Annotated in this window: 110 protein-coding genes, 1 tRNA gene, 1 pseudogene and 1 riboswitch (2 of these 113 cut by a window edge); of the genes and pseudogenes, 47 read left to right on the top strand and 65 right to left on the bottom strand. The window is 63.5% G+C overall.

Going from position 1 to position 111,749, the window contains the following annotated elements:
- Together BG60_RS11520 and BG60_RS11515 are read right to left on the bottom strand one after the other, a co-directional pair.
- On the bottom strand, positions 1-267 hold the start of the coding sequence (locus BG60_RS11520) for an O-acetylserine/cysteine exporter (RefSeq protein ID WP_008342753.1). It extends 612 nt beyond the left edge of the window; 267 of the gene's 879 nt are visible here — the first part of the coding sequence; the start codon lies at positions 265-267; its stop codon lies beyond the left edge, outside the window.
- A gap of 165 nt (positions 268-432) precedes the next feature.
- Positions 433-699: a hypothetical protein gene (locus BG60_RS11515; RefSeq protein ID WP_008342754.1), complete on the bottom strand. Its 267-nt coding sequence runs from the start codon at positions 697-699 to the stop codon at positions 433-435.
- Positions 700-879: 180 nt separating this feature from the next.
- On the opposite strand from BG60_RS11515, the gene BG60_RS11510 reads away from it, so the two are divergent.
- Both BG60_RS11510 and trxA read left to right on the top strand, forming a co-directional pair.
- Positions 880-1,779, top strand: a complete 900-nt coding sequence (locus BG60_RS11510; RefSeq protein WP_034471566.1) for a pirin family protein — start codon at positions 880-882, stop codon at positions 1,777-1,779.
- Positions 1,780-1,847: 68 nt separating this feature from the next.
- Positions 1,848-2,696 (top strand): thioredoxin, encoded by an 849-nt coding sequence (trxA, locus tag BG60_RS11505; protein WP_008342757.1) that lies wholly within the window; start codon positions 1,848-1,850, stop codon positions 2,694-2,696.
- A gap of 64 nt (positions 2,697-2,760) precedes the next feature.
- Here trxA and BG60_RS11500 read toward each other — a convergent pair whose 3' ends face one another.
- A complete protein-coding gene (locus BG60_RS11500) occupies positions 2,761-3,606 on the bottom strand; it encodes a tRNA threonylcarbamoyladenosine dehydratase (protein ID WP_008342759.1) in 846 nt (281 codons plus the stop codon).
- A 286-nt stretch (positions 3,607-3,892) separates the two neighbouring features.
- Here BG60_RS11500 and pdxH point away from each other — a divergent pair, with 286 nt between their 5' ends.
- Positions 3,893-4,534, top strand: coding sequence for a pyridoxamine 5'-phosphate oxidase (pdxH, locus tag BG60_RS11490; protein WP_034471562.1), 642 nt, complete (start codon positions 3,893-3,895; stop codon positions 4,532-4,534).
- 101 nt (positions 4,535-4,635) lie between these two features.
- Positions 4,636-5,850, top strand: coding sequence for an SAM-dependent methyltransferase (locus BG60_RS11485; RefSeq protein ID WP_034471560.1), 1,215 nt, complete (start codon positions 4,636-4,638; stop codon positions 5,848-5,850).
- A gap of 60 nt (positions 5,851-5,910) precedes the next feature.
- Here the strand turns inward: BG60_RS11485 and BG60_RS11480 are convergent, their stop codons facing one another.
- Positions 5,911-6,342, bottom strand: coding sequence for a DUF29 domain-containing protein (locus BG60_RS11480; RefSeq protein ID WP_034471702.1), 432 nt, complete (start codon positions 6,340-6,342; stop codon positions 5,911-5,913).
- A 127-nt stretch (positions 6,343-6,469) separates the two neighbouring features.
- On the opposite strand from BG60_RS11480, the gene BG60_RS11475 reads away from it, so the two are divergent.
- Positions 6,470-7,579, top strand: coding sequence for a DUF72 domain-containing protein (locus tag BG60_RS11475; protein WP_034471558.1), 1,110 nt, complete (start codon positions 6,470-6,472; stop codon positions 7,577-7,579).
- A 14-nt stretch (positions 7,580-7,593) separates the two neighbouring features.
- Here BG60_RS11475 and msrA read toward each other — a convergent pair whose 3' ends face one another.
- On the bottom strand, positions 7,594-8,142 hold the full coding sequence (gene msrA, locus BG60_RS11470; RefSeq protein WP_034471556.1) for a peptide-methionine (S)-S-oxide reductase MsrA: 549 nt from the start codon (positions 8,140-8,142) through the stop codon (positions 7,594-7,596).
- Between the two features lie 323 nt (positions 8,143-8,465).
- On the opposite strand from msrA, the gene BG60_RS11465 reads away from it, so the two are divergent.
- Positions 8,466-8,978 carry a flavin reductase family protein gene (locus BG60_RS11465; RefSeq protein WP_008342770.1) on the top strand — a complete coding sequence of 171 codons (513 nt, stop codon included), beginning with the start codon at positions 8,466-8,468 and terminating at the stop codon, positions 8,976-8,978.
- Positions 8,979-8,981: 3 nt separating this feature from the next.
- Here BG60_RS11465 and BG60_RS11460 read toward each other — a convergent pair whose 3' ends face one another.
- Positions 8,982-9,485 carry an Lrp/AsnC family transcriptional regulator gene (locus BG60_RS11460; RefSeq protein ID WP_008342772.1) on the bottom strand — a complete coding sequence of 168 codons (504 nt, stop codon included), beginning with the start codon at positions 9,483-9,485 and terminating at the stop codon, positions 8,982-8,984.
- Positions 9,486-9,618: 133 nt separating this feature from the next.
- Here BG60_RS11460 and kynB point away from each other — a divergent pair, with 133 nt between their 5' ends.
- The 3 genes from kynB to kynA are packed head-to-tail and all read left to right on the top strand — an operon-like array spanning position 9,619 to position 12,411.
- On the top strand, positions 9,619-10,245 hold the full coding sequence (gene kynB, locus BG60_RS11455; protein ID WP_034471554.1) for an arylformamidase: 627 nt from the start codon (positions 9,619-9,621) through the stop codon (positions 10,243-10,245).
- Positions 10,246-10,271: 26 nt separating this feature from the next.
- Positions 10,272-11,522 (top strand): kynureninase, encoded by a 1,251-nt coding sequence (gene kynU / locus BG60_RS11450; RefSeq protein WP_008342775.1) that lies wholly within the window; start codon positions 10,272-10,274, stop codon positions 11,520-11,522.
- 13 nt (positions 11,523-11,535) lie between these two features.
- Positions 11,536-12,411, top strand: coding sequence for a tryptophan 2,3-dioxygenase (kynA, locus tag BG60_RS11445; RefSeq protein ID WP_034471551.1), 876 nt, complete (start codon positions 11,536-11,538; stop codon positions 12,409-12,411).
- Positions 12,412-12,415: 4 nt separating this feature from the next.
- Here the strand turns inward: kynA and BG60_RS11440 are convergent, their stop codons facing one another.
- The gene (locus tag BG60_RS11440) at positions 12,416-13,204 is read right to left on the bottom strand and encodes an IclR family transcriptional regulator (RefSeq protein WP_034471548.1); all 789 of its coding nucleotides are present in this window, start codon (positions 13,202-13,204) and stop codon (positions 12,416-12,418) included.
- A 133-nt stretch (positions 13,205-13,337) separates the two neighbouring features.
- Here BG60_RS11440 and BG60_RS11435 point away from each other — a divergent pair, with 133 nt between their 5' ends.
- The 4 genes from BG60_RS11435 to BG60_RS11420 all read left to right on the top strand — a co-directional run bounded on the left by BG60_RS11435 (position 13,338) and on the right by BG60_RS11420 (position 16,218).
- Positions 13,338-14,528, top strand: coding sequence for an acyl-CoA dehydrogenase (locus BG60_RS11435; RefSeq protein WP_034471545.1), 1,191 nt, complete (start codon positions 13,338-13,340; stop codon positions 14,526-14,528).
- A 296-nt stretch (positions 14,529-14,824) separates the two neighbouring features.
- Positions 14,825-15,127: an ElaB/YgaM/YqjD family protein gene (locus BG60_RS11430; protein ID WP_008342781.1), complete on the top strand. Its 303-nt coding sequence runs from the start codon at positions 14,825-14,827 to the stop codon at positions 15,125-15,127.
- A 182-nt stretch (positions 15,128-15,309) separates the two neighbouring features.
- Positions 15,310-15,690 carry a phage holin family protein gene (locus BG60_RS11425; RefSeq protein WP_034471543.1) on the top strand — a complete coding sequence of 127 codons (381 nt, stop codon included), beginning with the start codon at positions 15,310-15,312 and terminating at the stop codon, positions 15,688-15,690.
- 21 nt (positions 15,691-15,711) lie between these two features.
- Positions 15,712-16,218 carry a DUF3318 domain-containing protein gene (locus BG60_RS11420; RefSeq protein WP_008342783.1) on the top strand — a complete coding sequence of 169 codons (507 nt, stop codon included), beginning with the start codon at positions 15,712-15,714 and terminating at the stop codon, positions 16,216-16,218.
- 8 nt (positions 16,219-16,226) lie between these two features.
- On the opposite strand, the gene BG60_RS11415 is transcribed toward BG60_RS11420, so the two are convergent.
- The 7 genes from BG60_RS11415 to glyA form a co-directional block, all read right to left on the bottom strand.
- Positions 16,227-16,679 carry a type IV pilin protein gene (locus BG60_RS11415; RefSeq protein WP_034471541.1) on the bottom strand — a complete coding sequence of 151 codons (453 nt, stop codon included), beginning with the start codon at positions 16,677-16,679 and terminating at the stop codon, positions 16,227-16,229.
- Positions 16,680-16,687: 8 nt separating this feature from the next.
- A complete protein-coding gene (locus BG60_RS11410) occupies positions 16,688-17,167 on the bottom strand; it encodes a pilus assembly PilX family protein (RefSeq protein WP_034471539.1) in 480 nt (159 codons plus the stop codon).
- Positions 17,164-17,952 carry a PilW family protein gene (locus BG60_RS11405; RefSeq protein WP_034471536.1) on the bottom strand — a complete coding sequence of 263 codons (789 nt, stop codon included), beginning with the start codon at positions 17,950-17,952 and terminating at the stop codon, positions 17,164-17,166. Before BG60_RS11405 ends, BG60_RS11410 begins: the two co-directional genes overlap by 4 nt.
- Complete coding sequence (locus BG60_RS11400) at positions 17,949-18,332, bottom strand: type IV pilus modification PilV family protein (protein WP_051996481.1); 384 nt, start codon at positions 18,330-18,332, stop codon at positions 17,949-17,951. The genes BG60_RS11405 and BG60_RS11400 overlap by 4 nt, the downstream gene beginning before the upstream one ends.
- Positions 18,329-18,877 (bottom strand): GspH/FimT family pseudopilin, encoded by a 549-nt coding sequence (locus BG60_RS11395; RefSeq protein ID WP_034471533.1) that lies wholly within the window; start codon positions 18,875-18,877, stop codon positions 18,329-18,331. Before BG60_RS11395 ends, BG60_RS11400 begins: the two co-directional genes overlap by 4 nt.
- A gap of 159 nt (positions 18,878-19,036) precedes the next feature.
- Positions 19,037-19,519: a transcriptional regulator NrdR gene (gene nrdR, locus BG60_RS11390; RefSeq protein ID WP_008342795.1), complete on the bottom strand. Its 483-nt coding sequence runs from the start codon at positions 19,517-19,519 to the stop codon at positions 19,037-19,039.
- Between the two features lie 18 nt (positions 19,520-19,537).
- Positions 19,538-20,785, bottom strand: a complete 1,248-nt coding sequence (gene glyA, locus BG60_RS11385) for a serine hydroxymethyltransferase (RefSeq protein ID WP_034471530.1) — start codon at positions 20,783-20,785, stop codon at positions 19,538-19,540.
- Between the two features lie 166 nt (positions 20,786-20,951).
- Positions 20,952-21,050, bottom strand: a riboswitch (ZMP/ZTP riboswitch).
- A gap of 206 nt (positions 21,051-21,256) precedes the next feature.
- On the opposite strand from glyA, the gene ydfG reads away from it, so the two are divergent.
- The 9 genes from ydfG (at position 21,257) to BG60_RS11340 (ending at position 27,986) form a co-directional block, all read left to right on the top strand.
- Positions 21,257-22,003, top strand: a complete 747-nt coding sequence (gene ydfG / locus BG60_RS11380; protein WP_034471528.1) for a bifunctional NADP-dependent 3-hydroxy acid dehydrogenase/3-hydroxypropionate dehydrogenase YdfG — start codon at positions 21,257-21,259, stop codon at positions 22,001-22,003.
- A 127-nt stretch (positions 22,004-22,130) separates the two neighbouring features.
- Positions 22,131-22,592, top strand: coding sequence for a tol-pal system-associated acyl-CoA thioesterase (ybgC, locus tag BG60_RS11375; RefSeq protein ID WP_034471526.1), 462 nt, complete (start codon positions 22,131-22,133; stop codon positions 22,590-22,592).
- A gap of 165 nt (positions 22,593-22,757) precedes the next feature.
- On the top strand, positions 22,758-23,435 hold the full coding sequence (gene tolQ / locus BG60_RS11370) for a protein TolQ (protein ID WP_008342801.1): 678 nt from the start codon (positions 22,758-22,760) through the stop codon (positions 23,433-23,435).
- A 15-nt stretch (positions 23,436-23,450) separates the two neighbouring features.
- Positions 23,451-23,894: a protein TolR gene (gene tolR / locus BG60_RS11365; RefSeq protein ID WP_034471524.1), complete on the top strand. Its 444-nt coding sequence runs from the start codon at positions 23,451-23,453 to the stop codon at positions 23,892-23,894.
- Positions 23,891-24,994, top strand: coding sequence for a cell envelope integrity protein TolA (tolA, locus tag BG60_RS11360; protein ID WP_034471522.1), 1,104 nt, complete (start codon positions 23,891-23,893; stop codon positions 24,992-24,994). Before tolR ends, tolA begins: the two co-directional genes overlap by 4 nt.
- A 126-nt stretch (positions 24,995-25,120) precedes the next feature.
- Positions 25,121-26,413 (top strand): Tol-Pal system beta propeller repeat protein TolB, encoded by a 1,293-nt coding sequence (tolB, locus tag BG60_RS11355; RefSeq protein ID WP_008342805.1) that lies wholly within the window; start codon positions 25,121-25,123, stop codon positions 26,411-26,413.
- Between the two features lie 55 nt (positions 26,414-26,468).
- Complete coding sequence (gene pal, locus BG60_RS11350) at positions 26,469-26,975, top strand: peptidoglycan-associated lipoprotein Pal (protein WP_008342807.1); 507 nt, start codon at positions 26,469-26,471, stop codon at positions 26,973-26,975.
- Positions 26,976-27,011: 36 nt separating this feature from the next.
- A complete protein-coding gene (gene ybgF, locus BG60_RS11345; RefSeq protein WP_008342809.1) occupies positions 27,012-27,761 on the top strand; it encodes a tol-pal system protein YbgF in 750 nt (249 codons plus the stop codon).
- Between the two features lie 149 nt (positions 27,762-27,910).
- Positions 27,911-27,986 (top strand) — tRNA-Lys (locus tag BG60_RS11340).
- 65 nt (positions 27,987-28,051) lie between these two features.
- On the opposite strand, the gene BG60_RS11335 is transcribed toward BG60_RS11340, so the two are convergent.
- Positions 28,052-28,645 carry a hypothetical protein gene (locus BG60_RS11335; RefSeq protein WP_152563198.1) on the bottom strand — a complete coding sequence of 198 codons (594 nt, stop codon included), beginning with the start codon at positions 28,643-28,645 and terminating at the stop codon, positions 28,052-28,054.
- Between the two features lie 176 nt (positions 28,646-28,821).
- Here BG60_RS11335 and BG60_RS11330 point away from each other — a divergent pair, with 176 nt between their 5' ends.
- Positions 28,822-29,886 (top strand): helix-turn-helix transcriptional regulator, encoded by a 1,065-nt coding sequence (locus BG60_RS11330; protein ID WP_008342813.1) that lies wholly within the window; start codon positions 28,822-28,824, stop codon positions 29,884-29,886.
- 4 nt (positions 29,887-29,890) lie between these two features.
- On the opposite strand, the gene BG60_RS11325 is transcribed toward BG60_RS11330, so the two are convergent.
- Together BG60_RS11325 and BG60_RS11320 are read right to left on the bottom strand one after the other, a co-directional pair.
- Positions 29,891-33,340 carry an ATP-binding protein gene (locus tag BG60_RS11325; RefSeq protein ID WP_034471516.1) on the bottom strand — a complete coding sequence of 1,150 codons (3,450 nt, stop codon included), beginning with the start codon at positions 33,338-33,340 and terminating at the stop codon, positions 29,891-29,893.
- A gap of 3 nt (positions 33,341-33,343) precedes the next feature.
- The gene (locus BG60_RS11320) at positions 33,344-34,600 is read right to left on the bottom strand and encodes a metallophosphoesterase family protein (protein WP_034471513.1); all 1,257 of its coding nucleotides are present in this window, start codon (positions 34,598-34,600) and stop codon (positions 33,344-33,346) included.
- A 150-nt stretch (positions 34,601-34,750) separates the two neighbouring features.
- Between BG60_RS11320 and BG60_RS11315 the strand changes: the two genes are divergently transcribed.
- Positions 34,751-34,990, top strand: a complete 240-nt coding sequence (locus BG60_RS11315; protein ID WP_034471511.1) for a hypothetical protein — start codon at positions 34,751-34,753, stop codon at positions 34,988-34,990.
- Here BG60_RS11315 and rsmA read toward each other — a convergent pair.
- From rsmA to BG60_RS11295, 4 genes are all read right to left on the bottom strand, one after another.
- Positions 34,987-35,802, bottom strand: coding sequence for a 16S rRNA (adenine(1518)-N(6)/adenine(1519)-N(6))-dimethyltransferase RsmA (rsmA, locus tag BG60_RS11310; protein WP_008342822.1), 816 nt, complete (start codon positions 35,800-35,802; stop codon positions 34,987-34,989). The genes BG60_RS11315 and rsmA overlap by 4 nt on opposite strands.
- A 27-nt stretch (positions 35,803-35,829) precedes the next feature.
- Positions 35,830-36,801 carry a 4-hydroxythreonine-4-phosphate dehydrogenase PdxA gene (gene pdxA, locus BG60_RS11305; protein ID WP_034471509.1) on the bottom strand — a complete coding sequence of 324 codons (972 nt, stop codon included), beginning with the start codon at positions 36,799-36,801 and terminating at the stop codon, positions 35,830-35,832.
- Positions 36,802-36,805: 4 nt separating this feature from the next.
- Positions 36,806-38,149: a peptidylprolyl isomerase gene (locus tag BG60_RS11300; RefSeq protein WP_008342825.1), complete on the bottom strand. Its 1,344-nt coding sequence runs from the start codon at positions 38,147-38,149 to the stop codon at positions 36,806-36,808.
- A 132-nt stretch (positions 38,150-38,281) separates the two neighbouring features.
- Entirely contained in the window at positions 38,282-40,672 is a 2,391-nt protein-coding gene (locus BG60_RS11295; RefSeq protein ID WP_008342827.1) for an LPS-assembly protein LptD, read from the bottom strand.
- 227 nt (positions 40,673-40,899) lie between these two features.
- Between BG60_RS11295 and BG60_RS11290 the strand changes: the two genes are divergently transcribed.
- The 3 genes from BG60_RS11290 (at position 40,900) to purB (ending at position 44,098) form a co-directional block, all read left to right on the top strand.
- The gene (locus tag BG60_RS11290) at positions 40,900-41,925 is read left to right on the top strand and encodes an aminoglycoside phosphotransferase family protein (protein ID WP_008342829.1); all 1,026 of its coding nucleotides are present in this window, start codon (positions 40,900-40,902) and stop codon (positions 41,923-41,925) included.
- 6 nt (positions 41,926-41,931) lie between these two features.
- A complete protein-coding gene (gene murU, locus BG60_RS11285; protein ID WP_008342831.1) occupies positions 41,932-42,633 on the top strand; it encodes an N-acetylmuramate alpha-1-phosphate uridylyltransferase MurU in 702 nt (233 codons plus the stop codon).
- A gap of 76 nt (positions 42,634-42,709) precedes the next feature.
- Positions 42,710-44,098: an adenylosuccinate lyase gene (gene purB, locus BG60_RS11280; protein ID WP_008342833.1), complete on the top strand. Its 1,389-nt coding sequence runs from the start codon at positions 42,710-42,712 to the stop codon at positions 44,096-44,098.
- A gap of 48 nt (positions 44,099-44,146) precedes the next feature.
- Here purB and BG60_RS11275 read toward each other — a convergent pair whose 3' ends face one another.
- The 7 genes and pseudogenes from BG60_RS11275 to edd all read right to left on the bottom strand — a co-directional run bounded on the left by BG60_RS11275 (position 44,147) and on the right by edd (position 52,824).
- Positions 44,147-44,644: a gluconokinase gene (locus tag BG60_RS11275; RefSeq protein ID WP_008342835.1), complete on the bottom strand. Its 498-nt coding sequence runs from the start codon at positions 44,642-44,644 to the stop codon at positions 44,147-44,149.
- A gap of 10 nt (positions 44,645-44,654) precedes the next feature.
- Positions 44,655-46,019 carry a GntP family permease gene (locus tag BG60_RS11270; RefSeq protein ID WP_008342836.1) on the bottom strand — a complete coding sequence of 455 codons (1,365 nt, stop codon included), beginning with the start codon at positions 46,017-46,019 and terminating at the stop codon, positions 44,655-44,657.
- 441 nt (positions 46,020-46,460) lie between these two features.
- Positions 46,461-47,242 (bottom strand): annotated as a pseudogene (locus BG60_RS37850) (DUF2827 family protein).
- Between the two features lie 128 nt (positions 47,243-47,370).
- On the bottom strand, positions 47,371-48,522 hold the full coding sequence (locus tag BG60_RS11260) for a DUF2827 domain-containing protein (RefSeq protein WP_051996477.1): 1,152 nt from the start codon (positions 48,520-48,522) through the stop codon (positions 47,371-47,373).
- Positions 48,519-49,673, bottom strand: a complete 1,155-nt coding sequence (locus BG60_RS11255) for a DUF2827 domain-containing protein (protein ID WP_033537312.1) — start codon at positions 49,671-49,673, stop codon at positions 48,519-48,521. Before BG60_RS11255 ends, BG60_RS11260 begins: the two co-directional genes overlap by 4 nt.
- 474 nt (positions 49,674-50,147) lie before the next feature.
- Positions 50,148-50,780 (bottom strand): bifunctional 4-hydroxy-2-oxoglutarate aldolase/2-dehydro-3-deoxy-phosphogluconate aldolase, encoded by a 633-nt coding sequence (gene eda / locus BG60_RS11250; RefSeq protein ID WP_008342842.1) that lies wholly within the window; start codon positions 50,778-50,780, stop codon positions 50,148-50,150.
- Positions 50,781-50,871: 91 nt separating this feature from the next.
- Complete coding sequence (gene edd / locus BG60_RS11245; RefSeq protein ID WP_034471508.1) at positions 50,872-52,824, bottom strand: phosphogluconate dehydratase; 1,953 nt, start codon at positions 52,822-52,824, stop codon at positions 50,872-50,874.
- 298 nt (positions 52,825-53,122) lie between these two features.
- On the opposite strand from edd, the gene BG60_RS11240 reads away from it, so the two are divergent.
- The gene (locus BG60_RS11240; protein ID WP_034471506.1) at positions 53,123-53,962 is read left to right on the top strand and encodes a MurR/RpiR family transcriptional regulator; all 840 of its coding nucleotides are present in this window, start codon (positions 53,123-53,125) and stop codon (positions 53,960-53,962) included.
- A 439-nt stretch (positions 53,963-54,401) separates the two neighbouring features.
- Complete coding sequence (locus BG60_RS11235; RefSeq protein ID WP_034471504.1) at positions 54,402-54,647, top strand: hypothetical protein; 246 nt, start codon at positions 54,402-54,404, stop codon at positions 54,645-54,647.
- Here BG60_RS11235 and BG60_RS11230 read toward each other — a convergent pair.
- From BG60_RS11230 to BG60_RS11190, 9 genes are all read right to left on the bottom strand, one after another.
- Positions 54,634-55,050 carry a CopD family protein gene (locus BG60_RS11230; RefSeq protein ID WP_008342849.1) on the bottom strand — a complete coding sequence of 139 codons (417 nt, stop codon included), beginning with the start codon at positions 55,048-55,050 and terminating at the stop codon, positions 54,634-54,636. The genes BG60_RS11235 and BG60_RS11230 overlap by 14 nt on opposite strands.
- 12 nt (positions 55,051-55,062) lie before the next feature.
- Positions 55,063-56,334: a glutamate-5-semialdehyde dehydrogenase gene (locus tag BG60_RS11225; protein WP_034471502.1), complete on the bottom strand. Its 1,272-nt coding sequence runs from the start codon at positions 56,332-56,334 to the stop codon at positions 55,063-55,065.
- Positions 56,335-56,422: 88 nt separating this feature from the next.
- The gene (gene holA, locus BG60_RS11220; RefSeq protein ID WP_034471499.1) at positions 56,423-57,514 is read right to left on the bottom strand and encodes a DNA polymerase III subunit delta; all 1,092 of its coding nucleotides are present in this window, start codon (positions 57,512-57,514) and stop codon (positions 56,423-56,425) included.
- A 22-nt stretch (positions 57,515-57,536) separates the two neighbouring features.
- Complete coding sequence (locus tag BG60_RS11215; RefSeq protein ID WP_409014118.1) at positions 57,537-58,046, bottom strand: LPS-assembly lipoprotein LptE; 510 nt, start codon at positions 58,044-58,046, stop codon at positions 57,537-57,539.
- A gap of 92 nt (positions 58,047-58,138) precedes the next feature.
- A complete protein-coding gene (gene leuS, locus BG60_RS11210) occupies positions 58,139-60,733 on the bottom strand; it encodes a leucine--tRNA ligase (RefSeq protein ID WP_034471496.1) in 2,595 nt (864 codons plus the stop codon).
- Positions 60,734-60,923: 190 nt separating this feature from the next.
- On the bottom strand, positions 60,924-61,364 hold the full coding sequence (locus tag BG60_RS11205) for an ExbD/TolR family protein (protein WP_034471494.1): 441 nt from the start codon (positions 61,362-61,364) through the stop codon (positions 60,924-60,926).
- A gap of 10 nt (positions 61,365-61,374) precedes the next feature.
- The gene (locus BG60_RS11200; RefSeq protein ID WP_008342860.1) at positions 61,375-62,040 is read right to left on the bottom strand and encodes a MotA/TolQ/ExbB proton channel family protein; all 666 of its coding nucleotides are present in this window, start codon (positions 62,038-62,040) and stop codon (positions 61,375-61,377) included.
- Positions 62,041-62,046: 6 nt separating this feature from the next.
- Positions 62,047-62,844: a 4-hydroxy-tetrahydrodipicolinate reductase gene (dapB, locus tag BG60_RS11195; RefSeq protein WP_008342862.1), complete on the bottom strand. Its 798-nt coding sequence runs from the start codon at positions 62,842-62,844 to the stop codon at positions 62,047-62,049.
- A gap of 118 nt (positions 62,845-62,962) precedes the next feature.
- On the bottom strand, positions 62,963-63,763 hold the full coding sequence (locus BG60_RS11190; RefSeq protein ID WP_033537302.1) for an outer membrane protein assembly factor BamE: 801 nt from the start codon (positions 63,761-63,763) through the stop codon (positions 62,963-62,965).
- 194 nt (positions 63,764-63,957) lie between these two features.
- Between BG60_RS11190 and fur the strand changes: the two genes are divergently transcribed.
- On the top strand, positions 63,958-64,386 hold the full coding sequence (gene fur / locus BG60_RS11185; protein ID WP_008342866.1) for a ferric iron uptake transcriptional regulator: 429 nt from the start codon (positions 63,958-63,960) through the stop codon (positions 64,384-64,386).
- A gap of 141 nt (positions 64,387-64,527) precedes the next feature.
- Here the strand turns inward: fur and BG60_RS11180 are convergent, their stop codons facing one another.
- Both BG60_RS11180 and BG60_RS11175 read right to left on the bottom strand, forming a co-directional pair.
- Complete coding sequence (locus BG60_RS11180) at positions 64,528-65,037, bottom strand: ureidoglycolate lyase (RefSeq protein WP_008342867.1); 510 nt, start codon at positions 65,035-65,037, stop codon at positions 64,528-64,530.
- Positions 65,038-65,116: 79 nt separating this feature from the next.
- Entirely contained in the window at positions 65,117-66,445 is a 1,329-nt protein-coding gene (locus tag BG60_RS11175; protein WP_034471492.1) for a C4-dicarboxylate transporter DctA, read from the bottom strand.
- A 228-nt stretch (positions 66,446-66,673) separates the two neighbouring features.
- On the opposite strand from BG60_RS11175, the gene BG60_RS11170 reads away from it, so the two are divergent.
- A complete protein-coding gene (locus BG60_RS11170) occupies positions 66,674-67,369 on the top strand; it encodes a FadR/GntR family transcriptional regulator (RefSeq protein WP_034471690.1) in 696 nt (231 codons plus the stop codon).
- A 53-nt stretch (positions 67,370-67,422) separates the two neighbouring features.
- Here the strand turns inward: BG60_RS11170 and gap are convergent, their stop codons facing one another.
- On the bottom strand, positions 67,423-68,433 hold the full coding sequence (gap, locus tag BG60_RS11165; protein WP_008342872.1) for a type I glyceraldehyde-3-phosphate dehydrogenase: 1,011 nt from the start codon (positions 68,431-68,433) through the stop codon (positions 67,423-67,425).
- A 47-nt stretch (positions 68,434-68,480) separates the two neighbouring features.
- Positions 68,481-70,535, bottom strand: a complete 2,055-nt coding sequence (gene tkt / locus BG60_RS11160) for a transketolase (RefSeq protein ID WP_008342873.1) — start codon at positions 70,533-70,535, stop codon at positions 68,481-68,483.
- Positions 70,536-70,967: 432 nt separating this feature from the next.
- Here tkt and BG60_RS11155 point away from each other — a divergent pair, with 432 nt between their 5' ends.
- On the top strand, positions 70,968-71,381 hold the full coding sequence (locus tag BG60_RS11155) for a VOC family protein (RefSeq protein ID WP_008342874.1): 414 nt from the start codon (positions 70,968-70,970) through the stop codon (positions 71,379-71,381).
- A 53-nt stretch (positions 71,382-71,434) separates the two neighbouring features.
- Complete coding sequence (locus tag BG60_RS11150; RefSeq protein ID WP_008342875.1) at positions 71,435-72,172, top strand: 16S rRNA (uracil(1498)-N(3))-methyltransferase; 738 nt, start codon at positions 71,435-71,437, stop codon at positions 72,170-72,172.
- Between the two features lie 65 nt (positions 72,173-72,237).
- Here BG60_RS11150 and BG60_RS11145 read toward each other — a convergent pair whose 3' ends face one another.
- The 4 genes from BG60_RS11145 to BG60_RS11135 form a co-directional block, all read right to left on the bottom strand.
- Positions 72,238-72,801: a barstar family protein gene (locus tag BG60_RS11145; protein ID WP_008342876.1), complete on the bottom strand. Its 564-nt coding sequence runs from the start codon at positions 72,799-72,801 to the stop codon at positions 72,238-72,240.
- A 4-nt stretch (positions 72,802-72,805) separates the two neighbouring features.
- Positions 72,806-73,300 (bottom strand): guanyl-specific ribonuclease, encoded by a 495-nt coding sequence (locus BG60_RS11140; RefSeq protein WP_033537314.1) that lies wholly within the window; start codon positions 73,298-73,300, stop codon positions 72,806-72,808.
- 156 nt (positions 73,301-73,456) lie between these two features.
- A complete protein-coding gene (locus BG60_RS39325) occupies positions 73,457-73,639 on the bottom strand; it encodes a hypothetical protein (RefSeq protein WP_206540326.1) in 183 nt (60 codons plus the stop codon).
- Positions 73,640-73,709: 70 nt separating this feature from the next.
- Positions 73,710-76,004, bottom strand: coding sequence for an NADP-dependent malic enzyme (locus BG60_RS11135; protein ID WP_008342878.1), 2,295 nt, complete (start codon positions 76,002-76,004; stop codon positions 73,710-73,712).
- 242 nt (positions 76,005-76,246) lie between these two features.
- Between BG60_RS11135 and thiL the strand changes: the two genes are divergently transcribed.
- The 4 genes from thiL to BG60_RS11115 are packed head-to-tail and all read left to right on the top strand — an operon-like array spanning position 76,247 to position 81,617.
- Positions 76,247-77,236 carry a thiamine-phosphate kinase gene (gene thiL / locus BG60_RS11130; RefSeq protein ID WP_034471490.1) on the top strand — a complete coding sequence of 330 codons (990 nt, stop codon included), beginning with the start codon at positions 76,247-76,249 and terminating at the stop codon, positions 77,234-77,236.
- Positions 77,226-77,759, top strand: coding sequence for a phosphatidylglycerophosphatase A family protein (locus BG60_RS11125; RefSeq protein ID WP_008342880.1), 534 nt, complete (start codon positions 77,226-77,228; stop codon positions 77,757-77,759). The genes thiL and BG60_RS11125 overlap by 11 nt, the downstream gene beginning before the upstream one ends.
- Before the next feature lie 27 nt (positions 77,760-77,786).
- Positions 77,787-78,287 (top strand): CinA family protein, encoded by a 501-nt coding sequence (locus BG60_RS11120; RefSeq protein WP_008342881.1) that lies wholly within the window; start codon positions 77,787-77,789, stop codon positions 78,285-78,287.
- Between the two features lie 15 nt (positions 78,288-78,302).
- Positions 78,303-81,617: a DEAD/DEAH box helicase gene (locus BG60_RS11115; protein ID WP_034471488.1), complete on the top strand. Its 3,315-nt coding sequence runs from the start codon at positions 78,303-78,305 to the stop codon at positions 81,615-81,617.
- Positions 81,618-81,626: 9 nt separating this feature from the next.
- Here the strand turns inward: BG60_RS11115 and pyrF are convergent, their stop codons facing one another.
- The 16 genes from pyrF to mpl form a co-directional block, all read right to left on the bottom strand.
- Positions 81,627-82,439 (bottom strand): orotidine-5'-phosphate decarboxylase, encoded by an 813-nt coding sequence (gene pyrF, locus BG60_RS11110; protein WP_008342883.1) that lies wholly within the window; start codon positions 82,437-82,439, stop codon positions 81,627-81,629.
- Positions 82,440-82,519: 80 nt separating this feature from the next.
- Complete coding sequence (locus BG60_RS11105) at positions 82,520-83,623, bottom strand: aldose 1-epimerase (RefSeq protein WP_033536348.1); 1,104 nt, start codon at positions 83,621-83,623, stop codon at positions 82,520-82,522.
- A gap of 87 nt (positions 83,624-83,710) precedes the next feature.
- Positions 83,711-84,586 (bottom strand): SMP-30/gluconolactonase/LRE family protein, encoded by an 876-nt coding sequence (locus BG60_RS11100; RefSeq protein ID WP_008342885.1) that lies wholly within the window; start codon positions 84,584-84,586, stop codon positions 83,711-83,713.
- Positions 84,577-85,365 (bottom strand): SDR family NAD(P)-dependent oxidoreductase, encoded by a 789-nt coding sequence (locus tag BG60_RS11095; RefSeq protein WP_008342886.1) that lies wholly within the window; start codon positions 85,363-85,365, stop codon positions 84,577-84,579. The genes BG60_RS11100 and BG60_RS11095 overlap by 10 nt, the downstream gene beginning before the upstream one ends.
- 187 nt (positions 85,366-85,552) lie before the next feature.
- Positions 85,553-86,569, bottom strand: a complete 1,017-nt coding sequence (gene araH, locus BG60_RS11090; protein WP_008342887.1) for an L-arabinose ABC transporter permease AraH — start codon at positions 86,567-86,569, stop codon at positions 85,553-85,555.
- 18 nt (positions 86,570-86,587) lie between these two features.
- Positions 86,588-88,102 carry an L-arabinose ABC transporter ATP-binding protein AraG gene (gene araG, locus BG60_RS11085; RefSeq protein WP_008342888.1) on the bottom strand — a complete coding sequence of 505 codons (1,515 nt, stop codon included), beginning with the start codon at positions 88,100-88,102 and terminating at the stop codon, positions 86,588-86,590.
- 56 nt (positions 88,103-88,158) lie between these two features.
- Positions 88,159-89,166 (bottom strand): arabinose ABC transporter substrate-binding protein, encoded by a 1,008-nt coding sequence (locus BG60_RS11080; protein ID WP_008342889.1) that lies wholly within the window; start codon positions 89,164-89,166, stop codon positions 88,159-88,161.
- A 131-nt stretch (positions 89,167-89,297) separates the two neighbouring features.
- Positions 89,298-90,074, bottom strand: a complete 777-nt coding sequence (locus BG60_RS11075) for an SDR family oxidoreductase (protein ID WP_008342890.1) — start codon at positions 90,072-90,074, stop codon at positions 89,298-89,300.
- Complete coding sequence (locus BG60_RS11070; protein ID WP_008342891.1) at positions 90,071-90,748, bottom strand: 2-dehydro-3-deoxy-6-phosphogalactonate aldolase; 678 nt, start codon at positions 90,746-90,748, stop codon at positions 90,071-90,073. The genes BG60_RS11075 and BG60_RS11070 overlap by 4 nt, the downstream gene beginning before the upstream one ends.
- 15 nt (positions 90,749-90,763) lie before the next feature.
- A complete protein-coding gene (locus BG60_RS11065; protein ID WP_008342892.1) occupies positions 90,764-91,738 on the bottom strand; it encodes a 2-dehydro-3-deoxygalactonokinase in 975 nt (324 codons plus the stop codon).
- On the bottom strand, positions 91,735-92,664 hold the full coding sequence (locus tag BG60_RS11060) for an IclR family transcriptional regulator (RefSeq protein WP_008342893.1): 930 nt from the start codon (positions 92,662-92,664) through the stop codon (positions 91,735-91,737). Before BG60_RS11060 ends, BG60_RS11065 begins: the two co-directional genes overlap by 4 nt.
- Positions 92,665-93,012: 348 nt before the next feature.
- Entirely contained in the window at positions 93,013-93,771 is a 759-nt protein-coding gene (gene mtgA, locus BG60_RS11055; RefSeq protein ID WP_051078888.1) for a monofunctional biosynthetic peptidoglycan transglycosylase, read from the bottom strand.
- A 1-nt stretch (position 93,772) separates the two neighbouring features.
- Complete coding sequence (gene aroE, locus BG60_RS11050) at positions 93,773-94,615, bottom strand: shikimate dehydrogenase (protein ID WP_034471485.1); 843 nt, start codon at positions 94,613-94,615, stop codon at positions 93,773-93,775.
- Complete coding sequence (locus BG60_RS11045; protein WP_033536347.1) at positions 94,612-96,666, bottom strand: ribonuclease catalytic domain-containing protein; 2,055 nt, start codon at positions 96,664-96,666, stop codon at positions 94,612-94,614. Before BG60_RS11045 ends, aroE begins: the two co-directional genes overlap by 4 nt.
- Positions 96,667-96,728: 62 nt before the next feature.
- Positions 96,729-97,328 carry a YqiA/YcfP family alpha/beta fold hydrolase gene (locus BG60_RS11040; protein ID WP_008342897.1) on the bottom strand — a complete coding sequence of 200 codons (600 nt, stop codon included), beginning with the start codon at positions 97,326-97,328 and terminating at the stop codon, positions 96,729-96,731.
- Positions 97,325-98,728, bottom strand: a complete 1,404-nt coding sequence (mpl, locus tag BG60_RS11035) for a UDP-N-acetylmuramate:L-alanyl-gamma-D-glutamyl-meso-diaminopimelate ligase (RefSeq protein ID WP_034471483.1) — start codon at positions 98,726-98,728, stop codon at positions 97,325-97,327. Before mpl ends, BG60_RS11040 begins: the two co-directional genes overlap by 4 nt.
- Before the next feature lie 201 nt (positions 98,729-98,929).
- On the opposite strand from mpl, the gene BG60_RS11030 reads away from it, so the two are divergent.
- The 9 genes from BG60_RS11030 to BG60_RS10990 all read left to right on the top strand — a co-directional run bounded on the left by BG60_RS11030 (position 98,930) and on the right by BG60_RS10990 (position 107,123).
- Entirely contained in the window at positions 98,930-99,577 is a 648-nt protein-coding gene (locus BG60_RS11030) for a hypothetical protein (RefSeq protein ID WP_008342899.1), read from the top strand.
- 18 nt (positions 99,578-99,595) lie between these two features.
- Positions 99,596-100,135 carry a TlpA family protein disulfide reductase gene (locus BG60_RS11025; RefSeq protein WP_008342901.1) on the top strand — a complete coding sequence of 180 codons (540 nt, stop codon included), beginning with the start codon at positions 99,596-99,598 and terminating at the stop codon, positions 100,133-100,135.
- Between the two features lie 528 nt (positions 100,136-100,663).
- A complete protein-coding gene (gene accB, locus BG60_RS11020) occupies positions 100,664-101,137 on the top strand; it encodes an acetyl-CoA carboxylase biotin carboxyl carrier protein (protein WP_008342903.1) in 474 nt (157 codons plus the stop codon).
- 154 nt (positions 101,138-101,291) lie between these two features.
- Positions 101,292-102,659, top strand: coding sequence for an acetyl-CoA carboxylase biotin carboxylase subunit (accC, locus tag BG60_RS11015; protein WP_008342904.1), 1,368 nt, complete (start codon positions 101,292-101,294; stop codon positions 102,657-102,659).
- Between the two features lie 25 nt (positions 102,660-102,684).
- Positions 102,685-103,587 (top strand): 50S ribosomal protein L11 methyltransferase, encoded by a 903-nt coding sequence (gene prmA, locus BG60_RS11010; RefSeq protein ID WP_034471481.1) that lies wholly within the window; start codon positions 102,685-102,687, stop codon positions 103,585-103,587.
- A 50-nt stretch (positions 103,588-103,637) separates the two neighbouring features.
- Entirely contained in the window at positions 103,638-104,951 is a 1,314-nt protein-coding gene (locus BG60_RS11005; RefSeq protein WP_008342908.1) for a zinc-ribbon and DUF3426 domain-containing protein, read from the top strand.
- A 118-nt stretch (positions 104,952-105,069) separates the two neighbouring features.
- Positions 105,070-105,570, top strand: coding sequence for a thiol peroxidase (gene tpx, locus BG60_RS11000; protein ID WP_034471479.1), 501 nt, complete (start codon positions 105,070-105,072; stop codon positions 105,568-105,570).
- A gap of 117 nt (positions 105,571-105,687) precedes the next feature.
- Positions 105,688-106,626 (top strand): carbohydrate kinase family protein, encoded by a 939-nt coding sequence (locus tag BG60_RS10995; RefSeq protein ID WP_008342912.1) that lies wholly within the window; start codon positions 105,688-105,690, stop codon positions 106,624-106,626.
- Between the two features lie 17 nt (positions 106,627-106,643).
- Complete coding sequence (locus tag BG60_RS10990; protein WP_034471477.1) at positions 106,644-107,123, top strand: outer membrane lipoprotein; 480 nt, start codon at positions 106,644-106,646, stop codon at positions 107,121-107,123.
- 225 nt (positions 107,124-107,348) lie between these two features.
- On the opposite strand, the gene BG60_RS36840 is transcribed toward BG60_RS10990, so the two are convergent.
- The 4 genes from BG60_RS36840 to BG60_RS10970 all read right to left on the bottom strand — a co-directional run bounded on the left by BG60_RS36840 (position 107,349) and on the right by BG60_RS10970 (position 110,649).
- Positions 107,349-108,038: a histone H1-like DNA-binding protein gene (locus BG60_RS36840; RefSeq protein ID WP_034471475.1), complete on the bottom strand. Its 690-nt coding sequence runs from the start codon at positions 108,036-108,038 to the stop codon at positions 107,349-107,351.
- 31 nt (positions 108,039-108,069) lie between these two features.
- Complete coding sequence (locus BG60_RS39520; RefSeq protein ID WP_075583500.1) at positions 108,070-108,399, bottom strand: hypothetical protein; 330 nt, start codon at positions 108,397-108,399, stop codon at positions 108,070-108,072.
- A gap of 102 nt (positions 108,400-108,501) precedes the next feature.
- Positions 108,502-109,743 carry a ribonucleotide-diphosphate reductase subunit beta gene (locus BG60_RS10980; RefSeq protein ID WP_034471473.1) on the bottom strand — a complete coding sequence of 414 codons (1,242 nt, stop codon included), beginning with the start codon at positions 109,741-109,743 and terminating at the stop codon, positions 108,502-108,504.
- 693 nt (positions 109,744-110,436) lie between these two features.
- Positions 110,437-110,649, bottom strand: a complete 213-nt coding sequence (locus BG60_RS10970; protein ID WP_034471468.1) for a DUF3820 family protein — start codon at positions 110,647-110,649, stop codon at positions 110,437-110,439.
- Between the two features lie 122 nt (positions 110,650-110,771).
- On the opposite strand from BG60_RS10970, the gene BG60_RS10965 reads away from it, so the two are divergent.
- Positions 110,772-111,749 carry the 5' portion of an MFS transporter gene (locus tag BG60_RS10965; protein ID WP_034471465.1) on the top strand. 420 nt of this gene lie beyond the right edge of the window, so the window shows 978 of its 1,398 coding nt (coding positions 1-978); its start codon is at positions 110,772-110,774; the stop codon falls past the right edge of the window.

Genomic DNA, 111,749 nt, shown 5'->3' with positions numbered 1-111,749 from the left:
CGACGCGAGACCGGCGGGCATGCCCACGTACATGCCGTAGAAAAGCAGCGCGAACTGCCCGAGAGAAATGGTGAGGCCGTAGGCGAAGAGCCAGCGCAGCGGAATCTGCGGACGCTTGACGAAGATTGCGGGCACGGCGGCGAGCGCGAAGCGCAGCGCGCCGAGCAGCATCGGCGGAACACCGTGCAGTCCTAGCTTGATGACGACGAAATTCACGCCCCACGCGAGAATGACCACCGATGCGATCAGCAAATCCTTTGGCGACATCGCCCCTCTTCCTTGTGTCATGTGCGTCGTTGGCGAGCCGTAAAGTGTAGCCGAGGGCGCGGCGGCAGGCTTGTCAAATCCTGCGCGGCATGACGATGCACGCAAAAAGCGCCCGCGCCTCGTGAAAGGCGCGAGCGCTTTCGCTGCGATGATGCGAAACGGCGCCTACTTCGACTGACCCGATTCCGTGTTGGCGTTGTTGCCGGTTTCGACGGCCGGCGTCTTCTTGGTCGCCGTCGATTTCGTCGTGTGCTTGTGCATCTTGTGCTTCTTAGGCGTCGTGGCGGCCGAACTATCGGTGGTTGCGCCGACCGTATCGTTGCCCATCGCCGCCGACGAATTGCCCGACGAGGTCTGCGCGAACGCGCCCGTTGCGGCGGTGGCCGTGAAAAGGCCAGCGGTGATGGCGATCAAAAGCTTGTTCTTGCTCATTTCGACTCCCTATCCAGATTGTCACGTTGCGAAAGTTGCGCCAAGCCGCGAGCGTGAAATCCACGCGGCACCAAAAAAACGAAAGTCTCGGCGGCAACGCCTGCGCCGCGCGGCATCGGCCGGTAGAATCGGCTGATCCACGCGCCATTCCGGCGCGCGATCTTCCTTCCGGAACCCGCCATGCCTTCGACGATCCGCGCAGTGCTGAAGCCACACCAACATGACGTCGGCGGCCTCATGGTGCGGCGCGTGCTGCCCGCCCTCGCGGCGCGCACCGTCGGACCCTTCATCTTTTTCGACCATATCGGTCCCGCAACGCTCGTGCCCGGAAACGGCCTCGACGTGCGCCCGCATCCGCATATCGGGCTCGCGACGGTCACGTATCTGTTCGACGGCGCGATCATGCATCGCGATAGCGTCGGCTCCGTGCAGAAGATCGTTCCCGGCGACGTCAACTGGATGACCGCGGGCCGCGGCATCGTCCATTCCGAGCGCACGCCCGACGAGGAACGCGCATCCGGCCAGACGATGCACGGCATCCAGACGTGGGTCGCGATGCCCGCCGCGAGCGAGGACATTGAGCCGGCCTTCGAGCATCACGCGGCGGCGGCGTTGCCGCAGATCGAGCGCGACGGCGTCACGCTGCGCATCATCGCGGGCACGGCGTTCGGCGCGAAAGCGCCCACGCGCACGTTTTCGCCGACGCTTTATGTCGCCGCGCAGTTCACGCCCGGCAGCGCGATCACGCTCGATACGGAGCACGAGGAGCGCGGCGTGTATCTCGTGAGCGGCGATTTGTCGATCGACGGCGAACCGCTGCCCGAACAGGAGATGGCCGTGCTCGCGCCCGGCGCCGACGCGAAGCTGACAAGCGCGAACGGCGCGGTCGCGATGCTGCTCGGCGGCGCGCCGCTCGACGGCGCGCGCTTCATCGAATGGAATTTCGTGTCGAGTTCGCGCGAGAAGATCGACGCGGCCAAGATCGCCTGGAGCGAGCAGCGCATGGGCCACGTGCCCGGCGAGACCGAGTTCATTCCGCTGCCGCCGCAGCGCCGCGAGAATCGCGCGCCCGAAGCCTGACGCGCTTGAGAACCGGCTGTGTCGTCCCCAAGTAATCGGGGTCGACCGAAAGCATTAGGAGAAAACGCATGGATACGACCCTCGCCACATTCGAGAAAGATGTCATCAACGCGTCGATGCTGGCGCCCGTGCTCGTCGATTTCTGGGCGCCCTGGTGCGGCCCGTGCAAGACGCTCGGCCCGATGCTCGAGAAGCTCGAGGTCGAAGCGGCGGGCGCCTGGAATCTCGTCAAGGTGAACGTCGACGAGAATCAGGAACTCGCCGCGCATTTCCAGGTGCGCAGCATTCCGCACGTCATTGCGTTCGCAGAAGGACGACCGGTCGATCAGTTCATCGGCGTGCTGCCGGAAGGCCAGTTGCGCGAGTTCATCGACCGTCTCGTGCCCGCCGGCGCCGATGCAGAGCGCCGCGCCGCGCAGAGCGCGTGGGCCGCGGGCGATCGCCAGCTCGCGATCGACACCATCAAGGCCGCGCTCGCGCTCGATCCCGGTTTCGAAGACGCGCGTCTCGATCTGATCGAATGGCTGATCGCGGAACGCCGCATCGACGAAGCGAAGGAAGAAGACAAGCTGTTGTCGCCGAAGACGACGCAAGGCATCGACGCGCGCTACAACGCGTTGAAGACCGAGCTCGACGCCGCCGATGCAGCCGCCGATCTGCCGCCCGCCGACGCGCTCATCGACGCCGTGAACGCGAATCCCGACGATCTCGATGCGCGCTTTGCACTGGCCAATCGGCTGATCGCGGGCCGCGATTACGCTGGCGCGCTCGAACATCTGCTTGCGATTGTCGTGCGCGACCGCGCCTTCATGGACGACGTCGGCCGCAAGACGATGCTGTCGGTGTTCGAACTCGCCGCGAATCAGCCGGATCTCGTTTCGCAGTGGCGGCGCAAGTTAAGCGCGGCGATCAACTGATCGTCGATCGATCGACCCGCTTTGGATGAAAAATGGCCAGCTATCGAAGCTGGCCATTTTCGTTTCAGGCGGCGCGCTTCGCCAATTCGCGCAAGACATGCGCGGCCGCCGCGAAGCCGAAGCTCGCCGTCACGCACACGCTCGAACCGAAGCCCGCGCAATTCAGCCCGACCGGCCCCGCGTAATTCGCGCCGGTTTCGAAATGTTCGGCGCCTTCGCTGATATCGCACGCGGGCGCTTCGGGATAGATCAGCGGCTCGTCCGAATACACCGCGCTCACCTTGAATCGCGCCTTCGGTCCGCGCGGAAAACCGTGCAGCTTGCGCAACTGGCCGCGCACTTTCGAGAGCAGCGGATCCTGAATCGTGAGCGCGAGATCGTCGATGCGAATGCGCGTCGGATCGAGCTGCCCGCCCGCGCCGCCGACCGTGATGAGCGCCTGCTTGCGCGCCACGCACCACGCGATGAGCGCCGTTTTCGTACGCACGCTGTCGATCGCGTCGATCACATAGTCGAAACCGCCGCCGAGCGTTTCATCGAAATTGCCCGGCTCCACGAAGTCTTCGATCTGCCGCACGTCGCACGCCGGATCGATCAGTTTGATGCGCTCGGCCATCGCCGTGACTTTCGCCTTGCCGTAGTTGCCGTCGAGTGCGTGAATCTGACGATTCGTGTTGCTTTCGGCGACGTTATCGAGATCGATCAGCGTAAGCCGGCCGACAGCACTGCGCGCAAGCGCTTCGGCAACCCACGAACCCACGCCGCCGATGCCGATCACGGCGACATGCGCCCGCTCGAACGCGGCGAGCGCGGGCGCGCCGTAGAGGCGCGCGATGCCGCCGAAGCGCCGGTCGCGATCGGCGAGTTCGTGGGCGCTGGGCGTCGCGGTGGTTTCCGATGAAGCGTTCATGTCGTGCGGATGGATGAAATCGGATGCATTGAAAGCAAACTAAAAGCTGCCGAAATGCACCGCACGTTGTGCGGCGTCAAGCAACGCTTACAGGCGGCTATCGAGTTCGCGAACGTGGTAGTTCGATCATGCAAAATGCGGTCGAATTGCGTATTCTGCCTTATCGAAACCATGAACGTGATAGCCGCGACTGCCGCGCTCCCGGCACGCGGTGCGGGCACGGGTAATCAGGGCAAGATCGTTTCACCTTGGCTATACTGACGCGACTGTAGCGCTTGCATAAAAAATGACGACCCTCGCAGACCTTCGCAAAAACTATTCGCGCGGCGCGCTCGATGTGTCCGACGTCGACCCGAATCCGATAAGCCAGTTTCAAACCTGGTTCGCCCAGGCGCTCGATGCGAAGCTGCCCGAACCGAATGCGATGACGCTTGCGACCGTCGATGGCCAGGGCCGTCCGTCCGCGCGCATCGTGCTCATCAAGGGCGTCGACGAACGCGGATTTGTTTTTTTTACCAATTACGATAGCCGCAAGGGCCGCGAACTCGCCGCGAATCCGGCCGCGAGCCTGCTGTTCCACTGGATCGAGCTCGAGCGTCAGGTGCGCATCGAGGGCCGCGTCGAAAAGACGAGCGATGAGGAGAGCGATGTGTATTACGCGTCGCGTCCGCTCGGCTCGCGCATCGGCGCGTGGGCATCGGATCAGAGTCAGCCGCTCGAAAGCCGCGAGGCGCTGGAAGCGCGCGAGCGCGAGATGATCGCGAAGTACGGCGACGCGCCGCCGCGCCCGCCGCACTGGGGCGGATATCGTCTGGTGCCGGACACCGTCGAATTCTGGCAGGGACGCCCGTCGCGCCTGCACGATCGCATCGTGTACACGCGGGACGGCGCGGGCGATCCGTGGCAAATCATGAGACTCGCGCCGTAAATCAATAAAACGCGGGCATTGGCAGCAACCGAGATCGCAACGGCAACGAACATGAAGGCGCGAGCCTTCACCTTGATTTTCTTTAGCGCGGAGAAACAAGCATGTTCTGGGAGAAGAAGCTGACGCAGTGGGTTGAGGAAGTGCGCGCGCGGGCCAATTTGCCCGCGCGTCTCGTGCTGTGGGATGGCCAGCAGCACGATTTCGGCCAGTTCGCCGCGCCTCAGGTGACGTTGCACGTAAAGAGCGCGACCGCGCTGCCCTACCTGCTCGAACCGAGTCTCGACAATCTCGGCGAAGCCTACGTGAAGGGCAAGATCGACATCGAAGGCAAGCTGTCCGACATCATCAACATCGGCTACTCGCTCGCGAAAAGCACGGTGACGAGCGCGAGCAAGCTCGCCCGCGTGCGACGCTACTTCAATCATTCGAAGACGTCGGACAAGAAAGCCATTCAGTACCACTACGATGTGTCGAACGAGTTTTATCAGCTCTGGCTCGACAAGAACATGGTGTATTCCTGCGCCTACTTCGAGAATGGCGACGAAGACATCGACACCGCGCAGTTGAAGAAGATCGACCACATTCTCACGAAGATCCAGTTGCAGCCGGGCCAGCGCCTGCTCGATATCGGCTGCGGCTGGGGCGCGCTCGTGATCCGCGCGGCGCAGAAGTTCGGCGCGAATTGCGTCGGCGTCACGCTTTCGGACAATCAGTTCAAGCTCGCGACCGAGCGCGTGAAAGCCGCGGGCCTCGCCGACCGGATCGAAATTCGCCTTCAAGACTATCGCGATATTCCGGGGCAGTTCGACCGCATCACGAGCGTCGGGATGTTCGAGCACGTCGGACGCAAGAATCTGCCGGAATACTTCTCGAGGATTCGCGATCTGCTTGTCGATGACGGCGTCGCGATGAACCACGGCATCACGTCTTCCGATGCCGACAGCGGCGAGACATCGCTCGGCGGCGGCGAGTTCATCGACAAGTATGTGTTTCCGGATGGCGAGCTGCCGCACATCAGCCTCGCGCTCGAATGCATGCAGCGAGGCGGGCTGGAGGCGATCGACGTCGAAAGCCTGCGGCGGCATTACGCGCGCACGCTCGACATCTGGGCCGAGCGGTTTGAGGCCAACGCGGAACAAGCGAAGAAGCTCGTCGACGATGAGCATTTCCGCATCTGGCGCGTGTATCTCGCGGGCTGCGCGTATGCGTTCGAGAACGACGACGTGTCGATCTATCAGGTGATCTGCCGCAAGGCGGGACGCAGCGCGACGACGCTGCCGTGGTCGCGGCGGTATATCTATGAGAAGGCGCTCTGAGACGGGGGCTGATGCTTGAATCAGGCGCAGCGCTTGCCGGTGCCGCGCCTGTTTTTTCGACTATCCGGGCAAGAATTCGCCGTCCATGATCTGCTCGATCGACCAGGGACAGCTTTCCGCGAAATCTTCCAGACCGGTTTCGTTCGAGGCTGCCACGACCGCTTTTTCCCATACGAACGCGAACCACTCCGAATCGCTGAACTTGCCTTTCAAGCTGGGCGCTTCATCGAGCACCAGAGCCACGTCCTTGCGTTGCACTGCGATCATGCGCCTCCAGCTATTGCCACGCCACCCTGGCTGATACTGCCATTTGAGCAAATGGGCTAACAAAACAGTGAGACGACTCACCAGTTCTCGCTGTTCACTCTTACCCACGTCCTCGATCTCCTCCGCGATATGCTCGATGTCCAGAGCCGAGAGCTGCCCCGAGCGCAGCAATGCCGCTTGCTCTTTCGCCCAGAGCACGACGTCCTGTTCGTAGCGCGTTCGCACCTCAAACTCCTGTCTCATCCCGGATCCCCTGCCCGGACACTCGGATATTCTATCCGCTACACTGCGACTTCTTTCGCGCATCGTCGCTCAAGTCGCATCGATTCTTCTGAATTTCGGCTTGCCACTCATGAACACTCACAACCGTGTGAACAACGAAGCCGAACCTCGAAAGCACGAAGTCACCATCACGACGGATCAAGAGTTGGATCTTTTCGGCGAGTCCGCGCCAGCTTCTATCGAACCAGCCAAACCGCCGAGACAACCCAAACCGCGCGGCGTCCTTCCCGCGCCCTTGCAACCCGAACTCGAAGCCCTCGCGAAGCGTCTTCCGGACGCGATCCATCTCGGCACATCGACGTGGTCGTTTCCCGGCTGGCGCGGCATCGTCTATGGCGATGACTACTCGAACACCAAACTCTCCCGCGACGGCCTCACCGCTTATGGCGCGCATCCGCTCCTGAAGAGCGTCTCCATCGACCGGTCGTTTTACGCGCCGCTGTCGCTCGCCGATTACGCGCGTCACGCGTCGCAAGTGCCCGCGCATTTCCGCTTCATCGTGAAAGCGCCCGCATCCGTCACCGATGCCTTCATCCGCGGCGAGCGAGGCACGCCGGACGCGGAAAATCCCGCGTTCCTGAATGCGCAGATCGCCATCGACGAGTTCGTGACGCCGTGCATCGGCGGTCTCGGCGAAAAAGCGGGCGCGCTCGTGTTCCAGTTCTCGCCGCTGCCCGACGCGATGATCGTCGAGCCGGCGCGCTTCATCGAACGGCTGTCGGCGTTTCTGCAAGCGCTGCCGCCGCTCGAAGGCGACGCGTGCTACGCCGTCGAGATCCGTGACGCCGCGATGCTAACGCCGCGCTTTATCCGCGCATTGCGTGACGCGAACGTGCGGTATTGCATCGGCGTTCATGCGCGCATGCCGGACGTGCGCCGTCAGGCGAAAGCGCTGGCGCTGCTCGATGAAGAAAAAATGGGACCGCTCATCGTGCGCTGGAGTCTGCACAACGGCTTCAAATACGAGCAGGCGAAAGCGAAGTACGAGCCGTTCGACAAGATCGTCGACGAAGACCTCGACACGCGCCAAGCGCTCGCCGAACTGGCCGCGCGATATGCGATCGCGGGCCAGCCGGTCGTGATCGCGGCGAACAACAAGGCGGAAGGCTCCGCGCCGCTGACCTGCTTCGAACTCGCGCGCGGCATCGCGCAGGCATGCGAGCGCGCGCGGATCGACTAGCGGCTAGACGCGCATCACGCCTTCAGGCGATGCACGAACTTCTTGCGAAACTTCGCGACCTTCGGCCCGACGACCGCCGCGCAATAACCCTGATTCGGATGCTGCGCGAAGTAGTTCTGGTGATACGCCTCGGCGGGATAGTAATCGTCGTCGAGCGGCACGACTTGCGTGACGATCTTGCCGCCGTAGACATCCTCGCGCTGCAACTCGTCGATGACTTCGAGCGCCGTCTTGCGCTGTTCGTCCGAATGCGTGAAAACGGCCGAGCGATACTGCGTGCCCACATCGTTGCCTTGTCGGTTGAGCTGCGTCGGATCGTGCGTCGCGAAGAAGATCTCGAGCACTTCGCGATACGTGATGACCGACGGATCGAACACGACCTTCACCACTTCCGCGTGACCGGTGTCACCGCTGCAAACCTGCTCGTACGACGGATTCACCACCTTGCCGCCCGCATAGCCCGATTCGACCGACTCCACGCCCTGCACCGCGAGAAACAAGGCTTCGGTGCACCAGAAACATCCGCCGCCGAGAGTCGCGGTCTCAAGTCCGGGTTGAGTCATAAGGCAAGCTCCTCATCAAGTGCATGCGGCCACGCCGCGGATCATGCATATGGATGCGTCCGGCCGATTATTCAATCGCCCGGGCGCGATGAAACGAGCTTACTGGGTTTGCGCACGCCGCGCAGAAAGCCCTCGTGCGGCAGAGAACTTGCTGCCGCAGTACGGTCATTTGACGGCCGGCGGCAGCCGATTCCGATAGAATCGACACAAATCTCCAGCTTTTACATGGCTTCTGAAAAGGTTCTTCCGACTGAAGCGCGACGCGCGGCCGGCTCGGTAGCACACGACACACTCGACCGCCCATTTGCCTGCCGATCTGCCGAATGACACGCGCCAAAACCCCGAATTTCGATCCGACCGCGTTTCGCGCCGCGCTCGGCCAGTTTGCGACCGGCGTCACGGTCATCACGACGCGCACGGCGTCCGGCCAGTTGATCGGCATCACGGCGAGCTCGTTCAACTCGGTGTCGCTGAATCCGCCGCTCGTGCTGTGGAGTCTCGCGACGAAATCGGCGTCGATGCCGGTGTTCCGCGCCAATAGCCACTACGTGGTGAATGTGCTCGCGGCGTCGCAGATCGACCTGTGCAAGCGCTTCGCGACCGTCAAGGGCGACCGCTTCGCGGGCGTCTCGCACGCCGCCGGCGATACCGGCATGCCCGTGCTCGACGGCGCGCTCGCGTGGTTCGAATGCCACAATCGCAGCCGCTACGACGAAGGCGATCACGTAATCTTCGTCGGCGAAGTGGAGCGATGCGGCGTGCGCGAAGATGCGAGCGACGTCGCGCCGCTCGTCTTCCAAGCGGGCGGCTTTCATACGCTCCGCCCGCTCGAATAACGCTTACGCCGTGTGGCCGCGCCCTGGCTGCTCGATCAGCGCGACCGGCACGCCCGCGTCGTCCTTCATCGTCTGCAACACGATGTTCGAGCGGATGTCGATCACGCCAGGCGCCTTATAGAGCTTCGAGAGAATGAAGTCGGAGTAATGCTTGAGGTTGTGCGCGAGCACGCGCAGCACGTAGTGCGTGTCGCCCGTGACGACGAACGCGCCGACTACTTCGGGCCATTCGCGCACGGCCGCGGCGAACTTCTCGTGCCAGTTTTCCTGGTCGTTGCGCATCGAGACGTGGACGAACGCCTCCAGTTCGATGCCAAGCCGCTCGCGGTCGAGGCACGCGCGATAGCTCGCGATCACCCCTTCCTCTTCCAGCAGCCGCATTCGGCGCAGACACGCCGACGGCGAGAGCGAGATGCGCTCCGCCAGGTCCAGGTTACTGATCCGTCCATCTTCCTGCAGTACCGCCAGAATTCGGCAATCCGTTGCATCGAGCGTGAATCCGGTCATTTTTGAGTCCCCTAGCCCGTTTCATCGAATTATGTTCTAAGCGCGACAGTTTTGGGTGGTTATTTTGCAAGCACTTTTCGAGATGACACGACTATGATTTGACGCATCTCCACGCTTTCTGCTAGGGCGCGTCATGACGCTGCTGGACATTTCTCCACCGATCAATCCCGCCACGCCCGTCTGGCCGGGCGACACGCCGGTCGGCATCGAGCGCGTGTGGCGCATGGAGGCGGGCTCGCCCGTCAACGTCGCGCGGCTTACGCTTTCGCCGCACACCGGCTCACATGCCGATGCCCCGCTTCACTACGACGAACACGGCGCGCCGATCGGCGAAGTCGCGCTCGACACGTACATCGGTGCGTGCCGCGTCGTGCACTGCATCGGCGCGTCGCCGCTCGTGACGCCCGAGCACGTCGCCGCGCATCTCGCCGACTGTCCGCCGCGCGTTTTGTTGCGCACCTACACGAACGCGCCGCTCGACGCATGGGACAGCGCTTTCGCCGCCGTCGCGCCCGAAACGATCGACTTGCTGGCAGAAAAAGGCGTGAAGCTCATCGGCATCGATACGCCGTCGCTCGATCCGCAAGACTCGAAGACGATGGATGCCCACAAGCGCATCCGCGCGCACGGCATGGCGATTCTCGAAGGCCTCGTGCTCGATGCCGCCGCGCCCGGCGATTTTGAACTGATCGCCCTGCCGCTCAAATTCTCGACGCTCGACGCGAGTCCCGTTCGCGCCGTCCTGCGTCCGCTTTCCTGATGATCTTCAAATTTATGGACTTTTCGATGAAACATCGTAACGAAGCCGCGGCGCTCGACCGCGACGATCCGCTCGGCGCGCTGCGCGACCAGTTCGCGCTCGCCGACGGCGTGATCTATCTCGACGGCAACTCGCTCGGCGTGCCGCCCAAGGCCGCCGCCGCGCGCGCCGCCGATGTGATCGCCGCCGAATGGGGCGAAGGCCTGATCCGCAGCTGGAACACGGCCGGCTGGTTCGCGCTGCCCAAGCGCCTCGGCAACAAGCTGGCGCCGCTGATCGGCGCGGGCGAGGACGAAGTCGTCGTCACCGATACGATTTCGGCGAATCTTTTCAAGATCCTGTCGGCCGCGCTCAAGCTCGCGAACGAGCGCGATCCGAAGCGGCGCGTGATCGTCTCCGAACGTTCGAACTTTCCGACCGATCTGTACATCGCGCAGGGCTTGATCGAGCAACTGGATCGCGGCTACGAGCTGCGTCTCGTCGATGACCCTTCCGAATTGCCGACGGCGATTGACGAAAACACCGCCATTGCGATGATTACGCACGTCAACTATCGCACCGGCTACATGCACGACATGGCCGCGCTCACCGAGAGCATTCATCGCGCGGGCGCGCTCGCGGTCTGGGATCTCGCGCATTCGGCGGGCGCGGTGCCGGTCGATCTGAACGGTGTGGGCGCGGATTACGCCGTTGGCTGCACGTACAAGTATTTGAACGGCGGGCCGGGTTCGCCCGCGTTCGTTTGGGTGCCGAAGCGCCATCAGAACGCGTTTTCGCAGCCGCTTTCCGGCTGGTGGGGGCACAAGAAGCCGTTCGAAATGAACCCGGTGTATCGGCCGGACGACGGCATCGGCCGTTTTCTTTGCGGCACGCAGCCGATCGTGTCGATGTCGCTCGCCGAATGCGGGCTCGATGTTTTCCTGCAAACCGACATGCAGGCTCTGCGTCGCAAATCGCTCGCGCTTTCGGACTTGTTTATCAAGCTCGTCGAGGAACGTTGCGGCGACTTTCCGCTGTCGCTCGCCACGCCGCGCGATCACGCGCAACGCGGCTCGCAGGCGAGCTTCGAGCATCCGAACGGCTATGAAGTGATGCAGGCGCTGATCGCGCGCGGCGTGATCGGCGATTATCGCGAACCGCGCATCTTGCGCTTCGGCTTCACGCCGCTCTACACACGTTTCGTCGATGTATGGGACGCCGTCGAAATCCTGCGCGACGTGCTCGCGACCGAAAGCTGGCGCGCGCCCGAGTTCGCCGAGCGCGCATCGGTGACTTGAGAGGAACGTCGACATGAGCACTACACAAGGCTGCCCTTTCGGCCACGGCGCGCAGAACGCGACGCAAGAAAAAGGCTGGCACGACGCCAAGCTCGATTTCTCCGATTCGATGAGCTACGGCGATTACCTCGGCCTCGATTCGATCCTCAACGCGCAGCGTCCGCTCTCGCCGGATCACAACGAGATGCTGTTCATCGTGCAGCATCAGACGAGCGAGCTGTGGATGAAGCTTGCGCTATACGAACTGCGCGCGGCGCTCGCGGCGGTGCATCGCGATGAATTGCCGCCCGCGTTCAAAATGCTCGCGCGCGTGTCGCGCATCTTCGAGCAGCTGGTGCAGGCGTGGAACGTCCTCGCGACGATGACGCCCTCCGAATACACCGCGATGCGCCCGTATCTCGGACAGTCGTCGGGCTTTCAGTCGCATCAATATCGGCAGATCGAGTTCATGCTCGGCAACAAGAACGAGCAGATGCTGAAGCCGCACGCGCATCGGCCGGAGATTCTCGCGCAGGTCCGCGAAACGCTCGAGGCGCCCTCTTTCTATGACGAAGTGATTCGCCTGCTCGCGCGACGCGGCTTCGCGATCGATCCGGCGTGCCTGAACCGCGACTGGACGCAGCCGACGACGCACGATCCGTCTGTCGAAGCGGCGTGGCTCGCGGTGTATCGCGATCCGTCGCAACACTGGGATTTGTACGAGATGGCCGAGGAACTCGTCGATCTCGAAGACGCGTTCCGGCAATGGCGCTTCCGGCATGTGACGACGGTGGAGCGCATCATCGGTTTCAAGGGCGGCACGGGCGGCACGGCAGGCGCGTCGTATCTGCGCAAGATGCTCGATGTCGTGCTGTTCCCGGAGCTTTGGCACGTCCGAACGGTGCTCTGAGTCGTTACGCGAGACGCGCGGCAAGCGCCTTCAGCTTCGGGCCGATCGTCTCGCGGAAATACGCTTCGCCCATCGAAGACGCCGGCCCGCTGCTCGACAGCACGAGCCAGCGTCCGTTGCGCAGATCGCGGACCGGCGCGGCGATGGCGTTCACATCGTCGTGCCACTCGCGAAACGAGTAGCAGCAGCCGTCGCGCGCGAAATCCTCGATCGAGCGGCGGGCCGCTTCGACCTTCTCTTCGCCTTCGTTCCTGCCGAGTTCCTCAAACAGAGCTTCGCGCGCCGCGTCGTCCTGCACGGCGAGATAGGCGCGGCCCATCGAACTCGTGAGCATCGACAGACGCGAACCGGGCGCGAGGCCGAGCGTCAGCGCCGTCTCGCTGCGGATGGTTTCCAGGTAGATCATGTCGAGCCCGTCGCGGCAGCCGAGCGACACCGCCGCGCCGATCTCCCGCGCCAGCGCGCGCATGTGCGGACGCGCGAGTTCGAGCGTGTCCGCGCCCGCGAGCAGCGTGAAGCCAAGCGACAGCACGCCGGTATCGAGCGCGTATTTGCCCGCGTGTTCGTCGAAACGCAGATAGCCGAGCGTCGTCAGCGTGTAGGCGAGACGATTGACCGTCGCCTTCGGCAATCCCGTGCGGTCGACGAAATCGCGATTGCCGAGCAGCGTCTCGCCGGGACGAAACGCGCGCAGCAGGTCGAGCCCGCGAGCGAGCGCGACGACGAACTTGCGCTCGTCGACATCCTCCGACGAGATGAGGCGCCCGGAATTTCGATTGGAATCTGTCGACATCGGGTGATAGACTCGAAGCTGATTTGCAAAACATTGTTCCGCGTAGCGGAACTCACGTCAAGCGCCACGCGCTTCGGCCGATCACGCGAGCCGGTCGGCGCACGGCGCTTCACGATGAAATCAGGAGATGCACATGGCCGACGCCGCCCGTTTCAACTGGGAAGATCCGCTCTTGCTGGATCAGCAACTGACCGAAGAAGAACGCATGGTGCGCGACGCCGCGCGCGCGTACGCGCAGGACAAGCTGCAGCCGCGCGTCATGCAGGCGTTTCGCGAGGAGAAGACCGATCCGGCGATCTTCCGCGAAATGGGCGAACTCGGTTTGCTCGGACCGACGATTCCCGAACAGTACGGCGGCCCGGGCCTGAACTACGTGTGCTACGGGCTGATCGCGCGTGAAGTGGAGCGCGTGGATTCGGGTTATCGCTCGATGATGTCGGTGCAGTCATCGCTCGTGATGGTGCCGATCAACACGTTCGGCAGCGACGCGCAAAAGGAAAAGTATCTGCCGAAGCTCGCGCGCGGCGAGTGGATCGGCTGCTTCGGTCTCACCGAGCCGAACGCGGGTTCCGATCCGGCCAGCATGACGACGCGCGCGAAGAAAGTGCAGAACGGTTTCTCGCTGTCGGGCACGAAGATGTGGATCTCGAACTCGCCGATTGCGGACGTGTTCGTCGTCTGGGCGAAGCTGGAGGAAGACGGGCGCGACGAGATCCGCGGCTTTATCCTCGAGAAAGGCTGGAAGGGTCTGTCGGCGCCGGCGATTCACGGCAAGGTCGGCTTGCGCGCGTCGATCACCGGCGAGATCGTGATGGACGAAGTGTTCGTCCCCGAAGAGAACCTGCTGCCGAACGTGCGCGGCCTCAAAGGTCCGTTCACTTGCCTCAACTCGGCGCGCTACGGCATTTCCTGGGGCGCGCTCGGCGCGGCCGAAGCGTGCTGGCACACGGCGCGACAGTACACGCTCGATCGCAAGCAATTCGGTCGGCCGCTTGCCGCGAATCAACTGATTCAGAAAAAGCTCGCCGACATGCAGACTGAAATCACGCTCGGACTGCAGGGCGTGCTGCGCCTCGGCCGCATGAAGGACGAAGGCACGGCGGCCGTCGAGATCACGTCGATCATGAAGCGCAATTCGTGCGGCAAGGCGCTCGACATCGCCCGGCTCGCGCGCGACATGCTCGGCGGCAACGGCATCTCCGATGAATTCGGTGTCGCGCGTCATCTCGTGAACCTCGAAGTGGTGAACACGTACGAAGGCACGCACGATATTCACGCGTTGATTCTCGGACGCGCCCAAACCGGAATTCAGGCGTTTTTCTAAACAAGCTTCATTCACAATTGAAAAGGGCTGGCGCATGTTGCGCCAGCCCTTTTTGTTTTCACGCGTGCATTTGCGCATCGGCGTGTGTAACTTTCGATCTACGCCTGAAACTTTTACGGGCCAGATCGTATCAATTCGAAACGATGTCGATGAAATCACGAGGCGTCGGCGGTCGCGCACGGCCCGATGCGACTGGAACGGAAACTGCGACATTCAGCGCGGCAGGGCGCACGTCTCCTCGTCAGCGATCCCATCTTTGGTTACGATTCGCGTAACCTCACCGATTGGAGCCTTTAATGTCAGAAATCAACAAGGAGCGATTCATGTCGGATATCAAATCAGTACTCGCTGACGCCGAAGATCTCTTGAAGCAAGCAGCTACCGCCACCGGCGAACGCGCCTCCGAACTGCGCGAGACCGCACTCACCCGTCTCAAGCAAGCCAAGGAAAAAGCCGCCGACGCGCAAGTCGTCGTGATCGAGCGAGGCAAGAAGGCCGCCCGCGCCACCGACGATTACGTGCACGAGCATCCGTGGGCGTCCATTGGGATCGCGGCTGGCATCGGCATGGTGATCGGACTTCTGATCAACCGGAAGTAAAGCACCCGTCTTCGATTCAATGGCCCGCAGATTGCTAATCAGCTTTCTGTCGCGGTCCCCGCTGGACTGAACCGCGAGCGCCTCGCCCGGGCGCGCGGTTCGACACTCGCACCGGCCGGCTGCCTCGAGCGCCGACCGGACCCACAAACAGCGGCACCAAACGCGCCTCTCGCATTCAAGCCATGACGACAGAACGGCCAACGCAGCAATCGTCTCCCGGACCGTTGCGACGAATTCTGAGCTCCGCCTTCGCCATCTTCGAGACGCGCCTTGAACTCATCGGCATCGAGCTTCAGGAAGAAAAGGAGCGGCTCATCGGCGTGCTTTTCCTCGGGCTCGCCGCCATGATGCTCGCGATGATGGCGCTCATCTCCCTGACGGTGCTCATCGCCATCTTTTTCTGGGACACGTATCGCTGGCAGGCGCTCGGCGGCATCACCCTTCTGTACGCGCTGATCGCGGTCGGATGCGGCCTGCGTGCGCGCAGCAATCTGCGCGATGCGCCGAACATGTTCGACGACACGCTCGCCGAATTCCGCAAGGACCGCGATACCTTCCGTTGATTCCCGCGCCCAAATCAAGCCATGAGCCAACACGACGACACCTTCAAGCCTCCCAAGCGCGGCAAGATGCAGAAGCTGCGCACGCCGCACATGCGCGCGCTGCGCAAGGAACTGCTGATCGCCCGCGCGGATGTCGAGCGCATGGAGCTGCGGCAAGCCACCTATGATCTGCGCACGTCGGTCACGCATTTCAGCGTGCTGCGCTTCCTGATGCCTGGCAGCGGCGGCTCGCGCCGCTGGGGCAAGCGCGGCCGCGGCGGCTCGGCGGGCGGCATTGGCGGCATGCTCGCTTCGCTGCTCGGCTCGGGCAATGTCGGCTTGCTGTTCAAGCAGTATCCGGTCATCGGATCGCTCGCCTCGCTCGTACTCACCAAGCCGGTGCGGACGAAGCTGTTGCACAGCGCGAAGCCGGTGCTCAAATGGGGCGGTCTCGCGCTCGCCGGATGGGAAGGCTGGCGCATCTACACGCAGATGAAGAACGCCGCGCCCGAAACCTCCAACGACGCCGTCGATCCGACCGTTTTCTGACGCCTGCATCAACTCTTCCCCGCCCAGCATGACGCCGACTGTGCCGCATCGAGCGGCGTGGTCGCGTCAGGCGGGCGATTCCAGCGCAGCCCGGTGGCATCGATGACGAACACGCCGCAGACATCGTGCTGCATCGCGCCCGCCGCGACCGGCACGGCTTCGATCGCATAACCACCGTTCGTCGACGTTTCCGGCAGCACGGCCACGCTGTACACGGCCGCCCCGCTCGACGGCGCGCGATCGAGCCCGGAAGCGAGCGCGATCACCTCGCCGCTTTCCGATGTTTGCGCAAGACGCGCGGTTTCCACGAACTGAACCGCGCGCAGCAAGGCCGACGCGGCGTCGAGCCGATGCGCCTTCACCACGTGCGCCCGATACGCCGGGATCGAGAAAGTCGCGATGATCGCGGCAACGCCCAGCGCGATCATCAGTTCAAGCAGACTGAAGCCCTTTTCGTTCATATCGATCCTCAAAACGGCCTGGCGACGACGCGCCGCCAATATTGGGTGCTCACGCCATCGGCGATATCGATCCTAAGTTGCAGCCAAGCCTCGGAATCGGCATTCGCGCCGAAGCCCCGCGCGGTAATCAAATACGACGCGTTGGCCCGCGATTCGATCAGGCATTGCGGCGCGCGGCGCGCGTACGGCCACGAAGCGAACGGCGCGATCGCGGCAGCGGACGGTCCGTCGAACGAGGATTTCGCGCGCCATCGCGACGGCTCGTCCTTCGAACTCGGCGTTGGCAACGCGAGGGAAAGCATTCGGCTGCATCGGATCAACGCGCTGTCCGCGGCATGAAACGCGTGGACGCGCTCGCGCGTCGCGACGGTCGCGCGCGCCGCTACGAGCGACGTTTGCAGCCATGCGGCAGCCGTGATCAACATCATCGCGGCGAGGATCAGCACGATCGGCAACGTGCTTGCGCGTGTCAGCGAACGTCGCTTCATTGCGCGCCTCCGGACGGCGACGCCACCGAATTCCGTATCGCGACGCGCCGCCAGAAGACCTGGCGAACGCGGCCGTCCTCGACGGTTACGGGCAAGCCGTTGCAATCCACATAGTTCGCTTTCCGCTTGGCCTGTGCGATGAAACCGCGCACGACGATGCATACGTCCGCAGCATGGACATCGCGCCAGCGTTCGCGCGCGATAGCCGAAGCATCCGATGCGGACGGCGCCCCCGCGAGCCAATACATCACCCGCATTCGCTCGATGCCTTCGACGATCGGCTGCGCCTGTCTGCCGCCGCCTTCGCAGTACAACTCGGGCTCTCCGGTGGAACTGCTCGGCTTCGCGTAGAACCGGTTCGTGACGATGGCGTCGGAGACCGCCTGGCCGAGGCAATCGGTCGGCGCGCCCGCGGTCGACGGCCAGGTCGAGACGGCGTCGGCTGAATAGCGAACCTGCAGGCCGTCCGAATGGCTTGCGAGCGATTCGCACGATGCGGTTGTATCCGCTCCAATCACGCGGCCTTGCGCGCAACCAAACATCCACGCATCGACCGGCGATTCCACGCTCGATGCGAATCCGGCCATCTGGATCTGCTGGGCGAGCATTTCCAAAGCGCTGGACGCGGCGTCGTGAATGCGCGCGGCATCGGCGGCGCGGTCGAAAGCGGCGCGCTGCTCGCGATAGAGCGACAGCGAAGCGGTCACGATCAGCATGCCGAGCGCGAGCGCAATCGTCATTTCCAGCAGCGTATGGCCGCGCGATGAGAGCAAGCGCGGAGTCATCGCGCAAACGCCACGGCGATGCACGACGTGAGCGGCTTAGCCTGCGGTTCGGGGCACGGCTCGGAGCGGTCTTGCGCGCGCCAGCTCACGGTCGCGATGCGCACGCCATCGGCGCGATCGGATATTGCCACGTCGCCCGCAGGCAGCATCGACGCCGCTCTCCCCTGCCATTGCGACACGATCGCCGCGCGGTCCGCATCGCTGCGAATGCCTTCCGCGACGGAATCTGCGATCATCGCGGCCCGTTCGTGCAGCAACGCCGCGCGTTCGCCGCGCGCGAGCGCGCTTTGCGTCGCGATGAGTCCGAGCGCGGTCACGGCCATCAGCGTAAGCGCGATCATCACTTCGATCAGCGAATCTCCACGTTGAACGTCTTTCATGCCGATGCTCCGCAGCCGCCTGAAGTCATGCGCGCCCGGCCGCCTGCCGCGAGCCGTATGCATCGACGTGACGACGGATTCGCGGCGGAATCGGCGCCGCGCGGACCGAATTCGAAGCTGCGGAATCCGCCGATCACCTGCCCCGAAGGCGGCGTGAACGAAAGCTCGGTCGATGTCCCGGCGATGGAAACCGATGTCATCGCCGGCTGCATGCGCAAAAGCGTCGAAACACCGTCGCGCTCGGCGAACAAGCCCCATCCGCACGACCAGTCGGTGACACCGCTTTCGCAGCTTCGGCCCGATGCGAGGCAATGACGAGACGCATCGATCCTGCAAAGCGTGACGCGTGCACCGCGCCGCACGGCTTCGGCGCGCGCAAGCGACAGCGTGGAAAAGAGCGCGCGCGCCCGTGCATCGACTTGATCGCGCGCCTGCCACGCGACGAACGAAGGCGCGGCGAACGTCGCGAGGATCGCCATGACGGCGAGCACCACGCATAGTTCGACGAGCGTGAAACCTTGATTTGATGCGGGAATCGTCTGCATGCCTTATCGATCGAATCGAGCCGAAAAGCTCAATCTAGCGATAAGTCAGGCGCGCCGCCATTAGCCGAATGGCCGAGTGTTCGCGTTCTCCGATACCGGGCAGACTGCGCGAGCGAATGTCAGAAAACGAGGCTTAGGAAGGAAACGATGCGGAAAAGATCAGCGCTTGCGCGAACTCGACTTCTTCGGAGCGGTGCGCCGGAATTCATCGAGCACGTCTTCGAATTCGGAGACGTCTTCGAAACGCTTGTAGACGGAGGCGAAACGCACGTAAGCGATGGTATCGAGTTGTCGCAGCTCGTTCATGACGAGCTCGCCGAGACGCTCGCTCTGCACTTCGCGCTCGCCGCTGCCGAGCAACTGATACTCGATGCGCGACGCGGCGGCATCGATCGCATCGGCGGCGACCGGGCGCTTTCGCAGCGCAAGCTGCATGCTCGCGACGATCTTGCGTCGATCGAACTCGGTGCGGCTGCCGTCTTTCTTGACGACGCTCGGCAGCGCCAGTTCGACGCGTTCATACGTGGTGAAACGCTTGTCGCACGCGGGACAGCGCCGCCGCCGCCGAATGGCCGCGCCATCCTCCGACACGCGAGAATCCACGACCTGGGTATCTTCGTGTCGGCAAAATGGGCAGCGCATCGGCGGTGTGCTCGCGAATTAACGGTAGACCGGGAAACGCTTGGTCAGATCGGCCACTTGCGCGCGCACGCGCTCGAGGTTCGCCTGGTCTTCCGGATTGTCGAGCACGTCGGCGATCAGGTTGCCCACGATCTCCGCTTCCTTCGTGCCGAAGCCGCGCGTGGTCATCGCGGGCGAGCCGAGGCGCACGCCGCTCGTGACGAACGGCTTTTCCGGATCGTTCGGAATGGCGTTCTTGTTGACCGTGATGTGCGCGGCGCCGAGCGCGGCTTCCGCTGCCTTGCCGGTGATCTTCTTCGCGCGCAGATCGACGAGCATCACATGGCTTTCGGTGTGGCCCGAGACGATACGCAGACCGCGCTTCACGAGCGTTTCGGCCAGGACGCGCGCGTTATCGACCACGGCTTGCTGATACGCCTTGAATTCCGGCGACAGCGCTTCCTTGAACGCGACGGCCTTCGCGGCGATCACGTGCATCAGCGGACCGCCCTGAATGCCCGGGAAAATGGCCGAGTTGATCTGCTTCTCGAACTCGGCCTTCATCAGAATGACGCCGCCGCGCGGGCCGCGCAGGCTCTTGTGCGTGGTCGTCGTGACGAAGTCCGCGTGCGGCACCGGATTCGGATACACGCCAGCCGCGACGAGACCGGCGTAGTGCGCCATGTCGACCATGAAGTACGCGCCGACGCTCTTCGCGATCTTCGAAAGGCGCTCGAAATCGATCTTCAGCGCAAACGCCGACGCGCCCGCGACGATCAGCTTCGGCTTGTGTTCCTTGGCGAGCGCTTCGGTCTTGTCGTAGTCGATGTCCTCGGCTTCGTTCAGGCCGTAGCTCACGACGTTGAACCACTTGCCCGACATGTTGACCGGCGAGCCGTGCGTGAGGTGACCGCCTTCGGCAAGGCTCATGCCCATGATCGTGTCGCCCGGCTTGAGCACGGCGAAAAACACGCCCTGATTCGCCTGCGAGCCGGAGTTCGGCTGCACGTTCGCGGCTTCGGCGCCGAAGAGTTGCTTCACGCGGTCGATCGCGAGCTGCTCGACGATGTCCACATATTCGCAACCGCCGTAATAGCGCTTGCCGGGATAGCCTTCGGCGTATTTGTTCGTGAGTTGCGAGCCCTGCGCGGCCATTACGGCCGGGCTCGTGTAGTTTTCCGACGCGATCAGCTCGATGTGATCTTCCTGGCGGCGGTTTTCCTGCTCGATCGCCTTGAGCAATTCGGGATCGACATTGGCGAGGGTACTTTCGGCTCTGTCAAACATACGTTTTCCGTGAGATCAAAACAGGTTGACCGGATCGCGCGTGCGCCACGTTCGAAGCAGACGCAAAAGACGCTGGAAACCGATGGAGTCCAGGCGCGGCGGATAGAGGAAGAATCCGGTTTCGCGGAACGGACAGCCACCAGCAACGCAGCGACGGCGTGCGGATCTCAGCTGCCCAGGCGAACGGCAAAACGACGCTCCGCGCTTCCTGGTGGGTCGCTCCACCTTGAATCCGAAGATTCTATCGCCAGTCACGCGGGGTTTGAGCGTTGTAGTGTAATGGCCGGCCATGCTTTAGGCAACCGGCTTACAGGGCAATCGGACGGGCGCGCAGCCACGCTTAAAGCACGATCGTTCGCGCCCACCGTTGCTTGCCGCGCCGCATCAATGGAAGTACGCTTTGCGCCGTTGCCGGACGCGTCGCCCTGCGCGCGTCGGCTTTGCCCGTCTCAGTCCATTCGGAGTCCGCTCATGATCGTTTTTGTCACCGGCGCGTCGGCCGGATTCGGCGCCGCCATCGCCCGCACGTTCGTCAAAGGCGGCCATCGTGTGATCGCCGCCGCGCGTCGCAAGGAGCGCCTGGTCGCGCTGTCGAACGAACTCGGCGACGCGCTTCTGCCAGTCGAACTCGACGTACGGGACGAAAACGCCGTCCGCAACGCCGTCGCGGCCCTGCCCGACGCGTTCGCGCAGATCGACGTGCTGGTGAACAACGCCGGACTCGCGCTCGGCCTCGAACCCGCGCAACGCGCGAATCTCGACGACTGGAAGAACATGATCGACACGAACTGCACGGGTCTCGTGACGGTCACGCACGCGATCTTGCCGGGCATGATCGAGCGCAATCGCGGACATGTGTTCAACATGGGATCGGTGGCGGGCACGTATCCGTACGCCGGAGGCAACGTGTACGGCGCGACGAAGGCGTTCGTGCGGCAGTTCAGTCTGAACCTGCGCGCGGACGTCGCCGGCACCGCCCTTCGCGTGACGGACATCGAGCCGGGGCTCGTCGGCGGCACCGAGTTTTCGAACGTGCGCTTCAAGGGCGACGACAGCAAAGCCGCGACTGTATATAAGGATGTGCAGGCGCTCACGCCCGAGGACATCGCCGACGCGATCTACTGGATCGCCACGCGCCCGGCACACGTGAACATCAACGCGATCGAGATGATGCCGGTCGCCCAGACGTTCGCACCGTTGCAAATTCACCGCGGCTGATTCCGATATCTGCCTAAGGATTTGGCGGGGGTGCTTCCGGTTCCGGTAAAATGCCGCCGATGAATATTTGTCAAAATGCGAGCCAGATCGTGTTTATGAGCCTCTGCGCGAGCGGAGCGGCGCAAAGGTGAGTGATCCGTTGACTTTCGAGTGGCCGATTCGGGTGTATTACGAGGACACCGACGCCGGCGGCATCGTCTTCTACGCGAACTACCTGAAGTTCTTCGAACGGGCGCGCACCGAATGGCTGCGCGCGTGCGGAATCGATCAGCAGCGTCTCGCCGATTCGATCGACATCCTGTTCGTCGTGAGACGCACGGCTGTCGAATATTCGTCGCCGGCGCGCCTGGATGACGTCATTCGCGTTGTAAGTCGCATCGAGCGCCTCGGCCGTGCATCGGTGGATTTTCATCAGGAAGCGTGGCGCGACGGCATGCTGCTCGCGAGCGGCGACATTCGCGTTGCCTCGGTGGATCGCGCGTCGATTCGTCCGGCCGCCATTCCGGATGCGGTGATCGAAGGATTGAAGCGCGGCCCGCACGCGACGCTCGCCGCGGCATCGCGCGGCGCAGATCAAGACCGAGCCTGAACGATGAACTCATCGCACACCGAAGCGAAACAGGGCATCGGGAACAGAGGAAGCATTAACGAGCATGAGCCGGCCACGGCACGGCTTTCGTTTGATTCACATCCATTTCACGAAAGCATGACGCTTTGACCGGACGCCCCTTTCGGGACGTAACAGCAGACCTTTATGAACAATACACAAGACCTGTCGATCATTTCCCTCGTCGTTCACGCGAGCCTGCTCGCGCAGGCCGTGATGGCGCTGCTGTTGCTGCTGTCGCTCCTGTCGTGGACCTTCATTTTCCGCAAGTGGTTTGCCATTCGCCGCGCGCGCGCGCAGACCGAGCGCTTCGAGCGCGATTTCTGGTCGGGCGGCGACCTGCAGGCGCTGTATCAAAGCGCGGCGAACAACCGTCACACGATCGGCGCGCTCGAGCGTATCTTCGAATCCGGCATGCGTGAATTCCTGAAGGGCAAGGAGCGCCGGATCACCGATCCGGGCGCGATTCTCGACGGTTCCCGCCGCGCGATGCGCGCCGCCTTCCAGCGGGAAATGGACGTGCTCGAAGCGAACCTTGCGTTCCTCGCGTCGGTCGGTTCCGTGAGTCCTTATATCGGTCTCTTCGGCACGGTGTGGGGGATCATGAATTCGTTCCGCGGTCTCGCCAATGTGCAGCAGGCGACGCTCGCGAACGTGGCGCCCGGCATCGCCGAAGCGCTCGTCGCGACCGCGATCGGCCTCTTCGCCGCGATTCCCGCAGTGGTCGCGTACAACCGCTACGCGCACGACATCGACCGTCTGGCGATCCGCTTCGAGACCTTCATCGAAGAGTTCTCGAACATCCTGCAGCGTCAGGCGCACTAACAGAAGGAGTCCGCGATGGCAGGCCCCATTCGTTCCAGCATGCGCGGCGGCTCGCGCCGCGCGATGGCCGACATCAACGTCGTGCCATACATCGACGTGATGCTCGTGCTGCTCGTCATCTTCATGGTGACGGCGCCGCTCGTTTCGCCCTCGATCATCAATCTGCCGACCGTCGGCAATGCGCAGCCGCAGGAGCAGCAGCCGCCGCTCGTCATCAACATCAAGGCGGACGGCAGCATGAACGTGCGCTACAAGGAAGAAGGCGGCGCGACGCAAGAGCAGAAGATGACGATGAACGATCTCAACAGCTTCGTGCTCAACCGTCAGGAATCACATCCGGATCAGCCCCTCGTGATCGCGGCGGACAAGACCGTGAAGTACGAAGTCGTGATGAACGTGATGTCCGATATGAAGGCGCGCGGCGTGAAGCGCGTCGGATTGCTCGTCAAATCGCAATGACCCTTTCGCACAGGCCGACACGCGCATCGTCCGCGCGACCGAATCGCCCGCCGCGTGAACGCGGCACGGGTAAGGCGTTCGCGCTCGCGGCGTTGATGCATCTGCTGCTCGGCTGGTTCCTGTATCACGGCATCAACTGGCAGAACAACACGCCGGCGGGCGCGGAAGCGGAAATCTGGACCGAGATTCCGGACACGCCCGCGCCGACGCCGCGCCCTGCCCCGCCGCCGCCCGCGCCGGTGAAGGTGCAGCCCGCGCCGCCGCCGGCGAAGGACGAAGACGCGGACATCGCGTTGCAGGAGAAGAAGCGCAAGCAGCAGGAAGCCGCCGCGCGCGAAGCGCAACTCGCCGAGCAGCGCCGTCAGCAGGAAGAGGCGAAGCAGGAAGCGGAAGCGAAGCGTCAGCAGCAGCTCGCCGCGCAAGCCGCCCAGCAGAAGGCGATGCAGGACAAGCAGAAGCAGATCGAGCAGCAGCGTCAGGCCGACCTGCAGAAGCAGCAACAGAAGGCGCAGCAGGACAAGCAGCGTCAGCAGCAGCAAGCCGAAGCGCAGAAGCAGGAACAGCTCAAGGAGCAGAAGGAGAAGGAGAAGGAACAGCAGGAAGCCAAGGCGAAGGCCGACGCGCAAGCCAAGGCCAAGGCTGAGTCCGACGCGAAAGCGAAGGCCGCGGCGCAAGCGAAAGCCAAGGCCGACGCGGAAGCGAAAGCCAAGCTCGATGCCGAGCGCAAGGCGCGTCTCTCGCAACTGCAAGGGCAGTTGGGCGGCGGCACGGCGGGCAGCGGCGAAGGCCTGGCCAAGAGCGGCACCGGCAAGGGCGCGGGCGGCAATGCGACCTCGCCTGGCTACGCCGAGAAGGTGCAGCGTCGCGTGCGGCCGAACATCGTGTGGGCCGGCGAAACGGCCGGGCTCGAGACGGTCGTGTCGGTACGCTGCTCGCCGTCGGGCACGCTGCTGTCGGCGAATATCACGCGCTCGAGCGGCAACGAGCAGTGGGATCAGGCGGCACTGCGCGCGGTACAGCGCTCGGATCCGATGCCGGTGGATATCGACGGCAAGGCGCCTTCGAGCTTCACGATCACGCTGCGTCCGGCGGGCGGTTAACGCGCTAGTCAGCAGTGAAGCGCGCTTGAAAGCTCGCATTAAGCAGCGGGAACGAAATGTGCGACCGCGGGTCTGTTCTGCAGTCCGCGGACACTTGAAAACGCTTTTATCTGGAACCTATACAGCATGAGTTTGATGACGAAGCTTGGCCTGAAAACGCTGGTCGCGTCCTGCCTGATCGCAGCCGGCACCGCTGCACACGCCCAGTTGAACGTACTCGTGACCGGCGTCGGTTCGACCCAGTTTCCGATCGCGACGGCCAATTTCGCCAATGAAGCGAGTTCGCCGCAGCAAGTCAGCGCGATCATTCGCCAGGATCTGCAGCGCAGCGGCAAGTTCACGAATATCGACGCCGGCAGCGCGCCGGTCGCGGAATCCGATACGGTCGATCTCGGCGCGTGGAAGGCAAAAGGCGCGGACGCGTTCGTGTCGGGTAGCGTGAACAAGCTGCCGAACGGCCAATACGAAGTGCGCTTCCGGCTCTACGACACCGTCAAGCAGCAGAACCTGGGCGGCCTGTCGCTCGTCAGCGCCGAAAGCGGCCTGCGCATGAGCGCGCACAAGATCGCCGACTACATCTACGCGAAGCTGCTCGGCGGCCGCGGCGTGTTCGCAACGCGTCTGTCCTACGTCATTCAGACGGGCGGCCGTTATCAATTGCAGATTTCGGATTCGGACGGTCAGGACGCGAAGATCGCCCTCTCCAGCCCGGAACCGATCATTTCGCCGGCGTGGTCGCCGGACGGCACGAAGGTCGCATACGTGTCGTTCGAGAAAAAGAAGCCGGTGGTGTACATCCACGACCTGCCGACGGGACGTCGCGTAGTCGTGTCGAATCAGAAGGGCAACAACAGTGCCCCGTCGTGGTCGCCTGATGGCCGCAAGCTCGCGGTCGCGCTCTCGCGCACGGGCAACACGCAGATTTTCGAAGTCAACGCAGACGGCTCCGGCCTGCGCCGTCTGACACAAGGCAGTTCCATCGACACCGAGCCGTTCTACTCTCCTGATGGCAACTGGATTTATTTCACGAGCGATCGCGGCGGCCAACCGCAGATCTACAAGATGCCGGCGGCGGGTGAAAGCGCCGGCGCGGCCCAGCGGGTCACGTTTGCGGGTGCGTACAACACCAGCCCGCGCGTGAGTCCGGACGGCAAGCAACTCGCGTACATTTCGCGCACTGGCGGCGGCTTCAAGCTGTATCTGCAGGACCTCGCGTCCGGCACGGCGACGGGGCTGACCGACACGACGCATGACGAATCGCCGAGCTTCGCGGCGAATGGTCAGTACATCCTCTACGCCACCCAAGTGAACGGACGTGGCGTGTTGGCAGCCGTTTCGACCGACGGTCGCACGCGGCAAGTCTTGTCAGTTCAGGGCGGTGTGGTGCGCGAGCCGTCCTGGGGTCCGTTCATGCAATAAGTCCAGCAATAACGTTTCACATACAACGTTCAGCTACAACACAAGGAGAGGTACCATGATGTCGAAACTTCGTATCGGCCTGGCAGTTGCGATGGTCGGCGCATTGGCGGCGTGTCACTCGGGCGTGAAGCTCGACGAAGGCCAGAACAAGGGTGCAGTCGGCACGCAGCCGAACCCGACGGACGTGAAGCAGGTCAACATCGACCCACTGAACGATCCGAACAGCCCGCTCGCCAAGCGCAGCATCTATTTCGACTTCGACAGCTATGCCGTGAAGGACGACTATCAGCCGCTGCTGCAACAACACTCGTCGTACCTGAAGAGCCATCCGGAGCGTCACGTCCTGATTCAAGGCAACACCGACGAACGCGGCACGAGCGAGTACAACCTCGCGCTCGGCCAGAAGCGTGCGGAAGCCGTGCGTCGCGCAATGTCGCTGATGGGCGTCGCCGATTCGCAGATGGAAGCCGTGTCGCTCGGCAAGGAAAAGCCGACTGCAACGGGTCACGACGAATCGTCGTGGGCACAGAACCGCCGTGCGGACCTCGTGTACCAGCAGTAATTTACTTAACGTAACCAGTCACGGGTGAGTCGCCCTATGTTGTATCGCTTTCCCTTGCTGCGCGCGGCCGCAGCCGCGTGTGTAGTCGGTTCGACGATGTTGAGTGCGCCCGCGCACGCCGGCGTCTTCGACGACAACGAAGCGCGTAAAGCCGTGCTCGATCTGCGCACGAAGACTGACAGCCTGTCCAGTCAGTTGCAGGCCGCGCAGCGCACGATCCTCGATCAGCAGAATCGTATCGACCAGCTCAATCAGCAGGTCGCGACGGTTCGTGGCCAGAACGAGGATCTGGCCAACCAGGTCGCCACGCTGCAGAAGCAGCAGAAGGACTATTACGCCGATCTCGATTCGCGCTTGAAGAAATTCGAGCCGCAGCAAGAGACGATCGATGGCGTGACGGGTTCGGTGCAGCCGGGCGAGACGGAAGCGTTCAACGCAGCGTCGACTCAGTTCCGTAACGGTGACTACAAGAATGCCGCGGCGTCGTTCAAGGCGTTCGTGGCGAAGTACCCGCAGAGCCCGTATCAGCCGACGGCGCGGTATTGGCTCGGCAATGCGCTCTATGCGCAGCGCGACTACAAGGGATCGACTGCGATCTGGCAGGACCTGGTGAAGAGTTATCCGACGCATCCGCGAGCGCCCGAGGCGTTGCTCGCAATCGCGAACAACCAGATCGAGCAAGGTCAGAAAGCGGCTGCGAAGCAGACGCTTCAGCAGATCATCTCGCAGTACGCCGGCACGGAAGTCGCGCAGACCGCGCAGAGCAAGATGTCGCAAGTGAAGTAAGCGAAGCCGAAGTTCGGAGTTTCGCGCCTCTCGAGGAGAATGCCCGCGGGCAATGGAGCCGCGGGCGTTTTTCTTTCGATGATTTGATGATTCTTCAACCGAGCGGGTTGACAGATTCGCGAATCGAAGTTTATAATTTTGCCTCTTTCGGGTCGTTAGCTCAGCTGGTAGAGCAGCGGACTTTTAATCCGTTGGTCACAGGTTCGAATCCCGTACGGCCTACCAAGTATCAGGTAAAAAGCCCAGTCATTGCGACTGGGCTTTTTGCTTTGGCCGTTCGGTCCTTCGCATCACTGTTCCAGCAGCCTTAGCCGCGGCGTGAGCTCGAGCGCGGCGACGGCCTCGAACATATCGTTCGCTTCACTCAACGCACGGTCCGCTTCGGCCTTGCGCTTCTTGTAGCTCGAATGTCTGTTGAACCCGGCGCCCAGCAGCATCACGCCGACCAACGCACTCGGCCAGACGAAGTACGCCGCGAGCAGGCACAACACGCCCCAGAACGTGTAGGGCCAGAGCTTCGGCTCGGCGCGTATCGAATTGCGCGCCATCTCGATTCGCGCGAGCGCCCGTTCCAGTCCTTCGACGCAACCGCCGCGCTCCCGCAACCGCCCTTCGATTTCATACACCGCGCGCATCGTCTTCTCTTTCGACGGAAGCGACAAGGAACCGATGTCCGTCAGCAAGCTGATCGATTCGTTGACTTGCGCGAAGGATGGCGCCAACGACGCGAAGGTCTGTTCATGCTCGGGAAGCGCCATCGCTTTGCGGACGTCCGAACGCCCCACGCAGACCCCGTGCGAAAAGAAATATTGCTGGATCGCGCGCGATGTCCGGTTCTTGAGACCCGCGAGAAATTCCTCGTTGGCCTGTTCCCTTCTACTCATTGTTTTCGCTCCTCGACATGCTGGGCCCTCATCCCCCGGCGCCGCTATTCTTTCCGCTTATGTCGAAGACCGTCACCCGAAAAATCCGAAAGCCTGATGGCCGCCCCGTCCGATCAAGACACGATTTGTCTCGATAGTTTCTATAATCAGGAGCAACCTTTCCTCGCCTGCGCATCATGACCTCCAGCCTCGACGAAGCCATCCTCCGCGTGCTCCCTACCGAGCGCGACGCGACCGCGTGGCTATCGACGCCCGAAGTCCGCAGACGTCTCGAAGAGCGCGGTCATCGCGTCGGCTATACGAAGAAGGTGCAGCGTCATCTGACGGCGCTCGAAGCCGATGCGCGCGTCGTATCCATGCTCAACGGCCGCGAGCTGCTCTGGCAGCGCAAGCCGTGGCTGCACGGCTTGCAGGAAGGCATGAGCGGTTTGATGAGCGCATCGGAGGCGGTGGCGTTTCACATCCTCCAGCGCTTTGCGGGCAACAAGCTGCCGAATGCCGTCACGCGCGACATCGATCCGCTGTTCAAGGCCGCCGAATCGCGGCTGTCGCAGGAAACGGCGGACAGCCGCATCTATCGCGCGTGGGCGGACAAGATCGATTCCGTCGATGGCGCTTTCACGCTGATTCGGCCGAAGCTGCGTCCGGAAATCTTTCAGACGGTCGCGACCGCTACGTTCTTCGAGCGCGAACTGCTCGTGCAGTATCGCGCGGCATATCGGGGCGAACGCAGCGACGAACCGCGCACGAAAAAGCTGTGGCCGCTCGCGCTGGTCGAATCCGCGGGCGTGATGTATATGGTCGCGCAAGATCCGAGTCGCGCGCCGCGTCCGGAGAAAGGCGAAACGGAATGGACGCGCGCGCTGTATCGGCTGGACCGGATTCGCTCGGTTTCCGAGTCGGGCGAATCTTTCACGTATCCGGACGATTTCAAGCTGCGCAAATACATCGAAACGCAGCAGGTCTTCGACTTTCTGCCCGAGCCGCCGGTGCTGCTCGAACTTGCGTTCGAAGGCAACGCGGGCAATCAGTTGCGCGAATCGCCGATGTCGAAGGATCAGAAAATCGACACGTTGCCCGACGGCCGCATGAAAGTCACCGGCACCGTCACGCCAAGTCTCAAGCTGCGCTGGTGGCTGCGCGCGCTCGGCGCGGGGGTCGAGATTCTCGCGCCGCAAGCGTTGCGTGACGAGTTCGCCGAGGATTTCGCCAAGCTGGCGAAGCGCTATCGGACGAGCTGACGCATCAACCCATATAACGCACGTTCACCTGCGGCCCGAACACCTCGCGCACGATATCGACGAGATGATCGTGGTGGCTCAGAAAGATCACCTGCGTGCGTTTCGCGATCTGCGCGAGCACGCGCAAGCCGGCGCGCGCGCGGCCATCGTCGAAGTTGATGAAGAGATCGTCGGCGACGAACGGCAACGCCGACGCCTTCTCGCCATGCTCTTCCAGCGCCGCGAGCCGCAGCGCGAGATACAGCTGATCGCGCGTGCCCTCGCTCATGCCGGCGATATCCACATGCTCGCCGCTCGCGCGAATCGCGGACAGCGCCATCGGCTGACGATCGTAATCGACGACGAGCCGCGAGAACGTGTCGAGCGTGAGCGCCGAAAAAATCGTGCTTGCGCGCGACAGCATCGGTCCCTGACGGCGCTCGCGATAACGGTCGATCGCCCACTTGAGCAGCGTCGACGCCGTTTCGACCTTGACGAAGCGCTCGGCGGCATCGGACATCGTGGCGAGCGCTTCCTGGCGCTTCGCTTCGGCGCGCGCGGCGTTCGCTTCGCCTGAAATGGCATTGAGTTCGCGGCGCGCGGCGTCGAGTGCCGTCGCCGTTTCGCTCGCGATTCTCACCGATTCCGACAGCGCCGCGCCGATGCGCGAGAGCTCCGCCTGCACGTTCGACATGTCCGCGCCCTCCACTTCCGCGATGAGTTCGTCGAGCGTCAGGCCATCGCCGCCCTTGATGAGCGCGGCGCGCGCGTCGTCGACGGCGGCGGCCAGTTCGCGCTTCTTCTGCGATTGCGCGATGCGTGCCTGAAGCACGTCCGGCGTATCGACACCCGCCAGATCGTAGAGCGGACGCAGCGTCGCCTTCGCTTCCTCGACATCGGCGTGAGCGCGACGCACGTGCTCGCTCGCCGACGCGTGCTCCTTCTTCAAACGCTCACGCTCGCCATGCGCGGCGCAAGCGAGATCGAGACGCGCCGACAACGCCGTCGCAGTCGCGTTCGCGCCGAGCGCCGCGAGCGATTCGTCGAGTTCGCGCGCAAGGTGCGATGCCTCGGCGTCGAGCGCTGTGAGCGCCGCGCGCATCGCGTCGATCTGGCCGTTGCGTACGGTTTCGATGTGCGTCAGTTGCGCGCCGATCTTCTTCACCATGTCGATGGCCGCTTCCGCCGCCGCCTGCGAATCCGCTGCGTTCGCGAGTCCCGCTTTCGCGATCGCCGCCGACCACTCGCATTGCCAGCGTTCGAACGCTTCGCGCGCCGCTTTCGCCGCGCCTTCCCGCGCGATGCGCTCGGCTTGCGCTTCGTCGAGTTGCGCGGATACGTTGCGGCGCGTGACCGCGGCTTCGTCGATGGCCGCGATCTTCGCCTCGGCCAGATCGCAGAGCGCGTCGAGATCGGCGCGTGCGTCCGCGTCGTCCAGATGCCGCGCGAGTTCGTCGCGGCGCGCGCGGGAATCGGCGGCTTCGCGCGCGAGTTCTTCGGCGCGCATATCGAGCGTCTGCGACGCGGCCAGCGCCTTGTCACGCGATGCGATCCACGACGGCGCATCGTCGAGCGACATGTCCGCGATCTGCGACTGCGCGGCGAGCGCGCGCCACGATTCGTCGAACGATGTCAGCGCCGATTCTGCTTCGCGCACGCTTTGCTCGCGTCGCGCGAGCGTCGATTCTTCGTTCGCGACGCGCCGCTTCAAGGCCGCGAGTTGCGTCGCGTGATTCACGGAACCCAACTGACGATCGGCGAGACCATCCGCCGCGTGCATCGCCGTTTCGAAACCGGAAGCGCCTCGATCGAGCGCGACGTCGCCGGACCGGATCGCGCGCCACGCTGCATCGCGCGACGTACGCGCGTCCCGAACCTGATCGCCCGTCACGACATCGTGCGTCTCGACCAGACTGTCGAGTTCCGATCGCACGGCGTGCAGCGCGTCCTGCGCTTCCTTCGCACGATCGGCCGCGAGCGTCAGCCGCGACGACAGATCCTGCCGCTGCGCGCGCAATGCGGCGATGCGCTCCGCCGCCGGCAGCGTCATCGACTTGAGTTCGCCGATCGGACGCGACCATCGCCCGAGCGACGCCATGCCCGCTTCGAGCAACTGCTGCGCGTCGCGCTTCGCATCTTCGAGGCGCTGCTGCGTCGCGCTCGCATCGCGATACTTCTGCGCGGCACGCAATGCAGCGCGCAGACCCGGCGACACATCGCCGTTCGCGATCGCCGCGAGCTTCGTTTGCAGCGTGACGATCTGCGCGGCGCATGCGTCGGCGGCTTGCTCCGCATTGCGCGCGGCGAGTTCGAGTTCGCCGCGTTCGAGCATCAGGCTCGTGACGGTCTGAAGCGCGAGCGCGCCGGGCATCGCGCCGCGCACGCCCGCTTCGTCGAGCGGCCAGCCGAGCTGCGCGCCGTCCTGCGCAATCTGGCGCAGCCGCAGCGCGACTTCCTGTTCGAGCCGCGCGATTTCGTTCGCGTGATCGGCACAGCGCTGTCGCGTGGCGTCGAGCGCGCGAATGCGCGCTTGCGCGGCGAGGACCGCGTCGTCGATCACGATCGCGTCGAGATCGGCTTGCAACTGCGCGGCGGCTTTTGTGTGGACGTCGAGCGCGCTTTGCGCCGCCGCGAGCCGCTTCAGCGCGTTTTGCAGCGTCGCCTCGGCGTTCGCGGGCAGATCGACGGCATCGCCCAGTTCGCGCAATTCCGCGGCCTTCTCACGCCACACGTTCAAGTACGGCGCCACGCGCCTCACGCGCTCCAGCTTGGCGCGCTGCGTTTCGAGCTCCGTGCGGCGCGCGTCTTCATCGCGACGCTTCTCCTCCGCCTCTTCCACGGCGCCGTGCGCGCGACGCCACTGCGCCGTTCTCACGCTCGCCGTCTTCAGCTCGGCGGTGGCTTCGTCGTATTGCTTCAGGCCGATGTAATACGCGCGATCGCCCGACTTGCGCTTCGCCCACAGTCGATCGGCCTCGTCAGCGAGACGTTGGCGCACGTCGCCGAGACTCGCGATGCCCGCCGCCGACTGAAACAGCACCTGCCCGACATCGCTCGATGCATCGAGAATGGCTTCGCCGCCGCGCCGCAGCGCCTCGTGATTCAGGCAGTACATCTGCTCGAAGAAGCCTTTATCGGATGCGCCCAGAAACGTCGCCAGCGCGTCGGCGGGCAGCGCATCGCCGTTCGGCGTGCAAAGCGACGACTTGCGGCTCTTCGTGCGATGGAACGCGAACGCGTCGCCGCCCGTTTCGATCGACGCCCCGAGCCGCAGATCGCTTTGCGGATGCACGAACGCAAGCGGCGAGCTATGCGGCATGCCGAAGAGCAGCTCGGAAATCGCGTTCTTGATGGTGGATTTGCCCGCCTCGTTCGGACCGACGACAAAGTGAAAATCGTGTTCCGCCGCCGGAAACTCCACCGTGTGATCGGTGAATTTGCCGTAGCGGATGAGTTCGAGCTTGCCGATACGCATGCCTTACTCCGCGTCCGATAATTGCGCGATCAGCCCCGAGCGCACTTCGGCGACGAGCTTAGCGATTTCGCCATTGCGCACGCGCTCGAGCTCCGGCACGGACTTCTGCAACTCGCTCGGCGCCTGCGACGCCAGTGCGATCAGCCTTTCCTTCAACATGCTCAGAAACTCTGGGTCGGATTCCGCTTCGATGAGAAGACCGTGAAGATCGGCGAGCGCATCGGTGCGGCCGGTGGCGGGCTCGCTGTGCGCGAGCGGCTCCGTCGCGATCCTCACTTTTTCGAGCCAGAGCCGGTCGTGGCTGATCGCGGCGATCTGCGCGAGCACTTCCGCGCGCAGTTGCGCTTCCAGCCCGAAGAGTTCGCCGTGCGCCGCGGTCGCGCCGGCGATCGTCACGCGCACGGCGTGCGGCACGGGCGCCGCGGACGATTCGACGAGCGCTTCGAGCGCACGTCCGACCGCGAGCGCGACTTCATCGAGCGTACCCGCCTGCGATGCGTCGACCGTCACGGCTTCCCAACGCAGCACGTCGATGAAAAGCCGCTCGACGCTCACCTCTTCCGCGTCCGAAACATTGACGATGACCGCGCCGCGCCGTCCCGTCTCGCGGATATTGCGTCCTTGCAGATTGCCCGGAAACACGATGGTCGACGCGTCCTGCCAGATCGCGTAATCGTGCACATGGCCGAGCGCCCAGTAGTGATATTCCTTCGCGTGCAGTTCGGCGACGGAGCACGGCGCGTAGCTCGCGTGCATCGATCCGCCTTCGAGCGCGGTATGCAGCACGCCGATATTGAAATATCCCGCGACCGGCGCCGGATACGCGGTGACGAGATTCGTCGTGACCGCTTTTTCCTTGAAGCTGTGGCCGTGAAGCGCGACCTTCAGATCCTCGATGAGAAAGGTCTGCGGCTTTCGCGTCGAGAAGGTGTGGACGTTGTCGGGCAACTGAAGCTGGCTCGTCATTTCGCTTTCGGCGTCGTGATTGCCGAAGAGCACGTACACCGGAATGCCCGCGCGACGCAGCCGCCCCATTTCACGGCAAAAGAAGATGCCCGTGTTGTGATCGCGCCAAGTGCCGTCGTATAGATCGCCGGCGATCACCATGAAGTCGACTTGCTCGTCGACAGCCACCGACACGAGCTTCGAGAAGGCCTCGCGCGTGGCGTTGCGCAGCATGTCCGCGGGCGCGTCCGCGTAGGCGGAGAGGCCGTGCAACGGGCTGTCGAGATGGATGTCCGCCGCGTGTATGAAGCGCATGGCGCTCGCTCCTTTCAATGGGACCGACGATCATAGCAGCCGGTCAAGACACATCGTGTCCCGATCGACGATGCGTCTTCGGGACGCGATATGTCCCGCCCCGCTCGCAGAATCACTCGTCCGGATTCAACGCGAAACAAGGACCAGACGATGAACGCAACACTCGAACGAGACGCCACGATCACGAGCCCTTACACGCCGGGAAACGTCGATGCCGCAATCGGGCATCTGGAACGCGTGCTGTCGGCGGAAAGCGCGAATTCGCTGTTCGGCCAGACCTATTGGCGTACTCGCGTGCAGCAGGTGAGCGCAACGCGTGGCCTGCTTCACGAGCAGCGCGTGCGGCTGGAACGGCTGATGAAACTGCTGTCGGATGCGGGCCGTGTTTAGCCCTTCGAGCGCTGAACGGCTTGTGCCAGCGCGACGAATTCCGCGACCGGCACTTCCTCGGCGCGGCGCGTGAGATCGAAGCCGAGCGCGTCGAAATCGATCGCGTCGCGGTACGCGCTCAGGTTGTTGCGCAATACCTTGCGGCGCTGCGCGAACGCGGCTTTGACGACGTCGCTCAGCACGGTTTCGTCGACTTCGGGCAACTCGTGCGGCGCGAGCGGAATCATCCGCACGATCGCGGAATTCACCTTCGGCGGCGGATTGAACGATTCGGGCGGCACGTCGATCAGCTTGTCCATCACGTAGCGGTATTGCAGCATCACCGAAAGACGCCCGTAGTCCTTGCTCGCGGGTTCGGCGATCATGCGTTCGACCACCTCGTCCTGCAGCATGAAATGCTGGTCGATGACCTTGTGCGCGAACGTCGTCAAATGGAACAGCAGCGGACTCGAAATGTTGTACGGCAGATTGCCGACGATGCGCAGCGTCGGCTTCTCACTTTCGAGCGCGAGCGAAGCGAAATCGAAGTCGAGCGCATCGGCGGAATGCACGACGAGCCTGTCGCCGAAACGCTTTTCCAGACGGCCGATCAGATCGCGATCCAGTTCGACGGCGTGCAGCGGCGACTCGGGCGTGGCAAGCCGCTCGATCAGAGGCTCGGTGAGCGCCGCGAGGCCCGGCCCGATTTCGACCATGCGCTCGCCGCGCTTCGGCGCGATCACATCGACGATGGAATCGATCACGCCCTGATCGACGAGAAAGTTTTGCCCGAAGCGCTTGCGCGCGAAATGGCCTTGGTGTTTGGTCGACATACTGATTCGAATTGATTGCGCGCGAGTTCAGGCGCTGCGCTTGTGGCGCGCCATCGTAACGGCGGCATCGATGGCGGCGATCATGCTGCCCGGATCGGCGCGGCCCGTGCCGGCGAGATCGAGCGCGGTGCCGTGATCCACCGACGTGCGGATGATCGGCAAGCCGAGCGTCACGTTGATGCCTTCGCCGAAGGTCGCGTACTTCAGCACCGGCAAGCCCTGGTCGTGGAACATCGCGAGCACGCAATCGGCGTCTTTCAGATAGCGCGGCTGGAACAGCGTATCGGCGGGATACGGACCGGGCGCATCGATGCCGAGCGCGCGGGCGCGTTCGAGCGCAGGCGTGATGACGTCGATTTCCTCGCGGCCCAGATAGCCGTTTTCGCCCGCGTGCGGATTGAGCCCGGTGACGAGGATGAGCGGCGCGGGCAAGCCGAAATGCGCGCGCAGATCGTGATCGATGATGGTTAGCGTTTCGACGAGACCGTCGATGCTGAGCGCCGCCGACACGTCCTTCAGCGGCAGATGCGTGGTCGCGAGCGCGACGCGCAACGGACGTTCGCTGGAACCCGCGAGCATCATCACGACGCGCGGCGTATGCGTGCGCTCGGCGAGGTATTCGGTGTGGCCGGTGAAGGGCACGCCGGCATCGTTGATGGTGCTCTTTTGCAGCGGCGCGGTGACGATGGCGTCGAAGCGGCCGGAGACCGCGCCGTCGATGGCGGCATCGAGCAGACCGAGCACGTAGCGCCCGTTCGCCGCATTCAGTTTGCCCGCTTCGGCGGGAACGGCGAGCGCGTGGTGTTCGATGTCGACCGAGTCGGGCCATGCGCCGCCCGCGCGGGACGTGAGCAGATCGCGATCGCCGAGCACCGTGAAGCGCGCCGATGGCCAGCGCTCGCGCGCCTCTCTTAGCGCCGCCGCCGTCAGTTCCGGGCCGACGCCGGCTGGCTCGCCGGTCGTAATGGCGATGGCGAGCGGTCGGGCATCGGCATTCATGCTGTTACTGCGCTTGGGCAGCGACGCCCTTGTACTGCACGTACGCGGTGTCGCGCAGTTCGCGCAGCCAGTCGGAATACGCCTGCTCGGCCTTGCGCTGGCCGATCGCCTGACGCGCGATGTCGAGTTGCTGCGACGCCGATCCTTCCGCATCCCGGCGAGCGAGCACCTGAATCAGGTGATAGCCGTACTCGCTGCGCACCGGATCGCTGACCGCGCCGTCCTGCAGGTTGTTCATCGCGCGCTCGAATTCCGGCACGGTCTCGCCCGGGCTGATCCAGCCAAGATCGCCGCCTTGCGACGCCGAACCGTCCTGCGAATACGTACGCGCGAAGTTGGCGAAATCGCCGCCGTTCGCGACCTGCTGCTTGATGTCGAGCAGCCGCTGGCGCGCGGCCTGTTCCGACATACCGTCCGACACGCGCAGCAGGATGTGGCGCACGTGCGTCTGCACGAGTTTCGGCGCATCGCCGGCGGTGCCCTGGCTCGCGCGGCGATCCACCAGCTTGATGATTTCGAAGCCGCCGTCGGTGCGCAGCAGCGTCGGCACGACCTGGCCCGGACGCAGCGTCGACACTGCGGTCACGATGCCCGCCGGCAGCGAGCCGGGCGCGCGAAAACCGAGATCGCCGCCCTTGCCGGCGTCCGTGTCCTGCGAATTCTGCTTTGCGAGCTTGGCGAAATCGTCGCCGGCTTGCGCCTGCTTGAGCACGGCTTCGGCCTGCGCCTGAACCTTCGCGACTTCGCTTTCCGGCGCGTCCGACGGCAGCTTGAACATGATGTGCTGCAAACGCAGATCGCTCGCGTTGCGCGCGCCCGGACCGCGCTGGCTGGCGATGTAGTTCGCCACTTCGCCGTCGGACACGGTGATCTTGCTATCCACTTCCTTTTCGCGCAGCTTTGAGAGCGTGAGCTCCGTGCGCGCGTCGCGCATGAACGTGGACCAGGGCACGCCCTGCGCCTCGATGCGCGAGCGGTAGACGTCGAGCGTCATCTGGTTTTGCTGCGCGAGACGCGCGAGCGTGCGGTTCACGGTGGCGTCGTCGATGACAATGCCGTCTTCCTTCGCCTTCTGGAGCTGAATGCGCTCGATCACCATCTGATCGAGCACTTGCCGCTGCATCTGATCGGCAGGCGGCACCGGCGCGTTTTGCTGCTGGAGACGCTTGACGATGAGGGCGGTGCGCTCTTCCAGCTCGCGCTGCGTAATGACGCCGTCGTTCACCACCGCGACGACGGAATCCGCGACCTGCACATTGCGATTCGACAACGCCTGCGCACCGGCCGGCGAACTCAGGATCAGCGCGCCGACGAGCACGCCCGCTGCGATTGCCGTCGATCGAAACATATTCACGTTTGCCACAGATACTCCATCAAATACGGACTTCACCGTTCGTGTCCTGCTTGTGTGTCCTGCCCTGCGCGGCCGCCGACGCGCTCTTCGCTGCACGTCCGTGGACGCCGCGAGCCCGATCCGGCCTCACTCGTAATCGCTGTACCGGGAGAGCGGCGGCGGCGCCGCCGGCGGAGGCTGATAACCCTGAACGCTCGCGCGGAACGCGCTGACGAGCCCGTTGTCGACGTTCGACAAGCCCTTGAACGTCAACTGCGCGAGCACGCGCGTGCCCGAGGACGGCTGGCCCAGCGTGTTCACGCCGTTGGCGTACCGCTGCATGCCGAAGCCGAACGCCCAGCAGTCGGCATCGTACTGGAAGCCCAGAAGCCCGTCGACGAGACGATGGCTCGCGAGATCATAGTTCACGCGGCCGACGGCATAGAGACGGTTCGTGAGCGGCCATTCGCCCGAGACCAGGATCTGGTTGATCGGCTCGTTCACCAGCGTTGTCTGGTTCGAACGCGTGTAGCGATAGCCGACGTTGATCACCTTGCGCGCGCCGGGACTGAACGCAAAACCGATGCTCGAGCGCACGAGCTGGTTGTTGTCCACATTATATTGGAACGCAGTTTCCGAAGCGAAACCAGCGCCCAGCTTGATGGCCGCGCCGGCGATCAGGTCGGAGTGCTTTGCCTGCCCCGGCGGCTGATCCGGCGAGATCGTGACGCGCTGGCTCTGGAAATAATACTGCTGCGCGATGACGAAACGCGCACGCTCGTCGCCCGTCGCCGGGTTGATGAAGCGCGTGGTCAGGCCGGCCGTCAGCCGATTTGCGTCCGCGATCCGGTCGTTGCCGACGAACGTGTTCGGCGTGTAGATCTCCGCGAGACCGAAGTCGGCTTCGGCGGTATCGAAAATCGGCGCAAAGTCCTGGTTGTGATACGGCGTGTAGACGTAGTAGAGCCGTGGCTCCAGTGTCTGGATGTAGTCCTGCCCGAAAAGCCGCACAGAGCGATCGAACACGAGGCCTGTGTCGAAGCTGAGCGTCGGGATTGACTCGGTAAAACTCTTGGGCTGTCCCGCGACCGGTGGCGACGAACCCGCGACCTGCGTGGTCGCGATATGGCTCAGATCGTACGACGCGAAGTGCCATTGCACTTTCGGCGTGACGAAATAGCCGGGCGCATTGACCCCGTAGCTCAGGTACGGATTGAAGTACAGCCGGTTGCCGTCGGTGGCGCCCTCGGTCGTGATCGTGAAGCGCGTGGTGTCCAGTTCCGCGCCGTAATCGAAGCCCCCGACGTTGTACTTGTTGTACTGAACGTTGACCTGCGGCTCGCGGGCGTACGGCGGCGTCGAGGGTTGCAGCGTCTGCCAGCGCTGTTCGCGCGCGAGCACCGACCACGGGCCGTTGTTGTACGTGAGCCCCGCTTCCTGCTGATACAGCAGTTGCGTGCCGTTCAGGAACTGATTCGAAGCGTTGCCCAGGTCTTCCGGATATTGATCGTCCGAAACCTTGTTGTAATTGATGTAACCGCCGAAGCCGCTACCGAAGTTCTGACGGTGCTGCCAGAAGATCGCATAGCGGTTCGAGTGCGTCACGCGATCGTCGGGCAGGTAGTTGACGTCGAGCGAGCCTGAGTACGTGGGCGACAGGTAGCGATACGTCGCCTCGCCCAACACGCCGCGCTTCGTCATGATGCGCGGCGTGACGGTCAGATCGCGATTGGGCGCGATATTGAAATAGTACGGGACCGTCAGTTCGAAGCCGGTCGTCGAACTGAGCGTGAAGGTCGGCGGCAGAAGGCCGCTGCGACGGTCGCCGGTCAGCGGAAACGACAGCCACGGGCTGCCGAAAACCGGCACGCCCTGGAAGAACAGCACGCCATTGTGCGCGATGCCCTCTTCAGCGCCGGTGTCGAAATCGAACGACGTGCCCTTGATGTACCACGCCGGATCGGACTCGCACTGGCAGGCCGTATACGTGCCGTGGTCGATGCGCGCCCGCTCGTTGTCGATCATGTCGGCGCGGGCGGCGCTGCCGGAGCCACCCGTGAGGTTGAAACGGTACTTCGGGTTCGTCATGAACCCTTCATTCGCTTCCACCTTCAGATGCGCTTCGGGACCGACGAACGACACGCCGTTGTTGATCAGCCTGACATTGCCGAAAGCATCGGCCATGTCGGTGTCCTGGTCGTAGTGGAGCGCGTCGCCCTTGATGACCGTGACCGTGCGCCGGATCTCCGCCGAGCCCTTCGCCGCCATGTCTTCGTCGGTCGTGCCCGTCGCCTTGTCACTGAGGAGGAAGGTCGAGGGCTGCTGGCCGTTTTGCAGCGGGCGTTCCTGGAGCTCCGGCGCGAGGCGCAGGCTGCCCGGGCCGTCGAGCGGCTGCGGATAGGCGGCGTCGCCCACGAGCTGCGCGTGGGCAAGAGCGGGCATCAAGCCTGGAACGGATAGAAGCGCAGCGACGAGCCGCCGCCTGCGTGGCTTGTCGTCGCCTTTGATTTTCGATACGGGAAACTGTCGTGGCGGCATGTATGGGTGGCGGTTCGATCCCGTTCGCGTCCCACGCGCCCGATGCCGCCGGGCAGGCGGCCGCGCCTTTCCGCAGTCACGAACTTGACGGTCCGTTGCTAAGCGGGGACGACACTCGATCGAACGGTGACGCTCACAGTCGTCGGGAGCCTGGTGCCAGGCGTGAAACGGATCGCTTAAAAAAGTCGTGGGGTATTATATGGCAAGATGTTTGGCCCCTCGAATTTATGACGCACATTCCTTCCGACGCCCGCCTGAACCAGCTTCGCTCGTGGCTCGAAAACGTCGCCGGACCCTACCGGCTGAACGTCGCGAGCCTCGCTCCCGCCTCCGCCGATGCCAGCTTTCGCCGCTATTTCAGGCTCGAGAGCGATTCGGCGTTCGGCAAAACGCTCATCGCCGTCGATGCGCCGCCGCCGGAAAAATGCCGCGAATTCGTGCAGGTCGCCGGGCTTCTCGAGGCCGCGAACGTGCATGTGCCGAAAGTTTTGGAAACGGATTTCGACGCCGGTTTCATGCTGCTCACCGATCTCGGCACGACGACTTACATGTCGGTGCTCGACGAAAAGAACGCGCGGCCGATGATGCGCGCCGCGATCGACACGCTGATCCGCTTTCAGCAAACCGCGCGCGAAGGCGTGCTGCCGCCGTTCGACGAGGCGTTCCTGCGCCGCGAGATGGAGCTGATGCCCGAGTGGTTCATCGGACGCCATCTGGACCGTGAAGTCACCGCCGACGAACGCAAGACGCTCAACGCCACGTTCACGCTGCTGGTGCAAAGCGCGCTCGCGCAGCCGCAGACTTTCATGCTGCGTGACTTCATGCCGCGCAATCTGATGGTGTGCGAGCCGAATCCGGGCGTGCTGGACTTTCAGGACGCGGTGTACGGCCCGATCACGTACGACATGGCCTCGCTCATGCGCGACGCGTTCATCAGCTGGGAAGAAGAGTTTCAGCTCGACTGCGTCGCGTATTACTGGGGGCGCGCAAAAAAGGCCGGACTTCCCGTCGATGAGGATTTCGGCGAGTTCTATCGCCAGCTCGAATGGATGGGCCTGCAGCGCCACATCAAGGTGCTCGGCCTCTTCGCGCGGATTCACTATCGCGACGGCAAGCCGCGCTATCTCGCCGATCTGCCGCGCTTCATCGGTTATGCGCGCAAGGTCGCGGAACGCTACGCGCCGCTGTGGCCGTTCGCGCGTCTGCTCGATTCGCTGGAAGGGCGCGCGGTCGATGTCGGCTACACCTTTTAATGCACGATGACGCACGCTTTGAAAACGGCGATGATCTTCGCCGCCGGACGCGGCGAACGCATGCGCCCGCTCACCGACCTCTGTCCGAAGCCGTTGCTGCCGGTCGGCGGAAAGCCTTTGATCATGTGGCAGATCGAGCGTCTCGCGGCGGCGGGCGTCGAAACGATCGTCATCAATCATGCGTGGCTCGGCGATCAGATCGAAAGCGCGCTCGGCGACGGTTCTCAAAGGGGCGTCGAGCTGCGCTATTCGGCCGAGACCGAAGCGCTGGAGACGGCGGGCGGCATCGCACGGGCGCGTCATCTGATCGGCGATGACGTGTTCATCGCGGTAAGCGGCGACGTCTTTTGCGACTTCGATTACGCGACCTTGCGCGAGCGCGCCTCGACGCTCGCTTCGATGCCCTCGCCCGGCATGCATCTCGTGATGGTGCCGAATCCGCCGTTCCATCCAAAGGGCGACTTCGCGCTGAACGACGGCACGCTCGCGCTGGAAGGCGAGCCGCGCTATACGTTCGGCAACATCGGTCTGTACGACACGCGCATGTTCGACGATCTCGCACCCGGCACGCGCCGCGCACTCACGCCGTACTATCGCGAAACCATCGCGGCCGGGCGCGCGAGCGGCGAGCTCTACGAAGGCCGATGGGAAAACGTCGGCACGCCCGCGCAGCTCCGCGCACTCGACGAGGAACTGCGGGCGGGGTGAGCTTCGGAGATTGGGACGCATCCGATGGTAAAATGCGCGGTTCTCGCGTCTTTTCCTCCCATTGCGACAAGCAATCATGTCCGATACCCGTCCCGATACCCTCTTTGCGCTCACCGCGCTCTCGCCGCTCGACGGCCGCTATGCCGCCAAGACCGAAGCCCTGCGCGACTGGCTTTCCGAAGCCGCGTTCATGCGCCATCGCGTGACGGTTGAGATTCACTGGCTGATCGCGTTGTCGCGCGCGGGTTTGGCCGAAGTGCCGCGCTTCTCCGACGCTTCCGAACAGTTCCTGCTGGGCCTCGCCGAGCGCTTCACCGCGCACGATGCGGCGCGCATCAAGGACATCGAACGCGTGACGAATCACGACGTGAAGGCCGTCGAATACTGGCTCAAGGAGTCGGTCAAGGGTCAGCCGGAACTGGAGCGCGCAAGCGAATTCATCCACTTCGCGTGCACGTCGGAAGACATCAACAACACATCGCACGGTCTGATGCTGGCCGGCGCGCGCGAACGCGTGATTTTGCCCGCGCTGCGCTCGGTGCATGAACGTCTCGTGAAGCTCGCGCACATGCACGCAGAGCAGCCCATGCTTTCGCGCACGCACGGTCAGCCCGCCAGCCCGACGACGCTCGGCAAGGAAATCGCCAATGTCGCGGCGCGTCTTGCGCGCGCGATCACGCGTATCGAGAAGGTCGAACTGCTCGGCAAGATGAACGGCGCGGTCGGCAACTTCAACGCGCATCTGTCGGCGTATCCGGACTTCGACTGGGAAGCGTTCTCGAAAGATGTCGTCGAAAATCGGCTGAAGCTCACGTTCAATCCGTACACGATCCAGATCGAGCCGCACGATTACATGGCCGAACTGTTCGACGCCGTCGCGCGCGCGAACACGATTCTGCTCGACCTCGATCGCGATGTGTGGGGCTACATTTCGCTCGGCTATTTCAAGCAGAAGACGAAGGCCGGTGAAATCGGCTCGTCGACGATGCCGCACAAGGTCAATCCGATCGACTTCGAGAACTCGGAGGGCAATCTCGGCCTCGCGAACGCGACGCTGCGCCATCTCGCGGACAAGCTGCCGGTCTCGCGCTGGCAGCGCGATCTGACCGATTCGACGGTGCTGCGCAATATCGGCGTCGCCTTCGGCTACTCGCTGCTCGCTTACGACGCGCTGATCCGTGGCCTCGACAAGCTCGAAGTGAACGCGGCGCGTCTGAACGAAGATCTCGACAATACGTGGGAAGTGCTCGCCGAGCCGGTGCAGACGGTGATGCGCCGCTACGGCATCGAGAACCCGTATGAGCAATTGAAGGAACTGACGCGCGGCAAGGGCATCACGCGCGAGGCGCTGCAGACGTTCATCGGCGGGCTGGCGATTCCGGCCGACGCGAAGAAGCTGCTCCTTGAGATGACACCCGGCTCGTATATCGGCAAGGCGGTGGAGCTGGCGAAGCGGATCAGCTAGGCAAAAAGGCAAAAGCCCCGGAATTCCGGGGCTTTTTTCATTGGCGTGTCATTTGCGCGTCTTCAACTTCTCGAGCACGTTGTCGACGATCTGCTCGGGCGTGAGCTCGATGCTTTCCGTAATCGCCTCGTCCTCGCCGGGTTCTTCCAGTGTGTCCAGTTGGCTCTGCAACAGCGACGGATCGAAGAAGTGTCCGGTGCGCGAACCGAGACGCTCGCGAAGCACATCCATCGTGCCGTGCAGATAGATGAAGCACACGTCGCGATCGCCGTCGCGCAGGATGTCGCGATACGAGCGTTTCAGCGACGAGCACGTAAATACCGCCGTCTCGCCCGCACGTTGCTTTTCCTCGATCGCGGCACGAATGGTCTTGAGCCACGGCCAGCGATCCTCGTCGGTCAGCGGGATGCCCTTGTGCATCTTCTCCTTGTTCGCGGCGCTGTGGAACGCGTCGCCGTCGGTGAAAGTGCAGTGCAGCCGCTCCGCCAGCATCTCGCCGATGAGGGACTTGCCGGCACCCGACACGCCCATTGCGATCAAAATCATCGAAGTCTCCTTACACGAACATCGCGAGCACGAAGGTCAAGCCCAGGCCCATCAGAGAGATGATCGTTTCGAGCAACGACCACGTCTTGAACGTCTGACCGACCGTCATCCCGAAATACTCTTTGATCAACCAGAAGCCGCCGTCGTTCACATGCGAGAAGATCAGCGAGCCGGAGCCGGTGGCGAGCACCAGCAGTTCCGGGCTCGTGTGACCGCCCGCCGCGGCGGCGATCGGCGCAACGATGCCGCAGGCGGTGGTCATCGCGACCGTGGCCGAGCCTGTCGCCAGACGGATCAGCGCGGCGACGAACCAGCCAAGCAACAGCGGCGACAGGCTCGCCGACGACGCGGTCGCGACGATCTGCTGCGAAATGCCGCTATCGCGCAGAACCTGGCCGAAGCCGCCGCCAGCGCCGACGATCAGCGTAATGCCCGCGATCGGCGCTAGGCACTCGCCGCAGAACTTCTGAATCTGCTCACGGTTGAAGCCCTGCTTCGCGCCGAACGTCCAGAAGCTGACCAGCACGGCGATCAACAGCGCCATATCCGACTGGCCGATGAAACGCAGCAAATCGTTCGGCAGCGTTTTCGGCGTGAAAACCAGATCGGCCCAGCTCCCGATCAACATCAGAATGACTGGCAGCAGAATGGTGAACAACGTGATGCCGAAGCTCGGCAAATCGCGCTTCTTCTCGGTATCGCCGTGCTTCTGGGTGAACTGGTCGGCGAGCGCGTTGGCGTCGGGCAGCTTGATGTATTTGTGGATCAACAGCGCGAACAGCGGGCCGGCGACGATTGCAGTCGGCACGCCGACGATCAGACCGTAGGCGATTGTCTTTCCGATATCGGCGTGGTACGCCTGCACCGCGAGCAACGCAGCCGGGTGCGGCGGAATCAGACCGTGCACGACCGAGAGACCCGCCACCATCGGCAGACCGATCAACAGCAGCGACTTGCCGGTGCGCTTCGCGACGTTGAACGCAATGGGAATTAGCAGCACGAAGCCCACTTCGAAGAACACCGGCAAGCCGACGATGATCGCGACGACCATCATCGCCCAGTGAATGTTCTTCTCACCGAAGAGATTGATCAGCGTATTGGCGATGCGCTCGGCTCCGCCCGATTCGGCCATCATCTTGCCGAGCATCGTGCCAAGGCCGACGACGACAGCAATGTGACCGAGCGTATTTCCGTTGCCGGTTTCGAACGACTTCACGATTTTGTCCATCGGCATGCCGACCGCGAGGGCAAGCAATACGGACACGATCATGAGAACGAGGAACGGGTAAACCTTATAGCGGGCGATCATCAGGATCAGAACCGCGATCGCGATCACCGCGTAGAGCAGTAGCATGCTCCCGTGGACGGCTGGCATAACGCCTCCTTGATTTTGTTGAGGTTTTCTGCGCTATGTATGCGTTTGCCGTCGTTGCACTGCACACGCGGCAACATCCGGCAAGCGCAAACACGGCGCTGGGCAACGGAATTTTACTTGTAAGCGAGGAAGTCGGCCGAGAAATGGCAGCGAGAAGCGCGCGCGTGCGAAACGCGGCCCCGCTTCCCACCGGACGTCCAATTGGCGCGCGCGGCTTCCGCTTGGCCTGAGCTGCGGATTGTCGGCGCGGAACCACGATTACTTGGCGATCCTTGCAATCCGGGCGGCGTCCCGCCACACGGAACATGTCGTCCGGATCGCTAGCTTCTTGCCGGTAAGCCGCTAATGTGGCGCCCTGACCGTCTGCCAGGTTGCATACCGCGCCGCCAGAACTCTTCTTGCCTCGCGCCATGGCATCTCGGCGACTCAGCACCCCCCCGGTTAAAAGTAATTCAGCGGATCTTCCCAATGCTGCGACACGACGATTTCGGTATGCTTGGCAAGATACGTCGAGGTGTCGAAGCGTCCGAGAAACACCGCCTTTTGATTCCGCACGATGTCCAGCTGGTTCTTCAGCGCAATGAATTCGCGGCACTGCGTGGCCAGATGCTGCGCGTTGGTCACCTGAAGCAATTGAATGTCGTCAGGCCGTTCGCGATAAGCCAATTCCGCGATCATCGCCGGATAAAGACAGAATTTCACGATAATGATATTCGGCTCCATCACGCTCAGGCGACGCGGCCCGCGTGCGGCTGATGCTCGCCCGAATGCGGCGACGAAGCGGTACGCGCCTTCAGGAAAAGGGGGCTCCAGATGAATTGCACCATCCGCGCGGTTTGACGACGCATGACTTCAAAGTACGGCGCGCTGATGTTCGCAATTTGCGGAATTCAGATGTCGTCGTAGCGTTGATTGACGAACAGGTTGTCGCCGAAAGTCGGTCTTTTGAACAGAATCGACGCCATCGCTTGGACGTATTCGAAACCGCAACAATAAGAGATGAGGCGCGCGCACCGCTCCTTCAGATAAGCCGTCGCGTTCGCGTCGATCTGGCCACCAAGCTCGATCAACACATCGACCTTGTCCTTCGCATCATCGAATGTGACGGTGAGCCAGCGCTCGAGATCCCAGGGCAATTGGTTCGTGTTCGCCACATGCGTCGTGTTGAGGAGCACGACGCTCTCGACGGTCGGACAGTTCTTGAGTGCTTCCGCGAGAAACACCGCGTTCTGCTTGATACCGTTGTTCCACAACGTTTCGGCCTCGTGAAACAGGCCGATCGTATGCCAGTTCGCAACTTCTTCATTCCCGTTAACGCCGTTGCCTCGCGGCAGATGCTTGAATCCCGAACTCACGCCTTCGCGTACACGGCCTCGATCGCCCGCGTGTAGATCCGCACGTTGTCTTCGTTTTCCGGGTCGAGCGTGTGAAGGAACTTCTTCGCGGTCGCGCGATAGCTTTCGAGATTGGCATCGTGCTCGGCGAAGGCGCGAAGCAACGCGCGGCCACCCTCTTCGCAATCAAATTCGTGATAGCGATAGCCGCACTCGCCGATAAGATGCGAGTTGTGAATCAGCGGATAGCCGCCGTAGAGCGCTTCGTAATAAACGTAGTTCTGCGGGTTTTCCCACTGATGGCTCACGACCGCATCGACGGAGGCCGGCACGATATGCGCGAAGGGGAAGCGTCCCTCGAAGTTGCCAAGCCCGTGTCTCACGTAATCGAGGCTATGCGCAAAGCCGACGAACGCCGCGTGATTCTTCAGCTTGAACGTGTTGAAGGCCCACACGCGTTCGAGCATGTCCGGATTCTCGCGATGCGCCGCGTCGCAGGCGAGCATTGGGATATAGCTCGTTTTCACCATGCAGACGTTCGGCTCGAAAATGCCCACGCGCCAACGGCGGCGCCCCGGCTGATAACCGAACTTCTGACCGTTGGGCAGCTTTGCCGCTTCACGTTCGAGTACGACCGGGCTCCACAGGTGTGGCATCAGCTTCACCGGCGCGCGGAAGAGCGTTTCGAAATACGGTTTGCAGCTGACTTCGTATTCGGGTAGCGTCCAGACTTCGTCGTAAGGCGCGCCCGAAATCAGCAGCGCGTGCTGGAGATTGAAGACCATGCGTTCGATATCGATGACATAGTCGTTACCGACACGCATCGTGATGACCTTGCCGCCCTTCTCGCGGAACTTGATCGCCCATTCCTTGCTGAGCTGCGCGCTCATTTCGATCATGACGTCGAGTTTCGACATGGCCGTTTCCATGTCGATGAGCGGCACGGGTGAATCAGACAGGAAGCGCTTTGCGTCTTCGGGGCCGCCGTCGCCGCCGCCCGTCACGAGATAAGTCGATTTCACGCGCGGCGAGCGCATGAGCAACATCACGAGATAAAGGCAGTTCTGGAAGATGCCGTTTTCCCACAGCGACTGCTCGCCTTTGCGGATAAAAATGGAAACGCCGACGGTGATCCGCTCCGGCATGCGGGATTTGCTTTGCATGTTCATACGCCTACCTCGAGCTTGCTTCCCGCACAAAGGATGATCAACCGTTCTGCGAACGCATCCAGGTTGGCTTGATTGAAAGGACTGACCGCGTCGATGACGCGCTGTGCATCTGCGCGATATGCATTGAGATTGTCGTCATGTTCACGGAACGCGCGCAGCAACTGACGTCCGCCCTCTTGCGCGTCGAAACCCGGATAGTAGTAACCGGCGTCCTTCAGCCACGGCGAATTGTGGACGAGGGGATAGCCGCCATAAAGCACATCCAGGTACAGGTAATTCTGATCGTTGCCCCACTGATGCGACACGACTGCATCGGCGTATTGCGCCATGAAACCAGCGATATCGTTACGGCCATGGAACGTCGCCTTCGAGGCTTTCACAATGTCGAGCGAGTTGGCCATGTACATGAGCGTCGGGTGATCTTTCATGTGCATGGAATTGAGCACATGCATGGCGGACACGCTCGAACGATCCGCGCGATACGCCTCTTCGCAGACGAGCATTGGAATGCTCGACGTTTTCACCACCGAAATATTCGGCTCGAAGATTGCGACCCGGAAACCTTGCGGCTGGATGGCCGGTTGGGCCGACTTGTCCGCGCGGCGCTCGTAGCCGAAGCGCAGACCGTGCTCCTCGACTTCGACGATACGGCTCTCGATGAACTGCGGATGCCAGATGAACGGAATGATATGAACGGGACAGCGATGCAGCATACGCATCATCGGGACGAAAGCACGATCCTTCAACATCAGCCAGACCTGGTCGTAACGGTCCGCGCGCATGACGTGCACGGGTTTGTCGAACACCGGCGCTTCGACGAGCCCGACGTACGGCTGGCCGCAGCAGTAGTACGCGACTTTCTTGCCACGCGCGCGCATGAGATCGAGCCATTCGGTGTCGAGCGCGCCGCCCATTTCGAAGATGACGTCGACGGCGTCGGTCGCATCATGCGTCCGCATGATGCGCAGGCCTTTCGACGCGGCGTCCACCTGCGGCGGCAATGCGTTCTGGTCGCCCACGTCGATGAGCGAAACACTCTCGATGAACGTAAGCTTTTGAAGCGCTTCCGACAAGAAGATCACGTTCTGGCCCAGGCCGTTTTGCCAGATGCTTTGGCCTTGATGTGTGACGACTGATATTCCGACTCGGATGGTCATCGGATTGGCATCGTTTCGGCCGGCACTGTTGAACGCTGATGCGGCGGGATCGGCGTTGGTGCGAGCAGCATCGCGCGGAAGTACGGAGGCATGGTGCAGCATGCGCCGAACGTCCTGATTCGCTCCCGCGATTGAATATATCGGGAACTTCTGAAAGCTAAATATATAGAAAAATCTCTAGAATTCCCAGTGAACCAGGGATTAATGAGACAAGTCCTATGCGAGTCTTAAAATGCGCAAAACGTCTTAAACACAATGCGTTTCGAAATTTGGATTTATACGACTCAAATATTGATCGAATCGCTTGACGAAAAAACTTGATGTTCGCGTGCTCGACTGACGGCGCACGCGAAAGCATGTCTGAAGAGGAGCATCGTCGGGCGCAAATTGCCCTGACCGAAAGGCGAAAAAACAAAATGCGCCCGGCCGCTCGCACGGCCGTGACGCGTTTTCGATTAGTGCAGCAATTTACTTATGCGGCGCCAATTCGCTCGCCGCCCGCGCGAGGCGCGTGACTTCCTCCCAATTCTGCGCGGCGAGCGCGGCCTTCGGCGTGAGCCACGACCCACCGACGCACACCACATTCGGCTGCGCCAGGAAGCTCGACGCGGTTTCTGCCGTGATGCCGCCCGTCGGACAGAATTTCAGGTTTGGGAACGGTCCGTAGAACGCCTGAAGCATCGGAATGCCGCCCGCCTGTTGCGCCGGAAAGAACTTGACGATTTCATATCCGAGTTCCATCGCCGTGATGATATCGCTTGGCGTCATCACGCCCGGCAGGAGCGGCAATCCGGCGTCCTGCGCGGCCTTGTGCATGTCCTTCGTGAGACCGGGCGACACGCCGAACTGCGCGCCCGCCTTCTTCGCCTGCGCGCAATGCTCCGGCTTCGTGATGGTGCCCACGCCGACGACGATATCGTCTGCCAGTTGGCTCGCGCGCTCGATCGCACCGATGCCCGCCGGCGTGCGCAGCGTGATTTCCAGCACCTTCACGCCGCCCGCATGCAGCGCACGCGACACGTGCTCGCCTTGCTCGATCGTTTCGAAAGCCAGAACCGGGATCACCGGTCCCAGACGCACGATTTCGCTTACCGTTTTCATTTGATACGACTCCTGGTTTTTGAGCGGCGCCATTGGGGTCTGTCCGCGGGTTTCTCTCAGGTCCCGGGCGATACGCCCTTCGTTGTTCCGTTCAGTGATTCGTGGCGTGCGCCTTGTTCAGCGCCGACGCCGCCGCCCGCGCATTGTCGCGAAGCGCGTTTCGTTCGGGCGCGGCGGCCGTCGCATGGGCGTGTCCGTCGTGGCTTGCTGCCGCGCCGAGCAACGCGCCGAAGACCGACGCGCCCTGCTCCGCCGGCAACGCCGCGCTGCGGAACACGCCGAACAACTCGCGGCCGAAGCCCGCTTCGTTCTCCGCTTGATGCAGCGGAGCCTCGACTTCGCGTGATGCCCACTCGTTCGCATCGATTTCGATGTCGAGCACGCCCGCGGGTGCGTCGATCACGAGCATATCTCCGGTGCGGACCTTGCCGAGCGGACCTTGCAGCAGCGCTTCCGGCGATACGTGAATGACCGCCGGGACCTTGCCCGATGCGCCCGACATGCGTCCATCGGTCACTAGCGCGACGTGAAAGCCCTGATCCTGCAATACGCCCAGAAGCGGCGTCAACCGATGCAACTCCGGCATGCCGTTCGCGCGCGCGCCCTGGAAACGCACGACGGCGACGAAATCGCGCTTCAGTTCGCCCTTGTCGAACGCTTCCTGCACTTCTTCCTGCGAATTGAAGACGATGGCCGGCGCCTTCACCACGCGATGCTCCGGCGCCACCGCCGATATCTTGATGACGCCGCGCCCGAGCTTGCCCTGCATCAGCCGCAGTCCGCCGTCCGGCTGGAACGGCTCGCCGATCGCGCGCAGCACCTTCGTGTCGTGGCTCTCCGCCACGCCGTCGACCCATTGCAGTTTGCCGTCGATGAGCTTCGGCTCCTTGGTGTAATGCGACAGCCCTTTGCCGACGACCGTCTGCACGTCCTCATGCAGCAGCCCGCCTTCGAGCAGATTGCGCACGAGGAACGCGACGCCGCCTGCTGCGTGGAAGTGATTCACGTCGGCCTTGCCATTGGGGTAGATCTTCGCGAGCAGCGGTACGACCTGCGACAGCTCGTCGAAATCGTTCCAGTCGATCACGATGCCCGCCGCCCGCGCGATCGCCACGAGATGCAGCGTGTGATTGGTCGAACCGCCCGTCGCGAGCAGCGCAACGATGCCGTTCACGATCGCCTTTTCATCGACGACATGACCGATCGGCGTGTAGTTGCCGCGTTCGAGCGTGATATCGAGCACGCGGCGCGCGGCCTCGGCGGTGAGCGCGTCGCGCAGTTCCGTATGCGGATGCACGAACGCCGCGCTCGGCAGATGCAGGCCCATCACTTCCATCAGCATCTGATTGCTGTTGGCGGTGCCGTAGAACGTGCAGGTGCCGTGACCGTGATACGCCGCCGCTTCGGCTTCGAGCAGCGCGCCGCGATCGCACTTGCCGGTCGCGAATTCCTGGCGCACCTTGGCTTTTTCGTCGTTGGTGAGGCCGCTCGTCATCGGGCCGGCTGGGACGAAAATGGTCGGCAGATGGCCGAACTGCAGCGCGCCGATCGCGAGTCCGGGCACGATCTTGTCGCACACGCCAAGGCACAGCGCCGCGTCGAACATGTTGTGCGTCAGCGCGACGGCCGTGCTCATCGCGATGACTTCCCGCGAGAACAGCGACAGCTCCATGCCCGCGTTGCCTTGCGTGATGCCGTCGCACATAGCCGGCACGCCGCCCGCGAATTGCGCGATGCCGCCATGCGCGCGCGCCGCCTGCTTGATGATGTCCGGAAAGCTCTTGTACGGCGCGTGCGCGGAGAGCATCTCGTTATAAGACGACACGATACCGATGTTCGGCTCGCGCACCGCCTTGATCGCGAACTTTTCTTGGCCCTCGAGGCCGGCGAAGCCGTGCGCGAGATTGGCGCAGGACAGCGCACCGCGCGCCGGGAACAGGCCGTGCGCCGCGTCGATGCGCGCGAGATAGGCTGCGCGCGTCGGTTTGCTGCGTTCGATGATGCGATCGGTGACGTTCTTGAGTTGCGGATGCGGGGAAACCATCGAAGCTCCTTCGTCTCACTCCCGGCTGCCTGCCGTTGAGATTGGGTTGAACATTGCGAGGGACGGCGTTTGGATCGTTGTCTTGTGATGGTGCCGTGTCTTGCGAGTTTAGGAGAAAAACTACACGATGACAATCGAAAACCTGGCCAGAACGACAAGCAGCCAAATGGATTAGACACTTATCCCACGGACGTTTACGGGATTTCCCTAAGATTCTGTATGCGGCTTATGTAGTATTTGTACAAAACCGATCATCCGTTATAGTCCGTAGCAATTTTCAGAATAGGCGAGAATTCCGATGTTGCTGTCCCAAGTCGAAGCGATGCGCGCGCAACTGCGTCCGTCCGAGCGCAAGCTGGCTGAGTACGTGCTGGAAGCGCCGCGCGAGGTGCTCGACCTTTCGATGACCGAATTCGCCGCGCGCGCGGGCGTCAGCCAGCCGACGATTGCGCGTTTCTGTCAGGCGCTCGGCTTTTCGGGATTTCGCGAGTTCAAGATTCGCTTGGCGCAAGGGGTAGCAGCGGATGTTCCTACCGTGTATCGCGACGTCCGCACAGATGAACCGGCCGCCGGCGTCGCGGCGAAGGTGCTCGACCGGACCATCGGCGCATTGATCGCGGTGCGCAACAGCCTGTCGTCGGACAGTGTCGCGGCCGCGATCGCGATGCTCGCGGAAGCACGGCGCATCGAGTTCTACGGCGCGGGCGGCTCGGGCATCGCCGCGCTCGACATGCAGCACAAATTTTTTCGGTTGGGCGTGCCATCTGTCGCATACTCGGACCCGCACACGTACACCACTTCGGCGGCGCTTCTTGGTGCGGGCGATGTAGTCGTCGCGATATCGAATACGGGACGCACTCGGGACATTCTCGACGCGTGCAGATCGGCGCTGAATGGCGGAGCGAAGGTCATTGCGATCACGCACGGCAATTCGCCGCTCGCGCGTCTCGCCACAGTCGGATTGTTCGCAAACGTCGATGAAGATACCGACATATTTTCGCCGATGACATCGCGCGTTTCACATCTCGCGATCGGCGACATTTTGGCAGTCGGTCTTGCCCTGGCGCGCGGACCCGCGCTGGCGGAAAAGCTTGCGGAAGCGAAGGACGTGCTCGAAGGGCGGCGTGTGGGTGCGTAGACGGCGAAGTTCGCTTCGACGTCGAATGAAGGGCGATGGATCGCCTATTCTCCCCACCAACCCGATGTCTTGCAGGACCATGCAACGTGGACTGTTCCTTCACTGTCGAGCGCTTTGAAATCTGTGTTTATGGCGGAAAGCCGGACGAAGCGCTCGCGCCGCTGTGCGCATGCAATCATTACCTGCGGTCTTCCACGCTGACATGATCGATACACCCCGACGTCTCCACATGCGGAGCGTGGGCATGTCGTTGCTGGCGATCAACGTGTCGAACATGCGGCTCCCGCCGATTACGTCGGCGATCTGGCATGTTTCAGCGAAAAGCTATTGAAACTTCCGAAAGATGGCCAGCCCCATCGGCCGTCGCCCGCGATGGAGCCAGTCGACTATCCGGCGAAGAAGCCAACCGCAGAGATTAATATCGGTATCAGGAAGGGAAGTGTTCGAGCGCATCGACGGCGCCATGTTCATGCGCGCGTACATGCCCGGCTGGCTGGTCGCGGACACGGTCGAGGAATATATCGAAGCGGCGGTCAGGCTCGCGAACAATCACGAAGAACGCGAATCGCTGCGCCGCTACATGCTCGAGAAGAATGTGGTCCAGCGTTTCTTCGAGGGCCGTCCCGAAGTGTTCGGGGAAATGGTCCTCGATCTGGTGAAGCAGGAACGCGTCAGAACGGCTTGATCACGACGAGCAGCGTCGCGCCGAGCAGCCCGAGCACCGGCAGCTCGTTATACATCCGATACCACTTGTCCGAACGCTTGTTTTCGCCGCGCTGAAATGTGTGCAGCAAGCGCCCGCAATATGCGTGATAGGCAATCAGCAGGACGACGATCGTCAGCTTAGCGTGCAGCCAGCCCTGCCCCGCGCCGATGCCCACGACGAGCCACAGCCACAGCCCGCACGCGAGCGCGGGCACGGCGATGAACGTCATGAAGCGAAAGAGCTTGCGCGCCATGAGCAGCAGGCGCGCGGTGGCCGCGGGGTCTTTCTCCATCGCAAGGTTCACGAAGATGCGCGGCAGATAGAACAGCCCCGCGAACCATGAAGCGACGAGCACGATATGCAGCGATTTGATCCAGAGCATCGGTTCTGATTTTTATTGACGGACTTCGCCGCGCCCCAGCACGACATATTTGAGCGACGTGAGCCCTTCGAGACCGACCGGTCCGCGCGCATGCAGCTTGTCGTTCGAGATGCCGATTTCCGCGCCCAGACCGAATTCGAAGCCGTCCGCGAAACGCGTCGATGCGTTGACCATCACGCTCGCCGAATCGACTTCGCGCAGGAAGCGCATCGCGCGGTCGTGGTCTTCGGTGACGATGGCGTCCGTGTGGTGCGAGCCGTACGTGTTGATGTGCTCGATCGCCTCGTCGAGATCGCCGACGACCTTGATCGCTAGCACCGGCGCCAGATATTCCGTGCTCCAGTCTTCTTCGGTCGCGTCGACGAGCGAGCCGACCTGCGCCGCTTCGAGCACGGCGCGCGCTTGCCCATCGACGCGCAACTCGACGTCCTTCGCCTGGAACGCGCGCGCGAGTTGCGGCAGCGCCTCGTTCGCGATGCCGCGCGCGACGAGCAGCGTTTCCATCGTGTTGCAGGTGCCGTAACGATGCGTCTTCGCGTTGTCGCAAATGGCCGCTGCTTTCGCGAGATCGGCGCGATCGTCGACGTAGACGTGGCAGATGCCGTCGAGATGCTTGATCATCGGCACGCGCGCTTCTTCCATCAGGCGCGCGATCAGGCTCTTGCCGCCGCGCGGCACGATAACGTCGACGAATTCGGTCATCGTGATGAGCTTGCCGACCGCCGCGCGATCCGCCGTCTCGATGACCTGCACCGCGTCCTGCGGCAAGCCCGCCGCTTCGAGCCCGACGCCGATCAGCTTCGCGAGCGCCATGTTGCATTCGAGCGCCTCGGAGCCACCGCGCAGAATGGTCGCGTTGCCGGATTTGAGACAGAGCGCGGCGGCGTCGATGGTCACGTTGGGCCGCGATTCATAGATGATGCCGATCACGCCGAGCGGCACGCGCATCTGCCCGACCTGAATGCCGCTCGGACGGAACTTGAGCCCGCTGATCTCGCCGATCGGATCGGCCAGCCCGGCGACCTGACGCAAGCCTTCGACCATCGTGTTCAGCGCCTTGTCCGAAAGCGTCAGGCGGTCGATGAACGCCGCGTCGTGACCCTTTTCGCGCGCGCGGGCGAGATCGCGCGCATTCGCTTCCTTGAGCGCTTCGCGCTCGCGCTCGATGGCGTCGGCCACCTTGATGAGCGCCGCGTTCTTCGCCGCCGTCGACGCCCGCGCCATCGCGCGCGACGCCTTGCGGGCGCGGCGGCCGAGGTCGGTCATGTATTGATCGATGTTCATCGTGGGTCTCGTTGCGTCGGCGCTGCGCGCGTCGAAAAGTTCATTCTAAGCTGTTGCACAGATTGCAACAGCGCGTGACGGAAGCGTTCTAGCGACGCGGTCGTGGCGCTGGCGCGGGCTGCGCCGTCTTGCCGCCGTGCGCGACGGCCATCGCCAGTTCGAACATGCCGGCCCACGGATCCGGCGGCGGCTCGCTGCCGCGCTTGCCGGTGCTGCCCGACAGTCCCTTCACCTGCCGATCCAGCCGCGCCGCCAGCGACAGCGCCTTTTCCAGCGCCTCGTCCGTCACGCGCGAGAGCGCCGGGCCGATCAGCCGTTCGCGCGGGCCCCAGACGCGGTTCTCGCGCATGAGTGTCGCGAGCGGCTTGCCCGATGCGACGCCGCGCTTGATGCGCAGCAGCGTGCGAACTTCCTCGACGAGCGCCCACAGCACGAGCACTGCCGTCTCGCCTTCGCCTTTGAGGCCGTCGAGCATGCGCGCGAGACGGCCGACATCGCCCGTCAGCATCGCTTCGTTGAGTTTGAACACGTCGTAGCGCGCGACGTTCAGCACCGCGTCGTGAATCTGCTCGAACGTGAGCACGCCCTCGGGATACAGCAGCCCGAGCTTCTGGATTTCCTGATGCGCGGCGAGCAAATTGCCTTCCACGCGTTCCGCGATGAACGACAGCGCGCGCCGCCCTTCCTCGCCCGGGGCGACACGCTGGCCTTGCTGCGCGAGGCGCTGGCCGACCCACATGGGCAACTGCGCGCGCTCGATCGGATCGACCTTCAACGCGACGCCCGCGCCCAGCAACGCCGTGAACCAGCCGGATTTCTGCGTCGCGCCGTCGAGACGCGGCAGCGTGACGAGTGTCACGACGTCCGGGTTATCGGCGTCGGCGAGCGTCTTCAGCGCTTCGGCGCCTTCCTTGCCGGGCTTGCCAGTCGGAATGCGCAGTTCGATCAGTTGACGGTCGCCGAACAGCGACATCGACTGCGTTGCGCCGATGAGCGCGCTCCAGTCGAATCCACGCTCGACCGTGAACACCGTGCGATCGGTGAAGCCCGCCGCGCGCGCCGTTGCCCGAATGCGGTCGCACGCTTCCTGCGCGAGCAGATGCTCGTCGCCGTAGACGACGTACAGCCCTTTCAGGCCTTTGGCGAGATGCGCTTCGAGCGCGTCGAGCTTCAGTTGCATGATGCCAAGCGAACCCGGCCGATCAAAGCGGCGGCACCGGCAGCGGCGCGCGCGGCGAGACGCCCGGTGTCTGCTCGCCCGGCGCCGGATGCAGCGAACGCACGGTCGCGAGACGGCGCGTCAGCTGATCGACGGCGTCGTTGCGCATGTCGTTGTAGAGCAGCGTCGCTTCCTGCGATTTCGCGAGCGTGTATTGATCGCTGTATGTCATCGAGCGATTTAGCGCGATGGTGCTCGGCGGAATCAGTAACGTGCCGTCGGCGCCGAGCAGTGTGTAGTTCAGCGAGAAGACGAGCTCGTATTCCTGAATCACGCCCTGCGCGTTCAGGCTCAACGTGCGCATGCCCTGGCCTTCGTTCAGATTGAGCGTCGCGTCCGGCTTCTCGAACGGTTTGACGATCACGGTGTCGCTGCCGCCCTGAACCATGCGCTCGAGGCGCGCGACCATCTGCGGCGTGCCGCCGGTGATCGCGAGCCGCTTGAACGCGTAGTCCTGCTGGCCGCGAAGCTGGAAGCCGCACGCGGACAGCATCGCCGCGCCGCCGAGGAGCGGGACGAACGAGAGAAACGAGCGCCTGCTCGCGCTGACTTTGCCGGTCACATCCACTCCCTTGGTTGTGCGCATCAGACGACCACGTTGACGAGACGCCCCGGCACCACGATCACCTTCTTCGGTGTGCGGCCTTCGGCGAACTTCTCGAACATTTCGTGCGCGATCGCGGCCTTTTCGATGTCTTCGCGCGATGCCTCCTTCGCGACCGTCAGCGCGCCGCGTACCTTGCCGTTGACCTGCAGCACCAGCTCGATTTCCGACTGCTCGAGCGCGGCTTCGTCGACCTTCGGCCAGGGCGCGTCGAGGAGCGGGCCGAATTCCTTCTCGTAGCCGAGTTCCGACCACAACTGGAACGTGATGTGCGGCACGACCGGATACAGCACGCGCAACAGCACGCCGAAGGTTTCGTTCAGCACGCCGGCGCCGACGTTCTTCGCGCCTTCGACCGCGTTGAGCATCTTCATGGCGGCGGACACGACCGTGTTGTACTGCAGACGGCCGTAGTCGAAATCGGCCTGCTTCAGCACGGTATAGATTTCGCGGCGCAAGGTCTTCTCGGCGTCGCCGAGTTTCGATGCGTCGAGCTTCGCGTGCTGACGCAGCGCATCGGCGTTGTCATGCGCGAAGTGCCACACGCGGCGCAGGAAGCGGCTCGCGCCTTCGACGCCCGCGCCCGACCATTCGAGCGACTGCTCGGGCGGTGCGGCGAACATCACGAAAAGACGGGCCGTGTCGGCGCCGTACTGATCGATCAGCGTTTGCGGATCGACGCCGTTGTTCTTCGACTTCGACATCTTCTCGACGCCGCCGAGCACGACCGGCTTGCCGTCCGCGTTCAGCGTCGCGCCCGTCGGGCGGCCCTTTTCATCGTGCGTGACCGTGACTTCGAGCGGGTTGTACCAAGTCTTCTTGCCGCTCGCGTCCTCGCGATAGAACGTTTCATTCAGCACCATGCCCTGCGTGAGCAGATTCTTCGCGGGCTCGCTGAACTTGATGAGGCCCATGTCGCGCATGACCTTGGTCCAGAAGCGCGAGTACAAGAGGTGCAGAATCGCGTGCTCGATGCCGCCGATGTACTGATCCATCGGCATCCAGTAATCGGTGCGCTCGTCGACCATCGTCGGCGCGTCCGGCGCGGTGTAGCGCGAGAAGTACCAGGACGAATCGACGAAGGTGTCCATCGTGTCGGTTTCGCGCTTCGCCGCCGCGCCGCACTTCGGGCACGTGCAGTTCACGAACGCTTCCGACTTCGCGAGCGGGTTGCCCGAGCCGTCCGGCACGAGGTCTTCCGGCAGCACGACCGGCAGATCTTTCTCCGGCACCGGCACGTCGCCGCACGACGGGCAATGGATGATCGGAATCGGCGTGCCCCAGTAGCGCTGGCGCGAGATGCCCCAGTCGCGCAAACGCCAGGTGACCTGCTTGTCGCCGAGGTTCTTCGCCTTGAGATCGGCGGCGATCGCGTCGATGGCTTCTTCCGTCGTCAGGCCGTCGTACTTGCCGCTGTTGATGAGCCTGCCCGCGGTCTTGTCGCCGTACCATTCTTGCCAGGCGTCGGTCGAGTACGTCTTGCCCTCGACATCGATCACCTGCTTGATCGGCAGCTTGTACTTCTTCGCGAACGCGAAATCGCGCTCGTCGTGCGCCGGCACGCCCATCACCGCGCCTTCGCCGTAGGACATCAGCACGTAATTGCCGATCCACACTTCGACTTGTGCGCCCGTCAGCGGATGCGTGACGAAGAAGCCGGTCGGCACGCCCTTCTTTTCCATCGTCGCGACATCGGCTTCGGCCACGCCACCGCGCTTGCATTCGTCGATGAACGCCTGGAGATCGGCGTTGTCGCGCGCGAGGCGCGTGGCGAGCGGATGCTCCGCCGCGACCGCCGCGAACGTGACGCCCATGATCGTGTCGGCGCGCGTGGTGAATACGCGCAACAGTTTCGCTTCGCCGTCGATTTCATACGGGAAGCCGAAGTTCACGCCGAAGCTCTTGCCAATCCAGTTCTGCTGCATGATCTTGACGCGCTCGGGCCAGCCGAGGCCGTCGAGATCGTCGAGCAGTTGATCCGCGTAATCGGTGATGCGCAGGTAGTACATCGGGATTTCGCGCTTTTCGACGAGCGCGCCCGAGCGCCAGCCGCGCCCGTCGATGACCTGCTCGTTGGCGAGCACGGTCTGATCGACCGGATCCCAGTTGACCGTGCCCGTCTTCTTGTACGCGATGCCCTTTTCCAGCATCTTCAGGAACAGCCACTGGTTCCACTTGTAGTAATCCGGCGAGCAGGTGGCGACTTCGCGCGACCAGTCGATGGCGAGGCCCATCGACTGCATCTGCTTCTTCATGTACGCGATGTTCTCGTACGTCCACTTCGCCGGCGGCACGTTGTTCGCCATCGCCGCGTTTTCGGCGGGCATGCCGAACGCGTCCCAGCCCATCGGCATCAGCGTGTTGTGGCCGTTCATGCGCAAGTAACGGTACATCACGTCGTTGATGGTGTAGTTGCGCACGTGACCCATGTGCAGCTTGCCCGACGGATACGGCAGCATCGAGACGCAATAGAACTTGGGCTTGGCCGACGTCTCGGTCGTCCGGTAGACGTCGTTCGCGCGCCAGTTGCTCTGCGCGGCGGATTCGACGTCGGCGGGTGCGTATTTATCGTGCATGGTGTGGTTTGGCTTTCGGCAAATGCTGGGAACGGACTTTGGGACTCGCCGCTATCGATTCGGGCAACGAGGCCGGGCGCTGCGGCATTGCTGCCACGCGGCGTCGGAATTCGGGCCTGCTGGCTCGGGCCAAGGCCCGCCGAACGGGGAAATCGCGATTATACCGTTCGATGCGCGCCGGTTCGCGCGCTTATTGCGCGGGCGCTGGCTGCTGCGGTTTCGCGGGCTGCGTGACGAAGCCGATGCGCTCCAGACCGGCCTGCTGCGCCGCGCCCATTACCTGCGCGATGACGTCGTAGCGCGTCGCGCTCGACGCACGCAGATGCAGTTCCGGCTTCTGCGCGCGCTTGCCCGCGTCGGCGAAACGCGCGCGCATCTGATCGAAAGTGACGGGCGTGTCGTTCCAGAAGAGCTTGCCGGCGTCGTCGATGGACAGCGTGACGGTTTGCGGCGTCTCGCGCGCGGGCTGCGACGAGACTTTCGGCAAATCGAGCCGGATCGCGTGCGTGAAAAGCGGCGCGGTGATGATGAAGATGACGAGCAGCACGAGCATGACGTCGATGAGCGGCGTCATGTTGATGTCCGCCATCGGCGCACCGTTCGTCTTCTTGTCGAGTCCGCCGAAGGCCATCGCCGCGCTCCTATTCGGCCGGACCGCACACGAACGCATGCAGATCGTGCGCGAATCCGTCGAGTTCCTCGGAAATCTGCCGCACGTAGCGCCCAAGAATGTTGTACGCGAGCACGGCGGGAATCGCGACGACGAGACCGAATGCCGTCATGATGAGCGCCTCGCCGACCGGCCCGGCGACGTTTTCGATCATCGCCTGACCGCTCGACGCGATGTTCGACAGCGCGTGATAAATGCCCCAGACGGTGCCGAGCAAGCCGACGAAAGGCGCCGTGCTCCCCACCGATGCGAGCAGAACCTGACCGAATTCGAGCCTTCGTTGCGAACGCTGCAACGCATGACGCAGCGCGCGCAACACGCGCTCGCTGCGCTCGACGCGGGCGAGCATCGCGCCGGGCATTTCAGCTTCCGAAGCGCGCCACGCGGCTTCAGCGAGTGGCAGAAACACACGCTCGCGATCCGCGCGCTGCAATGCGCCGATGCCATCCTTCAAACTCGGCGCCTGCCAGAAACGCTGCAATGCGCGCGGACCTTGCCACTTGGCGCGCGCCAGAATCCACGCCTTCACAAGCAGGAAACACCAGCTCGCGAGCGACATGGCGAGCAGCAGACCCGCGACCGCGTGCGTCACGGCATCGCCGGATTGAAGGTAATGAATGACGCCCGTTGCTGCCATAAAAAATCAGCGCAGGCCGAGTACGTCCTGCATGTCGAAGAAGCCCTTGTCGTGCCCTTCGAGGAAACGCGCGGCGCGCAGCGCGCCCTGCGCGTACGACAGACGGCTCGCCGACTTGTGCGTGATTTCGATGCGCTCGCCGATGCCCGCGAAGAGCACCGTGTGATCGCCGACGATATCGCCGCCGCGAATCGCGGAAAAGCCGATCGTCGACGGATCGCGCTCGCCGGTCACGCCTTCGCGCGCGTACACGGCGCAGTCCTTCAGATCGCGGCCGAGCGCCTTGGCGATCACTTCGCCCATGCCGAGCGCGGTGCCCGACGGCGCATCCACCTTATGACGATGGTGCGCCTCGATGATCTCGATGTCGTAGCCGGTCGCGAAATGCTTCGCGGCGAATTCGAGCAGCTTCAACGTGACGTTCACGCCGACGCTCATGTTCGGCGCGAACACGACGCCGATCTTCTCGCCCGCCTGCTTCAGTTGCGCCTTTTGCTCGTCCGAAAAGCCGGTCGTGCCGACGATCATCTTCACGTTGTGCCGCAGCGCCGCTTCCAGATGCGCCATCGTGCCTTCGGGACGCGTGAAGTCGATGAGGGCGTCGGCGTCGGCGAACACGCGCTCGATGTCGTCCGTCAGCAACACACCCGTGGTCTTGCCGAGGAACGCGCCCGCGTCCTGTCCGAGCTGCGGCGCGCCGGGGCGGTCGAGGGCGCCGGCGAGTTGCGCTTCGGGCTCGTTGAGGACGGTTTCGATCAGCATCCGGCCCATGCGGCCCGACGCGCCGGCAATGGCGATCTTCATGGCAGTCTCGTGTTGAATCGCGCGCGGCACGCGCGACGGATGATGCGAATGGGCTGTGCGGATGAAGCGGCGCCGCGTCGACGCATGGCGCGGCTTCGTCCTCGAGCGGCTGAACTGCTTACTGGCTTTGCTGCGGCAGATAGAACTGCGCCTGGCCGCTTGCGTTGGCCGGAGCCGGCGACGAACCCGCCGGACCGACCGCGCTGCTGTCCGGAATGTTGATCGTCTGCGGGCGGCGCTGCAGCTGAATCTGCGAGTTGCTGCCGGAACTGTTGGTGGAACCCGGCGCGCCGCCCGAGCTCGTCGGCGCGCTGCTGAACGCCGAGGAGCGCTGACGCCCCGTCGGCATTTCGACTTGCGCCGTTGCGCGGTTCGCGGCCTGCGCGGCTTCCTGGTTCGCATCGCCGGCAAATGCCGCTGCCGTATTCGGTTGCGTCGACGGCTCGCCGACCGGCGCTGTCACCGCCGCGGTCGACGCCACCGGCGCGGATGCCGCCGCCGGCGTCGCAGGCTTTGCGACCTTGACGCCCTTGTCGCCGTCGATTTCGGCGAGCAGTTCGAGGTTCGACGGCAGATTCTCGCCGCCCGACCAGCTCACGACGCGATCGCTCGCGAAGTTGACGACGAAGTCACGCTGCTGAACGACGGATGTCGACCCACGCTTGAAATAGAACACGTAGTCCCAGCGATCGGCGTGGAACATGTCCGTCAGAAGCGGCGTGCCGAGGAGTTGCTTCACCTGATCACGCGACATGCCGACCTGCATCTGCGCCGCGGCTTCCGCCGAAACGAAATTGCCTTGCACAACCGTGATCCGGTACGGCGTGATGCTTTGCGCGATTTTCTGCGTGACGCTGTCGTACGTCGAGCAGCCGGCGAGCAATGCGGCCAAGGTTGCTGCTATTACGGTTCCCCGCATGCGACGGCTCTCCCTGCAATTCGATAAATATTTGGAAAACATTTCACCTTTCACGCGAGGCGCTTCAAGGCCGCACTCATTTCGGCCCTCATTCAGCTAATTCACCTTGACGCCTTGACGCCACTTGGGATGTCAGGATTCGGCAAAACGCATTACTATGAGAACCTTGAATTGTACTCTAGGGATGCCTAGCCATGACCAATCCCGCCGATCTCAAGAATATCGGGCTCAAGGCGACCCTGCCCCGCCTCAAGATTCTCGAAATTTTCCAGCACAGTCCGGTGCGCCATCTGACCGCTGAAGACGTGTATCGAAGCCTGCTCAACGAAGAGCTCGATATCGGTCTTGCGACGGTTTATCGCGTGCTCACGCAGTTCGAGCAAGCCGGCCTGCTGTCGCGAAGCAATTTCGAATCGGGCAAGGCCGTCTTCGAGCTCAACGAGGGATCGCACCACGATCACCTCGTGTGCATCGACTGCGGCCGGGTCGAAGAGTTCTTCGATGCGGAGATCGAACGCCGTCAGCAATCGATCGCGAAGGAACGCGGTTTCAAGCTCCACGAGCATGCGCTCGCGCTGTACGGCGCATGCACGAAGGAAAACTGCCCGCACCGCAAGCATTGAGGTTCGCGCGCCGCTCTTGGGCGCGCGGATGAAAAAACCGCCGTTCATCTCGCGATGGACGGCGGTTTCGTTTCGCCCGTACGTTTCATGTTATGCGCATGCTATCGATTCGCAATTGCATTTCGATTACGGCATGTTGTATCAAGCTGCGCGCGCGGCCGCTTCGATCAGCGCATAACGTTCGGGGAGGTCAATTTCGTCGCAATTCGGCAAGTCGCCGCCGCGATCGACGACGATGAAATCGCCCGGCTCGTCGAGCACGATCAGCGGGTGATGCCACACGCCGCGCGCATAGTTCACGCCCTGCCAGCCGCGCGCGTAAAAGGCCCGCAGACCAGCCGCATCGAACTCGCCCGCAGGCGCGACAACCACGAGATAGCGCACGTCCGCGAGCGGCACGAAAGCCTGACTGCCGAGCGGATGGCGCTCCATCATCGAAACCACGACCGGCTGCGGGCGCGGCTGGCCGCGAAACACGTTGATAAGCGGCCGCCCTCCGCTTTCGAAGCCGACTTCCACGTTCGCGAGATCGTGAAAGCGCTCGGTCGTGCCCGCGTTGATCGGGAAATGACGCGCGCCTTCGAGTTCGATGACATCGCCGAACGGGGCGAAGGCTTCGCGCGTGAGGGGTTCGAGCGTCAATGTTTTCATTCGATTCCTCCGAAGATGCGCGATTCCGCGAGGTGCGTGTCGCGACAGTCGGTCATTTCAATGCCCGGGTTGCGTCGAATCAGATCGCGTGTGCGTGTTCGTTGCCGTGCGCGCCTTGCTCCGATTGCGGCGCGGCGGGCACGAAGCGATACTCGGCGTCCTGATCTAGCACGCGTTTGGCGCGCGCCCGGTCGATGTCGTTCTCCCAGACGCCGACGACCACCGTCGCCACGCAGTTGCCGATCAGATTCGTCACCGCGCGCGCGATGCCGACGAACCAGTCGACCGGCAGGATCAGCACGAGGCCGAGCACGGGAATGGCGGGAATGGCGGAGAGCGTCGCGGCGAGAATCACGATCGCGGAGCCGGGAATGCCGTGCGCGCCCTTCGACGTCACCAGCGACACGAGCACGACGACGATCAGGTCATGCATCGACAGCGGCGTGTTGGTCGCCTGCGCGATGAAGATCACCGCGAGCGTGAGATAGATCGAGAAGCCGTCAAGGTTGAACGAGTAGCCGGTCGGAATCACGAGACCGACGGTCGAATCCTTCACCCCCATCCATTCGAGCTTGCGCATGATCTGCGGCAGCACGGCATCCGACGACGCGGTGCCGAGCACGATCGACAATTCCTCGCGCAGATAGCGCACGAGCTTGAAGATCGAGAAGCCCGCGAGGCGCATCACGATACCCAGCACGACGAACACGAACAGGAAGCAGCTCGCGTAGAACACAACCACGAGCAGGCCGAGCTGCTTGAGCGACGCGACGCCGTACTGGCCGGTCGTGAAGGCGATCGCGCCGAGCACGCCGAGCGGCGCGAGCTTGATGATGAACGCCATGATGCGGAAAAACACATGCGACAGCTCGTCGATGAAAATCGTCACGCGCTGTGCCTTTTCGCCGAGCATCGAGAGCGCCGAGCCGAACAAGATCGCGAACACGAGCACTTGCAGGATGTCGCCTTTGGCGAAAGCGTCGATCGCGGTGTCGGGGATGATCTTCAACAGGAAGCCCGCGGTGTCCTTCAGGCTTTTTGCGTGCTCCGTGTAGGTCGCGAGCGACGCGGCATTGAGCGAGTGCAGATCGATGTTCATGCCGACGCCCGGCCGCGTGAACCATGCGAGCAGCGCGCCGATGACAAGTGCGAGCGTCGTCATGATCTCGAAGTAGACGACCGCCTTCAGTCCGACGCGTCCCACTTTCTTCAGATCGCCCGCGCTCGCCATGCCGCTCACGACGACGCAGAACACGATCGGTCCGATCACCATCTTGATGAGCTTCAGGAAACCGTCGCCCAAAGGCCGCAACGACTGGCCGAAATGCGGAAACAGCGCGCCGACCACCACGCCGATGACCAGCGCGATCATCACCCTGCCGAACAGCGAATTCAGAAATCTCGACACGACCGTCTCCTCGTGTAATGTCTCGGGACCAAAGCAACTGTTCCGACTGGTCGGACCAGTGCTGTGATGGGGAATATTAGGAAGCCGATATAGAGCCGTCAAGGAAGCATTGGTAGCGGTTTACCCTGTTCCGGCCGGGTACGGAAATGGCCGCGACACGGTCGTTCACACGTGCGCACGGCACGCGCATACAATGGCGGTCAGACCGGCCAATTCAGTTTTCTTCGTATGAAAAACGTCCCGCATACCGTGACCGACGCCGCCATCGCGACCATTCGCGAGCGCATCGAATCGAGCATGTATCCGGTCGGGAGTCTGCTTCCGGCGCAGCGGCAGCTATCGGAAGAATTGGCGATTAGCCGGGCGTCGCTACGCGAGGCGCTCTCGACGCTCGAAGCGCTCGGCATGCTGCATATCCGGCCCGGCAAAGGCGTGTATGTGAGCAGTGCGCAGGCAAGCAACGCACATCCGTGGCGCTTCGCGGATCAGGCGTCGCTGCCCGACACCTATCAGATGCGCTTCGCGCTGGAGGGATTCGTCGCGCGGCTCGCGGCGCATTCGATCGGCGACGCGGACATCGACTGGCTCGACGACAATCTTGACTCGCTGCACGCCGCGTTGACGGAATCGGCGCTGGAAGAAGCCGCGCAACTCGACTTCGCGTTTCACATGCGTATCGTCAGTCTCGCGGGCAATGCGGCGATCGAATCGATCCTGCGCGGCAGCGCCGACATCATGAAGGAGAGCCAGCGGCTGCCGTTCTATCGGCGCGAACTGGTTTTATCGACGTATCACGAACACGCGGTCATCATCGAGGCTCTGAAGGCGCGCGACGGCGAGAAGGCCGGCCGCGCGATCGAAGGTCACATCGTCAACGCGGCGCAGCGCGCGGGCGTGCATTTTCCCGTTCCGAGCAAAGCTTGAGGCGAAAAAAAGCCGCTCCGAAGAGCGGCTTTGTCGTTTCAGCAGGCTGAAACTTACTTCGCGTTCGCGAGGGCGACCGCCGTATCCAGCATGCGGTTCGAGAAGCCCCATTCGTTGTCGTACCAGCTCGACACCTTCACGAGACGGCCCGACACCTTCGTGAGCGTCGAATCGAACGTCGACGAAGCCGGGTTGTGGTTGTAGTCGATCGAGACCAGCGGCGCATCGTTGTAGCCGAGCACGCCCTTCAGTTCGCCTTCCGACGCTTCCTTCATGATCTTGTTGATCTCTTCGACCGTCGTATCGCGCGCGGCGATGAACGACAGATCGACGACCGACACGTTGATCGTCGGGACGCGGATCGCGTAGCCATCCAGCTTGCCGTTCAGCTCGGGCAGCACGAGGCCGACGGCCGAAGCAGCGCCCGTCTTCGTCGGGATCTGGCTGTGCGTGGCCGAGCGCGCGCGGCGCAGGTCTTCGTGGTACACGTCCGTCAGAACCTGGTCGTTCGTGTACGCGTGGATCGTGGTCATCAGACCGTTCACCAGGCCGATCTTGTCGTTCAACGGCTTCACGAGCGGCGCGAGGCAGTTCGTCGTGCACGATGCGTTCGAGATGACCGTGTCCGACGCCTTCAGCACGTTGTGATTCACGCCGTACACGATGGTCGCGTCGACGTCCTTGCCGCCCGGCGCCGAGATGATGACCTTCTTCGCGCCGCCCTTGATGTGCGCGCTCGCCTTTTCCTTCGTCGTGAAGAAGCCGGTGCACTCCATCACCACGTCGACCTTCAGCTCGCCCCACGGCAGTTCGGCCGGGTTGCGGTTCGCCAGAACGCGGATCTTGTCGCCGTTGACGACGAGGTAATCGCCGTCGACCGACACTTCGCCCGGGAACTTGCCGTGCGCCGTGTCGTACTGCGTCAGGTGCGCGTTGGTCTTGGCATCGCCGAGGTCGTTGATGGCGACGATCTCGATGTCGTGCTTCTTGCCGTTTTCATAGAGGGCGCGCAGCGTGTTGCGGCCGATACGGCCATAGCCGTTGATTGCAACGCGAATCGTCATGGTCTATCTCCTTGGCTTAAAAAAACCTGCTTCGCTGACCGCGAATTTTACTGCGCGGCGAGGACGGCCTTCGCCGTCGCGACAACATGCTCCACCGTGAAGCCGAAATGCTTGAACAGCGCGCCCGCCGGAGCCGACTCGCCGAACGTGTCGATGCCGACCACGCCGCCTTCGAGGCCCACATACTTGCGCCAGAAATCCGTCACGCCCGCTTCGATCGCCACGCGCGCCACGCCCTTCGGCAGCACGCGCTCACGATACTCGGCGTCCTGCTTGTCGAAGACGTTCGTGCACGGCATCGACACGACGCGCGCGCCGATGCCTTCCTTCGCCAGCGCCTCGACGGCTTGCATCGCGAGCTGCACTTCCGAGCCGGTCGCGATGAGGATGATCTTGCGCGCGGGGATATCGTCGTTCCAGTCGCGCAGTACGTAGCCGCCCTTCGCGATGTTGGCGATCTGAATGTCGTTGCGCGGAGAGAATTGCAGGTTCTGGCGGCTGAAAATCAGCGTCGACGGGCCGTTGTGCGCGATCGAATGCGTCCACGCGACCGCCGTTTCCACCGTATCGGCCGGACGCCACGTCTGCAGATTCGGGATCAGGCGCAGGCTCGACACATGTTCGATCGACTGGTGCGTCGGACCGTCTTCGCCGAGACCGATGGAATCGTGCGTGAACACAAAGATCGAGCGCGACTTCATCAGCGCGGCGACGCGCAGCGCGTTGCGGCTGTAGTCCGAGAACGTCAGGAACGTGCCGCCGAACGGACGATAGCCGCCATGCAGCGCGATGCCGTTGATCGCAGCCGACATGCCGAACTCGCGCACGCCGTAGTTGATGTGATTGCCCCACTGGATGCCCGCGTGTTCCGGATTCGCGTTTTCAGCGTCGCCTGCGGCGCGAACGGCTTTGGAAGCCTTCCAGTTGGTGAGGTTCGAGCCGGTCAGGTCGGCCGAGCCGCCGAGCAGTTCCGGCAGTGCCGCGGCCAGCCCTTCGATGGCGTTCTGCGAGGCCTTGCGCGTCGCGATAGTTTCGGCCTTCTGATTCGCGTCCTCGATGATCTTCGCGGCCGCTTCGGCCCAGTTCGCCGGCAGCTCGCCGCTCATGCGGCGCGTGAATTCGCTCGCTTCCGACGCGTACTTCGCGCGATAGGCGTCGAACGCCTTGTTCCATTCCGCTTCGGCGTGCGTGCCTTGTTCCTTCGCGTCCCACGCCGCATACACTTCCTGCGGAATTTCGAACGGACCGTAGTTCCAGCCGATCGCCGCGCGCGTCGCCGCGATTTCCTTGTCGCCGAGCGGCGCGCCGTGCGCGTCGTGACCGCCCGCCTTCGTCGGCGCGCCCTTGCCGATGACCGTGCGGCAGCAGATCAGCGTCGGCTTGTCCGACTTCTTCGCGGCGGCGATAGCGGCATCGACTGCATCGACGTTGTGGCCGTCCACGGCGCGGACCACGTTCCAGCCATACGCTTCGAAGCGCTTCGGCGTGTCGTCGTGGAACCAGTGCTCGACGTGGCCGTCGATGGAAATGCCGTTGTCGTCGTACAGCGCGATCAGCTTGTTGAGCTTGAGCGTGCCCGCGAGCGAGCAGGCTTCGTGCGAAATGCCTTCCATCAGGCAGCCGTCGCCAAGGAACACGTACGTGTAGTGATCGACGATCTTCGCGTCAGCCTTGTTGAATTCGGCGGCGAGCAGCGCCTCGGCGAGCGCCATGCCGACCGCATTGCCGACGCCCTGGCCGAGCGGGCCCGTGGTCGTCTCGACGCCGGCCGTGATGCCGTATTCCGGATGGCCCGGCGTCTTCGAATGCAGTTGACGGAAGTTCTTGAGCTCGCTCATCGGCAGGTCGTAGCCGGTGAGGTGCAGCAGCGAATACAGCAACATCGAGCCGTGACCGTTCGACAACACGAAACGGTCGCGATCGAACCAGTGCGGATTCGCGGGATTGTGCTTCAGATGGCGCGACCACAGCGCGACGCCGATTTCCGCCATGCCCATCGGCATGCCGGGATGGCCGGAGTTGGCTTGTTGAACGGCGTCCATGGCGAGCGCGCGGATTGCGTTGGCCATGAGGGCGGTCTGGCTGGAGGTCGGGATCGTCATGTCGAGTCTGGGCAGGTGCTGAAATGATCCGCGGTGCTTCTCTTGCAGTACTTCTCACTCGGGCCGGACCCGCACACACCACGTTTTCAGGACCGGAACGACTTGGAAACGACGAGAAACGACGAGGATCGGAAGCCCATCATTCTAACAGACCGGTCCGATTGACACGCGTCTGTAAGGGCGCAAATCCGGTGCGTCCGGACGTCCCGGGCGCGGGCATGTTCCGTGCACTTCACGCGTCGCCGCACTGTCACGGCAGCATGACAATCCGTGACCTTACACGGTAACGCGCGCGGTCAACGGACGTTCATCTGGCGAAATCCGTCCGGCGCGCGGCGTATCGCGCAGGTTCCTTGCCGGTCCATTGATCGTACGGCTTCATGGCAAAATGCTTCCCAATGTGCAGCAGCAAGGCTTCAAGGAGTGCTTTCGATGACCGACCCTCGCCCCGCCGACGTGCCCTGGCTGACTCCGTATCTCACCGTGCGCGACGCACGCGTGAGCATTGCGTTTTATGAAAAAGCGCTAGGCTTCGCGGTGCGCGACAGCGTCAACGACGACGGCACGGTCATCCATGTCGAGATGACGTATCGCGGGCAGTTGATCGTGATGTTCGCGCCCGAAGGCGCGTACGGTTCGCAGGCGCGCACGCCGAAGAGCGCGGGGCAAATGGCGCCGCAGTCCTTCTATTTATACGTCGATGACGTCGACGCCACGTTCCATCAGGCGCTCGCAGTCGGCGCGAAGGCGCTCATCGAGCCGCAGGATCAGTTCTGGGGCGACCGCTTCGCGCAGATCGAAGATCCGGACGGCTATCGCTGGGCGATCGCGCGGCATCTGCGCTGAGCGCGCAGGCATTCTCACTATCCGCGGACGGCCGAGTCCGCGATCAATCACTCATGCCACGTTTTCATGTCGACGGCCCGCTCTGCGCAGGCCAAACCTTCGCCCTTCCGGATGACGTCGTGCGTCATGTGCACGTCCTGCGTCTGCAAACGGGCGATGCAATCACACTCTTCGATGGCCGCGGCGGCGAATATCGCGGCGAGCTCGTCGATATCGCCAAACGCGCGGCGACCGCGCGCATCGACGAACACAGCGATCGCGAAGCCGAGCCGCCGTATCGCGTGACGCTCGCACAAGGCGTCGCGGGCGGCGACAAGATGGACTGGCTCATCGAGAAGGCGGTGGAACTCGGCGTCTCGGGCATTGCGCCGATCACGGCCGAGCGCGGCGTCGTGCGTCTCGCCGGCGAGCGCGCATTGCGTCGTCAGGCGCACTGGCAGGCGCTCACGCGCGCGGCGTGCGAGCAATGCGGGCGCAATCGCGTGCCCGAGGTTGCGCCGCCGCGCGATCTCGGCGCCTGGCTCGCCGACCTGCCCGCCGCCATCGACGGCGAACTGCGCCTCCTTCTCTCGCCGCGCGCCGAAGTCAGCTTCGCATCGTTGCCCGTCGATCCGCCGGCGAGTCCCGTCACTTTGCTGATCGGGCCGGAAGCGGGTTTTTCGCCCGCGGAAGAAACCGCGATCGTCGATGCGGGTTTTTCCACGCTCGGGCTCGGCCCGCGCGTGCTGCGCACGGAGACGGCGGGCATTGCGGTGTTGGCGGCGCTGGCCGCGCGCTGGGGCGGCTGGTAAAAAAATAGCCCCATGGAAACCCATCGGGCTATTTTCCTGCTTTGCGCCGGCCTTGGTTCGAATGCTCAGACGAACGAATAGAACACGCGGAAAGCCACTTTCCTTTCCGCCCAGAATTCCGCCGCGTCGCGGAATACGTCCAGCAGCACTTCGCGGCCTTCCTTGTCGAACTTCTGCGCGATCGGCAGTTGTTCCAGCACGATCACGAAACCCGGTTGCGAGCCCGCCTTGTGAACGAGATCGGTGAGCGAATCGTAAAGCGCGTCGTAGTTCTTGCCGAAGTGTTTGGGAAAGAGAAACGAAAGAGCGATAGTCTCGAGCACTTCCTGTTTGCTCTGCGCATGGCCGAGATACGCGTACAGGAAATGCTGGCCGAGGCGGTTCGCTTCGTCCGCGAGATCCTGCACCCGGAACGCGCGAATCGACTGCACGATGTTCGGCCGCACGGTTGCGAACAGCGATTCCGAATCCTCTTGCGGATGGAGCTCCTCGGGCCTGGTCTCGTCGTCGGGTCTGTTGTCGTGTTCTGTCATGCGTAGCCGCAATACTCGCTGGAACAGGTTGCCATCGCCGGTGGCGAAAAGATCACCCGCGACGCTGTGGTCGTGCGCGTAGATGTTGTCGCTCATGCCGTTAATCCCGTAGTTGATCCGCAATGCGTTTGAAACTGGCGTAGTGGTCGTCCGTGTAGTAGCAATCGTCGAGCTTCTTCTTCGGACCGCCACACACGATCCGGCGCGCGCCGCGATCCCGCGCGCGAGGCGTGGGAACGGTGTATTCGTGGTAGTAGCCGCGTGGATGCCGCGGAAGCAAACGCTCGCGATTGCCGAACACGACGCCGTCCTTCTCGAAAGGGAAAGGGCCGCCCGCTTCGATCAGCCGCAAGGTTGCGACCGCCTGCTTGGGCAACTGCGCAATGTAGACGGTGGCCAGCCCGTCGCGCTCCTGCTCGCCGGTCGCTTGCGGTTGCCGCACCTGCGCTTCACGGACCGGTTCGGCCGGCGAGACGGGCGCCGGACTCGCCGAAGCAACCATCTCCTGAACGCCGCTTCGAGGTTCATCCTTGCCGCACGCGCCCAACAAGACGCTCAAGGCGACGAAAAACGAAAGAGCCCTCGCGCGTGTCACCAAACGGTTGTCCTCGCGTTACACCAGAATTCACGACCGTGAAAGATGTAAGGGTATCGCTAATGACACGGCGAAGCAACGTTCGCCCGAAAATCGGAAATTTTTTCGCAGTTTGGAGCGATCCCGCAAATTCTGATGACGTAATCATCCGAAGAATTAGCCGAAATCTGAGAGATTTTTATCCCAGTCAGGATAATAATTTGCTCGGTGGATCTGAAGCGTTGGACGAGCCGCCTCACTCGTCGCCAGCTTCGCGGGATCGCGCTTGCCGTTCGATCCCGCTTTTTGCGTGTAAAGCAAACACTCCTTTGCTTTTTTCGCGGCGTGCCGTGTGTCCACGGCACGCTTTTTTTTGCGCAAAAAAAGCGGCGGGAAAGCCCGCCGCGTTCTTGGTCAAAGCAAGCCGCGATCAGCGCGCCGCCGATGCATCCGCCACCAGCAATGCCGTCATGTTGACGATTCGCCGCACCGTCGCCGATGAAGTGAGCACGTGAACCGGCTTCGCCGCGCCGAGCAGGATCGGCCCGATCGCGATGCCGCTTCCCGCCGCCGTCTTCAGCAGGTTGTACGAGATGTTCGCCGCGTCGATGTTCGGCAGGATCAGCAGGTTCGCGTCGCCTTCGAGCGTCGATTCGGGCAGCACTTCCTTGCGCAGACGCGCATCGAGCGCCACGTCGCCGTGCATTTCGCCGTCGACGTCGAGATCGGGCGCGCGTTCCTTGAGGATCGCGAGCACGTCGCGCATCTTCTGCGCGGTCGGCGCGTTGCTCGTGCCGAAGTTCGAATGCGACAGGAGCGCGATCTTCGGCACGATGCCGAAGCGCTTCACTTCTTCCGCCGCGAGCATCGTGATTTCGGCGAGCTGCTCGGGCGTCGGATCGACGTTCACGTGCGTATCGACGATGAAAATCTGACGCCCCGGCAGCACGAGCGCGTTCATTGCCGCGTACACGTTCGCGCCTTCCTTCTTTCCGATCACCTGATCGATGAAGTGCAGATGACGATGCGTCGTGCTCACCGTGCCGCAGATCATGCCGTCGGCTTCGCCCTTCTGCACGAGCATCGCGCCGATCAGCGTCGTGCGGCGGCGCATTTCGAGCTTTGCCATCTGCTGGCTGATGCCTTTGCGCGCCATCATCTTCGCGTACGTCTGCCAGAAATCGCGATAGCGCTCGTCGTGGTCCGTATCGACCACGGAGAAATCGACGCCCGGCGCGAGACGCAGGCCGAATTTCTGGATGCGTTGCTGGATGACCGCCGGACGGCCGATGAGAATCGGCTTCGCGATCTTTTCATCGACGGCGATCTGCACCGCGCGCAGCACGCGCTCTTCCTCGCCCTCCGCGAACACGATGCGCTTCTTCTCCGGCTCGACGCTGCGCGCGAGCTGGAACACGGGCTTCATCGTCGTGCCGCTGTGATAGACGAACTGCTGCAGATGCTGCTCGTACGCTTCCATGTCCTCGATCGGACGCGTCGCCACGCCGCTGTCCATCGCCGCCTTCGCGACGGCCGGCGCGATCTTCACGATGAGACGCGGATCGAAAGGCTTCGGAATCAGATATTCCGGGCCGAACGACAAATCCTGAATGCCATAAGCCGTCGCGACGATATCGCTCTGCTCCTGACGCGCCAGTTCCGCGATGGCGTTCACCGCAGCGATTTCCATTTCCTTCGTGATGACGGTCGCGCCGACATCGAGCGCGCCGCGGAAGATGAACGGGAAGCACAGAACGTTGTTGACCTGGTTCGGATAATCCGTGCGGCCGGTGGCGAGCACGGCGTCCGGGCGCACTTCGAGCGCGAGTTCCGGCAGGATTTCCGGCGTCGGATTCGCGAGCGCGAGAATCAGCGGCTTCGCGGCCATCTGCTTGACCATGTCCTGCTTGAGCACGCCGCCGGCCGAAAGCCCGAGGAACACGTCCGCGCCTTCGATCACTTCGGCGAGCGTGCGCGCGCTCGTTTCGCGCGCGAAGAGCTCCTTGTCCGGGTCCATCAGCTCCGTGCGGCCCTTGTAGACGACGCCGGCCAGATCCGTCACGAAAATGTTCTCGCGCTTCATGCCGAGATCGACGAGCAGATTCAGGCACGCCAGCGCCGCCGCGCCCGCGCCCGACGCGACCAGCTTCACTTCGCCGATGTTCTTGCCGACCACCTTCAGACCGTTCGTGATCGCCGCCGCGACGACGATGGCCGTGCCGTGCTGATCGTCGTGGAAGACGGGAATTTTCATGCGCTTGCGGCATTCGCGTTCGACGATGAAGCAGTCCGGCGCCTTGATGTCTTCCAGATTGATGCCGCCGAAAGTCGGCTCGAGCGCGGCGATCACGTCGACGAGCTTGTGCGGATCGCTTTCGTTCAGCTCGATATCGAACACGTCGATGCCGGCGAACTTCTTGAAGAGCACGGCCTTGCCTTCCATCACCGGCTTCGATGCGAGCGGCCCGATGTTGCCGAGGCCCAGCACGGCCGTGCCATTGCTGACGACGCCGACGAGATTGCTGCGCGCGGTGAAGCGCGCGGCGTTCAGCGGATCTTCGACGATCGCTTCACACGCGAACGCGACGCCCGGCGAGTAAGCCAGCGCGAGGTCGCGCTGGTTGATCATCTGCTTGGTGGGGGCGATCGCGATCTTCCCGGGAACCGGAAATTCGTGATAGTCGAGCGCAGCTTCGCGCAACTTGGTATTGGCGTCAGTCGTCATAAGGCGGGCTAGCAGTGCGGGAATTAGAATGGAAGTTCGAACGCATTGTAGCGCCAATCAGTCGCGGTTTCGGACCGCGCTCCATGCATTTCGGCTACAAGTGCCATGACTGGAAAACGTCTGGTCGGTCCGTCCGGCAAGCCTTCGCGGGCATCGGCCGAGTGTTTTCCAGATGCGGCGCCGGTTTCGGCGCGCTGTGTTTTTCATCGTGCATTGCAACAATCAACCTCAAGCGCCGACGCATGCTCTCCGAGTTTTCACTGATCGACCGTTTCTTTGCACGCCGCGCGACGGCGCCTTCCCCGCGTCATGACGAGGAGGCCGCGAAGCCGCTCGGCATCGGCGACGACTGCGCGCTTATCGCGCCGCCGGTTGGCCATCAGCTCGCCATTTCGACGGACATGCTGGTCGAAGGACGCCACTTCTTTCCCGATGTCGATCCGTACGCGCTCGGTCACAAGGCGCTCGCGGTGAACCTGTCCGATCTCGCCGCGATGGGCGCGAAGCCGCACGCGTTCACGCTCGCGCTCGCGTTGCCGCGCGCCGACGAAGCCTGGCTCGAAGCGTTCAGCAACGGTCTCTTCGCGCTCGCGGAACGTCACGATTGCGCGCTCGTCGGCGGCGATACGACGAGCGGGCCGCTCAACATCTGCATCACGGTGTTCGGCGACGTGCCGCAGGGTGCGGCATTGCGTCGCGATGCGGCGCGTCCCGGCGACGACATCTACGTATCCGGCACCTTGGGCGACGCGCGCGCGGGCCTCGGCGCGATTCGCGGCGAGTGGTCCGCGCCGGAAGCTTCCGCCTGGCGGCGCGCGCTGGAGCGCCCGGAACCGCGCGTCGCGTTGGGCATGGCGTTGCGCGGCGTGGCGCACGCGGCGCTCGATATCTCCGATGGCCTCGCGGGCGATCTCATGCACCTCCTGAAGCGTTCGGGCGTGCGCGCGGTCGTCGATGCCGATGCCGTGCCGTGCTCCGATGCCGTGCGCGCGCTGCCCGAAACCGCGCGCCGACAATGCACGCTCGCGGGCGGCGACGACTACGAGCTCTGCTTCACCGCGCCCATCGATGCCCGCGACGCGCTCGCCAAGATCGCGACGGACGTGAAAGTGCCGCTGACGCGCATCGGTACAATCGAGTCATCCGGTGCGCCCGCAATCGCCTGGCGCGATGCGTCGGGCGCCCCGCTCTCCCTGACGTTGCAAGGCTTCGATCATTTCCATGCAGACTGACCCCACGCTAGCGGGCGACCCGGCCGCGCCGCGCAGCAAGCCGCGCCGGGCGAGCGCGCGCTTCATGCTCGACCATCCGCTTCATATTCTTTCGCTCGGCTTCGGCAGCGGACTGTCTCCCATCGTGCCGGGCACGGTCGGCACGTTATTCGCATGGGTGTCGTTCGTCGTGTTCAATCCGCATCTGACGGTCGCGGAATGGGGCGCGCTGATCGTCGCCGGCTTCATTGCGGGATGCTGGTTCACCGGCTTCACGGCCAAGAAAATGGGCACCAACGATCCGTCGCCGGTCGTGTGGGACGAGATCGTCGCGTTCTGGCTCGTGCTGCTGCTCGTCACGCCCGCGACCTTCACCGGACAATTGTGGGCGTTCGTCGTGTTCCGCTTCTTCGACATGGTGAAGCCGCCGCCCATCCGGTATTTCGATCGCCGGTTGAAAGGCGGTTTCGGCATCATGTTCGATGATCTTGTCGCGGCGTTCTTCACGCTGCTCGTGATCGCGCTCTGGCGCATGACCCTCTGATTTTTTCCATCCATCGGGACCACCGCCATGCCAACCGACACCGTCGTTCACCAACTTGCGATTCGCGTCGGCAACAAGCTGCACGCCGAACGGCTGATGCTCGCCACCGCTGAGTCGTGCACGGGCGGCATGGTCGCGACCGCCATCACCGATATTTCCGGCAGCAGCGCGTGGTTCGAGCGCGGCTTCGTCACGTATTCGAATCTCGCGAAGATCGAGATGATCGGCGTGCCCGCGACGCTGATCGAACAGCACGGCGCGGTCAGCGAGCCGGTCGCGAAGGCCATGGCCGAAGGCGCGCTGCGCAACAGCCGCGCGCAGGTCTCGGTATCGATTACGGGCGTGGCGGGACCGGCGGGCGGCAGCGAGGCGAAGCCGGTTGGAACCGTGTGCTTCGGATGGAGCAATCGTCTGAATACGCAGATCGAGACCCAGCATTTCAAGGGCGATCGCGAACAGGTCAGAACGCAGGCCGCCGCGCATGCCTTGCGCAGGCTGCTGGAGTTCATGGATCAGAGCGAGCGCTGAGCGAGCGTCTATCGCATGAACAAGCGCATCGACAATCCGGCCGATTCCATCACGTTCAGCAAGGATCAGGTGGCCCGCTGGATGGGTCAGAAGACCTTCGGCAAGGCGCTCGACTACGTTAATGCGGTGCGCGATCTCGGCTGGACGGGCGAAATCCTGCGCGCGCGCGTGCCCGGCACGCAGCTACAGCCGTACTCGGTCGAGATTTCCTTCCGCGAAGAACGGCCGCGCGGCTATTGCTCTTGTCCCGTCGGTTACGAATGCAAGCATGTCGCGGCGACGCTGCTCGCCTATCTGGATCGCACGCAAGCAGCCGATCAAACGGGCGTGAGTTTCGAGGTCGAGCAGTGGCTTTCCAGCTTTCGGGCGAAGGTCGAGGCGACGCGTCGGGCACGCGCGACAGCGGTCCGGCGCACGACAGGCGCAAACTACCAAATTCTCTATGTGCTCGTTCCGTCCATGTACGGGGCGCTGCCTTTCGAGATCGCAATGCTGAAGGCGCGGCTCGGCACCAACGGCGACATTCGCGCGACCGAAGCGTGGTATCCAAATTACGCCCAGTGGAACAATCCGCCGAAATTCGTGACGCCGGCAGATGAACCCATCGTCCGTGCGCTCAGGAACGAGCGCGGAGGTTCAAGCGGCTACTACGCGCTCAAGGGCAAGCGCGGCGCGATCGTCTGGCAGATGATGCTCGCGACGGGCCGCCTCTACTTCGAACCGGACATCCGGGATCCGCGACTCGCACAGCCGTTGCGCGAAGGCGCGATGCGCAGCGGAAACATCGAATGGATTCCGCACGGCGACGACATGATCTTCGCCTCGCTCGAAACGTCGCCGGAATCGAACGTCACATTGCCGACCGAGCCGCCGTTGTACATCGACATCGTTACGAACGAAACCGGATCCATCGACGTACCGATTTCGGACGAACTGCTCGCCGATTATCTGTCGATGCCGGTGCTCACGCTCGACGAAGCGGCCGCCGTGCGTAACGCGCTCGCCGAATTCGCGCCCGATCTGCCCGCGCCGCCCTCCGACGGCGAGACCGGAATACGCACGATCGACGCGACGCCGGCGCCCGTCCTCACGCTCGATACGCTGTTGCTCGATGCACCCGCCAGGCTGGATATGCCCGCGACCGAACTGGACATCGCGTTGCTCGATTTCGACTACGGCGGCGTGACGATCGCGGCGAACAGTCCCGACGCTCTTTTGCGGCTCGCGGACGGCGAGCTCGTCCGTATCGCGCGCCGGATCGATATCGAAGATGCATGCGCCGGACGCCTGCTCGGACGCGGGATGAAGTCGGTCTCCGGCGCGCCTGTCAGCCGCGCCGACTCACCGTATGCGGGCGGCTTCATCATGCCGGCGCGCGACGCGTGGCCGGCGTTCGTCAGCGACGACATTCCCGCTTTGCGCGACGCCGGCTGGCGCATCGAGATCACGCCCAATTCGCGCTTCGATGTCGTCGAGGTCGAGCAAATCGACGCGACCGCGCGCGCCGCCGAAAACGGCTGGTTCGATCTCGAGTTGGGCATCCTCGTCGAGACGGAGCGCGTGCGCCTCGAACCGTTGCTCGCCGAACTTTTCGCCCGGGATCGCCGCTGGTTGAACGGCGCGATCGACGCCATCGACGATGCGCACGCCGTCGAATTCCGCACGCACGAAGGCAGGCGCTTCGCGCTGCGCGCCGCGCGGATCAAGCCGCTCGTGCGCGCGCTCATCGACCTGTTCGACCGCGCCGAGCCGAAAGCCGACGCGTCACTGCGGCTGCAGGCGCTCGAAGCCGGCCGTCTCGCCGCCGCCGACGAAACGCTTCGCTGGCAATTCGATGGCGACGCGTCGGTCATCGAACTTGCGAAACGGCTACGCAACGTCGCGGGAACGCGCCGCATCGACGCCCCACGCGGGCTTCAAGCGACGCTGCGTGACTATCAGCGCGAGGGCGTCGACTGGATGCAATTCCTGCGCGAACACGATATCGCCGGCGTGCTCGCGGACGACATGGGGCTCGGCAAGACCATACAGACGCTCGCGCACATACTCGTCGAGAAGGAGGCGGGCCGGCTCACGAGCCCGGCGCTGATCGTCGTGCCGACCACGCTCGTCAACAACTGGATCGACGAAGCGCGCCGCTTCGTGCCCTCGCTGAAAGTGCTCGATCTGCATGGCCCGTTGCGTCACGAACGCTTCACGGAAATTGCGCGGCACGACCTCGTCGTGACGACGTATGCGCTCGTCTGGCGCGATCACGAAGCGCTGTCGCAGCACGACTATCACCTGTTGATACTCGACGAAGCGCATTACGTGAAGAACGCATCGAGCAAGGCGGCGGGCGTGGTTCGCACGTTGGGCGCGCGGCATCGGCTCTGTCTCACGGGGACGCCGCTGGAGAATCATCTGGGCGAACTTTGGTCGCAGTTCGATTTCCTGCTGCCCGGCTTTCTCGGCTCGAAAAAGGAGTTCGCCTCTCGCTGGCGCAAGCCTATCGAAAAGCAGAACGACGCGATGCGCCGCGATCTGCTCGCGCGCCGGATTCGCCCGTTCATGCTTCGCCGCCGCAAAGATGAAGTCGCGACGGAATTGCCGCCGAAGACAATGATCGTGCGCAGCGTCGAACTCGAAGACGCACAGCGTGATCTCTATGAAACCGTGCGCGCCGCGATGCAGAAGAAGGTGCGCGACGCTATCTCGAAGCAGGGGTTCGCACGCAGCCATATCGTGATGCTCGACGCGTTGCTGAAACTGCGGCAAGTGTGCTGCGATCCGTCGCTCGTCAAGCTGCCGGGGGCGCCGAAAACCGCGGGATCGGCCAAGCTCGCGCTGTTGCTCGAGATGCTTCCGGCGCTCATCGAGGAAGGCCGGCGCGTGCTCGTTTTCTCGCAGTTCACGGGCATGCTCGCGATCATCGCCGCCGCGCTCGACGAGGCCGGTCTCGCGTATGTCACGCTGACGGGCGACACCGCTGACCGCAAGACGCCGGTGCAGCGCTTCCAGAAGGGCGAAGCGCCGGTCTTCCTGATCAGCCTGAAGGCGGGCGGCGTCGGCCTGAACCTGACGGCGGCCGATACCGTCATTCATTACGATCCGTGGTGGAATCCGGCGGCCGAGAATCAGGCGACGGATCGCGCGCACCGCATCGGCCAGGAAAAGCCGGTGTTCGTGTACAAGCTCGTCGCGGCCGGGAGCATCGAAGAAAAGATTCTGGAGATGCAGGGGCGAAAGGCAGCGCTCGCGGCGGGCATTCTGTCCGAAGATGCGCGCGCGGTGGAGAAGTTCTCCGCCGAAGACATCGAGGCGCTGTTCGCGCCTATTGCCGATAGTTGAAGCGCGCGCTCACCGATACTGATTGATCGTATCGCGCGTCTTCTTCGCGGCTTCGGCCGCGGCTTGCGCGTAATGATCGCCCTTGCCGGCGTAGATGATCGCGCGCGACGAATTGATCAACATGCCCGTGCCGTTCGCGGTGCGGCCCGCGCGCACGGTTGCTTCGACATCGCCGCCTTGGGCGCCGATGCCCGGAATCAGAAGCGGCATGTCGCCGACGATCCCGCGTACCGTTTCGATTTCCTTCGGAAACGTCGCACCGACGACGAGGCCCAACTGGCCCTTGTCATTCCACTTTTCCGCCGCGAGCCTGGCGACGACCTGATACAGCGGCTTGCCATCGGTCGTGAGAAATTGCAGATCGGAGCCGCCCGCGTTCGACGTGCGGCACAGCACGATCACGCCTTTGCCCTCATGCGCGAGATACGGCTCGATCGAATCGAAGCCCATGTACGGATTCACGGTGACGGCATCGGCCCGATAGCGCTCGAACGCTTCCTTCGCGTACTGCTCGGCCGTGCTGCCGATATCGCCGCGCTTCGCATCGAGAATCACCGGAATGCCGGCGTGCTTCTCGTGGATATGCGCGATCAACGCTTCGAGCTGATCTTCCGCGCGATGCGCCGCGAAGTACGCGATCTGCGGCTTGAACGACGATGCATACGGCGCGGTTGCATCGACGATGGTCTTGCAGAACTCGAAGATCGCGTCGGCGCGGCCGTTGAGTGCGCCGGGAAACTTCGCCGGCTCCGGGTCGAGGCCGACGCACAGAAGCGATTGAGTCCGCGACCACGCGGCATTGAGCGATTCGATGAAGGACATGGCGGGAAGATGTTGAAAACGTCGATGCCACGCATTTTAACGTGCGTGGCGTCATCTTCCGTCGCGTCTTCCGGCGCGGCTTAGCGCGCCGCGTCCCGTGCCCGCGCCTTCGCGCCTGCCCGCGTGCGCGGCCTTCCGCGCCGCGTCGCTTCCCCGGTGCGCTCGACGGTGAAGCGGAATTCCCGCGACAAGCGTTCGCCCGGTTTGAGCACGGTCATGCCGTTCGCTTCCCCGCCGCCGGGCAGATTCACCGCGTTGATCGGATGATCGACCGGCTCGAAGCAGAAAAAGCTTTCGCCGGGCGGCGCGTAAAGGACGTAGTAGTCGGTGTCGGCGGCGATCGTTAGCGACAGGCGGCGCTTCGGCCACAGCACGCTCGTGCGCCCGCTCCATCCGGTGAACGCGTTGTTGACCATTTCCGATGGCATCGGATACGCAACGCCGAATTGCCACGCGGGCGGCGTCGGAACATGCCGCACAGGCAGCCAGTCGTCGCCGCACAGCCACACGCCGCCCGCCGCCGCCGACAACTCCGTGTCCGCCTCGCGCATCAGGAACGGATGCAGCCCGAGGCCGAACGGCAGCGCTTCGTCGCCGGTATTTTCGACATCGAGCGTCACGGCGAGCGTCGCTTCGTCGAGCGTGTAAGTCTGCGCGGCGCGAAACGCGTAAGGCATGCCGCCGCTGCGATCGAGCGTGACACGCACGCGCGCGGAATCCTGATCCGCGACTTCCCACGCGCCGAGCCAGCCATCGCCGTGCAGCGGCAGCGGTTCGCCCGGGCGATTGCACGGCACCGCGATCGAGCGTCCGGAAAACTGAAAGTGTCCGTTGCCGATGCGGTTCGAATACGGCAAAAGCGGATAGCACGCGAGCTGATTCGGATCGGTGTCCGGTCCCGGCGCGACGCACGGCCGGAAGATCGGCACGAGCGTGCCTTCGTGCCGCCAGTCGAAGCGCGTGATGCCGCCGCCGAGCGACGGTGCCAGTTCGAGCCGCAAATGCGCGTTGGCGAGCGTGATGCAGCCGTCGACATCGGCGCCGCCCATCGCGACGACCGCCGTGCTCGGGCCGGGACGGATCGGCGGTTCGGTGGCGGCGGCGAGCCGCGCACGGCGGGCGTTCGCCTGTTCCTTGGACATCGATGCAGGATTCGGTCTTTGCTCTGTTCGCGCGACAGCCATGACTCGTGCTCCATCGAGAGGCGAAGAACCCGGCGTTGCCGGGATGGGTCGGGCGGCGCGTCGATCGCGCGCCGCCTCGTGTTCTGGTTACGCCTTGCCCGCAAATACGGCTTCCGCGATGCCGCGTGCACCGGGCGTCGCGACGAACACGCCGCCTGCGTGCGCGTCTGTTTCGCCGAGGCCGATGCGCGCCGTCGTCACATACAGCGTGCCGAAGTCCGCGCCGCCGAACGCGGCGCAACTCGGCTGCGCGCTCGGCACGTCGATGCGCGCCGTCTCGCGGCCGTCGCTTTCGTAGCGCACGACGCGCGCGCCGCCCCACTGCGCGTTCCACAAGCCGCCGTCCGCATCGACGATCGAGCCGTCGGGCACGCCGGTCGCATCCGTCAGCTCGACGAACACGCGGTCGTTGTCGAAGGTCGGATAGTCGCATACGCGAATCTGACGCGTGGGCGAATCGCAGTAGTACATCGTCGTCCCATCGGGCGAGAAGCCGATGCTATTCGAGATCGCGCAATTCCCTAGCGGCAGCTTTTCCAGCGACAGATCCGCATTCAGCCGATAAAACGCGCCGACCGGTTGCGCATCGTCCACGTCGTGTTTCGTGCCGAACACGAATCGCCCTTCGCGGTCGCAACGGCCGTCGTTCAGGCGCGTCGGCAGATCGGCTTCGACTTCCATGATGGTTTCGATCTTGCCCGTCGCGATTTCATGGAACGCGAGCCGCGATGCGAGGCCGAGCAGCAGGAAACGCGCATCGGCGCACGGCGTGAAGCACGCAAGCCGCTCCGGCATGTCGAACGATTCGCTCGCGCCGTCGCGCGGATCGTAGCGCCACAGCTTCTTGCCTTCGATATCGGTCCACCAGAAGCGGCCGCTCGCGGCGCACCACGTCGCGCCTTCGCCGAGCGAACACTGGCTGTCGATGAGAAGTTGCGCTCGCATCGGATTCATCAGGCCCATCCTCCGTCGACGATCATGTCCTGCGCCGTGATCATTTTGCTGTCGTCCGATGCTAGAAAGAGCGCCGCGCGCGCGAGGTGTGCGGGCAGCAGTTCTCCGTCGATGCACTGGCCTTGCTTGATTGCTTCCTTGCCGGCCTCGTCGAGCCACAGACGCTTTTGCTTCTCGGTCATCACCCAGCCCGGCACGAGCGTATTCACGCGGATGCCGAATTTGCCGAGATCGCGCGCGAGGCCGCGCGTCATGCCTTGCACTGCCGATTTCGACGTCGTGTAGACGGGGAAGTTACCTTGCTTGAGCATCCAGCTGATCGAGCCGAGATTGATGATCGAGCCGCCGCCCGCGCGCTTCATGTCGTCGATGACGGCCTGCGCCGCGAAGAATTGATGGCGGATGTTGACCGCGATGCCTGCATCGTACGACTCGGGCGTGACGTCTTCGATTGCGTGGCGTTTGTCGTTGGCAGCGTTGTTGACAAGCACGTTGATGGGCCCGAGGGCGGCTCTTACATCGGCGATGCCTTTGCGGAGTGCGTCGATGTCGGTCAGGTCGACGTTGAGGAACATCGGGCGGGTCTGGCCTTCTTGCAGGGCTGCGCCGAGGCGGTCGGCGAGCGCTTCGCCAGCGTCGGTGTCGATGTCGAAGAAGGCGACTTTCGCGCCCTGATCGAAGAAGTGTTCGACGAAGCCTTCGCCGATGCCTGTTGCGCCTCCGGTTATCAGCACTGTTTTGCCTTGGAGGCTGGGGTATCTTGCGAGGTTCTTTTCGATCGTTGCCATTGGGTTTTGTCTCTCCTTGCTTCGCTTGTCGCGCTCGTTAGCTTTGCGCTTTTTGCCGGATCCCGGTTTCTTAGTGGTCTACTAGCACTGCCGCCCCGCACAGGGGCAACGCTGATAGACCGACACGAAAACGGGATCCAGCGACATCAACGGCAAAACATCAACAACGACATCAACCGCAAAAACATCAATCCCGCGACCCGCGATTCTTCAACTGATCGAGCAGAACGGCAGCAAGCAGGATAGCCCCTCTCACGAGGTACTGATAAAACGCGTCGATATTCAAAAGGTTCATGACGTTCTCGACAGTGCCCATGATGAGCACGCCAATCACGACACCGGAAATCGTCGCCCTACCGCCCAGCAGAGAAACACCGCCAAGAACACAGGCAGAAATGACATTGAGCTCGAAGCCTTGAGCGGCATTCGGCTGACCCGACGTGATGCGCGAAGCGAGAATGACCCCAGCCAGCGCGGTCACAGCGCCCTGAATCAAAAAGATCCACACACGCGTGCGCTCGACATTGATCCCCGCGAGCCGCGAAGCCTCGGGATTACCGCCGATAGCCAATGTATTACGTCCATACACCGTCTGATTGAGCAATACGCCAAAAACGATGAAGCACGCAAGCGTGACCCAGATTGGCAGGGAAATCCCGATCATCGACAGACTGCCGAGCGCGATGAACGTATCCGACGACACACCCACCGCCTGCCCGTGCGACACGATGAACCCGAGCCCGCGCACGATTTCCATCGTCGCCAAGGTCGTAATCAGCGCGTTGATTCGCAGATAAGCGATCACCGCGCCGTTCACAAACCCGATCACCGCACCCGCAGCCACCGCCGCGATGATCGCGATGAACGTGTTGTCCGTCGCATTCAGAACCATCGCGCACAGAACACCGGCGAAGGCGATCGTCGAGCCCACCGACAAGTCGAAGTCGCGCGACGCGAGGCAGAACATCATCGTGCACGCGACCATGCCGATCTGCGAGATCGACAGCGCGAGGCCGAGCATGTTCTCGATCGAGAAGAAGTGATCGACGGTCAGCGACATCGTCAGGAACATCACGATGAAGATCACGATCAGGCTGTACTCCGTGATCTGCTGCCACCACTTCTGCTTGTCGTTCTTTTGCGGGATCAGCGCGTTCGCGACGCTTTCCGTCGCCTGCCCCACGATGTTTTCTCTTGCTTCCATGATTCGCTCCTCTCGTCTTTACGCCGCCTGCGCGACCGTTTCCGCCTGCGGCAGCGCAAGGCTCAACACTGTTTGTTCGCTCGCCTTCTCGCGCGCCAGTTCGCCCGCGATACGCCCCTGCCGCATCACGACGATCCGGTCCGACACGCCCAGCACTTCCGGCAATTCCGACGAAATCATCACGATCGCGCAGCCGCGCTCCGCAAGCTGATAGATCACGTTGTAAATCTCATGCTTCGCGCCGACGTCGATGCCGCGCGTCGGTTCGTCGAGAATCACGACCTTCAGGTCCGGCTCCGCGAGCCAGCGCGACAGAATCGCCTTCTGCTGATTGCCGCCCGAAAGAAAACGGATGCGCTGCTTCCGGCTCGGCGTCTTGATCTTCAGCAACTGGATGAAGCGCTCGGCCGTCTGCGCCTCCTTCTTGCGATCCAGAAACAGCCCGCCGCGCAGATAGTGTCGCCGGCACGAAATATTGATGTTCTCCGCGACCGTCGCCATCGCGACGATGCCTTCTTCCTTCCGATCCTCCGGACACAGCACGATGCCGTGACGAATCGCCTCGCCGGTGCTGCGAACCTTGATCGGCTTGCCGTCGAGCATGATGTCGCCGCCCTTCTTCTTGTCCGCGCCGTACACGAGATGCATCAGCTCGCTGCGTCCCGCGCCGACGAGCCCGAAGAAGCCCACGATCTCCCCGCGCTTCACTTCGAAGCTCGCGGGCGCGCTCAATGCATCGCCCTCCACGTTCTTCACGGAGAAGCGCACGTCGCCCAAAGGACGCGCGCGATAGTTGTAGATGTCGCTGATCTCGCGCCCGACCATTTCCTGCACGAGCGTTTCGCGCGGCACATCCGCGAGCGAAAGATGCGAGGCGATCTTGCGCCCGTCGCGGAAAATCGTGCACGCGTTGCACAGTTCGTAAATCTCGTCCATGCGATGCGAGATGTAGATCAGCGCACGGTTATCCGCCTGCAGATCGCGCACGAGCTTGAAGAGCACTTCCGTCTCGCGATGCGACAGCGAACTCGTCGGTTCGTCGAGCGCGATCACGCGCGCGTTGCGCAGCAGCGCCTTGCAGATTTCGACCATCTGCCGCTGCGCGATCGACAGCTTGCGCAGCTTCGCATTCGGATCGAGATCGACGCCCATCGCCGCAAGCCGCTCGCGTACGTGCGCCTTGGCCGCGCGCTTGTCGACCCAGCCGAGCCGGTTCGGCAATGCGCCGAGCAGCAGATTCTCGGACACCGTCAGATCCGGCACGTACTGCAATTCCTGATGAATCACCGCGATGCCCGCGGCAATCGATGCCGCCGCGCTCGCGAAATGCACTTCCTTGTCGTCGATGAGCACGCGCCCCGAATCGGGCTGATACTCGCCGCCGAGAATCTTGAGCAAGGTCGATTTGCCCGCGCCGTTCTCGCCCATCAAACCGTGAACTTCGCCGGCGTTGACGTCGAACGACACGCCGTCGAGCGCGCGCACGCCTGGAAACACCTTGCCGATATTGTCAAAACGCAGCGTCGCTGACACATCGCCTCCTATTCTCGAGCGGACCGCACGCGCGGCCCGCTTCCCTCACGAAAGACTTAGTTCGATGCCAGTCCCATCTGCTGGCGCACCGATGCCACGTTTTCACGCGTAGCCAGCATGCCGGTCGTGAGCGTGAGCGGCGGCGGCGCCTTGCCGTCCTTGATCCACGCGTACATCAGCTCGGACGTCTCTTCGCCGTGGCGCTTCGGGCTGATGATGACGGTGCCGTAGAAGCCCGTCGGATTCGGCTTCTTGAACTCGTTCAACGCCGAGTCCGATCCGCCGATACCGATGCCGATCATGTTGTCCGCCTTGAAGCCGCGGCCTTCCGCTGCGCGCACCGCGCCGAGCACGGCTTCGTCGTTCAGGCCGTAGGCGACCCAGTGCTTGTATTGCGGATTCTTCGTCAGCGCGATGTTCGCGGCGTTGAACGCGTTCTCGGTGTCGGTCTTCGCCTGCGGCGCGGCGACGATGTTCGCCTTCGGGAAACCGGCGGCGACGAGCGCATCGGTCGCGCCGGCCGTGCGGTCATGCGCGGTCGGCAATTGCTCGTAAGTCACGTCGATCGCGCCGACATCCTTCATGTCCCAGCCGCGCTTCTTGATCTCGGCGGCGATGCCGTCGCCCACCTGCTTGCCGATGTTGTATGCGGAAATGCCCATGTGCGGCACGGATTCGATCGGCTTGCCCGAACCGTCGACGAGGCGGTCATCGACCGTCATCATCTTGAGCTTGTCGGCCTTCGCCTTCGCGACGATGCCCGGCCCGAGCTTCACGTCCGGCGTGCAGATGATGAAGCCCTGCGCCTTCTGCGCGGCGAGGTTGTCGATCGCGCTCATCACCTTTTCACCCGACGGCGCGCCGATCTTCACGAGCGTGAAGCCCTTTTCCTTGGCGGCGATTTCGGCGAACTTCCATTCGTCCTGGAACCACGGCTCTTCCGGCTGCTTCACGAGGAAGCCGATCTTGACCTCGTCGGCGGCCTGCGCGACCGGCGCCGCGATCATGGACGCGCTCGTTGCCGTGGCAGCGGCGATCAGCGTGAGGAACAGTCTGCGTTTCATTTTTTGTCTCCCGACTTTTTCCGATGTCGAAAAATGCCCGCGCGCGGGCGCTACGAAGTGTGTGGCCGCTTTCTTGTTGATTGATGTCCGCACAGCGGCCAGTGCGTCATTCTTTCGTGATCTCGTTTGCTTCAGTCGTGGTACAGCGCGCTTCGCCCGCCATCCACGGTGATACAGCTCGCGTTGATGAACGGCGCCTCGTCCGATGCGAGGAACACCGCCGTCATCGCGACTTCCCGCGGCTCGCCGATACGCTTCATCGGCTGAAGATCGAGCGTCGCCTGACGCGCGGCCTTCGGATCAGCCTGCGAATTCCACCAGTCGAGCGTCAGTTGCGTTTCGATGTAACCCGGCGCGATCGCATTCACGCGCACGTTGTTCGGCGCGTACTCGATGCCGAGCGCGCGCGTGAGGCCGATCACACCGTGCTTCGCCACCGGATACGGAAAGCAGCCCGGAATGATCTTGAAGCTGTGCGTCGACGCGATGTTCACGATGCTGCCGCGCCCGCGCTCGACCATGCCCGGCAGCACCGCGCGGCAGCCGTTCCACACGCCGTCGAGATCGACGGCGAAGCAGCGGCGCCAGTCGTCGTCGGTCATCGTGAGCGGATCGCAGAACACGTTGATGCCGGCGTTGTTCACGAGCACGTCGAGCGGGCCGAGCGCGGCTTCGGTCTGCGCGACGGCTTCCTTCACCGATGCGCTTTGCGTCACGTCCGTTTCGACCGCGATGACGTTCGCGCCGGTTTCTTCCCCGATGCGCTCGGCCGTTTCGCGGGCCGTGCCGATGTCGAGTTCCGCGAGCGCGACGCGTGCGCCCTCGCGCGCGAACGCCAGCGCGATCGCCGCGCCGATGCCGCGTCCCGCGCCCGTGACCATCGCGACCTTGCCGGCGAGGCGGTTCATTTGGCTGCGCCTCGTGCAACGGCCAGTCCGTCGATGAACGCCTTCGCGTGCCGCGCCGTGACGTCCGCGCTCTGGCCCGGCTTGTAGAGCGCCGAGCCGAGGCCGAAGCCGTTCGCGCCTGCGCTCAAGAACGGCTCCATGTTGTCCGGCGCAATACCGCCGACCGGCACGAGCGGCACGTCCTTCGCGATCACCGCGCGCCATGCCTTCGTCACCGTTGGGCCGAGTTGCTCGGCGGGAAACATCTTCAGCACGTCCGCGCCGTTCTTCAGCGCGAGAAACGCCTCGTTCGGCGTCGCGACGCCCGGCGCGCACGCGAGACCTTGCGCCTTCGCGGCGCGCACGACATCGGCGTCGCTGTGCGGCATCACGATGAGCTCGCCGCCCGCGGCCTTCACGCTATCGACGTAACTCGGATGCAGCACCGTTCCCGCACCGACGATCGCATCGGCGGGGAGCGTCTGACGGATCGCCGCGATGCTGTCGAACGGCTGCGGCGAATTCAGCGGCACTTCGACGATGCGAAAGCCCGCTTCATAGAGCGCGCGGCCGTGATCGGCGGCTTCGGCGGGCGTGACGCCGCGCAGTATCGCGATCAGCGGGCACGCGGCGAACGCCTTTGCGAGACCGGCGTGCATGCCGTAGGGCGCGGGCAGATTGATGGGAGGCTGCATCGTGTTCTCTCCTTTTCAGGCCGCGCGCCTGGCCGCGACCAGCCCGGCCAGCGCGGCGATTCCATAAAGGCCGTGCTCGGTGGCGTGCGCGACCGTGGCGGCACCGTGGCATCCGAAACGCGCGAGCGCGGCGCGATAGCGATTGCAAAGCGCATCGTTGCCGATCAGGCGCAGGGGCTTTCCCGCGAGCGCGGATTGTTCGCGCGTAAGCACTTCGTTCAGCCCGCGCAATTCATGGCCGATTAACAGGCCCGACAAATAATCCGATTGCTGCTCCGCGCTCAGTTGGCCCGTGAGGCCGAGCGTGCGCGTGCTGAAGATCGTCGCGAGCATGCCGGGATGACCGGCATCGCGCGCCGTATCGACGCCGCGCAGGAACGCCTGTTCGTCGTGCGTCGCGGTGGGATGCATCGTGCGGCCGAGGATCGTGTGATCGCGCAGCGCGCTGAAGGTCTCGCCCGTCATGAAGGTGTAGAAACGCTCGATGCGCTCATCGGCGACGAACGCCCACTTCGCGTGCGTGCCCGGCAGTCCGATCAGCGCGCCGCCCGCGTTTCCGAGCGCCGGCTCGCTCGCCAGCGCGCCGAAAATCTGCGTTTCCTCGCCGCGCATCACGTTGGGCAACACGCCGCGCTCCAGCACGCCCGGCACGACATGCAGCACGACGCCGCGCGCCGTCTTCACATCGACGATGCCCGCGACGAGCGCATCGGCGTTCGCCGGCGTTTCGACGTACGGCGCTTCGACCCAGCCCTGCGCGCTGCCGACCATGCCCGCCGCGATCACCGGCAAGTGCGCGTGCGCGTCGAGCCACGCGCCGCAGGTTTCCTCGAACGCCTGATCGAACCCGCCCGCCGGCAGATTCATGATGCCCGCCGACGATGCGCGCGTATCGAGGGCGAGACCGTCGGCGCCAAGCAGATAGGCGCGCAGCGAAGTCGTGCCCCAGTCGAGCGCGATGAGCGCGGGCGTGGAAACGGATGCGGTCATCGCTTGATCCTGCGGGCGGCCTGCGGCGCGCGCCAGCCAAGTTCCTCGGAGATCGCGTGCGCTTCGCGCTGCACGACCGGAATCAGTTCCTCCATGCGCTCGTGCGGCATGTAGGGAATGGTGCTCGCCACCGACAATGCCGCGACGATCGCGCCCGACGCATCGCGCACCGGCGCGGCAACGCAGCGGATCGACGCCTCGTTCTCTTCGAGATCGAACGTGAAGCCGCCTTGCGCATAGCGCGTCATGCGCTGCTGGAAGGTGTCGAAGTCGGGGCGGTTGTCGGGCTTGAAGCTCATTCTCGCCAGCACGCGATGCGACGCTTCCAGCAGCTTCTTCCACGCGTTCGCTTCGAGGTCGAGCATCATCGCCTTGCCGATGCCCGTCGACGCGAGCGGCATCCGGTGCCCGACGCGCGAACGCATCTCCAGGCCGCGCGTGCCCGGAATCTTGTCGATGTAGAGCACGTCGTCGCCGTCGCGCACGCCGAGATGGATCGTGTCGTGCGTATGCTCGGCGAGCGCCTGCAGATGCGGGCGCGCGACGGTCGTGAGCGGCATCTGTTCGAGCGCGATCGTGCCGAGTTCGATGAGCTTCGGCCCGAGCAGATAGCCGCCCTGCACCTGACGCAGATAGCGCGCTTGCACGAGCGAGCTCACGAGCCGATGCGTCGTGCTGCGCGTCGTGCCGAGCGCCGCGCCGAACGCGCGCAGGTCGCGCGCGCCGTTCGCGGCGGCTTCGAGAATCGCGAGGCCGCGCAATAGCGTCTGCGTGCCCGCCTGCTGCGGCGTGATGTCGACGAGCGCGCTCGGCAGCGCGATGGCGTCGGGATCGGGTGTGTGCTTCGTCCCGCTCGCGCCGTTGGACTTGGCGCGCGCTGCGCCCGCCTCGGCGACGTCGGTTTCAGGGGTCTGGAATTTGGTCATGGCGCGAATCCCTCGTCGATCACGATGCGCGCCGGATGACGCACGCGGGCGCGTCCCCGATGGAATGAGCGTACGAATCGTGCAAGGAGGCCCGCGAGCGCGGGCGTGCGATCGAATGCATGACGTGTCTCCATTGTTCTGGTCGTGCGCGCCGGAAGTCGCTCCGGTCGTCGCACGCGTGTGCCGTTTCAGGCTTTGGCCGGATTGTAGTTCCGGCTCTTCGATTTATTCAATATGTGATCGTCATGCTCACATAATGGGAGAGAAGCTTGCAGCCGAAAGCTTCTGGAAAACAAAAAAGCCCTGAATTATCAGGGCTTTGCATTGTTTATCGCGGCCAGCTAAATTTCACTGCGGCAGTTCCGCCGCCCCCATCCGCCGTGCGATGACGCCCGCGCGTTGCGACAAATACGGCGCATTGCGATGGTCGTCGAAATACTTCGGACGCGGCAGCATCACCGCAAGCCGCGCGCTCTGCCAGGCCGTCAGTTTCGCCGCCGATGTCTTGTAGTAATACCGCGCCGCCGCTTCCGCGCCGTACACGCCGTTGCCCCACTCGACCGAATTCAGGTAGATCTCGAAGATGCGTTCCTTGTCCATCCAGAACTCGAGCATCCAGGTGATGACGAGCTCCTGCGCCTTGCGCACATAGCTCTTTTCGCGCGACAGAAACAGGTTGCGCGCGAGCTGCTGCGAAATGGTCGAGCCGCCCGCGACGATTTTTCCGCGCGCCTTGTTCTTCTCCCACGCCTGAAGAATGGCGTCGGTTTCGTAGCCGTTGTTATTGACGAAATTCGCGTCTTCCGAAGCGATGATCGCGCGCTTCAGATTGCGCGAAATCTGCTCGTACGGCACCCAGGTGCGTTGCAGCGAAATGCCCGGATGCGTCTTCGCGAGCGTCCACGCGTCGGCGCGCATGAAGGCCGTCGGACCGGGATTGACGATCGTCCAGATGCCGATCTGCGCGAAGAACCACATTTGCGTCGCGATGAACGCGATGCCGAGCACCGATATGCCGTACGCGATCCAGCGCGCAGGGCCGAGCCGCACCGCTTTGCGCACGCGCGGCGAGCGGCTGCCCTGGCTGCCGACGGGCGCGGTGGTCATGTCAGGCTTTCGCGGCCAGCGCGGCGCGCAGATCGCGCAGCACCGCGCCGCCATCCGGGCGCACGCCGCGCCAGATGAAAAACGATTCAGCGGCCTGCTCGACCAGCATGCCGAGACCGTCCGATGCGCGCGCGCCGAGCTTCGACGCGTGTTGCATGAAGACGGTCGGCTGCGCGCCGTACATCATGTCGTAGGCGAGCGTGCCCGCGCCGAACGCGCTGTCGTCGCAATCGGGCAAGGCGGCGTCGAGGCTGCCCGCGGTCGCGTTGACGATCACGTCGTACTGCCCGGCTTCCGCGCTGTTGGCGCCGCCGCCCGAAAAACGCACGCCGCACTCGGACGCGTTCTGCGCGAACTGATCGACGAGCTGAAGCGCCTTCGCCGCCGTGCGGTTGACGATGGTGAGGGCGGCCGGCGCGCGATCGAAGATCGGCAGCACGACGCCGCGCGCCGCGCCGCCCGCGCCGAGCAGCAGAATGCGCGCGCCTTTCAGACTCACGCCGAGATTCACTTCGATGTCGCGCACGAGGCCGACGCCATCGGTGTTGTCGCCGCGCACGCCATCCGGCCCGAAGGCGAGCGTGTTCACCGCGCCCGCCGCTGCCGCGCGCGGCGACAGCGAATCGGCGAGCGCGTGCGCTTCGAGCTTGAACGGCACGGTGACGTTCATGCCGCGTCCGCCCGACGCGATGAACGCCTTCACTTCACGCGTGAAGCCATCGAGCGGCCCGAGAATGCGGCCGTATTCGATCGGCTCGCGGGTCTGCGCGGCGAACTGCGCGTGAATCCACGGCGATTTGCTGTGCTCGATCGGATTGCCGATCACCGCGTATTGGTCTTTCATGGCGTCGGTTCCTGCGCGTTGTCGGGCGTTTCCGGTTGTGGTTGCTCCACCGACGCTTCCGCCTGCGCTTCGGCTTCGCTTTCGGCAGAAAGATCGCTCGTCTCGATGATCTCTTCTTCCGCCTCTTCTTCCTCGACCGGCGCGCTCGCGGACGGCGCGTCGATCACGTGCAGCAGACGGCACGATGCTTCGACCGTCAGCTCGTCGATCGATACGACTTCGAGCATCACACGCGTGCCGCGCGCATGCACGCCGAGGCCGGGCACGTGCAGGATCAGCGGAATCTCTTCGAGCCGCACGAGATCGTCCTTGATGACCGAAGCGGGAACGTGCTTCCTGTTCTCCTGCTTGAGCCAGCGCAGGCACCAGAAATACTCCATGCGGCGCTGGTGATCGGCATACGCGGTGTACGTGTCGTCGAAACCCTGCACGACGGCGAAAAGGTCCGCGTCCTTCGGCTTGAACGGCGCGGCGAGCTTGGCCGTCACGCCATGCTGCACGCACGCGAGCAACTGCCATTGATTGACGAGGTCGACATAACGGCGCAGCGGCGACGTGCTCCACGCATATTGCGCGACGCCGAGGCCTTCGTGCGGCGCGGGCGTCGTCTGCATGCGCGTGCGTTTCGGTCCCGGACCGCCGAAGCCGCGCTGCGAGCGATAGATGCCCGGCACGCCGTGATCGTTGAGGAACGCGCCCCACGACGAATTCGCGAGAATCGCCAGTTCCGCGACGATCAGATCGAGCGGCGAACCGCGACGGCGCGGCGTGATCGTGATGTGCTCGCCATCGACATAAAAGTTGAAGTCGTTGTTGCGCTGCACTTCGCGCTTGAGGCCGTAAGTCGCGCGCGCCTGTTGACGCTTTTCGAAGAGCGCCTGCGCGAGCGGCCACAGCACCGCGATGTCTTCCTTGTGCGGATAGTCGCCCGTGCCGGCCGCGAGCGTTTCCTCGGTGACGAACTCGTCGAGATGGTTGTGGCGCAGGTTGCTTTTCACGAACACGCGTTCGGCGCGCGTTTCAGTGGCGACGATATCCTGCGTCTCGCGATTCACGATGATGTACAGCGACAGCGCCGGGCGCAGCCCGCCCTCGCCGAGCGTGAACACGTCGACGACGTTGTCGGGCAGCATCGTGATCTTGTCGCCGGGCATGTAGACCGTGGAGAGACGCCCGCGCGCGATGGCGTCGATCGTGTCGCCACGCGTAATGCCGAGCGCCGGCGCCGCGATGTGGATACCCACGCGCACGCGGCCATCCGAAAGATGCTCGACGGAGAAGGCATCGTCGATTTCGGTGGTGGTGACGTCGTCGATGGAGAACGCTTCGACGTGCGCTTCCGGCAAATCCTCGGGCAGCGGTCCCGGCTGTACCGACGGAAAGCCAATGCCGTGCGGAAAGAACTCCGACAGGAACTTCGCCTCGTGCAACTGTCGGGGCGACGCGATGCCGCCGCATTCGAGCATCAGCCGCGCCTGCGAGATGCCGCGCGCCGCCGCCGCCGCTTCGAGCGCCTTGTACTCGATCGAATTCTTGTCCGGCTTCGTGAGCAGGCCGATCGCCTTGCCCTTCAGCGCATCGGGCAGCTTGCCCGCCTTCAGTTCCTCTTCCCAGCCCTGCTGCACGAGCGCCTGCTGACGCTTGCGTTCGAGCGACGCGAGCGCCATCTGCAATTGTTCCTGCGGCGCGCGCTGATACTGGCCGCGCCCTTTGCGCCGGAAGTAAACCGGCGCGCCGTGCATGCGCAGGACGAGCGCCGCGCGTTCGGCGGGTCCGAACTTGTCGCCGAAGTAATCCGCGCCCAGCGCGGCGAACGGAAATTCCTCGTCGGGCGCGCATTCCCACAGGAAGTCGAGATCGATCTCCTGCGCGATGGCGTCGGCTTCCTGCATCAGATCGCCGGCTGCGGGCTTCTCGAACTCGATCAGCACGTCTTTCGCGCGCACTTTCGCGCGCCGGCCGCCCGGCAATTCGACCTGGAACGCGTCGCCCTGTTTCGACAACACCGATCCGGCCTTGAAACTACCCGATTCCTCGAAGAAAACGTTCACTCAATACTCTCGTAAAACGGTGGACCGGGCCGCGCTTGCCGCGCGCCGGCGAATGAATGGGCTCAGGCGGCTGCGGTCGCGCGCACGGGTGGCGGCGCCTGGTCGCAGAACGCGATGACATCGGCGAGATAAGCCGGGAAGTCGCTGATCGCGTGATCGCTGCCCTGAATCAGCGTGGTTCGCACGCCGGGATAGTGGTCGAGCATCGTGCGGTAATCGAGCACTTCGTCGCCCGTCGCCGCGATCAGATAGTAGCGCTCGGGCCGCGTGATCGATTCGACCTTGAGCGCGCGCAACTCGTCGAGATGGCGCGGCAGCACGGTGATCGTTCCGCCGCCGTGCCACAACGGCTGCTCGCCGAGAAAATGGCTCAGATCGCGATCCGGCACGACCGCCGGATTGAGCAGCACGGCGCGCCAGCCGTGTTTCTCCGCGAGATACGTCGCGTAATAGCCGCCGAGCGAACTGCCGACGACGGTCACATCGCCCGCTTTCTCGCCCGCCGCGAGCGATTCGGCCAGCGCGACGGCATCGCACGGCGATACCGGCAGCGACGGGCACTGCCATTCGCCGAGCCTCCCGAGTTCCGCGAGCCGCGCGTGCATCACGCGCGCCTTGAACGATTGGGGAGACGAGCGAAAGCCGTGCAGATAGAGAATCACGAATGTCCTCCTGCGCCACGCGCCGAAAGCGCGTCGAGCAGTTTCTGATGGACGCCGCCGAAGCCGCCGTTGCTCATCACGAGTACGTGGTCGCCGGGGCGCGCGGCGGCCGCGACCGCCTTCACCAGAGGTTCGATTTCGTCGAATGCCCGCGCCTTGTCGCCGAGCGGGGAGAGCGCTTCTGCGAGGTTCCAGCCGAGCTTGTCGCGGCCTTCGCGCGCGCCGTAGCCGAAGACGAGATCCGCGCCCGCGAGACTCGCCGGCAATTGCGCTTTCATCGTGCCGAGTTTCATCGTGTTCGAGCGCGGCTCCAGCACGGCGAGGATGCGCGACGTATCCGAATTGCCGATGCGCGTGCGCAGGCCCGCGACGGTCGTCTCGATTGCGGTCGGATGATGCGCGAAGTCGTCGTAGACGGTGACGCCGTCGACGCTGCCCTTCACTTCCATGCGCCGCTTAACGTTGCGAAAACTTGCGAGCGATTTCGCCGATTGCGCCGCCGGCACGCCGACCGAGCGCGCGGCCGCGATCGCAGCGAGCGCGTTCATCCGATTGTGCTCGCCCTGCACCTGCCAGTCGACGACGCCCTGGCGCTCGCCTTCCCAGTACACGGCGAACTGCTCGTCGACGGCCGCGCCTTGTTCGACGGGCAGCGCCTCCCATCCGCCTTCGACGCCGAAGCGTTCGACGCCCGACCAGCAGCCGCGCGTGAGCACGCGTTCCAGCGCTGTCTCGCGCCCGTTCGTGACGATGCGCCCGACGCCCGGCACCGTGCGCACAAGGTGGTGGAATTGCGTTTCGATGGCCGCGAGATCGGGGAAGATATCGGCGTGATCGAATTCGAGATTATTGAGCACGGCCGTGCGCGGACGGTAATGCACGAACTTCGAACGCTTGTCGAAGAATGCGGTGTCGTACTCGTCGGCTTCGATGACGAAGAAGCTCGAATCGGTCAGGCGCGCGGAAATGCCGAAGTTCAGCGGCACGCCGCCGATCAGAAAGCCGGGATTCATGCTCGCGTCTTCGAGCAGCCATGCGAGCATCGAGCTCGTCGTGGTCTTGCCGTGCGTGCCCGCCACCGCGAGCACCCATTTGCCGTTCAGCACATGCTCGCCGAGCCACTGCGGGCCCGATGTGTATGGCAGGCCGCGATCGAGGATGGCTTCCATCAGCGGATTGCCGCGCGTCACCACGTTGCCGATGACGAAGAGATCCGGCTCGAGCGCGAGCTGCTCGATGCCGTAACCTTCGATCAGTTCGATGCCCTGGGCTTCGAGTTGCGTGCTCATCGGCGGGTAGACGCCGGCGTCGCAGCCGGTGACCTTGTGGCCCGCCTCGCGCGCCAGGACGGCAAGTCCGCCCATGAAGGTGCCGCAGATGCCGAGGATGTGGATGTGCATAAACCGTGTCGCGCCGCGCGGGCGATTGAGATGCGAAAACAGGAACGGCGCCGTACCGGTGAACCTGAGGGCAAACCCGTGCAGAAAGGCGCCTGAAGGCGCATATTGTAACCGAGCAGGCTAAGCGCTTTTTCGCCGGCGCAAGCCTGCCGTCCTTGGCCCGCAAAAGGGCCGCTCGAGCTTATCTAGTATCATTCCGGCATGGTTCGCAAATCACATTTCGATCCGCAGCGCGTGCGCGAGGAAATCGCGATCGCTGCCGCGAGGATGATCGCCGAAGACGGCCTCGACTACTCCACCGCCAAGCGCAAGGCTGCGCGGCAGGTCGTCGGCGAGGCGAAGATCGGCGGCGAGTTCCTGCCCGATAACGACCAGATCGAAGAGGAAATCCGCGAGTATCAGGCGATTTTCCAGAGCGACAGCCAGCCAGCCGTGCTGCGCCGGATGCGCGAAGTCGCGCTCGACTGGATGGAGCGCCTGACACCCTTCGATCCATATCTGACGGGCGCGGTGCTCAACGGCACCGCAGGCGAGCACTCCGATATTCATCTGCAATGCTTCTGCGACAATCCCAAGGAAGTCGCGATCTATCTGCTGAACGCGAACGTGCAATACGACGTGTCCGAGACGCGGCACTTCGCCGGGCGCGGCTATGTCGAGACGCTGAGCTTTCTGCATCGCGCACGCGACGAGGAGCCGGTCGGCGTGCATATCGCGCTCTACGGTCCCGACGATCTGCGCGGCGCGGTGCGCGCGGACAACCGCGGCCGCCTCGCCCGCGCGAACGCGGCGGCCGTACGCACGCTGCTCGATCATCCCGATGTCCCGCCGCTCGAGATCAGCGGCTGATCTTTCTTCTCTACGCTCATGAAAAGCACACGCATTCTGGCGGCCCTCGTGGTCGCTGTCGCCGCGACCGTCGGCGGCTTCTACGCGGGCCATCTGTTCACTGGCGGCGATACCGTGGCCGCGACGCAGCCGAGCGGCAACGCCGTCGATCAACTGTGGAAGGCGACGCCGCCGGGCGCTTCCGGCACGTCGCAACCGCTCGCGGCGTTCAAGGGCAAGCCGGTCGTCGTGAACTTCTGGGCGTCGTGGTGCGGACCGTGCGTGAAGGAAATGCCGACGCTCTCCGCGATGCAGCGCGATTACGAAAAGAAAGGCATAACGTTCATCGGACTCGGCGTCGATAGCGAGAAGAACGTCAACGATTTTCTTAAGAAAGTGCCGGTCGACTATCCCGTCTACGTCACCGGCTTCGGCGGCGCGGATCTTGCGCGTAGCTTCGGCAATAATGCGGGCGGCCTGCCATTTACCGTCGTGATCGACGCGAATGGGACAATCCGCTCCACGAAACTGGGCGAAGTGGACCCGGCCGAGCTGAAACATACGCTCGACAGCCTGTAAAAATTGGCTGCGTGTACGCCGTGGCTTGCGTCGAGTAAGCTGCGAGTTAGCACGCAGTACGCCGATCTTGCTGGAAATTCGACGCGACTCCCAATACGCGGCGGTAATTTGTCCCATGGTTGCGAGCCGGACTGCACAGTAAAACTAGACAAAATTCTCTAAACGGCGCTAAAGTGCGCCGAATTCCGCACAACCCGAAGCGACTATGACAACTCTGCCGGTGCCATGTGGCCCCCTCGCCGTCAAGTCCGACCTCCGCAAAACGGCGGTCGGAAGGCGTGGAGCATCCGCAGCCGTCATCCGCGTGCTGTTCGGGCGCGCGCTTCGAAGCGACCACGCCGATACGTTCGACACGAACGCTACCGGCGTGCCGACCGATTCTGCAGCCGTCGTTTGCGCGGGCGCTTTCGCGAGCGCGCGCGTGGGACGGCTGGCCGCGCCGACTCGCGGCTGAGCAGTCAGAGCACCCACAAATCAAGTCAAGTGCCGGGCAGTCCCGGTCTCCAAGTATTGAAAGGGGATTTTTCGATGGACCTTCGTAAACTGAAAACGCTGATCGACCTCGTCTCGGAATCCGGCATCTCGGAGCTGGAAGTGACGGAAGGCGAAGGCAAGGTTCGCATCGTCAAGAACGCCGCGCCGGTCTACATGCAGGCGCCGCAGCAGTACGCACCGCAAGTGCAGTCGCCGGCCGCGCCGCAATTCGGCGGTGCAGGCGAAGCCGGCGCGCCGGCAGCCGCTGCGCCCGCGGCCGCCGCGCCGCAAGGTCACATCGTGACCTCGCCGATGGTCGGTTCGTTCTACCGTGCGCCGTCGCCGGGCGCGGATCCGTTCATCCAGGTCGGCGATACGGTGAAGGAAGGCCAGACGCTGTGCATCATCGAAGCGATGAAGCTCTTGAACGAAATCGAAGCGGACAAGGCCGGCGTCGTGAAGGAAATCCTCGTCGAGAACGGCCAGGCGGTCGAGTACGGCCAGCCGCTCTTCGTGATCGGCGACTAAAGGCGCACCGGGCCGTGCCGCGGATGCGCCTCGCAGCCGCCGCCCGGCCCCGCCGCGCCGGCGCGCTTCATGCGGCATCGATTCGTCGAGAAGCGCGCCGCCGATTGGATCCCCGAGGGCCGCTCGCGCGAGCCCGTTGATGAGCCGACCCACTATGTTTGAAAAAATTCTCATTGCGAACCGCGGCGAAATCGCGCTTCGCATCCAGCGCGCGTGCCGCGAGCTGGGCGTCAAGACAGTCGTCGTCTATTCCGAAGCCGACAAGGAAGCGAAGTACGTCAAGCTGGCCGACGAAGCCGTATGCATCGGACCGGCGCCTTCGAATCTCTCGTACCTGAACATGCCGGCGCTCATCAGTGCGGCCGAAGTCACCGACGCCGAAGCCATCCATCCCGGCTACGGCTTTCTCTCCGAAAACGCCGACTTCGCCGAGCGCGTCGAGCAATCGGGCTTCACGTTCATCGGGCCGCGTCCCGAGACCATCCGCCTGATGGGCGACAAGGTCACCGCCAAGCAGACGATGATCAAGACCGGCGTGCCGTGCGTACCGGGCTCTGAAGGCGCATTGCCGGACGATCCGCGCGAGATCGTGAAGATTGCGCGCGCAATCGGCTACCCCGTCATCATCAAGGCGGCGGGCGGCGGCGGCGGGCGCGGCATGCGCGTGGTGCACACCGAAGCGGCGCTCGTGAACGCCGTCAACATGACGCGCGAAGAAGCGGGCCGCGCCTTCGGCAACCCGCAGGTGTACATGGAGAAGTTTCTCGAGAACCCGCGCCACATCGAGATTCAGGTGTTGTCGGACTCGTTCCGTAACGCGATCTGGCTCGGCGAGCGCGACTGCTCGATGCAGCGCCGTCACCAGAAGGTGATCGAGGAAGCGCCGGCGCCGGGCATTGCGCGGCGGCTGATCGAGCGCATCGGCGACCGTTGCGCCGACGCGTGCAAGAAGATGGGCTATCTCGGCGCGGGCACGTTCGAGTTCCTGTACGAGAACGGCGAGTTCTACTTCATCGAAATGAACACGCGCGTGCAGGTCGAGCATCCGGTGACGGAACTCATCACGGGCGTCGATATCGTGCAGGAGCAGATCCGCATCGCCGCGGGCGAAAAGCTCTCGATCCGCCAGAAGGACATCCAGTTCCGCGGCCACGCGATCGAGTGCCGCATCAACGCGGAAGATCCGTTCAAGTTCACGCCGTCGCCGGGACGCATCACGTCGTGGCATACGCCGGGCGGCCCGGGCATTCGCGTCGATTCCCACGCGTATGCGAACTACTTCGTTCCGCCGAACTACGATTCGATGATCGGCAAGCTGATCGCGTTCGGCGCGACGCGCGAGCAGGCGATCAACCGCATGCGTATCGCGCTGTCGGAAATGGTCGTCGAAGGCATTTCGACGAACATCCCGCTGCATCGCGAAATGATGATCGACGCGAAGTTCGTCGAAGGTGGCACGAGCATTCACTATCTCGAGAACAAGCTGGCCGCGCGCCAGGCCGCCGTCGCCGAAGAGTCCTGAAGCACGCCTTATTCAGAGAGATAGCATGAGTTACCGGGAACTGATCGCCGAGCTGGATCGCGAGCACGCGGAAGCGCTGTCGGATGCGCTGCTTGAAGTCGGCGCGCTGTCGGTGTCCGTCGAAGACGCCGACGCCGACACGCCCGACGAACAGCCGCTCTTCGGCGAGCCGGGTCTCGTGCCTGAAAAGAGTGCGTGGAACCGTTCGCGCGTCGTCGCGCTGCTCGCCGAGGACGCAGATCCCGACGTGCTGCTCGCCGCGGCCGCGAACGAGATCGGCCTCGCGGCAACCCCGCAGTTCACGGTGCGCGAGGTCGAGGAGCAGGACTGGGTGCGTCTCACGCAGGCGCAGTTCGATCCGATCGCCATCGGCGAGCGCATCTGGGTCGTGCCTTCGTGGCACGACGCGCCCGATCCGAACGCGCTCGTGCTCGAACTCGATCCGGGCCTCGCGTTCGGCACCGGCAGCCATCCGACCACGCGGCTTTGCATGGAATGGCTGGAGCAGTCGGTAAAGCCGGGACAATCGCTGCTCGATTACGGCTGCGGCTCCGGCATCCTCGCGATTCTCGCGAAGAAGTGCGGAGCCGATCCGGTCGTCGGCATCGACATCGATCCGCAAGCGGTCGAGTCGGCGCGTCAGAACAGCGAGCGCAATCGCGCGGACGTGAGCTACGGCCTGCCCGATGCGTGCCCCGCCGGCGAGTTCGATATCGTCGTCGCGAACATCCTCTCGAATCCGCTCAAGCTGATGGCGTCGATGCTCGCCGCGAAGGTAAAGCCGGGCGGCAGAATCGCGCTGTCGGGCGTGCTCGCGCGCCAGGCCGACGAGGTCGCGGCGGTCTATGCGAAGTGGATCGACATCGGCGTTTGGCGCGAGCACGAAGGCTGGGTATGCCTCGCGGGAACGCGGCGCGAAAGCCTTTAGAATAGCGCCATCCTCCACGATCAGGCCGTCAGGCCAACGGCACTTCTTATATGGCGCTGGCAACCCGCTGCCCCCACTGCGAAACCGTATTCAAGCTGGACCCGCATCTGCTCGCGCCGCATGACGGCCGCGTGCGCTGCGGACACTGTCAGGAAGTTTTCGATGCCGCGCATCATCGCTTCGAGCTTCCGGACGAGCCGGCCGCGGCAGGCGTCGCTCAGCATGCCGCGATCATCGACGATGATGCCGCCGTCGGTCCCGCGACAAGCTCGGGCGCAGGCCACGCTGCCGCCGCCGATGCACCCGCGCATGTGACCGCGCCGCCCGATGCGCCGCTCAAGCCGCGCCCGTTCGCGCCGCGCAACCTCGATCTCGGCGCGCCGAGTTCCATCAAGCATCCCGATGCCGACAGCGAAGGCACCGTCTATGCGAACGCTCCTGCATCGTCGAGCGCGTCGAGCCAGACACGCACCGCGCCGCCGCGCAGCGAACCCGATCAAGCCGATGCCGCGAACGAGCCGTCCGCGTTGCCTTCGGAACCCGCCCGCCTGAAGCAGTACATTCGCGTCGGCGTGCCACATCCCGATGCCGCGAACTCCGAGCAAGCCGACGATACGCCGCTCGGCGAACCGCCCGTCGCGCCGCTCGCCAATGCTGTCGACGATCGCGCCGAGCCGTTCATCGGTCCGGTTCATCAGCCGGACGCGCCGCCCGCGCGCGCCGCCGCGGAACCGGCCGTACCCGCATGGCGCGACGACGCGGAGCCCGGTTTCGGCGCCAAGAAGCCGCCCGCTCCTGCTCGGCGCGTCAGCGCGAACGAGGCGTTTCCCGTGATTCGCGAGTCGCGGGAAACGCGCGCGCCGGTGCGTGGCCGCGGCGGAGCCGGGAAGGCGGGACGTGTCGTGGGTGTCATCGTCGCCGTGCTGCTGGCGTTGCTGTTGCTCGTGCAGCTCGCATGGTGGCAACGCGAAACGTTGATGGTCTACGTGCCCGGCTCGCACGCGCTCTATTCGAACGTCTGCGATCAGATCGGCTGCACGATCTCGCCGCCGCGCGACATCGACGGATTGCAGATCGAGAGTTCGGGGCTGCGTCAGGTGGACGGCCCACACAAGCTCGAACTGAAATTGTCGCTGCGCAACCGGATGGACGTCGCGCTGGCGTATCCGGCGCTCGAACTCACGCTGCTCGACGACAAGAACAACGTCGCGATCCGGCGCGTGCTCTGGCCGCAGGATTACGCGCGACCGGGTACGATATTCGCCGTCGGCCTCGCGCCGCAAAGCGCGCAACCGGTGATCGTCCGGCTGGATACGGGCGACGCGGTTGCCGCCAATTACCGGGTTCAGGTCTTTTACCCGTGATGTCGGGCAGGCGCGCGAACGCCGCCTGCCCCGGTTCCACACGACGCGCGTCATGCTCCTCACGGCGCCTGCACGCGCGATTTTCCCGTCAGCATCTGACAATTCTCTGGAGCGCAACATGAGTCAAGTTACCCTCGGCGGCAACCCTATCGACGTCAGCGGCAAGTTCCCGGGCCCGGGCCAGCAGGCGTCCGAATTCACACTCGTCGGCGCCGATCTCGGCGACGTCAAGCTCGCGAACTTCGCGGGCAAGCGCAAGGTACTGAACATCGTGCCGAGTCTCGACACGCCGACCTGCGCCACCTCGACGCGCAAATTCAATGAAGCGGCCGCCGGTCTGAACAACACGGTCGTGGTCGTGGTTTCGGGCGATCTGCCGTTCGCCGCGAAGCGCTTCTGCACGACCGAAGGTATCGCCAATGTCGTGACGGCATCGACGTTCCGCGGCCACGAATTCGCGCAGGCTTACGGCGTCGACGTGACGAGCGGCCCGCTCAAGGGTCTGACGGCGCGCGCCGTGGTCGTGCTCGACGAGAACAACAAGGTGCTGCATTCGGAGCTCGTGCCCGAGATCAAGAATGAGCCGAACTACGACGCAGCGCTCGCCGCGCTGAAGTAAATCTCGCCGGACCGCTTCCGACCGGAGCGGTCCGCGCATACGAGGCACGGTGAAGCGCTCGCCGCGCGCCGTATGCGGATTTTTCACCTCGGCCCCTATCTATAAAGGACGTTCGCCTTGGCTACGCTCATTTGCGGCTCGCTCGCCTACGACAACATCATGACTTTCCAGGGGCGCTTCGGCGACCACATCCTGCCGGATCAGGTGCACATGCTGAACATCAGCTTCCTGGTGCCGACGATGCGGCGCAACTTCGGCGGCTGCGCGGGCAACATCGCGTATGCGCTGAAGCTGCTCGGCGGCGATCCGAAGATCATGGCGACGCTCGGCGCGGCGGATGCGCAGCTCTACATCGACCGGCTCGACGCGCTCGGTTTGTCAAAGGAATACGTGCGCGTGCTGGCCGATCAGCACTCGGCGCAATGCTTCATCACGACCGATCTCGCGAACAACCAGATCACCGCGTTCCACCCCGGCGCGATGATGGAATCGCATCTGAACCGCGCCGACGAAGCGCAGGGCATCTCGCTCGGCATCGTCGCACCGGACGGCGCTCAAGGCATGCGCGAGCACGCCGAAGGGCTGGCGCGCGCGGGCGTGCCGTTCGTGTTCGACCCGGGCCAGGGATTGCCGATTCTGGACGGCGTGGAACTTTGTCGCATGATTGAACTCGCCACCTACGTGGCGGTCAACGATTACGAAGCCAAGCTGCTGAGCAACAAGACCGGCTGGTCGATCGAAGACATCAAGAGCCGGGTCGATGCCCTCGTCGTCACGCGTGGCGAACACGGCGCGCAGATCTATCATGAAGATGGCGTCGCCGAGATTCCGGTCGTCGCGGCGCGTCAGGTGGTCGATCCGACAGGTTGCGGCGACGCATTCCGCGGCGGGCTCCTGTACGGCATCGAAAACAAGCTTGGCTGGGAGAAAACGGGTCGTCTCGCGAGTCTGATGGGTTCGCTGAAAATCGAACATCAGGGGCCGCAAACCTACGCGCCGACGCGCGCCGAAATCGAAGAGCGTTTCAAGCAGGCCTTCGGAAGCAGCCTGTTCTGAATGATTGGAGTGAAGGAATGAAAACGGTAAGTCGTATCGCGCTGGCCATGGCGCTCGTCGGCTCGGTGGCGCTGACGGGCTGCGCCTACAACAGCAGTTCGTCGGACGTCTACACGGCGTCGCAGGCGCAGCGTGAGGAAACGGTGCGCATGGCGACCGTCGAAAGCGTGCGCGGCGTGAAGATCAGCTCGAACAACGGCCAGCCTACGGGCCTCGGCACGATCGGCGGCGGCGCGCTCGGCGGCGTCGCGGCGGCGAGTGCGATCGGCGGCGGCAACGGTTCGATCATCGCGGGCATCATCGGCGGGCTGGCTGGCGCCGTCGCGGGCAACGCGGTCGAGAATAACGTCGCGATGAAGAACGGTCTCGAGATCACCGTGCGCCTCGATAACGGCGACCTGCGCGCGATCACGCAGACCGCGAACGGCGAAGTCTTCCAGGCGGGCGAGCGGGTGCGTCTGTTGTCGAGCGGCGGCGTTACGCGCGTCACTCACTGACGAGGGCATTCAGCGGACGAATAGCGCCGCGTCATCCTAAGAATGCGCATGTATCGAAAGACGCATGCGCTTTTTCTTTTTCGGCGCCCCGAGCAAGCGATGAAATTCGTTGGCCGAAGCGAAAAACCCGCCGCCAGGTCTCCCCGACGACGGGTTCAGGCCGGGTAGGCATACCCGGACTAAGGGCACAGCGCACTGTGCCTGGGTGCTGCGTACTGCGAGAGCTTACGGACGGCTGCCCGTCGGGAACGGCCATGCCGCTGCCGGGTTCAACGCCGTCTTGACCGCAGCAGCCGGAGCGGCCGGAGCAGGCGCCGAGACGGTCGTTGCCGTCGTGGCAGGAGCGGCAGCCGTAGTCTTCTTCGCAGCAGCGGCCTTCTTGGCCGGAGCCTTTTTCGCGGGGGCCTTCTTCGCAGCGGGTGCGGGCGCAGCAGCAGGCGCAGGCGCAGCGGCTGCGGTCTTCGCAGCAGCCTTTTTCGCGGGAGCCTTTTTCGCAGCGGCCTTCTTCGCTGCGGCCTTCTTCGCCGGCGCCTTCTTCGCCGCGGTCTTCTTCGCCGCGGCCTTCTTCGCAGGCGCCTTCTTGGCTGCGGCCTTCTTCGTCGCTACTTTCTTGGTCGCGACTTTCTTCGCTGCGGCCTTCTTCGCGGGAGCCTTCTTCGCCGCGACCTTCTTTGCAGCAACCTTCTTCGCCGCTACTTTCTTGGTCGCGACTTTCTTCGCTGCGGCTTTCTTCGCGGGTGCCTTCTTCGCCGCGACCTTCTTCGCTGCGACCTTCTTCGCCGCTACTTTCTTCGCTGCAACCTTCTTCACAGCGACCTTCTTGGCCGCAACCTTCTTCGCCGGAGCGGCCTTCTTGGCGGTGACTTTCTTCGCTGCAGCCTTCTTTGCGGCGGGTTTTTTCTTGGCAACTGCCATGGTTTTTCTCCTTCAGGTTTTCAGATGAGAGTCAGTTCAAACAACACCCTTCGTCAAAACCCGCTTCCCACGTGTCGCCTTCTCTATAACGCACGCTACGAAGCGGATTATTCATCGGCGTACGCTGATGCCACCTGCTTACGCTAATGAATACGGCAAGGCGCGCCGTGCCCCGAGGCACCGCGCGCCAAATTGAGTCAGCACCGCTTCTTCGCGGCGCCGGCCATCGCTTGATCGAGCCAGCGAGCATGCCGCTGGCATTTTCCGGGGGGAAGTTTGCCCATCCCTTTTCAGGGAGCGCAAAACGCCTGTCTTCTATTCGGGCCACACGGCCCGCCAAGTCAGTAGGCGCACTTTGCATCAGGCGACCGTTCTCCTAAACCTTGTCGGCCGGGCGCGCGTGAGCGACACGCTGCTGCCCGTCCGTCCCATCGATTTCGTCTGCAACACGTCCTGATTTTTATTATTCCCAGGTGAGCGCGCCGCCGGTTTGATACTCAATCACGCGTGTCTCGAAGAAGTTGCGTTCCTTCTTCAAGTCGATCATTTCGCTCATCCACGGGAACGGGTTTTCCTCGTTCGGGAAGAGCGGGTCCAGTCCGATCTGCTGGCAACGCCGGTTGCAGATGAACCGCAAGTAGCTCTTGAACATCGACGCGTTCAGGCCGAGAACCCCGCGCGGCATGGTGTCTTCAGCGTAGCGATATTCAAGATCGACAGCCTGCTTGAAAAGCTCGCGGATCTCTGCCTTGAAGTCGGCGGTCCACAGTTGCGGCTCTTCCAGCTTGATCTGGTTGATGAGGTCGATGCCGAAATTGCAGTGCATCGATTCATCGCGGAGGATGTATTGATACTGTTCCGCCGCGCCCGTCATCTTGTTCTGGCGACCCAGCGCCAGAATCTGCGTGAAGCCGACATAGAAGAACAGGCCTTCCATGATGCAGGCGAACACGATCAACGACTTCAGCAATTTCTGGTCCGCTTCGAGCGTGCCGGTCGTGAAGGCCGGGTCGGTCAGCGTGTTGATGAACGGAATCAGAAACTCGTCCTTGTCACGGATCGACTTGACCTCGTGATACGCGTTGAAGATCTCGCTTTCATCGAGACCCAGCGATTCGACGATGTACTGGTACGCGTGCGTGTGGATCGCCTCTTCGAACGCCTGGCGCAGCAGGAACTGGCGGCACTCCGGAGCGGTGATGTGACGGTACGTGCCGAGCACGATGTTGTTCGCGGCGAGCGAGTCCGCCGTGACGAAGAAGCCGAGGTTGCGCTTGACGATGCGGCGCTCGTCATCCGAGAGACCGTTCGGGTCTTTCCACAGGGCGATGTCGCGCGACATGTTCACTTCCTGCGGCATCCAGTGGTTTGCGCAACCGGCGAGGTACTTCTCCCACGCCCACTTGTACTTGAACGGGACGAGCTGATTGACGTCGGTCTTGCCGTTGATGATGCGCTTGTCGGCGACATTGACGCGCGCTTCGCTTTGCGCGGCGATCGCGCTGGCGGAAGGCGTTGCGGCTGCGGGCGGAACGAAGCCATCGGAAAAGATGTTGTTCGCCTGAGCAATCTGATGGGCAGCTTGATGAGTTGCAGCTTGCGCTGCCTGCGTACCGAAAGTCGTGCCTTGAGCGTTACGCAACGGGTTCGGTTGCGGAGCGCTCGAGGGAGCTACGGCAGTGGTCTCGTCATCCCAGTTGAGCATAAATTCTCACCATCAATTTAGATCGGTTTGTACCATCTTTTCATGAGCGATAAAAGAGTTTGCTCATGAAAATTCTCGTTTTCATGCGATTTAGATTCGACGTTGCTACCTGCATACAACACTTGGCTCGAAGCCGTGTGTGTGAAGCTCGATGCGACATCTCTTGAATCGAGTGTGAAGCGGTCCTGATCGAGTGACTTCCGTGACATCGCAGCGTGCTTTCGCGTGACTTCATCGCTGCTCTGCAAGCCTTGTCGCGCAAGGCTCTGCGGACGACGCGGCTTGTGCAATGCGAAGCACGCGCGCTTCATTGCGAAGATCCGCTCGATGCTGTGTTGCCAAGCGCGAACGCATCGAAGCGTGACGCGTTGCGATCATCGATCGAAGTCTCTCGTCGACCCGCGATGCGATGCAAAACATGCGTCGCGAATCGATGAACGCGCGACCTTCATGCGCTCCTCTTCGATGAGCTTCGATGTGTGTGACCGCACGCACTTCGCATCGCTCGATACACGCTGACGCAAGCACTTGGATGGAGCGTCGATGCCTGCTGCGCGCGTCGAATTCGTTGCCGAAGTTTAGCATTTGACGTCTCGTATTTCCACAATATCTTGTGCTTGCAAATCTCGCCAACACAATCTATAGCGTGTTTACGCGACGATCCGTCTCACCCGAAACCGCGCTGCGCAAGGCTCATCGGCCGCGCAACGGATCGAGCAGCGAGCGCAGATTGTTGTGATCGATCTCCTGCATCAACGCGAGCAGGCTGCCGAGTTTGCCTTGTGGAAAACCCTCACGCGCGAACCACGCGAGATAGTGACCGGGCAGATCGGCGATGAGCCTGTCCTTGTATTTGCCATAGGGCATCGTCTGCGTGACGAGACGCTGCAGGTCTTGCGGGTCCATCGCTTCTTCACTCCTCGTTCAATGTTCATCGCACCACGCAGCGCGCTTCGATCCTTCAGCGATTGCTGCATATCGGTGCCATAATCGCCGCTCTTGCCGCCGAGAGTCGATCGCGAATCAACATGCCGCTGGCCGTCAAAGCTTTCATTGCCCCTCTCATCGTCGCGTGCGCGATGTTCATGGAAAGCGTCGACGCCAACGTCATCGTTACCGCGATTCCTGAAATGGCGCGCGCGTTTGGACGCGATCCCGTGACGCTGAAGGTTGCGGTCACGAGCTACGTGCTCGGACTCGGCGTCTTCATACCGATCTGCGGATGGGTCGCCGACCGCTTCGGCGCACGCGCCGTGTTCCGCACGGCCATCGGCGTGTTCGTCGTCGGCTCGCTGTTGTGCGCGGCTTCCACATCGCTTGGCCCCTTCACCGTCGCGCGCTTCATCCAGGGCGTCGGCGGCGCGATGATGGTGCCTGTCGGCCGCATCATCATCTTTCGCTCGGTGCGCCGCTCCGAGTTCATACGCGCGATGAATTACCTCTCGGTGCCCGCAATGCTCGGACCAGCGGTCGGGCCGTTGCTCGGCGGCTTCATCACGACGTATCTGCACTGGCGCCTGATCTTTTTCATCAACATCCCGATCGGCATCGCGGGCATCTGGCTGACCAACCGCTACATCGCCAACTCGCACGAGGAACATCCGGGCCGTCTCGACTGGTTCGGTTTCTTTCTCTCCGCGAGCGCGGGCGTGCTGCTGTTGCTCGGGCTCTCGCTCGTCGGCGGCGAACTGATTCCGCAGCGCGTCGCCTTTGCGATGTGCGTCGCCGGCGCGCTGATGGTCGTGCTGTACTGCGTCCACGCGCGACGTGTGGAGAAGCCGCTGCTCGATCTGCGCTTTTTCCGCGTGTCGACGTTTCAGGCGAGCGTGCTCGGCGGTTCGATGTTTCGCATCGGGCTTGGCGCCGTGCCGTTTCTTCTGCCGCTCGCGCTGCAGGAGGGTCTCGGCATGAGCGCGTTCAAGTCCGGCGCGATCACGTGCGCGTCGGCTTTCGGCGGCATGTTCATGCGCTCGTTCGCATCGCGCGTGCTGCATCGCTTCGGCTTC

This window comes from Caballeronia zhejiangensis, from assembly GCF_000698575.1.
In the GTDB taxonomy this organism is placed as follows: Bacteria; Pseudomonadota; Gammaproteobacteria; order Burkholderiales; family Burkholderiaceae; genus Caballeronia; species Caballeronia zhejiangensis.
Note: the sequence above shows the minus strand (reverse complement) of the source record. Positions and strands in the feature narration are given on the sequence as shown.

Excerpts from the sequence above, each read along its gene's own strand:
- BG60_RS11420 (WP_008342783.1), top strand. The coding sequence starts at position 15,712 with ATGAGCCAACACGACGACACCTTCAAGCCTCCCAAGCGCGGCAAGATG.
- gap (WP_008342872.1), bottom strand. The coding sequence starts at position 68,433 with ATGACGATTCGCGTTGCAATCAACGGCTATGGCCGTATCGGCCGCAAC.
- BG60_RS11400 (WP_051996481.1), bottom strand. The coding sequence starts at position 18,332 with ATGAAAGACGTTCAACGTGGAGATTCGCTGATCGAAGTGATGATCGCG.
- BG60_RS11200 (WP_008342860.1), bottom strand. The coding sequence starts at position 62,040 with ATGGCAGCAACGGGCGTCATTCATTACCTTCAATCCGGCGATGCCGTG.
- mtgA (WP_051078888.1), bottom strand. The coding sequence starts at position 93,771 with ATGACCACCGCGCCCGTCGGCAGCCAGGGCAGCCGCTCGCCGCGCGTG.
- BG60_RS11335 (WP_152563198.1), bottom strand. The coding sequence starts at position 28,645 with ATGAGTAGAAGGGAACAGGCCAACGAGGAATTTCTCGCGGGTCTCAAG.
- thiL (WP_034471490.1), top strand. The coding sequence starts at position 76,247 with ATGCTCTCCGAGTTTTCACTGATCGACCGTTTCTTTGCACGCCGCGCG.
- BG60_RS11120 (WP_008342881.1), top strand. The coding sequence starts at position 77,787 with ATGCCAACCGACACCGTCGTTCACCAACTTGCGATTCGCGTCGGCAAC.
- BG60_RS11190 (WP_033537302.1), bottom strand. The coding sequence starts at position 63,763 with ATGCGGGGAACCGTAATAGCAGCAACCTTGGCCGCATTGCTCGCCGGC.
- BG60_RS11410 (WP_034471539.1), bottom strand. The coding sequence starts at position 17,167 with ATGAAGCGACGTTCGCTGACACGCGCAAGCACGTTGCCGATCGTGCTG.
- BG60_RS36840 (WP_034471475.1), bottom strand. The coding sequence starts at position 108,038 with ATGGCAGTTGCCAAGAAAAAACCCGCCGCAAAGAAGGCTGCAGCGAAG.
- fur (WP_008342866.1), top strand. The coding sequence starts at position 63,958 with ATGACCAATCCCGCCGATCTCAAGAATATCGGGCTCAAGGCGACCCTG.
- accB (WP_008342903.1), top strand. The coding sequence starts at position 100,664 with ATGGACCTTCGTAAACTGAAAACGCTGATCGACCTCGTCTCGGAATCC.
- BG60_RS11475 (WP_034471558.1), top strand. The coding sequence starts at position 6,470 with ATGAACACTCACAACCGTGTGAACAACGAAGCCGAACCTCGAAAGCAC.
- mpl (WP_034471483.1), bottom strand. The coding sequence starts at position 98,728 with ATGCACATCCACATCCTCGGCATCTGCGGCACCTTCATGGGCGGACTT.
- BG60_RS11295 (WP_008342827.1), bottom strand. The coding sequence starts at position 40,672 with ATGCCGCCACGACAGTTTCCCGTATCGAAAATCAAAGGCGACGACAAG.
- BG60_RS11125 (WP_008342880.1), top strand. The coding sequence starts at position 77,226 with ATGCAGACTGACCCCACGCTAGCGGGCGACCCGGCCGCGCCGCGCAGC.
- tkt (WP_008342873.1), bottom strand. The coding sequence starts at position 70,535 with ATGACGATCCCGACCTCCAGCCAGACCGCCCTCATGGCCAACGCAATC.
- prmA (WP_034471481.1), top strand. The coding sequence starts at position 102,685 with ATGAGTTACCGGGAACTGATCGCCGAGCTGGATCGCGAGCACGCGGAA.
- BG60_RS11205 (WP_034471494.1), bottom strand. The coding sequence starts at position 61,364 with ATGGCCTTCGGCGGACTCGACAAGAAGACGAACGGTGCGCCGATGGCG.
- BG60_RS11325 (WP_034471516.1), bottom strand. The coding sequence starts at position 33,340 with ATGCGTATCGGCAAGCTCGAACTCATCCGCTACGGCAAATTCACCGAT.
- BG60_RS10980 (WP_034471473.1), bottom strand. The coding sequence starts at position 109,743 with ATGCTCAACTGGGATGACGAGACCACTGCCGTAGCTCCCTCGAGCGCT.
- BG60_RS11415 (WP_034471541.1), bottom strand. The coding sequence starts at position 16,679 with ATGAACGAAAAGGGCTTCAGTCTGCTTGAACTGATGATCGCGCTGGGC.
- BG60_RS11005 (WP_008342908.1), top strand. The coding sequence starts at position 103,638 with ATGGCGCTGGCAACCCGCTGCCCCCACTGCGAAACCGTATTCAAGCTG.
- BG60_RS11030 (WP_008342899.1), top strand. The coding sequence starts at position 98,930 with ATGGTTCGCAAATCACATTTCGATCCGCAGCGCGTGCGCGAGGAAATC.
- pyrF (WP_008342883.1), bottom strand. The coding sequence starts at position 82,439 with ATGTCCTTCATCGAATCGCTCAATGCCGCGTGGTCGCGGACTCAATCG.
- kynU (WP_008342775.1), top strand. The coding sequence starts at position 10,272 with ATGAAACATCGTAACGAAGCCGCGGCGCTCGACCGCGACGATCCGCTC.
- BG60_RS11155 (WP_008342874.1), top strand. The coding sequence starts at position 70,968 with ATGACCGACCCTCGCCCCGCCGACGTGCCCTGGCTGACTCCGTATCTC.
- BG60_RS11515 (WP_008342754.1), bottom strand. The coding sequence starts at position 699 with ATGAGCAAGAACAAGCTTTTGATCGCCATCACCGCTGGCCTTTTCACG.
- purB (WP_008342833.1), top strand. The coding sequence starts at position 42,710 with ATGTCCGATACCCGTCCCGATACCCTCTTTGCGCTCACCGCGCTCTCG.
- ydfG (WP_034471528.1), top strand. The coding sequence starts at position 21,257 with ATGATCGTTTTTGTCACCGGCGCGTCGGCCGGATTCGGCGCCGCCATC.
- BG60_RS11260 (WP_051996477.1), bottom strand. The coding sequence starts at position 48,522 with ATGAACATGCAAAGCAAATCCCGCATGCCGGAGCGGATCACCGTCGGC.
- BG60_RS11440 (WP_034471548.1), bottom strand. The coding sequence starts at position 13,204 with ATGTCGACAGATTCCAATCGAAATTCCGGGCGCCTCATCTCGTCGGAG.
- leuS (WP_034471496.1), bottom strand. The coding sequence starts at position 60,733 with ATGCACGATAAATACGCACCCGCCGACGTCGAATCCGCCGCGCAGAGC.
- BG60_RS11060 (WP_008342893.1), bottom strand. The coding sequence starts at position 92,664 with ATGACCAAATTCCAGACCCCTGAAACCGACGTCGCCGAGGCGGGCGCA.
- BG60_RS11105 (WP_033536348.1), bottom strand. The coding sequence starts at position 83,623 with ATGGCTGTCGCGCGAACAGAGCAAAGACCGAATCCTGCATCGATGTCC.
- pdxA (WP_034471509.1), bottom strand. The coding sequence starts at position 36,801 with ATGAATGCCGATGCCCGACCGCTCGCCATCGCCATTACGACCGGCGAG.
- BG60_RS11320 (WP_034471513.1), bottom strand. The coding sequence starts at position 34,600 with ATGCGCTTCATACACGCGGCGGACATCCATCTCGACAGCCCGTTGCAC.
- BG60_RS11430 (WP_008342781.1), top strand. The coding sequence starts at position 14,825 with ATGTCAGAAATCAACAAGGAGCGATTCATGTCGGATATCAAATCAGTA.
- araH (WP_008342887.1), bottom strand. The coding sequence starts at position 86,569 with ATGGAAGCAAGAGAAAACATCGTGGGGCAGGCGACGGAAAGCGTCGCG.
- edd (WP_034471508.1), bottom strand. The coding sequence starts at position 52,824 with ATGGTTTCCCCGCATCCGCAACTCAAGAACGTCACCGATCGCATCATC.
- rsmA (WP_008342822.1), bottom strand. The coding sequence starts at position 35,802 with ATGTCGACCAAACACCAAGGCCATTTCGCGCGCAAGCGCTTCGGGCAA.
- BG60_RS11300 (WP_008342825.1), bottom strand. The coding sequence starts at position 38,149 with ATGTTTCGATCGACGGCAATCGCAGCGGGCGTGCTCGTCGGCGCGCTG.
- BG60_RS11230 (WP_008342849.1), bottom strand. The coding sequence starts at position 55,050 with ATGCTCTGGATCAAATCGCTGCATATCGTGCTCGTCGCTTCATGGTTC.
- BG60_RS11075 (WP_008342890.1), bottom strand. The coding sequence starts at position 90,074 with ATGAACCGCCTCGCCGGCAAGGTCGCGATGGTCACGGGCGCGGGACGC.
- tolB (WP_008342805.1), top strand. The coding sequence starts at position 25,121 with ATGAGTTTGATGACGAAGCTTGGCCTGAAAACGCTGGTCGCGTCCTGC.
- accC (WP_008342904.1), top strand. The coding sequence starts at position 101,292 with ATGTTTGAAAAAATTCTCATTGCGAACCGCGGCGAAATCGCGCTTCGC.
- BG60_RS11150 (WP_008342875.1), top strand. The coding sequence starts at position 71,435 with ATGCCACGTTTTCATGTCGACGGCCCGCTCTGCGCAGGCCAAACCTTC.
- holA (WP_034471499.1), bottom strand. The coding sequence starts at position 57,514 with ATGCAACTGAAGCTCGACGCGCTCGAAGCGCATCTCGCCAAAGGCCTG.
- eda (WP_008342842.1), bottom strand. The coding sequence starts at position 50,780 with ATGAAAACGGTAAGCGAAATCGTGCGTCTGGGACCGGTGATCCCGGTT.
- tolA (WP_034471522.1), top strand. The coding sequence starts at position 23,891 with ATGACCCTTTCGCACAGGCCGACACGCGCATCGTCCGCGCGACCGAAT.
- BG60_RS11180 (WP_008342867.1), bottom strand. The coding sequence starts at position 65,037 with ATGAAAACATTGACGCTCGAACCCCTCACGCGCGAAGCCTTCGCCCCG.
- BG60_RS10970 (WP_034471468.1), bottom strand. The coding sequence starts at position 110,649 with ATGGACCCGCAAGACCTGCAGCGTCTCGTCACGCAGACGATGCCCTAT.
- msrA (WP_034471556.1), bottom strand. The coding sequence starts at position 8,142 with ATGACTCAACCCGGACTTGAGACCGCGACTCTCGGCGGCGGATGTTTC.
- BG60_RS11465 (WP_008342770.1), top strand. The coding sequence starts at position 8,466 with ATGACACGCGCCAAAACCCCGAATTTCGATCCGACCGCGTTTCGCGCC.
- BG60_RS11510 (WP_034471566.1), top strand. The coding sequence starts at position 880 with ATGCCTTCGACGATCCGCGCAGTGCTGAAGCCACACCAACATGACGTC.
- BG60_RS11275 (WP_008342835.1), bottom strand. The coding sequence starts at position 44,644 with ATGATTTTGATCGCAATGGGCGTGTCGGGTGCCGGCAAGTCCCTCATC.
- dapB (WP_008342862.1), bottom strand. The coding sequence starts at position 62,844 with ATGAAGATCGCCATTGCCGGCGCGTCGGGCCGCATGGGCCGGATGCTG.
- BG60_RS11115 (WP_034471488.1), top strand. The coding sequence starts at position 78,303 with ATGAACAAGCGCATCGACAATCCGGCCGATTCCATCACGTTCAGCAAG.
- BG60_RS39520 (WP_075583500.1), bottom strand. The coding sequence starts at position 108,399 with ATGCAAAGTGCGCCTACTGACTTGGCGGGCCGTGTGGCCCGAATAGAA.
- BG60_RS11145 (WP_008342876.1), bottom strand. The coding sequence starts at position 72,801 with ATGAGCGACAACATCTACGCGCACGACCACAGCGTCGCGGGTGATCTT.
- BG60_RS11215 (WP_409014118.1), bottom strand. The coding sequence starts at position 58,046 with ATGCTGTCCGCGTGCGGCTTCCAGCTTCGCGGCCAGCAGGACTACGCG.
- BG60_RS11135 (WP_008342878.1), bottom strand. The coding sequence starts at position 76,004 with ATGACGACTGACGCCAATACCAAGTTGCGCGAAGCTGCGCTCGACTAT.
- BG60_RS11065 (WP_008342892.1), bottom strand. The coding sequence starts at position 91,738 with ATGACCGCATCCGTTTCCACGCCCGCGCTCATCGCGCTCGACTGGGGC.
- ybgF (WP_008342809.1), top strand. The coding sequence starts at position 27,012 with ATGTTGTATCGCTTTCCCTTGCTGCGCGCGGCCGCAGCCGCGTGTGTA.
- BG60_RS11100 (WP_008342885.1), bottom strand. The coding sequence starts at position 84,586 with ATGGGCCTGATGAATCCGATGCGAGCGCAACTTCTCATCGACAGCCAG.
- BG60_RS11240 (WP_034471506.1), top strand. The coding sequence starts at position 53,123 with ATGTTGCTGTCCCAAGTCGAAGCGATGCGCGCGCAACTGCGTCCGTCC.
- glyA (WP_034471530.1), bottom strand. The coding sequence starts at position 20,785 with ATGTTTGACAGAGCCGAAAGTACCCTCGCCAATGTCGATCCCGAATTG.
- BG60_RS11070 (WP_008342891.1), bottom strand. The coding sequence starts at position 90,748 with ATGCAGCCTCCCATCAATCTGCCCGCGCCCTACGGCATGCACGCCGGT.
- BG60_RS10990 (WP_034471477.1), top strand. The coding sequence starts at position 106,644 with ATGAAAACGGTAAGTCGTATCGCGCTGGCCATGGCGCTCGTCGGCTCG.
- trxA (WP_008342757.1), top strand. The coding sequence starts at position 1,848 with ATGGATACGACCCTCGCCACATTCGAGAAAGATGTCATCAACGCGTCG.
- BG60_RS11315 (WP_034471511.1), top strand. The coding sequence starts at position 34,751 with ATGAACGCAACACTCGAACGAGACGCCACGATCACGAGCCCTTACACG.
- BG60_RS11425 (WP_034471543.1), top strand. The coding sequence starts at position 15,310 with ATGACGACAGAACGGCCAACGCAGCAATCGTCTCCCGGACCGTTGCGA.
- BG60_RS11435 (WP_034471545.1), top strand. The coding sequence starts at position 13,338 with ATGGCCGACGCCGCCCGTTTCAACTGGGAAGATCCGCTCTTGCTGGAT.
- kynA (WP_034471551.1), top strand. The coding sequence starts at position 11,536 with ATGAGCACTACACAAGGCTGCCCTTTCGGCCACGGCGCGCAGAACGCG.
- BG60_RS11290 (WP_008342829.1), top strand. The coding sequence starts at position 40,900 with ATGACGCACATTCCTTCCGACGCCCGCCTGAACCAGCTTCGCTCGTGG.
- aroE (WP_034471485.1), bottom strand. The coding sequence starts at position 94,615 with ATGAAAGACCAATACGCGGTGATCGGCAATCCGATCGAGCACAGCAAA.
- tolR (WP_034471524.1), top strand. The coding sequence starts at position 23,451 with ATGGCAGGCCCCATTCGTTCCAGCATGCGCGGCGGCTCGCGCCGCGCG.
- nrdR (WP_008342795.1), bottom strand. The coding sequence starts at position 19,519 with ATGCGCTGCCCATTTTGCCGACACGAAGATACCCAGGTCGTGGATTCT.
- tolQ (WP_008342801.1), top strand. The coding sequence starts at position 22,758 with ATGAACAATACACAAGACCTGTCGATCATTTCCCTCGTCGTTCACGCG.
- BG60_RS11270 (WP_008342836.1), bottom strand. The coding sequence starts at position 46,019 with ATGCCAGCCGTCCACGGGAGCATGCTACTGCTCTACGCGGTGATCGCG.
- BG60_RS11330 (WP_008342813.1), top strand. The coding sequence starts at position 28,822 with ATGACCTCCAGCCTCGACGAAGCCATCCTCCGCGTGCTCCCTACCGAG.
- BG60_RS11225 (WP_034471502.1), bottom strand. The coding sequence starts at position 56,334 with ATGAACATCGATCAATACATGACCGACCTCGGCCGCCGCGCCCGCAAG.
- BG60_RS11395 (WP_034471533.1), bottom strand. The coding sequence starts at position 18,877 with ATGCAGACGATTCCCGCATCAAATCAAGGTTTCACGCTCGTCGAACTA.
- pdxH (WP_034471562.1), top strand. The coding sequence starts at position 3,893 with ATGACGACCCTCGCAGACCTTCGCAAAAACTATTCGCGCGGCGCGCTC.
- BG60_RS11485 (WP_034471560.1), top strand. The coding sequence starts at position 4,636 with ATGTTCTGGGAGAAGAAGCTGACGCAGTGGGTTGAGGAAGTGCGCGCG.
- BG60_RS11405 (WP_034471536.1), bottom strand. The coding sequence starts at position 17,952 with ATGACTCCGCGCTTGCTCTCATCGCGCGGCCATACGCTGCTGGAAATG.
- BG60_RS11095 (WP_008342886.1), bottom strand. The coding sequence starts at position 85,365 with ATGGCAACGATCGAAAAGAACCTCGCAAGATACCCCAGCCTCCAAGGC.
- tpx (WP_034471479.1), top strand. The coding sequence starts at position 105,070 with ATGAGTCAAGTTACCCTCGGCGGCAACCCTATCGACGTCAGCGGCAAG.
- BG60_RS11080 (WP_008342889.1), bottom strand. The coding sequence starts at position 89,166 with ATGAAACGCAGACTGTTCCTCACGCTGATCGCCGCTGCCACGGCAACG.
- kynB (WP_034471554.1), top strand. The coding sequence starts at position 9,619 with ATGACGCTGCTGGACATTTCTCCACCGATCAATCCCGCCACGCCCGTC.
- BG60_RS11460 (WP_008342772.1), bottom strand. The coding sequence starts at position 9,485 with ATGACCGGATTCACGCTCGATGCAACGGATTGCCGAATTCTGGCGGTA.
- murU (WP_008342831.1), top strand. The coding sequence starts at position 41,932 with ATGACGCACGCTTTGAAAACGGCGATGATCTTCGCCGCCGGACGCGGC.
- pal (WP_008342807.1), top strand. The coding sequence starts at position 26,469 with ATGATGTCGAAACTTCGTATCGGCCTGGCAGTTGCGATGGTCGGCGCA.
- BG60_RS11500 (WP_008342759.1), bottom strand. The coding sequence starts at position 3,606 with ATGAACGCTTCATCGGAAACCACCGCGACGCCCAGCGCCCACGAACTC.
- BG60_RS11025 (WP_008342901.1), top strand. The coding sequence starts at position 99,596 with ATGAAAAGCACACGCATTCTGGCGGCCCTCGTGGTCGCTGTCGCCGCG.
- BG60_RS11170 (WP_034471690.1), top strand. The coding sequence starts at position 66,674 with ATGAAAAACGTCCCGCATACCGTGACCGACGCCGCCATCGCGACCATT.